Raw genomic sequence first — 115343 nt, forward strand, 5'->3', positions numbered from 1 at the left:
CCGCTGCACGCATGCGGTCGGCCGTCCAGTAATCTGCCGCATTCGAGCCGTCCACCGACTGGCTGGCAACCTGCCCGCCTTCCTGGTGTGAGGCGTCCTGCGGTGACGCAGGGGCGGCACTTGCCCCGCCGGCCGCGCAGACGGCCAGCAGCGCGGCTGCGGACAGGCTCAGGAGGCTGGTGGCCAGAGTCTTCGATTTCGTCATGGGTGTGTCCTCAACAGAAGTGAATGCGGCGCCCTCAGATGGTGGCCGCCGCTGGTGGGGATCAACCTACCCAATGTGACAATTGTTGTAAATAGAAAACGCAAGTTATGTATTGCGCCTGGTGGTATGGCGAGTCCGGTGTCGTGACGGCTCTTTTGGCGACCGGCCGGGTCATGCTACGCGTCTTCGGAGGCCCCGATGGGCGCCGACGCGCCCTGCTCGGGTAAGTTAGGTATGTTGAAATAACGCCAGAGTTCCAGATGTATGTATACCTTCAGGAGACGCCCAAGCAATGGCCAAGATTATCTATACCCACACTGACGAAGCGCCCATGCTGGCCACCTATTCGTTCTTGCCGATTGTCGAGGCCTACGCGTCGACTGCCGGTGTGGAAGTGGAGACCCGAGACATCTCCCTCTCTGGCCGCATCATTTCGGCGTTTGGTGACTACCTCACCGAAGAGCAGCGGATCAGTGATGCCCTGGCCGAACTCGGTGACCTGGCAAAGAAGCCGGAAGCCAACATCATCAAGCTGCCTAACGTCAGCGCCTCCATTCCCCAGCTGAAAGCGGCCATCGCCGAGCTCCAGTCCCAGGGCTACGACCTCCCGGACTACCCGGACAACCCGTCCTCGGACACCGAGACGGACATCCGCTCACGCTACGACAAGATCAAGGGCTCGGCCGTCAACCCGGTCCTGCGTGAAGGCAACTCAGACCGCCGCGCGCCCCTGTCTGTGAAGAACTACGCGCGCCAGAACCCGCACTCCATGGGTGCCTGGACGCCGGAGTCCAAGACCAACGTTGCCACCATGGGTGCCGAGGACTTCCGCGCCAACGAGAAGTCCGTGGTCATCGAGGCTGACGACACCGTCAAGATCCAGCTGGTCAAGGAAGACGGCACCGTCAAGGTCCTCAAGCGCGGGTTCCCCGTCCTCGCCGGTGAAGTGGTGGACGGCACCGTGATGCGCGCCGCCGCCCTGGACGAGTTCCTGGCCGCCCAGGTTGCCCGCGCCAAGGAAGAGGGCGTGCTGTTCTCCGCACACCTGAAGGCCACCATGATGAAGGTTTCGGACCCCATCATCTTCGGCCACGTGGTCAAGGCCTACTTCACCGAACTGTTCGACACCTACGGCGAGCAGCTCGCAGCCGCCGGCCTGAGCCCCAACAACGGCCTGGCCTCCATTCTCGGCGGACTCGAAGAGCTCCCGGAAGACGTCCGCGAGGGCGTCCAGGCGGCCATCAAGAAGGGCCTCGCAGAGGGTCCCGCGCTGGCCATGGTGGACTCGGACAAGGGCATCACCAACCTGCACGTTCCCTCCGACGTCATCGTGGACGCCTCCATGCCCGCCATGATCCGCTCCTCCGGCCACATGTGGGGCCCGGACGGCAAGGAAGCCGACACGCTTGCCGTCCTTCCGGACAGCAGCTACGCAGGCATCTACCAGGTTGTCATTGACGACTGCCGCGCCCACGGCGCCTTCGACCCCACCACGATGGGCACCGTGCCGAACGTGGGCCTCATGGCGCAGGCGGCCGAGGAATACGGCAGCCACGACAAGACCTTTGAGATCCAGTCCGCCGGCACTGTCCAGCTCGTGGACAGCAAGGGCAACGTCCTGATCGAACACCAGGTGGCACCGGGCGACATCTGGCGCGCCTGCCAGGCCAAGGACGTGCCGATCCGTGACTGGGTCAAGCTGGCCGTCACCCGCGCCCGCGCCTCCGAAACGCCCGCCGTGTTCTGGCTGGATGAGACGCGCGCCCACGACGCCAACCTGATCGCCAAGGTCAAGGAATACCTCAAGGAATACGACACCGAGGGCCTCCAGATCGAAATCATGTCCCCGGAAAAGGCCACGGCCTTCACCCTCGAGCGCATCCGCAAGGGCGAGGACACCATCTCGGTCACCGGCAACGTGCTCCGCGACTACCTCACGGACCTTTTCCCGATCCTCGAACTGGGTACCAGCGCAAAGATGCTCTCCGTGGTTCCGCTGATCAACGGAGGCGGACTCTTCGAGACCGGCGCCGGCGGATCCGCCCCGAAGCACGTCCAGCAGCTGCTGAAGGAAAACCACCTGCGCTGGGACAGCCTGGGTGAATTCCTGGCCCTCGCCGTCAGCTTCGAGCACCTTGCGACCACCACGGGAAACAAGCGTGCCCAGGTTCTTGCCGACACCCTGGACCGCGCCACCGGCACGTTCCTGCTCGAAAACAAGTCCCCGCGCCGCAGCGTAGGCGAACTGGACAACCGCGGCAGCCACTTCTACCTCGCCAAGTTCTGGGCGCAGGAGCTGGCCAAGCAGACCGACGACGCCGAGCTGGCCGCCGACTTCGCCGCTGTCTCCGAGGCGCTGACCGCCAACGAGGACACGATCATTGCCGAACTGCTGGCAGTGCAGGGCTCCCCGGTGGACATCGGGGGCTACTACCACCCGGACGTTGCCAAGGTCGCCTCGGTGATGCGCCCGTCCGCGAAGTTCACCGAAGTGCTGTCCGGACTGGCCAAGTAGCCGGACGCGCCTGACGCAAAACGCCCCGTCTCCCACAGTGTGGGAGGCGGGGCGTTCTGCTTGCCGGACGTTCTTGCCGGACAGCCCTGGCGGGCTTTGCAGCCGGTGCGGGGTGCCGGCCGCAGCAGCGTTAGCGCTGGACGTGCTTGCCGTACGGGGGTTCAGTGGCCATGTCCGGATCGGTGTTCACGGACTGTTCCGTGGGCACCGCGTCATAGCCAACTTCCTCTTCCAGGGGGACGGCCGTGGTGGCAGCCTGTGGAATTTCCGCCGTCGGACCGGCTGCTGCAGGGCTGGTTCCGGCGGCGCCGCCGGTGACTGTGCTGTCGCTGACGCGCTCGCGCCAGGCGCCGGTTTCGACTTCACGTTCCTCGATGAATTTCTTGAAGCGCTTGAGGTCCGAGGCCACCTGGCGCGAATCAAGCCCGACTGCTGCTCCCACCTTCTCGACGGCGGTGTCAGGTTCCCAGGCGAGTTCGACGCTGACCTTGGTTTCAGTCGGCTTGAGCGCCTCGAACCATACGGTTCCGGCATTGCGGGGTTCGTCGAGGCTCTCCCACGTGACGCGCTGGTCCGGCTGCTGGACCGTGATGCGGGCGTCGTATTCCCTCTTGACGCCGGCGATGCTGGTCTGGAAGTGCACTGTGGTGTCGTCGAGCTGCCGGACAGAGTCCACACCGCTCATGAAGTGCGGAAAGTCCTCGAACTGGGTCCACTGGTTGTAGGCCTGGCTTAGCGGGACGCTTACGTTGATGGATTCCTGGACAGTTGCCATGCGTACATCACTCCTTCAGCTGGCGGGCAGGCAGCCCGCGGTTCTGATCTCGCTGCGCTTCGTAGGCGCACATAACCAACCTAGCGAGATTCGCGGCAAATAGTAAGTTTGCTGATGAATGTTCCATGGTCCATTGAGATTGCACCCCGCCGTCCCTAGAGTGATAAGCAAGCTTAGTTTTCGGCCGGATGGCCGCCTGTGACTAAGGACTGCACACCAAAGGGGAACAAACCATGTCACCAGACAGCAACGTCAACATTCCCGGCGCGACGTCAAGCGAGCCTCCCAGTGTTGCCGAGCCGACGGAACCGCGCGAGCCACTGCCGCCCAAGCCGGACCAGCAAGGTCCCGAGGCGGTCTCGCCCACCGGAACGCCGAGCGGCGCCCCGGTCCATTCGAGGGCGCAGTCCGGCGCCTACCTCACCACCGCGCAGGGGCTCCGGCTCCAGGACACTGACCATTCGCTGAAGGCAGGCCGGCGCGGCCCGGTGCTGCTCCAGGACCACCATCTCCGCGAGAAGATCACCCACTTCGACCACGAGCGCATCCCGGAACGTGTGGTGCATGCCCGCGGCGCGGGAGCGCACGGCACGTTCCGTTCCTACGGCTCGGCTGCCAACATCAGCCGGGCGGGATTCCTGGCCAAGGACGTCGAAACGCCCGTTTTCGTCCGGTTCTCCACGGTGCTGGGGTCCCGCGGCTCCGCCGACACGGTCCGCGATACCCGCGGCTTTGCAACGAAGTTCTACACGGACGAGGGCACTTTCGACCTCGTCGGCAACAACATCCCGGTCTTCTTCATCCAGGACGGTATTAAGTTCCCGGACATCATCCACGCCGGCAAGCCTCACCCGGACCGTGAAATTCCGCAGGCCCAGAGCGCCCATGACACGTTCTGGGATTTTGTTTCGCTCCACACCGAGGCGCAGGCCCACACCATGTGGAACATGTCCGACCGGGCCCTGCCCCGCTCCTACCGCACCATGGAAGGGTTCGGAGTCCATACGTTCCGCTTCGTGAACGCCGCCGGGGAAACGGTTCTGGTCAAGTTCCACTGGAAGCCCAAGCAGGGCGTGCACTCGCTTGTGTGGGAGGAAGCCCAGCTCATTAACGGCATGGACCCGGACTTCCACCGGCGCGACCTTGCCGACGCGATCGAGTCCGGCGCCTACCCGGAATGGGAGCTGGGAGTACAGGTCTTCCCGGACACCGAGGAGGAATTCTTCGAGGGAATCGACCTGCTGGACCCCACCAAGTTCGTCCCCGAAGAGCTCGCCCCGGTGCAGCCCATCGGCCTGATGACCCTCAACGCGAACCCGGTGAACTACTTCGCCGAAACCGAGCAGGTTGCCTTCCACCCCGGCCACCTGGTGCCGGGGATCGACGTCACCAATGATCCCCTGCTGCAGGTGCGGCTCTTCTCCTATATCGACACCCAGATATCCAGGCTGGGCGGCCCGAACTTCGGGCAGATCCCCATCAACCGGCCGCAGGCACCCGTCAACGACATGCTCCGCGACGGAATGCACCAGCAGGCGGTGCACGGGGGAGCGGCACCGTACCATCCGAATTCGCTGGACGGCGGCTGCCCGTTCCTCGCCGGGGCGGACCTCGGCGCGTTCGTCGACGTTCCCGAGCAGTTGGCGGCGGCGGTCAAGGAACGGAAGTCGCCGGCGTCGTTCGATGACCACTTCAGCCAGGCCAGGCTCTTCTTCCGCAGCCTGAGCCCGGTGGAGCAGGACCACGTCATCCAGGCCTACACCTTTGAGCTCGGCAAGTGCCGGGAGGAGCCCATCAGGGAACGCCAGCTGCAGAGCCTGGCCAACATTGATGCCGAATTGTGCGCCGCCGTTGCCAAGGGGCTGGGCATGCAGGCACCCGCAGCTTCGGTGGAGGTGGCCGACGCTGACCCGAGCCCGGCGCTGTCCCAGGTCGGGGGCACCTGGCCGGTGACGGGCCGCGTGGTGGGCATCGTGGCTGACGCGTCCAGCGATTTGGCGGCGGTGCGTGCCGCGCGCACGGCATTGGACGCGGCCGGGATCGTGCCGCTGGTGATCGCACCGTCCGGAGGCTACTTGGGGGAGGCGGCCGACGGCGGGATCCCCGTCCAGCGCACCTACCTCACCGCGCGCTCCACGGAGTTCGACGCCGTGCTGGTGGCCGGATCGGCTGATCCGGCCCCGGACGCTGAGCAAGGCCTGGACGCCAAAGCGGGCGAGCCGGGCGTGTCCGTTGATCCGAGGGTCGTCCTGCTGCTGTCTGAGACTTTCCGCCACGCGAAGGCGATCGGCGGCTGGGGCGGGGGTGCCGCCGTCGTCGACGCCGCAAGCATCCCGCAGGATGCCTCCGGGGTAATACTGGGCGACGCGGCCGACGGCGTGGTCGCCCAGGTCCAGGAGCTTCTCGCCGCGCACCGGGCATGGGACCGTTTCCCGGCATCAGGGGCTACGTCGTCTTAGCGCCTTGGGTGAGTCGGTCCGGCGAAAGCCGGATTCCGTGACGGGGCGGCTGTCACCGGTTAACGCCGGAGTCAGCCGTCCTTGCCTTTGCCCTTCTCGCCCTTTCCCGGACCCTGGTTCTGTTGGGCGGGCACCGGAGCAACCGGCGCCGGAGCTTCGGCAACGGGAACATTCGCCGCCTTCGCAGCTTCCGCCGCTGCCGCCTCCGCTGCTGCTGCATCAGCCGCTGCCTTGGCTGCGGCTGCCTGCGCCGCAGCGGCAGTTTCTGCTTCGGCCTGGGCTTTCGCCGCCGAGAGGTCCGCCCTTACTGCTTCGATCGCCTTCATGATGCTCTGGTGGCGTTTGAAGGACACAGTTCCCTGGGCTGCCGACGCGTCAAGCTGTGCGACGAGCTCGTCAAGGGACTTGAGGGCGCCGGCCGGGTCGTTGCCGGCGGCGGACTGTGAGACGGTGAGGACCTTGGCCTGCAGCTGCTGTGCGGCTTCCGCCTCAAGGTCCGGGGGCGCGGCGCTGCAGCCGCCAAGGGCGGCCGCAAGCAGTGCTGCCGCGAGGACCGGCCGCCAACGCAGCGGCCGTGCGGTAAGTCGATATAACGTCACGGTTCCACGCTCTTCTGTAGTTGATCGAGGTGCTCTCCCAGGGTGCCGGTAACCGCAGGGTATTGGACAGGCTCAGGCTTTTCGGGAGTGATGTTGGGCAGGAGGATCAGAGCGCCTGCCGCGAGCACGGCAACCGCTGCCGCCGCAGCAACCAGCTTCCCCCGCCCGGCGGAACGGAAGCGCCGGCTGATTCGGGCGCGGGGAGGGCCGCTGGCGTCGGCCCCCAGAGGAGCCGTGGAGCGGCCCTCGGTCTCGGCGTCCGCCGTCACGGCAGTCTGGGGGTCTGTCGTGTCCGGCACAACCATCGGCGGCCGGGACGGCGGTGCCGGAAGAATGCGCGTGGGTTCCTCGGCCACGGCGCCCGGTACCGATTCAGGGGAGACCAGGGCCTGCCGAAGGGCGGTCTCGAGATCGGCGGCCGTCGGGCGGTCCATCGGGTCCAGCGCTGTCATGGAGCTGATCAGGGTAGCCCACTCGGCTGGAACGTCGGCGGGGATTTCCGGGGCACGGTGCAGGCGCGCCACCGCAGACTCAATGGCGCTCCCCGGATACTCCACGGTGCCCTTGATGCACTCGAGCAGCACCAGACCGAGGGAATAGATGTCGCTGGCGGGGCCAAGGTCGGTGCCCCGGGCCTGTTCCGGGCTCAGGTAGGCGGCTGTTCCCACCATGGTCCCGGTGGCGGTCAGCCGGGTGCCGTCGACGATCCTGGCAATGCCGAAATCCGTCAGCTTGGGGCGCAGGGGCTCTCCGGGGCGGACCTGCACCAGGAGAATGTTGGCTGGCTTGATGTCACGGTGGATGATGCCCAGGTTGTGCACGTACGCCAGGGCATCGGCCACGCCGGCCCCGATCACTGCCAGTTCATCCAGCGGAACGGCGCTGTGCCGGATCCTGCTCCGAAGGTCCTGCCCCTCAACCAGTTCCATCGTCAGGAACGGGCGGGGCTCTTCAGGCACGCGGGAGTCGATTCCGGCGTCGAACAAAGTCACGAGGCTGGGGTGATTTAGGGTGGCGAGCAGCTGGATCTCGGCTTCCTGACGCTTTAGCTCGTCCGCGTCAGCCGACTGGGGGGCAAAAAGCTTCAAGGCGACGTCGCGGCCAAGGTTCTCGTCCCTGGCCGTGTACACCGATGCCATGCCGCCGCGCCCGATGACGTCGCCGAGGCGGTATCGGCCGCCCAGGACCTCTGCCGTTTCGCTAGGCGAACTCTCCACGATGTCCCCATCCTTTTTAGCGTTCCCTCGGAACGCACTCTAAAAGATGATACGGGGACGGGTATGCATTTTCATAAGGGTGCTTGGTAGTTACGCCTGCTGGACTCGAATTGGCGGGGTCCGGAGGTCCGGTCCGGGAAGCCCTGAGCGGCTTCCCGGACCGGACCAGCTGGCTTCCTAGGCCTTCTTCCACCGGGCCTGGACAAGGACGATGATCATGCCGCCGGCCAGCAGGAGGAGGGCGGCGGTCACCAGGTCAAGGCTGGCACCGGTGTTGGCCAGCACGGGAGCTGCCAAGGGAGTTACTGCAGCGGCCGGCACCATCTGCGTACCGGCAGGCGCCACCTGTGTACGGAGCACGGCCAACGACGCCGGACCTTCGGTAACTGTCGCCGGACCGGCGGTTGCCGGGCCGAAGCCCAGCGGGGGCGTGACAGCCGGGGGATTGACCACGGGGGAAGGCGCCATAGGAGGAACCACCGTGGAAGACGAGTCAGCGCCAATTCCAACCGACGCACCGCCGATCCCTACTGACGCACGGCCGATCGTGACTGGTGCGGTGACCGGTGCGATGACCTGGGTTCCGGAGGCGAGACCGTCGGAACCGCTGGTGGTGGCGGGGGTGGTGCTGGTTCCCGCCGGCGCGCTGGTCGTGTCGGTGGTGCCGCTTCCGGACGTGGCCGTTGAGTCACCCAGCAGGCCCAACGACGTCGTTCCGATCGTGACTGGTGCGGTGACCGGTGCGACGACCTGGGTTCCGGAGGCGAGACCGTCGGAACCGCTGGTGGTGGCGGGGGTGGTGCTGGTTCCCGCCGGTGTGGTGGTGTTGTCGGTGGTGCCGCTTCCGGACGTGGCCGTTGAGTCACCCAGCAGGCCCAACGACGTCGTTCCGACTGTTACAGGGGCGGTGACCGGTGCGACGACCTGGGTTCCGGACGCGAGACCGTCGGAACCGCTCGTGGTTGTGGCGGGGGTGGTGCTGGTTCCCGCCGGTGTGTCGGTGGTGCCGCTTTCGGACGTGGCCGTTGAGTCACCCAGCAGGCCCAACGACGTCGTTCCGACTGTTACAGGGGCGGTGACCGGAGCGACGACCTGGGTTCCGGAGGCGAGACCGTCGGAACCGCTCGTGGTTGCGGCGGGGGTGGTGCTGGTTCCCGACGGCGCGCTGGTCGTGTCGGTGGTGCCGCTTCCGGACGTGGCCGTTGAGTCACCCAGCAGGCCCAACGACGTCGTTCCGACTGTTACAGGGGCGGTGACCGGAGCGACGACCTGGGTTCCGGAGGCGAGACCGTCGGAACCGCTGGTGGTATCCGCTGCGCTCGCAGCGGTGGTGCCGAGGGCTAGTAGTCCTCCGGCAAAGAGGGTGCTGAGCAGCCCCCTGCGGATAGTTGCATGCATGGTGAAGTCTCCTGAAAGTTGTTGTCGGGCGCCATGGCAGCCCGAATGGCCGTTTTCCGCACAAGGGCGCGGGAGGGCCTAACTAGTCAGGAGACGAGCCGGGGTCGAACGACACCGGCGAGGCAGGACTTTGCAGCGGGCCGCCGGCGGGAAGAACACCGGTCAGCGGAACGTTCATTGTGAAGGTTGATAGCCAGGCTGTACTGCCAGCGCCGCCGCCTTGAGACTGGCTGCTTGCTGAACCGGAGCCCGGAACAGCCGGCAACGCTGCCGGGTGAGGGGTTCCCTCGTTCGGTAGGGGAGCTTCGAGAATTCCGGCTTGTACCGGAGCAGGCAGCAACGGATCAAGACCATAGGCAGGGAAGTGTGCCGCTGACGTCGGCATGACGGTCGCAGCCGGCAGATCGCCGCTATTTTCAGCGTCTGCCTGCACGGGCAGAACAAGCGGCGGCACCGCGCCGCTGGCGGTCATGCCGTCCACCGCGGAGACGTCCGGTAACGGGAGATCCGGTACCGGAACGTCTGTGCCCGGAAGTGAATCAACGCTGGAAAGCAGGTCGCTCACCGGTTCCACAACGGGCTCCGGTAACGGCAGGGCAGAGCTTGCTACCGGCAAGACTTCCTCAGCGATTCCGGAGGCGATTCCGTCGGCCGCCGCAGTGACCGGTGCCGTGACGGTTCCGACAGTGCCGGAGGGGACTATCTGGTTCACGCCAGGAACGGCTTCAACGAGGTGGTCCACGGTGCCGGTTGCAGCGCCGGTAAGAGGCTGGAGGAGTCCGTCCGGTTCAGCGGAGCTTGACTGGACAGAAAACTCGGCACTGACGGCCGGAACAGCAGCGGCCAGGACGTCCCCAACAGGATTGATTGCGGTTTCGCTGACTGAAGATACTGATGAGCTGACGCCCCCGAGTAATGAACCAGGATCAGTGGCTGCATCGGCGCTGGCGGCCGGGGCCGATAGGGTCAGCCAGGCTGCGGCTGCGGCGCCTGCCAGGAGCAGCGGACGGAGCGCGCGCCATGGCGAACGTGCTGAGTCCATACGCAAACACCCCCAACGCTCCTCGAAAATTCGACGATTGGCTAACAGCCTAGGCACGATCTGTCGGGGTAGTCCAGCGTTTTCCGGATAATAGTCCGGCGAATTGATTATCTTCTGCAGCGTCAGATGACCTCAGCGGGCATCGTTCGGGTAGCTCACGCCCAGCTGGCCGCGGACGCCGTCGAACAGCCTCATGACATTCAGCGAGTCCTCAAGCGGCATGACCGGGCTCTCCGTGAGCCCCTGCTGGATGCATCTGGTGACCTCGCGGAGCTCGTAGGAGTAGCCTCGGCCCACAACGTCGAAGTGCTCGGTACGCGGTTCCGCCATGCCGATCCGGACGTGGATTTCCTTGGGGTTGTTCACGGAACCGATGGTCTGGAGGTACCCCAGGCTGCCGGCGACGGTTGCCGCCCGCGGACCGTAAGCCGTCAGCGATGATGTCAGCTGGGCCTGCGCGCCATGGTGGTATCCCAGCGTCAGCGCATTCTGGGCGTCGACGCCGTCGTCGTTCACTGAGCCGGTGGCACTGACGGTTTGCGGGAAACCCAAGGTGCCCAGTGCCCAGAGCAGGGGATAAACCGTCAGGTCGAGGAGGGCACCTCCGCCGTCCTTGAGGGCCCACAGCCGGGCGCTGGGGGAGTAGACAGCCGGGAAACCAAGATCCGCGGTGACCCACTGGACTGTCCCGAGTTCCCCGGATGCGGCGATGTCGAAGGCGCGCTGCATGCTGGGAAGGAATCGGCTCCACATGGCTTCCATCATGAACAGCTTCTTGGAACGGGCCAGGGCCACCAGTTCCGCAGCTTCACGCGCGTTGATGGTCAGGGCCTTCTCGCAGAGCACATGCTTGCCGGCCTCAAGCGCTGCCAGGGCAACTTCATAGTGCTGGGCGTGCGGCGTGGCCACATAGACAACATCCACGGAGTCGTCGGCCAAGAGCCGGTGGTAACCGGCCCCGGTGGAGTCGTCACCGTACGCTATGGAAAAACCGTACTCCGCCGCGAACCTATCAGCCGACGCCTGGCTTCGGGAGCTGACTGCGTACAGCTCGGCATCGGCCAGGAGGGCAAGATCTTTCGCCACAGACTGGGCGATTCCGCCGGTGGCAACCACTCCCCACCGCAGCGTTTGTCCTGTGGCGGAACGGGGGTCCTGGTCGGACTGGCTGAACAGCCACGGCTTCGCGATGGGGGCACTCATTGAGCCATCCTCTCACCCGGCTGAGAGAGCGTTGGGGAATTACCCCGCAGGAAGTGAGAGAGCGTTCGAATATTTCGTGCCAAAGGTGAGAGAGCGTCGGGTTAAAAGCGGCCTGCGCCGGGTCAGCCCGGCCGGCCAGCTATGCCGAGGCGGCCGCCACCCTGGAACGGGCGGGCTCCTCCGTGAGGCGTCCCTGCTGCAGCCGGAAGCGGCGGTCCGTCTTGTTGGCGAGCTGGCGGTCGTGCGTCACCACCAGGATGGTGGTGTTGTGGTCGCGGCTCAGCGAGCTGAGGAGCTCGATGATGTGCTCGCCGGTCTGTTCGTCGAGGTTGCCCGTGGGCTCGTCGGCCAGGATCAGCTTGGGTTCGTTGGCCAGTGCGCGGGCAATTGCCACACGCTGCTGCTCGCCGCCGGACAGGCGGTTGATGCGGCGCACGTGCTTCTCCGGGTCCAGCTGCACCTGCTCCAGCAGGTCCTTGGCCCGGGCCAGCCGGGCGGCCTTGCGGACCCCGGCGAACTCCATCGGCAGCATGACGTTGTCCACCGCGGACAGGTTGGGGATCAGGTTGAACTGCTGGAACACGAAGCCGATATCGCGCCGCCGGTATTCGGTCAGCTTGCCGTCCGGCATGTTGGCCAGGCTGACGCCGTTGACGACGACGTCTCCGCTGGTGGGCTTGTCCAGCGCACCCAGCAGGGACAACAGCGTGCTCTTGCCGCTGCCGCTCTTGCCCACGATGGACGCGAGCGTGCCCTGTTCGAGTTCGAAGCTGACGTCGTTGACGGGTTTGATGGTGCGGTCGCCGGACTTGAAGGTGCGGACGAGGTTCTTGACTTCGATCATGGCTACTCTCCTCGGAGGACTTCGATGGGGCGGATGCGGGCGGTCAGGAGCGCGGGGACCAGCGCGCCGATAATGGCCACGCCGAACACTGCGGCGATGCCGGCGGCGATCACGCCGGGGGAGGCGCTCGCCGTGACGGTGGTGAGGAGCTGGGAGGCTCCGCCGAAGGGTCCCCCTTGGGGAAGACCAGCGCCGCCGGGGAAGCCGGCCGCGCCGCCGGGGACGCCGCGCCCGGTGGGTGCCGTCGTCGTCGTCGTTGAATTGGAGCTGATCAACGCGGAGGCGATGCTGCCGCTGGCGAAGGACGCGACGGCGGCACCCACCACGCTGCCCATGGCCACCACTACCAGCGCCTCCAGGACGAACTGGAGCCCGATGGTGCGGTTGGGCGCGCCGATCGCCTTGAGCACACCGATCTCACGGCGGCGCTCGCGGACCAGCATCACCATGATCAGGAGGATAATCAGGCCGGCCGTGCCCAGCGCCGCGATGAAGGCAATGAGTGAAATGTTCTTGACACTGTCCAGTGAACTGACAGCCGTTTCCAGGTTGCGCTGGCCCTGGGTGACATCGGCCTTGTCCGTGCCAAGGGCGGCCTGGAGGGCTGTCTTGGCGGAGTCAACGTTTTCCATGCTGTCGACCGTGACGATCATGGTGGACAGCTCGCCCGGCAGTGAGGCGAGGGTTTGGGCGGAAGGAAGGGTGACGTAGAGGGCGTTGTTGCCGAATGTGGTGCCGGCGTCGAACAGGCCGGCCACCGTGTACGTTTTGTCGTTGATGGTGAACGTGGAGCCCACCTTGAGGCCGTTCTTTTCGGCAAGGGTGGTGCCCAGGAGCGCGTTGGTCGATTCCGAGGTGTAGTCGCCCAGGCCGGAACCTTCGGTGATGGTCAGGGCCTTGCCCGTGCTGTCCACCCCGGCGCCGATTCCGGTGGCGGTGATCGGCAGGGACATGGTCCGGGCCGGCTGGGTGGTTCCGGTCGATCCTGTGGTGCCCTGGCTGGCCTGGTTGCGGTTGCCGAGGGTGCCGGCGTCGACGGCTGCAGTGAGGCTGGTGGTCAGCGTGGTGGTGGTCTGTCCGCCCGGTCCGCCCTGGCCTCCGCCGGGTCCGCCGGCCTGGGTTCCGGCGGCGGCTTGTGCCGCCGCTTCAGCGGCGTTGCGAAGCCTCAGCGCCTTGGTGCCGACGACGCTGGTCACGTTGGGTACTGCGGCCGCGGTTGCCGCCTGCTCCGCCGTGAGCGGTTCGCCGCCGCCCTCGAAGCCCTGGCCGCCGGCCGGGTTGACGGTCAGGACCGTGCCTACGGATGCGTTCAATTCGGTGACTTTGGCGGCAACTGCCTGGTTGGCCACCAGCATGGACAAGGCCAGGCCGATCGCCACGGCCAGCACCGCCACCACGGCCCCGGTTCGGACCTTGTTTCGGAAGGCATTGCCTACACTTCTGGCGAGGACGCTCACGCTACTCCTAGGATCTCTGGCCGGACGGAATGACCGGCTGCTGATCCAACAGTGGTGCGCCTGGCTGTGCGGGGAACGGGCCGAAGCTATGTTTCCGCTGTGAAGACGGGCGGGGTACCGAGGGCACGTGCCGGGACGCGGAACAGTGGACAAACCAAGAGCCCCGGCCCACCCTGTCGGGTGAGCCGGGGCTCGTGGCTGCAGTTACAGGCGCCTCAGCGCGGACTACTTGGTGATCGGTCCGAGTACCGGATCGTCAACGTAGGCCGTCTTGACGTTCTCCTTGGTCACGATGACCGGATCCAGCAGGTATGCCGGAACGGTCTTGACCGTGTTGTTGTAGGACTTGTCATCGTTGATCTCAGGCGTCTTGCCGGCCTGGATGTCCTTGACCATGGTGATCGCGTGCTCAACGAGCTTGCGGGTGTCCTTGTTGATGGTGGAGTACTGCTCGCCGGCCATGATGGACTTGACGGACTCAACCTCGGAGTCCTGGCCGGTGATGATCGGAAGCGGCTTGCCGGCAGCCTTGACGGACGTCAGGACTGCACGCGCCAGGGTGTCGTTCGGGGACAGGACGCCGTCCAGGGAAGCGGTGCCGTAGCTGCCGGTCAGGAGGGTGTCGGCGCGACGCTGGGCGTTCTCAGCCTTCCAGCCCTGGGTGACAGCCTGCTCGAACGAGGTCTGTCCGGAGACAACCTTGAGGGTGCCGTCGTCGATCTTCGGCTTGAGGACGCTCATGGCGCCGTCGAAGAAGACCTTCGCGTTGGCGTCATCCGGGGACCCGGCGAAGAGCTCGATGTTGTACGGGCCGGAAGGCTTCTTGGCCTTCATGCCGTCCAGCAGCGCCTGGCCCTGGAGCTCGCCCACCTTGAAGTTGTCGTAGGCCACGTAGTAGTCCACGTTCTCGGTGTTCAGGAGAAGGCGGTCGTAGGCGATGATGGTGGCGCCGGAGTCCTTGGCCTGCTTGAGCTGGGTACCCAGCTGGGCGCCGTCAATGGCACCCACGATGATGACCTTTGCACCCTTGGTGACCATGGCGCTGATCTGGTTCTGCTGCTCGGAGACGCCGCCGTTGGCGAACTGCACGTCAGCCTTGAAACCGGCCCCGTTCAGTCCGTCGTTGAACAGCTTCTCGGCCAGCACCCAGTTTTCACTGGTCTTCTGGGGGAGTGCGACGCCGATCGAGGAGTTCTTGGGGAATGCCTCGCCGCCGCTGCTACCACCCGTGGTGCCGGTCTCGGCGCGGCCGCAGGCTGTCAGCGCCAGTGCCGCAATAGCAGCGATCGCTGCTGCCTTTCCTGCTTTACCAATCATTTGCATTGCTTGGTTCACTTTCTTTAGATGGTGTGCGGAGAATCGTGGGGGAGCGCTCAGGCTTCCTTGCGGATGGTGTCCTTGGTGGATGTGGTCTCGTCCGGCTGGAGCTCGCTGCTGCTGCGGCCGAAGTTCTTCATCATCATGCCGATGATGGATTTCTTGCCCTGGGTCTTGTTGTAGACGTCGAAGGCAACGGCGATCAGGAGGACCAGGCCCTTGATGATCTGGGTGAGGTCGGCGCCGACGCCGAGGAGCTGCAGGCCGTTGTTCAGCACGGCCATCACCAGGCCACCAACGATGGAGCCGATTACGGTACCCACGCCGCCGGTCACAGCGGCACCGCCGATGAACACGGCTGCGATGGCGTCAAGTTCCCAGCCGACGCCGTCAAACGGGCCGGATGCGGTGGAGCGTCCCACGAAGATCATGCCTGCCAGGCCGGCCAGGATGGACATGTTCATCATCACCAGGAAGTTGACCTTCTTGGACTGCACGCCCGAGAGTTCGGCGGCGTGCCTGTTGCCGCCGACTGCGTAGATGTGGCGGCCGACGATGGTCTTGGAGGAGATGAAGCCGTAGATGATGACCAGGACGGCCAGGATGAGGCCCGGGATGGGGAAGGAGGTGCCCGGGCGGCCGGTGGCGAACAGGTACGTGGCGTACAGGATGGCACCGCAGATCAGCACGAGCTTGAGGATCATCACCCAGGCTTCCGGGACCTCAGCGCCAAGGGCCACGGCCCGGCGGCGTGAACGGATTTCGCTGAAGATCACGAAGGCCACGGCCAGCAGGCCCAGGAGCAGGGTGAGGTTGTTGTATCCCGTGGATGGCCCCACTTCGGGGAGGTAGCCGGAGCCGAGGTACTGGAAATCGCTGGGAACCGGGATGGTGTTGGACTTGCCGACGAACTGGTTGAAGCCGCGGAACAGTAGCATACCGGCCAGGGTCACGATGAAGGCGGGAATGCCCACGTAGGCGGTCCAGAACCCTTGCCACGCCCCGATCAGCGCCCCGAGGGCCAGGCCCAGGAGAACGCCGGCGTACCAGGGAATCCCCCAGTCACGGATGGCCAGGGCGACGGTGACGCCCACAAAGGCTGCCACGGAACCCACGGAGAGGTCGATGTGGCCGGCAATGATGACCAGCACCATGCCGATGGCCAGGATCAGAATGTAGGAGTTGCCGTTGAAGAGGTTGATGACGTTGCCCGGGGTGAGCGTGCGGCCCTCGGTGAAAATCTGGAAAAAGACGATCAGTGCAACCAGGGCGAAGATCATGCCGAATTGGCGGGTGTTGCCGCCAAATAGCTTCTTGAGCGCGTTCATTGTTTCGGTCCTTGTGTCTGGAAGGTTCTGGAGGTATCCAGAAGGTCAGGCGGCGGTCTTACGGGCGGATGTCATGAGCTTCATCAGGCTTTCCTGGCTGGCTTCATCCTTGTTCAGGACACCGGTGATGGCGCCTTCGAAGATGGTGTAGATGCGGTCCGAGAGTCCCAGCAGCTCCGGCAATTCGGACGAGATCACAATCACGCCTTTGCCCTGGTTGGCCAGCTGCTGGATGATGCCGTAGATCTCGTACTTGGCGCCCACATCGATGCCGCGGGTCGGCTCGTCAAGAATGAGCAGGTCCGGGTCGGTGAACATCCATTTTGCGAGCACCACCTTCTGCTGGTTGCCGCCCGAGAGTTTGGCGACGCCTTCCTCCACTGAGGGCGCCTTGGTGCGAAGCGACTTGCGGTACTGCTCCGCAACGGTGAATTCCTTGTTGGGGTCCACGATGTTGTGCTTGCTGATCTTTTTCAGGTTCGCGGCAACGGTGGTGGTCTTGATGTCATCCAGGAGGTTCAGGCCCAGTGACTTGCGGTCCTCGGTGACGTAGCCCAGCCCGGCATCAATCGCATGGCGGACGGAGCGGAGGCTGATCTCCTTGCCGTCCTTGTAGATGTGGCCGGAAATGAACCGTCCGTAGGAACGGCCGAAGACGGATCGGGCGAGCTCGGTCCGGCCGGCGCCCATGAGCCCGGCAAAGCCGACAATCTCGCCGCGGCGGACGAAGAAGTTGGAATTCTTGCAGACCAGGCGGTCCTGGATCTGCGGGTGCCCCACGTTCCAGTCCTTGACCTCGAAGAACACCTCGCCGATCTTCGGTTCGTGGTCCGGGAAGCGTGACTCCAGCGTGCGGCCCACCATGCCTTTGATGATGCGGTCCTCGTCCACGCCGTCGGCCTTTACGTCGAGGGTCTCGATGGACTTGCCGTCGCGGATGATGGTGATGGAGTCGGCGATCTGCTCGATCTCGTTGAGCTTGTGGGAAATGATGATGGACGTGATGCCGCGGCCCTTGAGCCCGAGCATGAGATCCAGCAGGTGCTGGGAGTCGGACTCGTTCAGGGCCGCCGTGGGCTCGTCCAGGATGAGGAGCTTCACCGATTTGCTGAGCGCCTTGGCGATTTCAACGAGCTGCTGCTTGCCGACGCCGATCTCCTTGATGGCGGTATCGGGGTCTTCGCGCAGGCCCACCCGGGCGAGCAGTTCGGTGGAACGCGTTCGGGCCTCTGCCCAGTCGATGATGCCGCGCTTGGTGGGCTCGTTGCCCAGGAAGATGTTCTCCATGATGGAGAGTTCCGGGATAAGCGCGAGTTCCTGGTGGATGATCACGATGCCGGCCTGCTCGCTGGCACGGATGTCCTTGAACTGCTGGACCTCGTTCTGGTACACGATGTCGCCGTCGTAGCTGCCGTACGGGTACACGCCCGAGAGGACCTTCATGAGGGTGGACTTGCCGGCGCCGTTCTCACCGCAGATGGCGTGGATCTCGCCGGCCTTCACCCGCAGGCTCACCTCGGACAAAGCTTTAACGCCGGGGAATTCCTTGGTTATGGACCGCATCTCGAGAAGGATCGGATCACTTTGCGTGGTCTGGGACGTCATGTGCCCTTACGCCTCCAATGCATGACTTCGTTGTCCGCCCCGCAAACCGCAGGGCCGTCTGATGAAAAAGTAAACTGGATCACAGCCCTTGTCGTCAAGTCTTTAACGCAACGGGCAGATAACGAAAAGGTTCAGGAGCGGCGGATTCCCGCATGCTGGAAGACCAGTGCGGCCGCTCCGAGGGCCTCCGCCCGGTCCCCGAGCGACGACATCGTCAGCGTGGTGGTTTCGCCGATGACGGGCACTGCATGGCGGACCAGGCCCCGCCTGATGGGGTCCAGGAGCAGGTCTCCCAGCCCTGCTAGGGGGCCGCCCACCACAATGACTTCGGGGTTGATCAGGTTGGCCACGTTCCCGAGTGCACGGCCAACGGCCAGCCCTGCGTCGTCTATGACCCGGAGGGTTGCGGAGTCCCGGTCCAGCGCCTTGCGGACGATGTCCTCGGCGCTGAGCGGCTTCTCCTCGCCGCGGCCCAGGAGCTCGATCATGGTTGTGGTGGAGGCAATGGTTTCCAGGCACCCGCGGTTTCCGCAGCGGCAGATGAGGCCGTGTTCATGGATGGTGGCGTGGCCGATTTCGCCGGTAATGCCCACGTTGCCGTAGTACGGGGCGCCGTTAAGGATCAGTCCGGCGCCGATCCCCGAGCCGATCTTGAGGAACATCAGGTTGCTGATGCCGCTGTGAGGCCCCCACGTGACCTCGGACAGGGCGCCGAGGTTGGCGTCGTTGTCAACAAACACTGGGAAATTCAGGGTGTCTTCAAGGTGCTGCAGGATATTGATGCCTACCCACTCGGGGAGGATCGCGCCCTGCGCCACGGTGCCCGTCCGGCGGTCGATCGGTCCGGGGATTCCGACGCCGGCGCCCACCACGGCGCTGCGTTCGACGCCGCTTTCGTCTAGCAGTTTGGCAAGGAGTTCGACGGCGGCACGGATGCCTTCGTCCGCGTGATGGCCCAGCGGCAGCAGCACCGATTCCTCGGCGATAATGTGGTAGCTCAGCGTCGCGAGGACCACCCGGAGGTGCCGGCGGCCGAAGTCGATGCCAACGGCAACGGCGCCGTTGCTGTTGAGCCGGACATTCAGTGCCCGCCGGCCGGAACTGGTGATCGGTTCCGTGGACGCCAGCCCGGCGTCCTGCATGATTTTGACGATGTTGGAGACCGTTGCCGTGGACAGGCCGGTCTGCCGGGCGAGTTCAGCCTGGGTTGACGGACCGTTCAGCAGGCACTCGATGATCCGTTGCTGGTTCAGGTGCCTCAATGCGGACTGTGAACCAGGGTTCTTGGTTCGGCTCCTCGTTGAGCGCGGTGTTGAGGGCATGCAATGAAGCGTGCACTATCTGCACCGTTGTAGTCAAGAAGTTAACGCAAGGATGATCGCGGTAAGGCCCGTGACGGTTGCCGCTTCCGGGGTTACTATCAGGAAAGGCCCATCCGGGCACTCCCACGATCGGGGGCTGGACATGAAGCCTCACAGACTATTGACAGCCGTACTGGCCGCCATCGCACTGATCCTCGGAAGTCTCAGCGCGGCCGGCACCGTGACGGCGGCGCAAATACCTGACGGGTACTACCTGCTGAAGTATTCAGGAGTCATCTACCGGGTGAGTGACGGCGCCGAAATCCGCAGCATCACCTACGCGGAATGGGCCGCGGCCGGATTTCCCGCCCCCAGGCCGGCCCCAACCGATTACGTGAAGTATTCCTGGACCCCCACCATCAGCGCAGTGACCTACTTCGATCCTGCCAACAGCGATTCATGGCTCTGGGAGGCCCTCGACTACGCGTCGTGGCAAAGGGCGGGAGCGCCTGCACCGCGGGTAGTCCCGTACGTCGGGGGAAGCTACTTCTACCAGTGGGGCACTTCCACCCAGATCCTGGTTGAGGAGCCCGGCGGGGTACGTCATGTGCTGAGCTACCCGGAGTGGGAGGCCTCCGGGTTCCGAACGTTCGACCGCCGGCACAATGAGGGCTTCCTTAAACTCTCATGGACCAGCACAATCGCCCGCATGTCAGACCTCGCCACCGGACAAGGTGCCCCCATCACCTACGACCAGTGGCGTGAGCAGGCATTCCCCGCCCCGAGGGTGGTGAACCGGGTGACAGTCGACCAGTTCTACCGCGAATATTCAAGCAGCACCATCTGGTACGCGGGTCCCACGGAATACCGGCCCATCACCTTTGCCGAATGGCAGGCAGCCGGCAGCCCGGCGCCTCTGGTTATCAATGTGCCCGCTACGTGGGGAGTTCCGGCCCAGTGGCGTGGTGTGGATCTTGAGCGGATTCAGACCACCCGCCCGGTTGTTGCCCTGACGTTCGACGCCGGAGCCTCGGACGCCGGCGTGGCGTCAATCCTGGACACCTTGGCGCGGAACGACGTGGACGCCACGTTCTTTGTCACCGGAGCATTTGCCCGGAATTACCCGCGTGCGGTCCAGGCGATGGTTGCGGGTGGCCACCCGGTGGGCAATCACAGTGACACCCATCCCGACTTCACCACCTTGACCAACGCACAAATAATGGCCGAACTCGCTGCTGCTGACGGTGCGGTCAAGGCAGCGGCCGGCCGTGCCACCGTGCCGTTGTTCCGGTTCCCTTTCGGCGCCCGGACGCCGGCCGACATCGCCGTCGTCAACGACGCCGGTTACGTGGCGTTCCGCTGGACAGTCGATTCACTGGGGTGGCAGGGCACCAGTGGCGGCCGCTCCGTGACGTCCGTGCGGGACCGGGTCCTTGCCGCGGCGACTCCCGGTGAGATCGTTCTGATGCACGTCGGTGCCCATCCAACCGACGGGTCAACCCTGGACGCCGACGCGCTCCCGTCGATCATCGAGGGCCTGCGTGCGCGCGGATACGAATTCACCACCCTCGCCTCGCTGGTGCCCTGATAGGCCGGGCGCAATGCCCGCCGCTGACTTTCCGCGGGTCAAAATATCCCGAGAGCCGTCCGCGGCACCTCGGTACTCTGGACGAAGACCGGGAAACACCGGCGACCGGAATGACCCGGACCTGACTGAGGAATACGGAGGCAAAGGTGCTCCTGGCACTCCTGCAGGCGAACGCCGCCGTACTTGATGTGGAAGCCAACTGTGCAGCGGTGGATCACGCCGCCCGGACGGCGGCCGCCGCCGGGGCCCGCGTGCTGCTCACCCCGGAATTGTTCCCGGTGGGCTATGCGCCACTCCGGGTCCGAGCGGGACTGGAGCCCGCCAGGCTTCCGTCCATCCGCCGGCATCTGGCCGACATCGCGCGGCGGAACCGCATCGCGCTGGTCTACAGCCTGCCGGCCGTCACCGCAGACGGCCGGTGGCAGATCACGTCCACCATGGTGGACCGGGAGGGCAGTGAACTGCTGAACTACGCCAAAGTGCACCTGTTCGGTGCGGAGGAGCGCCAGGCGTTCAGCCCCGCAACCGAACCCCCCGCCGTCGTGGATTTTCACGGAATCAAGACGTCCATGGTGATCTGTTACGACGTCGAATTCCCCGAAGCGGTGCGCGCCGCCGCCGTCCGCGGCGCCGAACTGCTCCTGGTCCCCACGGCCCTGGCCCAGGGGTTCGATTCCGTCCCGCAGGTCCTGCTGAGGGCCCGGGCGCTGGAGAGCCAGCTGACCGTGGCCTACGCAAACCATGCAGGGGAGGAGGACGGCTGTGAATTCCTTGGCGGCAGCGTGATAGCCGGGCCGGACGGCTCCCTGTTGGCCGCGGGCGGTCCGGCGCCGGAGCTCCTGTACGCGGAAGTATCCGCAGCTAGCGCGCGCGACGCCCGGGAGGGAGTGCCGTATCTCCGGGAGCGCCGGCCGGACCTCTACCGCGACTGGGAATCGCGCGGCCCGGGGGCGGAAGCAGGATCAGTATCGGCAACAGGAATAGTGGCGACGGTGGGGCCGGCGGCACCCGGGGGAGCAGCTGCCGGAGTTTCGTCCACGTACTGAAGGGCAAACCAGAGCTCCGCCCGCACCTGGGCCAGGTTGAGGTCGGTGTCCAGGAGTTCGGCCAGAGCGTTGATCTGGCGGCGGACGCTGTTGCGGTGCAGGCCCATGGCTTTCGCCGTGGCGTCCCAGCTCCCGTTCTCGCCCAGCCATGTCCGCAGCACCGCCAGCTGGGCGTCCCGCCGCTCGGGATCCTCCTGGCCGAGGACAGGTTCCAGCAGCCGGGCCGCAAGCATGGTGCCGGCCTCGCGGCCGAGAAGCCCGGCCACGGACCAGGTCACCTCATCCACCCGGGCGCTCCGGCCTGTTGCCTGCACCCGCGCGCGCAGGGAGGTGGTCCGCTGGTACGCGGAAGCCAGACCCGGGAACTCCGTGGCATCCCCGACCACCAGGCGCCAGCCGAGCGCCTCCGTCTCGGCGAGCAGTGCCTCGTCCACCTTGAGGCGGGTGATGGCGGCAAAGCCGTAATCGGTGATCTCCACCAGTTTGGTGTCGAACATCCGCCGCCACTGCAGAAGTTCCCGCACAGGGCTTTCGCCCGCAGGGCCGCCAGTGTCCGCCTTCACGCCCTGGACAACCCGTAGGGGTGCCGAGCGCGTGGAGGAGATGCTTTGCGCGAGGAGGTCTTTGAGGCCGTTGACGTGCTTCGTGCCGCCTGAGGCCACGGTGTCCGGGTGCAGCAGCAGCGCCGTCGCCAGCTGGCTTGGTGCCAGCGAACCGCTGGTCCGCTGCCGCACGAGCAGTTCCAGCAGCCCGACGACGGAGGACACCACGCTGTTCTGGGCCGCGGTGAGCGGACCGTCGGAGCCCAGGACCAGCGCGCCGAGGTTGGCGTCCCGGGTGCTGCGGAGCGGATGGCCGAACACCACCGTGGACCCAGGTTCCTCAAGCTGCTCCATCTCCACCCGGGGGCCGCGGCCGGCCAGCAGCCGTTTCAGCAGCGGCTGCAGGGCGGAAAGTTCGACGGCGGTGCCAGCGGCCCGGGCGCGGACCCGGCCGTCGGCACCGACCAGCAGCGCCCAGGCCGGAACCCGCTGCACCAGTGCCGCCAGCAGCTCGTGTTCCGGCCTGGCCGAGAGGACCGCCCGCATCAGCTGCCGGTTGGTGTCCGCCAGCTGCCGGAACACCCGGGCGTTGTCCGACTCCAGCAGCTGCGAGAATTCCAGCCCGATCGCGGCGAACGGAACAGTCCTGGGGAACTCCACGAGGGTCAGGTTGTGGCGCCGGCAGGCCTCGACCACGGCGTCAGGGACGGCATCGAAGTACGGTTCCAGTCCGAACCCCAGCGCCCCCACCCCGGCGCCGACCAGCCGCTGCACATAGGCATCCACCTTCTCCGCGCTGCCGCCGTCGCCGAGGAACGGCAGCCCGGCCGTGAGGATGAACTCACCGTCCAGCAGGTACGGTGTGGGATCCTCCAGCTCGCTTGGTTCCACCCACCGGAGCATCCCGGCGCCGTTGCCGCCGTCGTGGAGTATCTTCAGCCCCGCCGGCAGTTTGTTCAGGAACTGTTCCAGCGTGACGAAGCCGAGCTGCTCGGCGGTTGCCTCAGGCGCCAACGCGGGCACCGGCTTCCTGGTAGTCCGGGCACTCGTAGGCCCGCGGCAGGCGCGGGGCGATCCGGTTGATGATCTCGTCGCCGTGGCTGCCGATCGCCGCACCCCAGTCATCGGCGCTCGCCGCCCCGGTGCGCGGATCGCCAAATAGCACGGCTGTGTCACCAACGGCCACCCCGTTGGCGTCCGGGCCCAGGTCCACCATGAACTGGTCCATGCAGACCTTGCCGATCACCGGTACCCGGCGGCCGCCGAGGAGGATCAGGCTGCGGCCTGAAATGCCCTTGGGGATGCCGTCCGCGTAGCCCAGCGGTATCAGCCCCAGGTACCGCGGCTCGTGCGTGATCGCCTGGTGCTCGTAGCTCACTCCGGTTCCGGCGGGCACTTTCTTGACCAGCACCACGGGCGCCGTCACGGTCAGGGCGGGGCGCAGGCCGAAGTCGGCCGGGGCCAGGTGGTCCGCAGGCGCCAGCCCGTAGAAAGCCAGGCCGGCGCGCACCATGTCGAACGCGAACTCGGGCCGGTCAAGGATATTGGCCGAACTCGAGACGTGCCGGAGTTCCGGGTCCAGGCCAGCCGCCCTGGCCGCGAGGACGGCCTCTTCGAACGCGTCCACTGCCGCCAGATTGGCCGGGTGCGCCGGAACATCGGCCCAGGCAAGGTGCGTCCAGACACCCCGCACCGAGAGGGTGCCGTCGCGCTCCGCCGTCCTGGCTGCGGCCACGAGCTCCGCCCAGTCCTCCGCGCGCGCTCCGCCGCGGCTCAGCCCTGTGTCGAGTTCAAGGTGGACGACGGCGGGACGGCCCAGCCGGCGGGCGATGCCGGCCACGACGTTGAGCTGGGCGACGCTGCCCAGCGAGACATCGACGTCGTACTCCAGCGCTTCCCGGATCGTCCCGCTCGAGGCCGCCGCAAGGTACAGCCAGGACAACACCGGGGCGGTGATCCCCGCCCGGCGCAGGGCGATCGCCTCATGAAGCTGTGCCGTTCCCAGCCAGTCCGCGCCGGCGGAGAGCGCCGCCCGGGCGACGTCAACGAGCCCGTGGCCGTAGGCGTTCCCTTTCACCACGGCCATGAAATGGGGTGCCGCGGACCGCTGGCGGAGGGTGCGGATATTGTCCGAAATGGCCGAGAGGTCAACGCTGACCTGCCCGGTGAGAGCCGCGTTCTGCGCGCCCTCGATGTGTGCATTAAGTCTCATGCCAGAACACTATAGGGCAATTTGCACAACGGTGAGAGGTGGCTCACAAACCTAAGCTGGTCCAGGGGAAAGCCGATAACTACTCACGAACGGACGTCAATGATGACTGCGCCTACACTCACCGGCCGGCCGCCGGCCGCTGCCCGCCGTCCGGGCCTTGCTGCTCAACTGCTGCGCCGCAAGCCGATCGGCCAGATGGTCAGCGAGGCCGACAACGGCCACGGCGGCACCAAACTGGTCCGCAGCTTCGGAGTCCTGCAGCTGACCATGATCAGCGTGGGCGCCACGCTGGGAACCGGCATCCTGGTGATCCTCGGCGAATCCGTGCCTCTGGCCGGTCCCGCGATCTGGATTTCGTTCGCCATCGCCGGCCTGGCCGCCCTGCTCTCGGCCGTCTCCTACGCCGAAATGGCAGGTCTGGTGCCGGTGGCCGGTTCCAGCTACTCCTACACCTACGCCACCATGGGCGAAGGCATGGCGTGGATCTGCGGCTGGTGCCTGGTGCTCGAGTACGCCGTGTCGGTGGCGGCCGTGGCCGTCGGCGCCGGCCAGTACGTGAACGAAACCCTGGCAGTGTTCGGGCAGGTCCTGCCCGACGCCGTTTCGCAGCCGCCCGGTGACGGCGGCATCATGAACATCCCGGCCATGGTCATCGTGGTCCTGGCCACCATCCTGCTGGTCCGTGGTGCCCGGGAAAGCGCCTGGATCAACACCGCGATCGTGGTGGTCAAGGTGGCCATCCTCCTCTTCTTCTGCGCCGTGGCCTTCACCGCCTTCAACGCAGGCAACTTCGAGCCGCTCCTGCCGATGGGCGCCGCCGGCGTTTCCGCCGCCGCCTCCACCGTGTTCTTTTCCTACATCGGCTTCGACGCCGCCTCCACCGCCGGCGAGGAAGCCCGCAATCCCAAGCGGGACCTGCCGCGCGCCATCATGCTCTCCATGGTCATCGTCACCACAATCTACGTCCTCGTGGCTGTCGCCGCCATCGGCGCCCGTCCCTGGGGCTGGTTCGACGGCACCGAAGCCGCGCTCGTGAAAATCCTCGAAGAAACCACCGGTCAGCCGTGGATCGCACTCGTCTTCGCCGTCGGCGCAGTACTGGCTATAGCCAGCATCGTCCTGACCGTCCTCTACGGCCAGACCCGCATCCTGCTCTCCATGTCCCGCGACGGCCTGATCCCCAGGGTCTTTGGACGCGTGTCGACCCGCACAGGCACTCCGGTCGCAGGGACCCTGATCGTCGGCATCCTCGTGGCCCTCACCGCCGGACTGGTACCGCTCGGTGACCTGGCGGACGCCACCAGCATCGGCACTCTGTTCGCCTTCGCGCTGGTCAACGTGGCCGTCATCTACCTGCGCCGCAACCGTCCTGAACTCAAGCGCACCTTCCGCGTGCCGTTGTTCCCGCTGACCCCCATCCTCGGTGCCCTCATGTGCGCCTACCTCATGGCCAACCTCGGCGCCGACACCTGGGCGGTGTTCGGCATCTGGATGCTGGTGGGCCTCGCAGCCTACTTCGGCTACGGCCGGAAGCACTCCAGGGTGGCGGCGCTGGGCCACGAGGAATACCGTGAACTGAGCGGGCGCCAAGCTTCAACACTGTCCACCCCCGAACCAACGAAGGCAGAGCTTTCATGACCATCGCCACCGAACTGCCGGCCAACGATCCCGCTGCGGCGCCTAGCCTGGAATCCGCCACCACTGCGGCGCGGGCAGCCGAGGCCCCCATCACCATGCTGAACCCGGACTTCCCCTTCAGCTACGACCACTACCTGGCCCACCCGGACGGCCTCGGCTCTGTGCCGCCCGAGCTGTACGGGACCGAAGTGGCAGTTGTCGGCGCGGGCCTGTCCGGCCTGGTCACCGCCTACGAACTGATGAAACTGGGGCTCCGCCCGGTCCTGTACGAGGCAGACCAGATCGGCGGCCGGCTGCGGACCGCCAGCTTCCCCTCAGCCCCGGGCGTGGTGGCGGACCTTGGCGGCATGCGGTTCCCGGTGTCCGGCAAGGCGTTCTACCACTACGTGGACCTGCTGGGCCTGCAGACCCAGGAGTTCCCGAACCCGCTGGCCGCCGCAACCTCCAGCACCGTCATCGAACTGGCCGGACAGAAGCACTACGCGAGCACGCCGGCGGACCTGCCGCCGTTCTTCCGCGAAGTGGCAGACGCCTGGAAGGCCGCAGTGAACGACGGCGCCATGTTCACCGAAATGCAGGAGGCCATCCGGGCGCGGGACACCGCCCGCATCAAGGAGATCTGGAACGAGCTCCTGCCGCTCATGGACGAACAGACGTTCTACGGCTTCATTGCCGCCAGTGAGTCCTTCAAGGCAGCGGGCTTCGCGCACCGCGAGGCATTCGGGCAGGTGGGATTCGGCACCGGCGGCTGGGACACCGACTTCCCCAATTCCATCCTCGAAATCCTGCGAGTTGTATATACGGACGCCGACGACCAGCACCGCCTCATTGCCGGGGGAGCGCAGCGGCTCCCCGAGGCACTGTGGCAGCACGCGCCGTCGGGCATGGCCCACTGGCCGGAAGGGACGTCACTCGCGTCCCTGCATTCAGGCTCACCGCGCGGCGCCGTGGACCGGATCAGCCGGGACGCCAACGGCGATCTCCGCCTCCGCGAACGCTGGGGCCGGGAAGCGAGCTACGCCGCCGTCGTCACCACCTGCCAGTCCTGGCTGCTGTCCACCCGGATCCACACTGAAGAGGCACTGTTCCCGGCGGAGCTGTGGACCGCGATCGAACGCTCGCACTACATGCAGTCCTCCAAGACCTTCGTGATGGTGGACCGCCCGTTCTGGAAGGACACCGACCCGGACACCGGCCGCGACGTGCTGTCCATGACCCTCACGGACCGGCTGAACCGTGCCACCTACCTGCTGGATGACGGGCCGGACAAGCCCGCGGTCATCCTGCTCTCCTACACCTGGAACGACGACGCCCTGAAATGGCTCGCGCTTGATGCGGACCAGCGCGTGGAGCTCATGCTGCATTCCCTGGAACAGATCTACCCGGGCGTGGACATCGCCAGCCACATCATCGGCCAGCCCATCACGGTCTCCTGGGAGGCGGACCCCAACTTCATGGGCGCCTTCAAGGCAAACCTGCCCGGGCACTACCGTTACCAGCAGCGGCTGTTCACGCACTTCAAGCAGGACAAGCTCCCGGAGTCGCAGCGCGGCATCTTCCTGGCCGGGGACGACGTCTCCTTCACCGCCGGCTGGGCCGAGGGCGCAGTCACCACCGGCCTCAACGCGGTGTGGGGCGTGGTGAACCACCTCGGCGGCCGCTCGGCGGCCGGGAACCCGGGGCCGGGGGAACTGCTCGACGCTCTCGGTCCGATCAGCCTGGACTGACGGCCGGTGGTTGAGCCTGCCGAAACCTGTTTCCCGGCGGGCTCAATCAGCCGTTAGCCGGCGTGCATCTCCCGGTGCGCCTGCGCCAGTTCGCGGTAGTGCGCGGCGTTGCGCTTCACGCCGTCGAACTCCTCGTCGGTGAGTTCCCGGCGGACTTTGGCCGGGACGCCCGCCACCAGGGAACGGGGCGGGATGACCGTTCCTTCGAGCACCACGGCGCCGGCCGCCACCAGCGAGCCGGCGCCGATCACCGCACCGTTCAGGATGGTGGCACTCATGCCGATCAGGCAGTCATCCTCCACGGTGCAGCCGTGGACGACGGCGCTGTGGCCCACGCTGACCCGGGCGCCGACGGTGCAGGGGAACCCCGGGTCGGCGTGCAGCACTACGTTGTCCTGCAGGTTGCTGCCGATTCCCACCTTGATCGCGGCGGTGTCCGCGCGGACCGAGACGCCGTAGAACGCGCTGGCGTTCTCGGCGAGGGTGGCGTTGCCGATCACTGATGCGCTGGGGGCGACGAAAACGGAAGGGTGGACATCCGGGCTGGTGCCGGCAAAGGGATATAGAGGAGCCATGAGCCCAGCCTAGGACACTTCCCCGTGAGCCCTCCGATGAGGACACCGCACAACGGACTTTTTGCCTAGTGACGCCGCGGGGCTGGCTCACTAGCATGGGGCCATGGAACTTCGGGGCTTGGACCTTCACGGTTTGGAACTGCAAGGACTTCAGCTGCGGAAGACCGGAGCGGGCGGGCTCAGCCGCTTCCGCCGGTTGATGCGGCGGATTGAGCAGCTGGAGGTCCTTGACCCGGCTGTCCGTGCGGCCGAGCCAAAGGCTGGCCGCCTGGTCCGCAACGAGCGAGTCCGCAGTTTCCTCCACGGCGATGCAACCGCAATACCACTGCACGGCATCCTCACCGACGTGCCTTTCGGCGCGTGGTTCATGGCCCTGTACCTGGACCTGTACCCGGATGAAGGGACCCAGCGGGCGGCAACCCGCCTGATGGGCCTCGGCGTCGTTTCAGCCGTGCCCACCGCGCTGTCAGGATGGGCGGAGTGGTCGTTGGCCGGCCGGGGAACGCAGCGGGTTGGCATCATCCATGCGGGCTTGAACGGCGCGGCCGTGCTGATCTTCGCCGGCTCCTGGGTTGCACGGCTCCGGGGCAGGCACAGGCTCGGCGTCGGGCTGGCACGGCTCGGGGCTCTCGTCACGATTGCAGCCGCTTTCCTGGGCGGCTACATGGGTAGCGCGCGCAGGGGAACCTAGGCCCTCCCGGTGTTCCCCCAACTAGGTAGCAGCAGGTGTCGTTTTGAGCGCTCAGAACGACATCTGCTGCTACCTAGTTGGGTTGGGTCGGGGGAGTGCGCAGGACCAGGAACTGGTAGTGCTGCGTCCAGTGTCCGGCGCCGGGGCCCGACTCGGCGCCGGTGCCCTCCGGCCACGTGACGAATTCCTCGACCTCGCCGTGCCGGCCGAAGAGCCGCTGCAGCGCGGCGTCGCTGCGCCGGCTGAAAAAGCGCGGAGGCTGGATCACGTCCTCGGGGTTGAGCACTTCTTCATCGTCCCCGGACCAAAGGCCGACGGCGATCGGCGCCCCCGGCGCGGCCACCCGCACGAGTTCACCGACGACGTCGTCGATGTCCGTGTTCGGGATGTGCAGCAGCGTGCTCATGGTCCACAGTGCCGGGAAGACGCCGTCGGCGAACGGCAGGTTCCTCGCACTGGCAACCGACACGTTCAGGCCCTTGGCGGTTGCTACCCGGACCTGCTCCTCCGACAGGTCCACACCCGTGTAGTGGATGCCGGCCTGCACGAAGCTCAGCCCGTCAAGCCCCGGGCCTGTGCCGATCTCCAACACCCCGTGCCGGCCCTCGGCCTTGAGCCTGGCTACGAACGCCGCCCGCTGCCGTACCCGCTGCGGTGTCAGCGGGTGCTCCGGATGCAGGACGGCGCGCTGGTTGTAGAACGCAGCCAGCCGGTCCTCGCCGCTGTGCCGCTGCGCTGCGGAGTCGTCGCCGGCCGGGGCCACGTCCTGCCGGACCCTAGTTGAAGACGACGGTGTTGTTTCCGTCCAGCAGCACCCGGTGCTCGGCGTGCCACTGGACGGCCTGGGCCAGCGTGCGGCCTTCCACATCCCGGCCCATCTGCACGAACTGCTCTGCCGTGCGGCGGTGGTCCACGCGGATGACTTCCTGCTCGATGATGGGCCCCTCGTCGAGGGCCGCTGTGACGTAGTGTGCCGTGGCGCCGATCAGCTTCACGCCGCGGGCATGGGCCTGGTGGTACGGCTTGGCACCCTTGAAGGAGGGCAGGAACGAGTGGTGGATGTTGATGGCCTTGCCGGTGAGCTCCGTGCACAGCTCGTTGGACAGGATCTGCATGTAGCGGGCCAGGACGGTCAACTCGATGTCTTCCTCGGCGATGATCTTCCGCAGCTGGTCCTCGGCCCGGTCCTTGGTGTCCGCAGTCACCGGAATGTAGTGGAACGGAATGCCGTAGAACTCCGCCAGGCCGGCAAGGTCCTCGTGGTTGGACACGATGGCGGGGATGTCAATGGGCAGCGTACCGGAGCGCTGCAGGAACAGGAGGTCGTTGAGGCAGTGGGCGGACTTGCTTGCCATCAGGAGCGTGCGGACCTTCCGACCCGCGGGATTCAGGCTCCACTGCATGCCGAAGGCCTCGGCCACCGGCTCCAGGGCAGCGTGGACGTCCGACTGCGAAGCTGCAGTGGTGACCTCCACGCGCATGAAGAACGTGCCGGTGGTCTGGCTGCCGTACTGCTGCGAGTCCGTAATGTTGCAGCCGGCCACGAGCAGCGCGCCCGCTACGGCATGCACGATGCCGGGCCGGTCCGGACAGGAGAGAGTCAGTACGTAAGCGGAGGAAAGCTGGTCTTCAATCACGAAGAACAGCCTACCCGCGCCGGAGTCGCCGTCAGGAAAGGTTTTGATAGTCTTAACCGGTCGCAACTGGCGTTGGATGGCTAACCATCAGGGAGCGGCACTTACGAAGACCACGGATCGTACGCCTGGGCCGAGGGTCATGTTTTGCCGGACGGCAGTTTAACCGCCGCCGAACCCAGGCGCTGTCCTGCCCGTAACCTAGGGGCGGAGCCGCGTCACAGCCGGTAGCCTGACCTTAGCAGTGCCCATCCCTAGCCAGGAGTTTTTCGTGACCACTTCACCGACTTCCGTCAGCACTTCCTCCGCCGTCAGTAACCTGCCGCTGGCTGAGCTCGACCCCGAGATCGCCGCCGTACTTGACCAGGAGCTCGGCCGCCAGCGCGGCACCCTGGAAATGATCGCCTCCGAAAACTTCGCCCCGCGCGCTGTGATGGAAGCCCAGGGCTCCGTCCTGACCAACAAGTACGCCGAGGGCTACCCGGGCCGCCGCTACTACGGCGGCTGCGAATACGTGGACATCGCCGAGCAGCTGGCGATCGACCGCGTCAAGGACCTGTTCGGCGCAGAATACGCCAACGTCCAGCCGCACTCCGGTGCGCAGGCCAACGCCGCAGCACTCTCCGCCATGATCACTCCCGGCGACAAGATCCTGGGCCTCTCACTGGCCCACGGCGGCCACCTGACGCACGGCATGAAGCTCAACTTCTCCGGCAAGCTGTACCAGGTTGCCGCGTACCAGGTGGAGCAGGACACCTTCCGCGTCGACATGGACAAGCTCCGCGAGCAGGCCATCGCCGAGAAGCCCCAGGTCATCATCGCCGGCTGGTCCGCCTACCCGCGCCACCTGGACTTCGCAGCCTTCCGCTCCATCGCTGATGAAGTGGGCGCGCTGCTCTGGACCGACATGGCGCACTTCGCCGGTCTGGTGGCCGCGGGCCTCCACCCGAGCCCGGTGCCGCACTCCGACGTCGTCACCTCCACCGTGCACAAGACCCTCGCAGGTCCCCGTTCCGGTGTGATCCTGGCCAAGCAGGAATGGGCCAAGAAGCTCAACTCCAACGTCTTCCCGGGCCAGCAGGGCGGACCGCTCATGCACGTCATCGCCGCGAAGGCCGTTGCCTTCAAGATCGCCGGAACCGCCGAATTCAAGGAGCGCCAGCAGCGCGTCCTCGAAGGTGCCAAGATCATCGCCGACCGCCTGAACCAGGCTGACGTCGCCGAAGCCGGGATCTCCGTGCTCACCGGCGGCACCGACGTGCACCTGGTCCTGGTGGACCTGCGCAATTCCCAGCTGGACGGCCAGCAGGCCGAGGACCTCCTCCACTCGGTCGGCATCACGGTCAACCGCAACGCCGTTCCGTTCGATCCCCGCCCGCCGATGGTCACCTCCGGCCTCCGCATTGGTACTCCGGCCCTGGCCACCCGCGGCTTCGGCGCCGAGGAATTCACCGAGGTTGCCGAGATCATCGCCACCGCGCTGAAGGCCGGCTCCGCCACGGACGTGGAGGCCCTGCAGGCCCGGGTGGACAAGCTTGCCGCCGACTTCCCGCTGTACCCGCAGCACGAGCAGTGGTGACCCCGTCCATGGCGCAGACCGCGAAGATCCTCGACGGCAAGGCCGCCGCTGCCGCCATCAAGTCCGAGCTGGCTGAGCGCGTCGCCACCCTGAAGGCCCACGGAATCACTCCGGGCATTGCCACCGTTCTCGTGGGCGCGGACCCTGCCTCGCAGCTGTACGTGTCCATGAAGCACAAGCAGTCTGTGGGGATCGGGATGAACTCGATCCAGCGTGAGCTTCCGGCGGATGCCACCCAGGCCGAGGTCGAGGCCCTCATTGACGAACTCAATGGGGACCCGGCCTGCCACGGCTACATCGTGCAGCTGCCGCTGCCCAAGCACTTGGACACTGACGCCATCCTTGAGCGGATTGACCCCGCCAAGGATGCCGACGGCCTGCACCCGACCAACCTTGGCCGGCTGGTGCTCAACGTCAGCGGCGAGATCACCTCGCCGCTGCCGTGCACGCCCCGCGGCGTCATCGAGCTCCTGGAGCGCAACGGCTACAGCCTCTCGGGCAAGCACGTCGTTGTGGTCGGCCGCGGTGTCACGATCGGCCGCACGATCGGCCTGCTGCTCACCCGGCGGTCCGTGAACGCCACCGTGACGCTGACGCACACGGGCACCGAGAACCTCTCGGAGCTGCTGCGGCAGGCGGACGTCATTGTGGGCGCGGCGGGTGCCAAGCACATCGTCAAGGCTGCGGACGTCAAGCCGGGCGCGGCCCTGCTCGACGTCGGCGTCACCCGTGAAACCGATCCTGAGACGGGCAAGAGCAAGGTCCACGGCGACATCGATCCCGCTGCTGCCGAGGTGGCGGGCTGGATCTCGCCGAACCCCGGCGGCGTGGGGCCCATGACCGTGGCGCTGCTCATGACCAACGTGGTCGAAGCCGCGGAACGCCGGCTGGCAGCGAAAAGCGCCGGCACCGCCTAGTTTCGGGTGGGCCAGGTAACTGGCACGAAGGGCGCCTACTTCCTTGGGAGTAGGCGCCCTTTCGGTTTAACAGGCAGCCTGGACCGCAGGATATGTATTCCCGCATGCCCAACCACATCGAATGGATTTTTTGAGGTCCAACTCTTTCTTTGTTCGAACGTGCGTACTAACGTTGTGTGGGTGCCTGAACTTGTGTCCCACGAAGAACTGTCAAGCAAACAATCCCGCAGCCAGACCCAGGGCGACCCGATGCAGTACGTCATCACCGCTGAAAACCTCACTAAGAAATATGGCGACGTCACCGCCGTCGACGGTATTTCCTTCAGTGTTCCGGCCGGTGAAGCCTTCGGGCTGCTTGGCCCCAACGGTGCAGGCAAATCCACCACGATGAAGATGATCGGCGGTGTCTCCCAGCGCACCTCCGGGAGCCTGTCCATCATGGGGCTCGACCCGGAAAGCCACGGTCCGGAAGTCCGCGCCCACCTCGGCGTCGTGCCGCAGCAGGACAACCTGGACGAAGAGCTCCGGGTCCGGGACAACCTCCTTGTCTACGGCCGCTACTTCGGACTGCCGATGAGCTACCTGCGGCCCAAGGCTGATGAACTGCTGGAGTTCGCCCAGCTCACGGACAAGGCGAAGTCCAAGGTGGATGCACTGTCCGGAGGCATGAAGCGGCGGCTGACCATTGCGCGCTCGCTGATCAACGAACCCCGGATCCTGCTGCTGGACGAGCCCACCACGGGCCTGGACCCGCAGGCCCGGCACATCCTCTGGGACAGGCTCTTCCGGCTCAAGGAGCAGGGTGTCACGCTGATCCTCACCACGCATTACATGGACGAGGCGGAACAGCTGTGCGACCGCCTCATCGTGGTGGACAAGGGGCGCATCATGGCCGAGGGATCGCCTTCCAGCCTGATCCGTGAGTACTCCACCCGGGAAGTCCTGGAGCTGCGCTTCGGCTCGGAACGCAACCCAACGATCGGCGCCGAACTCGAAGGAATCGGCGAGCGGGTTGAGACGCTCCCGGACCGCGTGCTGATCTATGCGCACGACGGCGAGGCGGCGCTGGAACAGGTGTCCGCCCGTGGACTGCGTCCGCTCACGTCACTGGTGCGCCGGTCATCCCTGGAGGATGTCTTCCTCCGCCTCACCGGGAGGAGCCTCGTTGACTGAGCGGTCCGCGCCGTCCGTGGCGGACGCCGGAGGGCCGGCCAGGCCTGCAGTGCTGCGCGCCCATTCGCCGGCAGTTTCAGCGGCCCGTGCCCGCCGGTGGGGATCCTTCTACTACGCCGAGCAGGTCCTCCGCGTCATGAAGGGCTACGGCTGGACCATTCTCATGTACGGCGTGGGCCAGCCGGTGGCCTACCTCTTCGCCATGGGGGTGGGCCTGGCCACGCTCGTGGACACGAACAGCGACGCCGGGTTCGGCGGGGTCAGCTACCTGGCATTCATTGCCCCGGCGCTGCTGATCTCGGCTGCCGTGATGACGGCAGCCAACGAATTCACGTTCCCGGTCATGGACGGTTTTAAATGGCGGCGCGTTTACTACGGGCCGCACGCTTCGCCGCTCACGCCTGAACAGATCGCTTCCGGCCACATCATGGCGGTGACCCTCCGGTTCCTGCTGCAGTCCGCCATCTACTTCGTGGTGGTGGCGCTTTTCGGCGCCTCACCGAGCGGCTGGGGCTGGGTGTCAATCCTGGTCGCCACCCTCGCGGGGCTCTCCTTCGGCCTGCCGCTGATGGCCTATGCCGCCTCCATCAAGGACGACAAGGGACAATTCGCCATGGTGATGAGGTTTATCGTGACGCCGTTGTTCCTGTTTTCCGGAACCTTCTTCCCGCTCGATTCCCTGCCGCTCGCGGTGCGGTGGATCGGGTGGATTTCTCCGATCTGGCACGGCACCGAACTGGGCCGCGTCTTCAGCTACGGCTACGAGGAGCCACCCCTGCTGACCGTCCTGCACCTTGTGTTCCTGGTTGGCCTCGCAGTGGCGGGGTGGATGCTCACCAAGCGCCAGTTCGCCCGGAGGCTGGGTCAATGAGCGCGCTCACCGAAGGCCACAGTGTCACCGAGGCGGCGCGCAACCGCCGCTTCGGGCCGATGTACTCACGGAACGTCAGGGCGGTCATTGCCCGCGGCCTCATGGCCACCAAGAGCAGCAACTGGATGGTGATGCTCTCCGGCTTCTTCGAGCCGGTGCTGTACCTGATCTCCATGGGGGTGGGCCTTGGCGCCATCGTGGGCGCCGTGCAGGGGCCCGGCGGCCAGGAAATCAGCTACGCCGCATATATCGCGCCGGCGCTCCTGGCGGTGTCCGCGATGAACGGCGCCGTGTACGACTCCACGTGGAACGTCTTCTTCAAGATGAACTTCGCCAAGCTGTACCAGGGCATGCTCTACACCTCGCTGGGTCCGCTGGACGTGGCCATGGGGGAGATCTTCCTGGCTCTGCTGCGGGGCCTGCTGTACGCCACCGGGTTCACCGCCGTCATGGGCGTCATGGGCCTGATCACCACACCGTGGGCCATCCTGATGATTCCCGCGTCCGTGCTGATCGCCTTCGGTTTTGCCAGCTTCGGGATGGGGATCACCAGTTTCATGAAGACCTTCCAGCAGATGGACTGGATCAACTTCGTGATGCTGCCGATGTTCCTTTTCAGCGCCACGTTCTACCCGCTGAGCGTGTATCCGCAGTACATCCAGTGGCTGATCCAGGCCATGCCGCTGTGGCACGGGGTGGAGCTGCTCCGGCAGATCAGCGTGGGAATTTTCACCCCCGCCACCGCCATCCACATCGGCTACTACCTCGTGATGATCGTGCTGGGCGTCATGCTCACGGCCGGACGGCTGCGCAAGCTGTTCCTGAAGTAGCGTTCGCCCCGGGTGGAAGCATCCATTTGCCCGCTCCGGCATTTGAGACAATAGACCCATGCGAACTTTGGGTAACCCTCACTCTGCGTCCAACCCGGCCAAGGGCGGGTTCTCCATGCTGCGAATCAGCGGCCCGGGAATGATGGTGTTTGTCGTCGCCTTCGTGGTGGCGGTCATCTTCGCTGCCAACCAGAACGACGTCGTCGGCTGGGTTGTGGCGGTCATCGCCGGCTTCTGGCTCGCGCTGGCAGCGTTCGTCGTCTTCAGCATCCAGAAAGCGGCCAAGAAGGCGACCGCCAAACTCAACGAGGCACAGAACGCCTTCAACGCCGCGACCGGCCGCGCGCCGTCGTCGGGGAGCGCCGACCACGGCGGTACTCGCCTGGTCCGGTCGCGCAACGAAGCCGACGAGGTCCGTGACATGAAGCTGGACCACTCCTTCAAGATCGTCCAGGTCCAGGTCCGGGTCGTTGAGCAGGAACGGGCCAAGGACGCTGCCGCGGACCAGGACACCATCCGCCGCGCGTTGGAAACCATCGAAATCACGGCCACCAATGCCAGGGACATGATCAAGTCCTCCGGTGGTGCTGACGAACCTGTCAGCGGAACCATCATCGACTAGAGTGGAGCGGGTGAGCTCGGCATTGAAGAAGGACCACCTTCGCATCGCATCAGTCAACGTCAACGGCCTCCGCGCTGCCTACCGTAACGGCATGGCGGAGTGGCTTGAGCCCCGCGAGGTGGACATACTTTGCCTGCAGGAGGTCAGGGCGCCGGACAAGATCGTCCGGGAACTCCTGGGCGACGACTGGTTCATCCTGCATGAAGAAGCCGATGCCAAGGGCCGCGCAGGCGTGGCCATTGCCTCCCGGACCGAGCCGCTTGCAACGCGCCCGCACATCGGAGACGACTACTTCGCCACCGCCGGCCGCTGGGTGGAGGCTGACTTCCGCTTGACGGACGCTGCCGGCGCCCCGGTCCACCTGACCGTGGCGAGCGCCTACGTTCACTCCGGCGAGGCCGGAACCCCTAAGCAGGACGACAAGTACCGCTTCCTCGATGTCATGACCACCCGACTTCCCGAGCTGGCGAAGCACAGCGACCACGCCCTCGTGGTGGGTGACCTGAACGTGGGCCACACGGAGCTGGATATCAGGAACTGGAAGGGCAACGTCAAGCGCGCAGGCTTCCTCCCCGAGGAGCGCGCGTACTTTGACCGCTTCTTCGGCGAAGAAATCGGATGGAGGGATGTCCACAGGGGCTTGGCGGGAAACGTCGACGGCCCCTACACCTGGTGGTCCCAGCGCGGCAAGGCCTTTGATACCGATACAGGCTGGCGCATCGACTACCACATGGCCACTCCCGCCCTTGCCGCAGCCGCCGTCTCGGCGACCGTGGACCGGGCGCCGTCATGGGACACCCGCTTCTCCGACCACGCACCGCTGGTAGTGGACTACCAGCTCTAAGCCCGAAGGTTTTTCTTACAATGACTAGCTCGACTTCCACGGTGACCAAGAAACGCATCCTTTCCGGTGCCAAGCCCACAGCGGACTCGCTGCACCTGGGCAACTACATCGGTGCTGTCCGCAACTGGGTGGACATGCAGGCGGAATACGATGCCGTGTTCTTCATTCCGGACCTCCACGCCATCACCGTTGATTTCGAACCGGCAGAGCTGGCCAAGCGCACCCGCGTGGTTGCTGCCCAGTACATTGCGGCCGGCATCGACCCGGACAAGAGCATCTTCTTCGTCCAGTCCCACGTCCCCGAGCACGCGCAGCTGGCTTGGGCGCTGAACTGCATTACCGGCTTCGGCGAGGCTTCCCGGATGACGCAGTTCAAGGACAAGACACAGAAGTCGGGGGCAGACGCCGCAACGCTCGGCCTGTTCGCCTATCCCACCCTGATGGCAGCGGACATCCTCCTGTACCAGACCGACCTCGTCCCGGTGGGCGAGGACCAGCGGCAGCACCTGGAGCTGACCCGGAACCTGGCCCAGCGCTTCAATACCCGCTTTGGCCACACGTTCACGGTGCCCGAGGCCACCATCCTCAAGGCCACCGCCAAGATCTACGACCTCCAGAGCCCCACGGCGAAGATGTCCAAGACAGGCGGGTCGCCACACGGTTCCATCCAGCTCCTGGAGGACCCCAAGATCGCGGCGAAGCGCATCAAGTCCGCAGTGACGGACACCGGGACTGAGATCCGGTTCGACGCCGAAGCCAAGCCGGGCGTTTCCAACCTGCTCACCATCTATTCGACGCTCACCGGGAAGTCCGTGGCCGAACTGGAGGCGGAGTACCAGGGCAAGATGTACGGCCACCTCAAAAAGGACCTCGCGGACGTCATGGTGGATTTCATCACCCCCCTCCGGGACCGGACCAACGAACTGATGGCGGATCCGGCAGAGCTGGACAGGCTCCTGGCCCAGGGCGCCGAACGTGCCCGGGAAATCGCCTCCGTGACTCTCGGCCAGGTCTATGAGCGCATGGGCTTCCTGCCGTCCCTCACCCTCGCAGGAGTCCGCTAGCCCCATGTCATCAGCCAGCAAAGTCACAGCAAACGAAACCTCCCCTGCATACCGCGGAGAGGGAAAATTCGTTGCCGCCGATGATGACGCTGCCATGATGCGGGGCACAGCGCCACGTAAGCGTCAGGCCACTACCGACGAGATGAGCGTCGGCGTCATCCTGGGCTTCCCGCCGGACATTGCCGAGGAACTCCAGCGCTGGCGGGCATCGTTCGGGGACCCCATGGCCGGCGTCATTCCCGCGCACATCACGCTGGTCACCACCACTCCCACCAAGGATTGGGAGGCCACCCGAAGCCACGTCCGAGACGTCGCGCGCAGGCAGCAGCCGTTTACCGTCACCATCGCCGGTACCGGATCGTTCAGGCCCGTTTCCCCGGTGGTTTTCCTGAACGTCGAAGACGGTTTCGGCCACTGCGTGAACCTGCACGAACAGCTGCAGACCGGTCCGCTGGAACGCGAACTGCCGTTTGCCTACCACCCGCATGTGACCATTGCCCATGACGTGGCGCCGGAGAGCCTGGACGAGGCTGAAACGGTGCTGAAGGATTACCGGGCCACGTTCCCTGTGGTTAGCATGGGGCTGTACGAGCACGACATCAACGGCATTTGGCAGCTACGGGAAGAACTCGACTTTGGCATCGAAACTGACCCCACCCGAGGCACGTCCGGCACTGGCAGCCCCGGCGGCGCACGCCGGAGATAATCCTCCGCTTCCCACGGAACGCGCCCGGCTGAAGCTGGAAGTGAGCCGGAAGAAGGTCGAGTGGAGCAAGGCGCGCAGGTCGGGCAGCGGCGCCGTGGCCGGGCTGCCGGCCATGTTCCAGTGGCTGCTTGCGCGGCTGAATGCCTTCCGTCCCATGCGTGCATTCCAGCACTACAACCTGCAGCACGGTCCGCTCATGGCGGCCGGTATCGGCTTCAGGATGTTCTTCTCCGTCACGGGTCTGCTGGCTACCGGGCTCTCCCTGGCCGGCCTCGTGCTCAGCGGACAGCCGGCCCTGCTGGATCAGGTCATCAGGAGCGTGGCGAAGGCTGCGCCCGGACTGATGAAGGTCGACGGCGGCGAGGGGCTGGTTGATCCTTATGAGCTGCTGAATCCCTCCGGCCTTGGCTGGGCCGCCGTGATTGCGGCCGCCGTAACGGTTTTCACCGCCTTGGGCTGGATCAGCGGTATCCGCGACGGCGTGCGTGGCATGATGCAGCTCGGCCCGCGTGGGATCAACCCGGTCTTGCAGATACTGCGGGACGCGGGTACCTTGCTGCTGCTGGGCGTGGCACTGGTGCTCAGCGCCGCCGCCTCCTTGATTTTCGGCACCGCGGCCGGCTGGGTCACTGAGCAGCTGCACCTGGACCCGGTGATGGCCTGGCCGCTGACCACCGCCATTAAAGTGGGCGTGCCACTCGCCCTTGGCTGGGTCACCGCCCTGATCATGTTCCGGCTGGCGGCGGGCCTGAAACTTACCCGGCGGGCACTGCTTGAAGGAACCATCCTGTCGGCCGTGGGAACCACTGTGCTCCAGATCTTCAGTACGGAGTTGCTTGCCAACGCCGGACGCAACCCGATTCTCGCGCCTTTCGCGATCATCATCGGGCTGCTTATCTGGTTTAACCTGGTCAGCCAGGTCTACCTGCTGTCAGCGGCGTGGTCGGTCGTCAGGGATGAGGACCTGAAGAATGCCCCTGCTCCGAAGGCAACCGGATGGGGTTCCCGCCAGGTCCAGCCCGGAAAGACGCCGGTGGAGCGGGCTCGGCCTGCGGCTACCGGCCGGCGTCGAGGTACTGATCTGCCCACGCGGAAATAATCTTCGCGGCCCGGGCGGCCTGGCCTTTACCGGTCAGCAGGTGGTCGCTGCCTTCCAGCGAGACGAAGCTGCGCGGGTGCCGTGCCGTCTGGAAGATGGTGCTGGCGTTCTCGATCCCCACAGTGTTGTCCGTGGGGGAGTGCAGCACCATCAGGGGCTTGTGCAGCTGCTTGATGCAATCGGTCAGGTCCGCATTTTCCAGGTCCTCCACGAAGTGCCGCCGGATCTCCACGCGCTTTCCGCCCAGGTCCACCTCCGCGCTGCCTTCACTCAGGATCCGGTCCAGGGCCGCGTCAAACACATGGGCCACGTGCTTGGGCGAGAACGGGGCTCCCACGGTGGCCACGGCGTCAAGCCCGGGAATCTCCTTGGCGGCCGCCAGGACAGCCGCACCGCCGAACGAATGCCCCACCAGCAGCGAGACCGGCTTGCCGTCGGCCCGCATGAACTCCGCGGCCTTGACGGTGTCCGCCACCTTGTGGCTGAAGGAGCCCTCGGACCAGTACCCGCCGGAATCGCCCAGCCCCAGGTTGTCGAAGCGGAGCATCCCCACTCCGTTGTCCGCCAGCGCCTTGCACATCCGGGACGCCGACGGGCTGTCCTTGCCCAGCGTGAACCCGTGCGAGAACACACCCCAGCCCTTCACCGGGCCTTCCGGCACGTCGATGATGCCGGAGAGCAATTCGCCGGTGGATCCTTCGAAACTGACTTTTTCGGAGCGGGACATGGGGACCCTTTCGTTGGGTGGCGCTAAAGTGCCGTAAAACGACGACGGCGCCCCCACCTGAAAGGTGAGAGGCGCCGTCGTCGTGGTTTTCGTGGTTAGCGGGTGCTAGATCTTGCGGGAGAGGATTGCCTGCTTGACCTCAGCGATCGCCTGCGTGACCTGGATGCCGCGGGGGCATGCCTCGGTGCAGTTGAAGGTGGTGCGGCAGCGCCACACGCCTTCCTTGTCGTTGAGGATCTCCAGGCGCATGTCGCCGGCGTCATCACGGGAATCGAAGATGAAGCGGTGGGCGTTGACGATCGCTGCCGGGCCGAAGTACTGGCCGTCGGTCCAGAAGACCGGGCAGGAGGACGTGCACGCGGCGCACAGGATGCACTTGGTGGTGTCGTCGAACCGCTCACGGTCCTCGGCGGACTGCAGGCGTTCCTTGGTGGGCTCGTGGCCCTTGTTGATAAGGAACGGCATGACTTCGCGGAAGGACTGGAAGAACGGCTCCATGTCCACGATCAGGTCCTTTTCCACCGGCAGGCCCTTGATGGGTTCCACGGTGATGGGCTTGGTCGTGTCCAGGTCCTTCAGCAGGGTCTTGCACGCGAGGCGGTTGCGGCCGTTGATGCGCATGGCATCGGAACCGCAGACGCCGTGGGCGCAGGAACGGCGGAAGGAGACGCTGCCGTCGATTTCCCACTTGACCTTGTGCAGGGCATCCAGCACGCGGTCGGTGCCGTACATGGTGACCTTGAAGTCGTCCCAGGTGGACTCGTCGGAGACCTCGGGGTTGTAACGGCGCACGCGCAGGGTGACGTCGAACGTCGGGATCTCTCCGCCGCCTCCGATGTGCGCGGGCAGTTCGATCTTTGAGGCTGGCTCAGCAAGTTCGGCGGACATCTTAGTACTTCCTCACCATCGGCTCGTAGCGGGTAAAGACAACCGGTTTGGTGGCCAGGCGGATGCCGGCAATTGCTTCTGCAGAGCCGTCGGCCGGGGCGTGGTCGTCCTTGTACGCCATGGAGTGCTTCATGAATTTTTCGTCGTCACGTTCCGGGAAGTCCTCGCGGAAGTGTCCGCCGCGGGACTCCTCCCGGTGCAGGGCTGCCACCGTCATGACCTTGGCCAGTTCCAGCAGGAAGCCCAGTTCAACGGCCTCGAGCAGGTCAAGGTTGAAGCGCTTGCCCTTGTCCTGGACGCTGATGCGCTTGTACCGCTCTTCGAAGGACTCGATGTCCCTCAGCACCTGGTTGAGCGTGTCAGCCGTGCGGAACACCTGCATGTTGGCGTCCATGGTGTCCTGGAGTTCCTTGCGGATCACGGCCACCTTCTCGTCGCCGTTGCCGTTACGGGCAATGTCCAGCAGCTCGATGGTGTATGCCTCCGGGTCCGCCGGGAGATCCACGAACTCGGCCGTCTTGGCGTACTCCGCGGCGGCGATGCCGGCGCGCTTGCCGAACACGTTGATGTCCAGCAGCGAGTTCGTGCCCAGGCGGTTGGAGCCGTGGACCGAAACGCAGGCAACTTCGCCGGCCGCGTAGAGGCCCGGCACCACGGTGTCGTTGTCCTGCAGGACTTCGGTGGTGATGTTGGTGGGGATGCCGCCCATGGCGTAGTGCGCCGTCGGGAACACCGGAACCGGCTCCGTGTACGGCTCAACACCGAGGTAGGTGCGGGCAAACTCGGTGATGTCCGGCAGCTTGGCGTCGATGTGCGCCGGCTCGAGGTGGGTCAGGTCAAGGAGCACGTAGTCCTTGTTCGGTCCACAGCCGCGGCCCTCGCGGACCTCGTTGGCCATGGAACGGGCCACGATGTCACGGGGTGCCAGGTCCTTGATGGTGGGGGCGTAGCGCTCCATGAAGCGCTCACCCTCGGAGTTGCGGAGGATGGCGCCTTCGCCGCGCGCGGCTTCCGACAGGAGGATCCCCAGGCCGGCAAGACCGGTCGGGTGGAACTGGAAGAATTCCATGTCCTCCAGGGGAATGCCGCGGCGGAACGCGATGCCCATGCCGTCCCCGGTCAGGGTGTGCGCGTTGGACGTGGTCTTGAAGACCTTGCCGGCGCCGCCCGAGGCGAACACCACGGACTTGGCCTGGAACACGTGCAGTTCGCCGGATGCGAGGTCGTAGGACACGACGCCGGCAACCCGCTTCTGCTTGTACGGCGTGCCGTCCTCGCGGACTGCGTCTTCCTCAACCGTCAGGAGGTCCAGGACGTAGTACTCGTTGTAGAACTCCACGTTGTGCTTGACGCAGTTTTGGTACAGCGTCTGCAGGATCATGTGGCCGGTGCGGTCTGCTGCGTAGCAGGCACGGCGGACGGGGGCCTTGCCGTGGTCACGGGTGTGGCCGCCGAAGCGGCGCTGGTCAATCCGTCCTTCCGGCGTGCGGTTGAACGGCAGACCCATCTTTTCCAGGTCCAGCACCGCGTCGATGGCTTCCTTCGCCATGACTTCGGCTGCGTCCTGGTCCACCAGGTAGTCGCCGCCCTTAATGGTGTCGAACGTGTGCCACTCCCAGTTGTCTTCCTCGACATTGGCCAGTGCTGCACACATGCCACCCTGCGCCGCACCGGTGTGCGAGCGGGTGGGGTAGAGCTTGGTCAGTACTGCTGTGCGCGCGCGCTGACCGGATTCGATCGCGGCGCGCATGCCAGCGCCACCGGCACCGACGATGACGACGTCGTACTTATGGACCTGCATACCAGACGCTCTTTCTCTCAAAATTCGCTATAAAACCACGGGCGGGCGGAGCCTGCACCGTAAAACCGTCCGCACGCTCAGTGCGGGCACGGCTGATCCCCCCTGGGAGGAAGTGTGCCGTTAGGCTGCGGGGCAGAAGCCGCCCGGCAGCGGTACGCCGTTGACGTCCAGCGGGCACGGGTTGAAGGTGAAGATCACCAGTGTGCCCAGGATGATGATGACGGCCGTTGCGGCGTAGAGGACGATCTTCAGCCAGAAGCGGGTGGAATCCTTCTCGGCGTAGTCGTTGATGATGGTGCGGACACCGTTGGTGCCGTGCAGCATGGCCAGCCAAAGCATGGCCAGGTCCCAGAACTGCCAGAACGGATCGGCCCACTTGCCGGCGACGAAACCGAAGTCAATGGCGTGGATGCCCTCGCCCACCATGAGGTTAACGAAGAGGTGCCCGAAGATCAGGACCACCAGGACGACGCCCGAAAGCCGCATGAACAGCCAGGCAGCCATTTCGAAGTTGCCCCTGGACGCGCCGCTGCGGCGGTACTTGGGGGCAATCAGCCCTGCGCCCGGCTTTCCGCCGTCTTTTCCGCTGCGGGGACTCTGGATGGTTGCAGTCATGGCTTAGTGACCTCCGAAGGCGAGGGAAAGGTGGCGGATGGAGAAGCCCACCATGACGATGACCCAGAGAACCAGGACCGTCCACAGCATTTGGCGCTGGTACTTCGCGCCCTTCTTCCAGAAGTCGACGGCGATGATCCGCAGGCCGTTGAAGGCGTGGAACACAATCGCTGCGACAAGGCCCGTTTCACCCAGGGCCATCAGGGGGTTCTTGTAGGCGCCGATCACGGCGGTGTACGCCTCGGGGGACACGCGCACCAATGAGGTGTCCAGCACATGGACCAACAAGAAGAAGAAAATCACTACACCGGTAATGCGGTGTCCAACCCAGGACCACATGCCTTCACGGCCGCGGTACAAGGTGCCAGCTGGTTTTGTCGGCACTGAATAAACCTCCCTGCAACACAGCGGCGCTGGCATGGGATCCACGCGGGGGGAACGCCTGCTGCGAGAGCACTCGTAAGCTCAAGCCTAAATCTAGGCTTCGCTCACAGCTTATTCAATTCAGGAACTCCTTGGTGACGCCTCCCCGCGCGGTTTTTGCGCATTTTTGAGACGAACGCCACATTGTGGCCGTCGCGGCGGCGTCGCGGTAGCCGCATCTGCCGGTGTCGGGGCGGCGGTCGGCTAAAGTAGGCCGTGATGACTACAGACATAGTGACAAGCCGGAATTCACCGCTGGACCGTTTTATTGCGGTAATTCCTGCAGGCGGAGTGGGGACCCGCCTCTGGCCCCTGTCACGTGCAGCAGCCCCTAAATTCCTTCACGATCTCACTGGCTCCGGCAGCACGCTGCTGCGGGCTACCTACGACCGACTGGAGCCGCTTGCCGGAAAAGGCGTGCTGGTTGTTACCGGCGTTGCCCACCGGAACGCCGTGTGCAGCCAGCTTCCGGAGATCCAGGAATCCGACCTGGTCCTGGAAAGCGAGCCCAAGGACTCCGGCGCGGCCATCGGCCTCGCTGCCGCCATCCTGTACCAGCGGGATCCGGACATCATCATGGGCTCCTTCGCCGCGGACCAGGTGATCAGCCCCGACGACCTCTTCCAGGATGCCGTGCGCGAGGCCATCCATACGGCCGCGGCCGGCAAGATCGTCACCATCGGCATCAAGCCTACGCACCCGTCCACCGGATTCGGCTACATCCGTGCCGGCCAGAAGCTGTCGATTCCGAACGCCCCGAGCGCGCAGGCCGTGGTGGAATTCGTGGAAAAGCCCAGCGAGGACGTTGCCCAGCAGTACGTGGACAGCGGAGAGTACGTCTGGAACGCAGGCATGTTCGTTGCGCCGGTTTCACTGATGCTGAAGCACCTCGAGGCAAACCAGCCTGAGCTCTTCAAGGGGCTCACGGAAATTGCGCAGGCCTGGGACACGCCGGAACGTGATGAGGTCACTGCCCGCGTCTGGCCCACGCTGCCGAAGATCGCCATCGACTACGCGGTGGCGGAACCTGCCGCCGCTGCCGGGGACGTCGCCGTCGTGCCGGGAACTTTCCGTTGGGACGACGTCGGCGACTTTGCTTCCGTGGGCCGGCTCAACAGCGCCAAGGAAGTGGACGATGTGACAGTCCTCGGTGAAGGCGCCCGCGTCTTCACCGAAAACGCCAGCGGCGTGGTTGTCACGGACACCAAGCGCGTCATCGCGCTGATCGGCATCAAGGACGTGGTCATCGTAGACACGCCGGATGCCTTGCTGGTCACCACCATGGCCCACTCCCAGCGGGTCAAGGCCGCCGTGGATGCCCTCAAGGCCAGCGGCGACACCGACGTCCTCTAAACCGGACCCGGCAAATCCTCCTCAGTCCAGTCATCCCGGCGGCCGCCGGGATGACTGGACTGAGCCGTTCCAGGCGCTGGGAGCCGGCTCCCGGATACGTAACGTCCGACGCTGATGCGGGTATTCGGGGCGGCCTCGCTAGAGTTGTTTCGTGCGCAATTACACTACTGAAGCCGAGCCCACCGCCCTCGTGGGGCCGTGGCTGGAGCCGCTGCTGCCGGAACTGATCGATTTCCGCCGTGACCTCCATGCGCATCCTGAACTGTCCTTCAAGGAGTTCCGGACCACGAACAAGCTGGCGGAACGGCTCGAAGCTGCCGGGCTCAAGCCGCGCCGGCTTGAAGGCACAGGCCTAACTGTCGACGTCGGCGAGGGCCCCATTGCCACCGCCCTCCGCGGCGACATCGACGCCCTCCCCATCATTGAGGAAACCGGGCTGCCGTTCGCGTCCAAGAACCACGGCGTCACCCATGCCTGCGGCCACGATGTCCACACCACCACCATGCTGGGGATCGCCCTCGTGCTGCACCGCATGCACCAGGAATCCCCGCTGGGCGGCACGGTACGGATCATCTTCCAGCCTGCCGAGGAGACCATGCCCGGCGGGGCGCACTCCTGCATCGAGCAGGGCGTGCTTGAAGGCGTGCCGCGCATCCTTGCCCTGCACTGCGACCCGCGCATCGAAGTGGGCAAGATCGGCACCCGGATCGGTGCCATCACCTCGGCGTCGGACACCATCAGGATTGAGCTTTCCGGTCGCGGCGGCCACACCTCGCGGCCGCATCTCACCGAGGACCTTGTTTTCGCGCTGGCGCAGATCGCCGTCAACGTGCCGGCGGTCCTGTCCCGCCGGGTGGACGTTCGAAGCGGCGTCTCCGTGGTGTGGGGGCACATCTCGGCCGGCTCGGCACCCAATGCCATTCCGGGCACGGGCTACATGGCGGGCACCATGCGCTGCCTGGACCGCGACGCCTGGCACAGCGCCGGCGAGCTTTTGGACGAAGTGGTCCACCAGGTTGCTGCGCCCTACAACGTGGACGTCCGGCTGGAGCACACCCGGGGTGTTCCTCCGGTGGTCAACTCCGAACATGAGACGGCCCTTATTGAAGCAGCCGCACGCGCCGAAATCGCCGAAAGTGCGGTGGTCCTCACGCCCCAGTCCATGGGCGGGGAGGATTTCGCCTGGTTCCTGGCCGAACTGCCGGGCGCGATGATGCGGCTTGGCACCAAGACTCCCGGCGGCGAGGAGTATGACCTCCACCGGGGCGACTACATCCTGGACGAGCGTGCCCTGGGCTACGGGATCCAGGTCCTGACCGCGGCAGCGCTCCGCACCATCCGCGACCTCTAGCCCACCGCCAGCCAACCAGCGACACAGCGCGAACGGACACTTAAGCCCCACCCCCCAGCGCGAACGAACAGTTTAGGCCCCCTGACCGGGGCCTCAACTGTCCGTTCGCGCTTCTGCGGGGCCGGATGTGTCCTTTCGCGCTTCTTCGGCCTAGATGGGTTGTGCACAATCTAATTGTGCGATATCGTTTTTCTCATGACCGATGCTCCCAGACTCAACCGCCAGGTGTGCTTTGCGCTGTACTCCGCTTCGAAGGCGGCGACAGCCGTATACCGGCCGATGCTGGACGAACTGGGCCTGACCTACCCCCAGTACCTCGTCATGCTGGTGCTCTGGGAGGACCAGCCGCGCAGTGTCCGCGAGCTGGGGGAGGAGCTGGGCCTGGATTCGGGCACGCTCTCCCCGCTGCTGAAGAGGCTCGAATCGCTGGGGCTTGTTGAGCGTCGGCGTTCTGCCGAGGATGAGCGGCGGGTTGAAGTTTCCCTGACGGACTCCGGCACGGCGCTCAGCGCCAAGGCTGTCGCCATTCCCCAGCAGCTCGCAAATGCCGCCGGCCTGTCCGCGGCAGAGCTCGACCAGCTCCGGGAGACCCTGGGCAGGCTCACGGCCGCCCTCCATTCCTCCCGTTAGCCCACCCGCCAGCCGGATTTGGATCCACCGGATATTCCATCCGCTGAATTTTTTCTCCAACAGAACGGAACCACGTGAAGACTCTCTATACAGCTGAAGCACTCGCCTCGGGCGAAGGGCGGGACGGGAACGCCCGCACCAACGACGGCCGGCTTGACGTCACCCTGGCCAGTCCGGTGGAACTGGGCGGCAACGGACAGGGCACCAACCCGGAACAGCTGTTCGCTGCCGGATACGCAGCGTGCTTCCACTCAGCCCTGCGCCTGGTGGGCCGCAAGGAAAAGGCCGACCTCACCGACTCCGCCGTGGCCGCCAGGATCCACTTCGGCGCGCTCGAGGACGGTGTGGGCTATGGCCTGGCCGCTGAACTCGAAATCGCACTGCCCGCCCTGGACCTGGCAACGGCGGAGGCGCTGGTGGCCAAGGCGCACCAGATCTGCCCTTATTCCAATGCCACCCGCGGCAACATCAACGTAGACATCAAGATCCTGGAGGTGGCCGCATGAGCGCCAACACCACAACCCTTCCCCGTACAACCCGCGAGATCCAGCTGGCATCCCGCCCGCACGGCCGGCCCGTTCCCGACAACTTCCGTTTGGCCGAGTCGGAGCTCCCGGAACTGCAGGACGGCCAGGTGCTGGTCCGCAACCAGTTCATCTCCGTCGATCCCTACATGCGCGGCCGCATGAACGACGTCAAGTCGTACTCAGCGCCCTTTGCGCTGGATGCAGCGCTCGACGGCGGCGCCGTCGGTGAGGTGATCGCGTCCCGGTCGGAGGAACGCAAGGTGGGGGACGTCGTCGTGCATTCCCTCGGCTGGCGCGAATACGCGGTGCTTGATGCCGCCGCCACATCCCTGGCCCGCACCGACCTGGCACCGGCGTCGGCGTTCCTCGGTGCGCTGGGCATGACTGGCCTGACCGCGTACGCAGGCCTCCTGAAGGTTGCTGAGTTCAAGCCCGGAGAGGTGGTTTTCGTTTCCGGAGCCGCGGGTGCCGTCGGTTCGCTCGTGGGGCAGATCGCCAAGGCGATGGGTGCGTCCCGGGTCATTGGCAGTGCGGGGTCGCCGGAAAAGGTGGCGCGACTGCTGGAGCTGGGCTTCGACGCCGCGTTCAACTACAACGACGGCCCGGTGGCCGCGCAGCTCGCAACGGCAGCAGGGGAGCGCGGGATCGACGTGTACTTTGACAACGTGGGCGGCGAACACCTTGAAGCGGCCCTGTCTGCGCTCACGGTGGGCGGCCGCGTGGCCATGTGCGGTGCCATTGCGCAGTACAACTCGACCGAACCGACTCCCGCTCCCCGGAACCTCATGCTGGCCATTGGCAAGCAGCTGACCCTCAAAGGTTTCCTGGTCGGCGGCTACTGGCAGCACATGCAGGAGTTCGTCGGGACTGTGTCCGCCTGGGTCGCTGATGGCACCGTGCGCTACGACGAAACTGTTGTGGACGGCCTGGAGAACGCTCCGCAGGCGTTTATGGACCTCCTCGACGGCGCCAACACCGGGAAGATGCTGGTCCGAATCTAGGGAAATGGACGCGACTTGCGGTGGCGGCTACCGGTAGGTAACAAGTTCTCAACAATCTCCGGGCTTCGGTGGCGGCGTGGTGCCGGGACGTGTTCCAGGCCACTACAGTAGCTGTCATCAGTGCGCCTCGGCGCAGTGCTGCGAAACCATCAGTGAAAACAGAATTTCAGTGTGGAGCATTCGAAACGGACACTCATTGAACTCCCGTCGTAGCGCCTATCTCTTTGTTCCTGGAGGAAAATTGAAGAACTCACTGCGTGCAACCCTCAAGCGCGGTTCAATGACCGGTGTTGCCACCGTCGGGGCGGCAGCACTCCTGCTGACCGGCTGTGGCGCTGCCCCGGAAGCCGGCAGCACGGCCAGCGCCACCGCGAGCGACTACACGGGCTGCATCGTGTCCGACTCGGGTGGATTCGACGACCAGTCGTTCAACCAGTCCTCCTACGAAGGCCTGAAGAAGACGGAGAAGGACCTCGGCATCAAGGTCAACCAGGTCGAGTCCAAGACCAACAACGACTTCGAGCCGAACCTGCGCGCCATGGTCACCGCCGGCTGCAACCTGACCGTCACCGTCGGCTTCCTCCTCGGCGACGCCACCAAGGCCCAGGCCACCGCGAACCCGGACAAGCACTTCGCCATCATCGACTTCGGCTACGACACCCCCATCACCAACGTCAAGCCGATCATCTACGACACCGCCCAGGCTGCCTTCCTGGCCGGCTACCTGGCAGCCGGCTCCACCAAGACCGGAACCGTGGCAACCTTCGGCGGCATCAAGATCCCCACGGTCACCATCTTCATGGACGGCTACGCCGACGGTGTGAAGTACTACAACGAGCAGAAGGGCAAGGACGTCAAGATCCTTGGCTGGGACAAGGCGAAGCAGGACGGCAGCTTCACCGGCGACTTCGAAAAGCAGGACAAGGGCAAGCAGCTGACCCAGAACTTCCTGGACCAGGGCGCAGACATCGTGATGCCCGTTGCCGGCCCCGTCGGCAAGGGTGCAGGCGCGGCGCTCAAGGAAGCCAAGGCCGCAGGCAAGGACGTCAAGCTCATCTGGGTTGACTCCGACGGCTTCCTCACCGCTCCTGACTACAAGGACATCATGCTTTCCTCCGTCATGAAGCAGATGGGCGAAGCAGTGGAGACCGTCGTGAAGGAAGACAAGGACGGCAAGTTCACCAACACGCCGTACGTCGGCACCCTCGCGAACGACGGCGTGCAGCTGGCTCCGTTCCACGATCTAGACTCCCAGGTTCCCGCGGAACTGAAGACGGAACTTGAGCAGATCAAGAAGGACATCATTGACGGAAAGCTGAAGGTCGAGTCTGCGGCGAGCCCGAAGGCCTAGAACCCTCCGCAAAGCGCCACCACCCGGTTGGTCATTGACTTCCGGGCGGTGGCGCTTTTCGTTGGGCGTGGGCTTTTCCCAAGGGGCGCCGCCCGCTCCGCCAAAGGCTGCAGGCACTAGGCTGGTGCTGCAGCCACATATCCCGTCCGGGCACATTTTCCGGACGCTTCGAGATTGGTCAGAGTTTTGAAACTTGAACTCAGAGGGATCACCAAACGCTTCGGCTCCCTTATTGCCAACGATCACATCGATGTGGTTGTTGAACCCGGGCAAATTCATTGTTTGCTTGGTGAAAACGGCGCTGGCAAGTCCACGCTGATGAATGTCCTGTACGGCCTGTACGAGCCAAGTGAGGGCGAAATCCTGGTGGACGGCAAGGCCGTCACCTTCCGCGGCCCGGGCGACGCGATGGCTGCAGGCATCGGCATGGTGCACCAGCACTTCATGCTGGTTCCGGTGTTCACTGTTGCGGAGAACGTGGCCCTGGGCGCTGAAACCACCAAGGCCGGCGGTTTCCTGAACCTGGATGACACCCGGCGCAAGATCAAGGAGATCTCCGACAAGTACGGTTTCGACGTCGACCCCGACGCCCTGATCGAGGACCTCCCCGTGGGCGTCCAGCAGCGCGTGGAAATCATCAAGGCCCTGGTCCGCGATGCGAAGGTGCTCATCCTCGACGAGCCCACCGCCGTGCTGACACCGCAGGACACCGACGAGCTCCTGGACATCATGCGCCAGCTGAAGAGCCACGGTACGTCGATCGTGTTCATCTCGCACAAGCTCCGCGAAGTAAAGGCCGTGTCCGACACGATCACGGTCATCCGGCGCGGCAAGGTGGTGGGCACCGCGGACCCGGGTGCTTCGACCACCGAACTTGCGTCCATGATGGTGGGCCGCGCCGTCAACCTCACCCTGGACAAAGCCCCCGCCAAGCCGCAGGAAACCACGTTCCAGGTCAAGGACCTCACCGTGATCGCACCGACGGGCCAGCATGTGGTGGACGGCATCAGCTTCGACATCGCCCGCGGCGAAATCCTGGCAGTGGCAGGTGTCCAGGGCAACGGCCAGACGGAACTCACGGAAGCCATCCTTGGCCTGCAGGAACGCTGCCATGGATCGATCCTTCTGGACGGCGAGGAGCTCCTGGGCCGCAGCGTCAAGGAAGTACTCCGGGCCGGCGTCGGCTTTGTCCCGGAAGACCGGAGTGTTGACGGCCTCATCGGTACGTTCTCCATCGCGGAGAACCTGGTCCTGGACCGCTACGACCAGCCGCCGTTCGCCAAGGGCATCAGCATGAGCCCTGCCCGGATCCTGGAAAATGCCACGTCCAGGATCGACGAGTTTGATGTCCGGACACCGTCCGGGTCACTGGCCGCAGGAACCCTCTCCGGCGGAAACCAGCAGAAAGTGGTAATGGCCCGCGAGCTGTCCCGGCCGCTGCGCCTTTTCATCGCCTCCCAGCCCACCCGCGGCGTGGATGTGGGTTCCATCGAGTTCCTGCACAAGCGGATTGTGGCGGAGCGCGATAACGGCACACCGGTGATGATTGTGTCCACGGAACTCGACGAAGTCATCGAGCTCGCGGACCGGATCGCAGTGCTCTACAAGGGCAAGCTGGTGGGCATCGTCCCTTCCGGCACCGGACGCGACGTCCTGGGCCTGATGATGGCGGGCCTGTCCCCGGAAAGCGCCCACGCGGATGCCGCCCAGGCGGCCGTAGCCCACGCGGACGCGGCCCACGCGGACGCAGGCGCGACCAGCGGGTACACACCCGTCCAGACGTCCACCTCCGGTGCCGAAGGAGGCGACCATGACTGAACAGGACAAGCCCAAGCACATGGCTGACGAAAACGCGGCGGACAGCCGGGAAACCCGGGCGCCCGAACCCCAAAGCTCCGAACCCCAAAGTCCCGATCCCCGAAATGCCGAACCCCAAAGCTCCGAACCCCGAAGCTCCGAGCCCCAGGCGCCTGCCGAAGCAGCCGCAGCCGCGGCCGCGCTGGACACAGCCGGCGGGGTGATGCAGCCTTCGGCTGTTCCCGTCTCGGCCCAGAGCGGCACCGTTCCGGGTGGGGCGGACACGCTGGTCCGGCGGATCTTCACCGGCAGCGGCATGGTGTCGGTGCTGGCGGTCCTGCTGGCCCTGATCCTCGGTGGATTGCTGATTGCCAGCACGGACAAGCAGGTGGGGGCCACGGCAAGCTATCTCTTTGCCCGCCCCTCGGACTTCCTCTCGGCGGTTTGGACCGCCGCGACGCGATCGTACGTCGCGCTGTTCCAAGGGTCCGTGTTCAACCCCCGCGGTTCCAGCGTTGCAGTGCAGTTTGCTCCGCTCATGGAGACCCTCACCATCGCCACTCCGCTGATCACGGCCGGCCTCGGCGTCGCGCTGGCTTTCCGCGCCGGCCTGTTCAACATCGGTGCCCAGGGCCAGATCATCATGGCCGGCATCCTCGCCGCCTGGGCCGGCTTCGCCCTGCACCTGCCGCTGGGACTGCACCTGCTGCTGGTACTCGTTGCCGGCATCGTGGGCGGCGCGCTCTGGGGCGGGCTGGTGGGCCTGCTGAAGGCCCGCACCGGGGCCCACGAGGTCATCCTGACCATCATGTTCAACTACATCGCCCTGTACTTCCTGCGCTACCTGCTGAACACGCCGGCGTTCCAGCGGCCGGGGGAGTCCAACCCCATCTCGCCGATCCTGGATCCCACCGCTGTGTACCCGCAGATTTTCGGGACCCAGTACCGGCTCCACCTGGGCTTTGTCCTGGCCATCGCCGCCACCGTTCTCGTCTGGTGGCTGCTTAACCGCTCCACCGTGGGCTTTGAATTCCGCGCGGTCGGTGCCAACCCCAAGGCGGCCCTGACCGCGGGCATCAACGTGCCCCGGGCCACGGTCCTGGTCATGGCGATCGCCGGTGCCCTGGCCGGGATGTCCGGCGTGGCGCAGGTGGCGGGAACCGAAAAGGTCCTGACCGACGGCGTCGCCGCCACTTACGGTTTCGACGCCATCACCGTTGCACTCCTGGGACGTTCGACGCCGTGGGGCACCTTCGCGGCCGGACTGCTGTTCGGCGCCTTCCGCGCCGGCGCGGTGCAGATGCAGATCCAGACCGGAACCCCGATCGACATTGTGCTCGTGGTCCAGTCGCTGATCGTGCTGTTCATCGCGGCACCGCCGCTGGTGCGGGCCGTCTTCGGGCTTAACCCGCGCAAGAAGAAGGCCGTACCGGCCGGCAAGTCCCAGAAGGCAGCCACCACCGGAGGTGCAGCATGAGCACAACAGCAACATCGCCCGTTCCGGGAAAGCCGGAGCAGGGAAAGCCGGAGCCCGGAACAACGCGGCCGGCCGCGGACAGCGTTCCTGCGGTCTCGGCAAAGCCCGTGACGTGGAAGGTGCCGATACTGCTCGCCGTCCTCGGCGTCGTGGCGTTCATTTTCTTCGGCGTCATGGGACCCAACCAGACGGCCAAGTTCGGGATTTCGTCGAGCGGCGACTTCTTCCAGCTTCCGGCCATCGAAGTTCCAGCTTTCCTGGGCGGAATCGTCCTGTCGGTCCTGATGCTGGGACTCGCCGCCTACGCGGTGTATCTCAAAACCCGTAACGAAGCCTCTCCCGGCTGGCTGCCCATCGTCTTCATCGTGCTCTTCGTGGCAGCGTTCCTGATCTGGGTGGTGGGCGGCGCCCGCACGCCGAGCATCTCGCTGGCCGGGCTCATTGCCGGTTCCGTGACGCTCGCGGTCCCGCTGGTTTTCGGTTCCCTTTCCGGTGTGCTCTGCGAACGCGCGGGCGTCGTCAATATCGCGATTGAGGGCCAGCTGCTGGGCGGTGCGTTTACGGCCGCGATGGTGGCCACCTTGACCAAGAGCCCCTTCATCGGGCTGCTGGCGGCGGCCGTTGCCGGCGCCGTCGTCTCCATGGTCCTGGCGGTCTTCAGCATCAAATACCTGGTCAACCAGATCATCGTGGGCGTGGTCCTCAACGTCCTGGTTTCGGGCCTGACAGGCTTCCTGTTCAGCACCGTGATGCAGGCCAACAAGGCACAGTTCAACTCGCCGGGACGGCTGCCCATCATCGACATCCCCGTGCTGTCCAGCATCCCGGTGATCGGCCCCATCCTCTTCAAGCAGTCCGTAGTGGGTTACCTGATGTACATCGCGGTCGCCGTGGTGTGGGTCGGCCTCTTCAAGACCAAATGGGGCCTTCGCGTCCGGGCCGTCGGGGAACATCCGCAGGCCGCCGACACCATGGGCATCAAGGTCAACGCCACGCGCTTCTGGAACGTCACCCTCGGCGGAGCGGTTGCAGGCATCGGCGGTTCCTTCTTTACCCTGGTGGCCATCGACAGTTTCACCAAGGAGATCTCGGGCGGACGCGGCTTCATCGCCCTGGCCGCGCTGATCTTCGGCCGGTGGAACCCGATCGGGGCCTTCTTCGCGGCCCTGCTGTTCGGCTTCGCGGACAACCTGCAGAGCATCGTGACTATCATCGGCACGCCGGTTCCCAGCCAGTTCATGGCCATGCTGCCCTACCTGGTGACGGTGCTCGCCGTGGCTGGACTGGTGGGCCGCTCCAGGCCGCCGGCGGCTGACGGCATACCGTACGTCAAGGGTTGACGGCGGTGGACGAGGATTCGACCCGCGCGGGCACCGCCATGGAAGGCAGCGATGTCGACTGGGCAGCACTCGAAGCGGCCGCCGTTGACGCCATGAAGAACGCATATGCACCGTATTCGAAGTTCGCGGTGGGGGCAGCGGCCCTCACCGCGGACGGCCGGATGGTGAGCGGCTGCAACGTCGAAAACGCCAGTTACGGCCTGACGCTGTGCGCCGAATGCACACTGGTGGGCAACCTGCACATGACCGGAGGCGGCCTGCTGCGCGCCTTCTATTGCGTGGATGCCGCAGGCAACATCCTGATGCCGTGCGGGCGCTGCCGGCAGCTGCTGTACGAATTCCGGGCGCCGGACATGGAACTCATGACCGCACAGGGAATTAAGACAATGGACCAGGTGCTACCCGATGCCTTTGGTCCCCAACACCTGGAGGAACCCCGGTGACACAAACCCCAAGCAACACCGAAGCGTTCGACGCCGTCGACATCATCCGCATCAAGCGGGACAAGGGCGTGCTGAGCCCGGCCCAGATCGACTGGACCATCGACGCCTACACCCGCGGTGCGATCGCCGACGAGCAGATGGCCGCCCTGAACATGGCCATCCTCCTCAACGGCATGGACCGCGCGGAAATCTCACGCTGGACCGCCGCGATGATCGCATCCGGCGAACGGATGGACTTCTCCGGACTGAGGCGTGCCGACGGCAGCGCGAAGCCGACGTCGGACAAGCACTCCACCGGCGGAGTGGGAGACAAGATCACGCTGCCGCTGGCACCGCTCGTTGCTGTATTCGGCGTGGCTGTTCCGCAGCTCTCCGGACGCGGCCTGGGCCACACCGGCGGCACCCTGGACAAGCTCGAATCGATCCCGGGGTGGCGCGCAGCGCTGAGCAACGACGAAATGATGGCCCAGCTGCAGGACGTCGGCGCAGTGATCTGCGCTGCTGGTGCCGGACTGGCGCCCGCGGACAAAAAGCTCTATGCCCTGCGTGACGTCACGGGAACAGTGGAAGCAATCCCGCTCATCGCGTCCTCCATCATGAGCAAGAAAATTGCCGAGGGCACCGGCTCGCTGGTCCTCGACGTCAAGGTGGGAAGCGGCGCCTTCATGAAGGACGAAGCCCGTGCCAGGGAGCTCGCCGAGACCATGGTGGCACTGGGCAAGGACGCCGGGGTGAACACTGTTGCCCTCCTGACGAACATGAACACGCCCCTGGGACTGACTGCGGGAAACGCCATCGAGGTGGAGGAATCCGTGGAGGTGCTGGCCGGCGGCGGTCCGGAAGACGTCGTCGAACTGACGGTCCGGCTGGCGGAGGAGATGCTGGCCTGCGCAGGCGTGCACGACGCAGATCCGCGCGCTGCTCTGAAGGACGGCAGGGCCATGGACGTGTGGAACCGCATGATCGAGGCGCAGGGAGGGGATCCCCGGGCCAAGCTGCCCGTTGCCAGGGAATCCGAGGTTGTGTACGCGCCGGCTGACGGTGTCCTCGTGGAGCTGGACGCCCTGGCCGTGGGTGTGGCCGCCTGGCGGCTGGGTGCCGGCCGGGCGCGCAAGGAGGACCAGGTCCAGGCGGGTGCAGGCGTCCGGCTGCACGCCAAGCCGGGCGCCATGATCCGGGCCGGCGAGCCGCTGATGACGCTGCTGACGGACACCCCGGAGAAATTCGGCCGCGCCAAGGAAGCACTCGAAGGGGCCGTGGTGGTTGCGCCGGAAGGCTCCCGGCCCGCGCAGCAGCTTATCATCGACCGCATCGCCTGATCCCGTGATTCTCCCCGGCCCGGTTCCCTCCGCGGCGGCTCCACCGGCCGCCCGCGGACCGGCGGGGGAGAAATCGGGTGGTCCCGGCCGTTAGGAAACTGTGCAGGCTATCAACGACTTCATTCTCGCGGCGGCGGGGCAGCCCTGGGTGCTCGTCCTGGTGCTGGCCTGCTGCGTGATTGACGGGTTCTTTCCGCCGATCCCCAGCGAGTCGGTGGTAGTTGGCCTGGCGGCCGTGGCAGCGACCGCAGATGTTCCCAATCCCTGGCTGCTCATGCTTATGGCCGCCCTGGGGGCATTCGGCGGAGACAACATCGCCTACCTGATCGGACGGAAGGTGGGCACCCGCCGGTGGCGGTGGATGCGCGGACCGCGAATGCAGACCGCCTTCCACTGGGCAGGCAGGGAGCTCCGCAAAAGGCCGGCTTCCCTGGTACTCGTGGCCCGGTTTGTTCCGATTGGCCGGGTGGCCGTCAACCTCACGGCCGGCGCCACCCATTTCCCGCACCTGCGTTTCGTGGGGCTGACCGTATTGTCGGCAGCGCTGTGGTCCTCGTATTCAGTAGCTATCGGCCTGTTTTTCGGGCAGTGGTTCGAAGACAACCACCTGCTGGGTGCCGCCATCGCGATCGCCTGCGCCATCCTTCTGGGCATCATCGTGGACATCCTGATCAGCCGCCTCCGTGGCCGCCTGCCCGAAGAACCGGCGGGGGAGGCCGCCCCGGGACCCTGACCCGCTGTGTGCCCCGCGCCCGGCCGCACTGGAAACAGACGGCTGCGGGGTCAGTTTTTCCCGGCCGTAGCGTAGCGGATCATGCCGCTGACATGGGACACTAAATAGCGATTTCCGTCACTTCATAGGAGCAGGGCCCCGCGTGGAATTTATCAATGAGGCAGTGCTCCATGCCGCAGGTCAATGGTGGATCTATCCGATCCTGCTGGTGTTCTTCTTTGTGGACGGCTTTGCGATGGTTGTCCCCAGCGAAACACTCATCGTGGCGCTTGCAGCGTTTTCCCGCCAAAGCGGTGAACCCAACCTCTGGATCCTTGGCGCCACAGCCCTGGTCGGCGCCATCGCCGGCGACAACATGGCCTACATGCTCGGACGGAAGATCGGGCTTGAACGCTGGCGCTGGATGCGCAAACCCAAGGTGCAGAAGGTCTTCGCCTGGGCCCACTATGAGCTGGAGAAGCGCGGCGCCGTCCTGATCTTCACGGCCCGGTACATCCCCTGGGGCCGTGTGGCGGTCAACTACGTTGCCGGCACCACCGCATTCCCGCACCGCAGGTTCTTCGTCCTGGATGCCCTTGCCTGTTTCACGTGGGTGGGTTACTCGATCGGGATCGGGCTGCTGGCAAGCTCCTTCCCCCTGCTGCATGACAACCCGCTGCTCGGAGCCGGCATTGCGGTCGTGTTCGCCATCATCCTCGGCATCATCATCGACCACCTGCTGCGCTGGTGGCATAAGCGCCTGGGCCGCCACGATGATGCTGGCACCGGCAGGACTGCAGGCAGCGATGCCGCCAGGGAGACCTCGCCGGAGCAGGACGCGCGTGCCGAGCGGGAGGCCGTCGTCGAGCCCGCTCCGCTGGCCCTTCCCGCCGTGGCGGAAGTGGAAACGGGCCGCTAATCCCGGACCGCGGCCAGAGCCGTGGCTTTCCGGGTGGCGCCGGACGCAGTCCGACCCTAAGGTTGGAACGTGACTGAGCCTATTCTTGACGCTGCCCCTGCCATCGACTTCGACCTCAAGAGCCTCCCCAAGGTATCCCTGCACGACCACCTGGACGGCGGCCTGCGCCCGGCCACCATCATCGAACTGGCGGAAGCAGTGGGGCACACGCTGCCCTCCACCGATCCCGTGGCGCTGGGGGAGTGGTTCCGCGAATCCGCAGACTCCGGCTCCCTGGTCCGCTACCTTGAAACCTTCGACCACACCATTGCCGTGATGCAGACCAAAGAAGGTCTCTTCCGGGTGGCCAAGGAATTCGTGGAAGACCTTGCCGACGACGGCGTGGTGTACGGCGAAGTCCGCTGGGCACCGGAGCAGCACCTGCAGAAGGGCCTGACGCTGGACGAAGTGGTCGAGGCCATCCAGGAAGGGCTTGACGCCGGCGTGGACGCCGTGGCCGAAACCGGCAGGGAGATCCAGGTGGGCCAGCTCATCACGGCCATGCGCCACGCTGACCGGGGCCAGGAAATTGCCGAACTGGCAGTCCGCCACCGTAACAACGGCGCCGTGGGCTTTGACATCGCCGGGGCCGAGGACGGGTTCCTGCCGTCCCGATTCCGCGATGCCTTCACCTACCTCGCCCAGCACAACTTTCCGGCCACCGTCCACGCCGGCGAAGCTGCGGGCCTGGAAAGCATCCAGTCCGCCCTCGTCGACGGCCGTGCCTTGCGGCTGGGCCACGGCGTGCGGATCGCCGAGGACATCACCGTCGACTTCGACGACGAGGACTCCGCGGAGGAAGCCGACGAGAACATCGGCATGGTAACCCTCGGCGAGCTCTCCAGCTGGGTCCGCGACCGCGGGATCGCCCTGGAAATCTGCCCGTCCTCCAACCTGCAGACCGGCGCCATCGCCGGCTTCGGCGAAGGCATCGAAAGCCACCCGCTGGACATGCTGTACCAGCTCGGCTTCAACGTCACGATCAACACGGACAACCGGCTGATGAGCGGCGTGACCCTCACCGACGAGTTCGAACTGCTCGTGGAGACCTTCGACTACGACCTCGACGACATCCTGGAGCTGACGCTCAACGCCGCCGAAGCCGCCTTCCTGCCGCTGGAGGAAAAGGAAGCACTCGTTGAGTACATCAACGACACCTACGCCAACCTTGCCTAAGGACGCTTCAGTTCCGGTTGCCTCCCTGGTGGGCGTCATAGCCGCCCTCCGGGAGCACTGCCCCTGGATGGGGGCGCTGACGCACGAGTCGCTGGTGGAGTACCTCCTCGAGGAGGCCTTTGAGGTGGCCGAAACAATCGAAACCGGCGCTGATGAAGCGGAGCTCTGCGGGGAGCTGGGCGATGTCCTGCTCCAGGTGGTGTTGCACGCCCGCCTCGCAGAGGAACGCGGGAGTTTCGGGTTCGACGACGTCGTCCGCGGCCTCACGGCGAAAATGATCCGCCGGAACCCGCACGTGTTCCGCCCGGACGGCTCGCTGCAGGACACCTTCCCGGCCAGCGTGGACGAGATCGTCCGGAAATGGGACTCCATCAAGCGGGCCGAGAAACCGGAACGCGGTGATCCCTTCGACGGAATTCCGCGGGATCTTCCGGCCCTCGCCCGGGCCCAAAAGTCCCTGGACCGGGCGGCAAGGGCGGGGTTTCGACGGGCTCAACCACCGGTGGTTGAGGAAGTCCGCCCGGTGGTTGGGCTTGTCGAAACCATGGACTCCGAACAGCAGTTCGGCGATCTCCTCTTCGAGCTCGTCGCCGCCGCCCGCACCAGCGGTTTCGACGCCGAACGCGCCCTCCGCGGGGCAGTCAGGCGGTACCAGGACAGCCACCGCCCTACTCACCCTGACCTGCCCCGGACGGGATCATGACGTCCGGTGCCGGATAGGTTTCCGTAACGTGCACCACTCTCGACTACGCTAGTCCCTGACGAGGACGTCGAGTCTTTCCGCTAGTTTCCCAGTAAATCGCTTCACCATAAGGAGCATATTCATGGCGCTTATCGATGCCATTCACGCCCGCGAGATCCTCGATTCCCGTGGCAACCCGACCGTAGAAGTTGAAGTTCTGCTTTCCGATGGCCAGATCGGCCGCGCGGCAGTCCCCTCCGGCGCCTCCACCGGCGAACACGAGGCCGTTGAACTCCGTGATGGAGACAAGGGACGCTACCTTGGCAAGGGCGTCCAGAAGGCCGTCGACGCCGTCATCGACCAGATCGCACCGGCCCTGACCGGCTTCGACGCAACGGACCAGCGCAGCATCGACCAGGCCATGATTGACCTGGACGGCACGCCCAACAAGTCGAAGCTCGGCGCCAATGCCATCCTGGGTGTCTCCCTGGCTGTGGCCAACGCCGCAGCGGCATCCGCTGACCTGCCGCTGTACAAGTACCTCGGCGGCCCCAACGCACACGTCCTGCCTGTTCCGCTGATGAACATCCTCAACGGCGGCTCGCACGCCGACTCCGACGTGGACATCCAGGAATTCATGATCGCCCCGATCGGCGCCGAGACCTTCTCCGAGGGCCTCCGCTGGGGCGTTGAGGTCTACCACAACCTCAAGTCCGTCCTGCAGGCCAAGGGCCTCTCCACGGGCCTGGGCGACGAAGGCGGCTTCGCGCCCAACCTGCCGTCCAACCGTGCGGCACTGGACCTGATCCAGGAAGCCATCAAGAACGCCGGCTACACCCCGGGCAAGGACATCGCGCTGGCACTGGACGTTGCCTCCTCCGAGTTCTTCAAGGACGGCGCCTACCAGTTCGAGGGCAAGGCCCTCACCGCCACCGAGATGAGCGCCTACTACGCCGAGCTCGTGGCCGACTACCCGCTGGTTTCCATTGAGGATCCGCTGGACGAAAACGACTGGGAAGGCTGGAAGACCCTCACCGACGCCATCGGTGACAAGGTCCAGCTCGTTGGCGACGACCTCTTCGTCACCAACCCGTCCATCCTGCAGCGCGGCATCGACACCGCCACGGCCAACTCCCTGCTGGTCAAGGTGAACCAGATCGGTTCGCTGACCGAGACCCTGGACGCCGTGTCCCTGGCCCAGCGTGCCGGCTACACCACCATCACCTCGCACCGCTCCGGCGAAACCGAGGACACCACCATTGCTGACATCGCCGTTGCCACCAACGCGGGCCAGATCAAGACCGGTGCCCCCGCCCGTTCCGAGCGCGTCGCAAAGTACAACCAGCTGCTGCGCATCGAAGAGGAACTCGACGACGCCGCACGCTACGCCGGACGCAGCGCCTTCCCGCGTTTCAAGGGCTAGCATCCACAGAAACAGCTGACCGGTGGCTATGGTTGAAGACCATGGCCACCGGTTCTGTTTTTGGTCAGTTTTTGAAGGAGTGACATGGCCACCCGACGTCCCAAGGTTCCCCGGGCTACGCCCGCGGTGCGTCAGTCCAAGGATTCCGACGACGGCGCTGAAGTCATCCGCGCGGATTTCGGAGCAACGCGGCACGTTCCCGCTGACGGTGAAACCAAAACGCCCGCAGCGGCCGGAAGCGTGAAGCGCGGGCCCGCTGTACCCGGAAAAGCCACGACCACTGCCGAACGGCTGGGGGCTTCCGTGAAGGCCGGGGTTGCCGCAGGCAGGCAGGCCGCCGGCCGGCCGGCTGGCGGCCAAGCCGCGGCGAAGCCCGCCGGTGCTGCGGCGAAGGGCGGGGCCGATCGCCAGGATCCGGTACCTGCAAAGGCTTTTTCCGGCCGGATGCTTGCCCTGGCCGTCGTCATGATTGCCATCACCATCATGCTGGCACCCACCGTCAAGATCTTTATCGACAAAAAGGCCGAAATCGCCGCGCTGGAGGCCGATATCGCAGCGCGGAAAGCGGAGCAGGAGGGCCTGAAACTCCAGGTCTCCCGCTGGCAGGACCCGAACTATGTGAAGCAGCAGGCCCGCGACCGCATTAACATGGTTATGCCGGGAGAAACCGGCTACTGGGTGTTTGGCAGCGATCTGCCGGCCGGGACCGCCAGTGGCCAGGCCGGTACAGGAACAGCAGAGGACCCGGCCAACCTGCCATGGGTGGACTCGCTTTGGGAGTCCATCAGGCGCTCGGCAACAGACTAGAGGCGGTGCCCTCCGCCGGCTTTCCCACGGGTCAGCCTTAAAGGGCAGGAAGGCGGCCGCGCCAGTGGACCAGAATGCAGTAGGCGACAACGCCATGGGCGGGCACCCTGTTAAGGAAGCCTCGACTGTGCCCGCGTACAGCCACCCCTCCGCCCGGGACCTGGACGTCCTGAGCCGCCAGTTGGGGCGGCCCGTGCGCGATGTCGTGGAAATCCCTGCCCGCTGCATCTGCGGCAACCCCCTGGTCGCGGCGACGTCACCGCGGCTCAGCAATGGAACGCCGTTCCCCACCACGTTTTACCTGACCCACCCGGTCATCACGTCGGCAGTGTCCCGGCTCGAGGCCGCCGGCCTGATGAACCGGATGAACGAACGCCTCGCCGACGATTCCAGTCTGGCCGCGGACTACCGGGCAGCCCATGATGCCTACCTTGTTTCCCGCGCGGAGATCGGCGAGCGGTCCGGCATTGGCGCCGTGCCCGAGATTGACGGTATTTCCGCCGGAGGGATGCCCACCCGGGTGAAATGCCTCCACGTCCTGGTGGGCCATTCCCTCGCAGCCGGTCCCGGAGTCAATCCGCTCGGCGACGAGGCCGTTGCCGCCATCAGCGAATGGTGGACGGCGGACCGCTGCTACTGCGACGGCGCCTGGGATACCGGCGGGGAGGCGCCCTCCCGGGACCTCAGCCGCCACGGGCCGCAGGGCCTTCCCGCCATCGTGGGCCGTCCTGCGCCCGTCCGCAAGAACGTGCGGCACGCTGAAGAGAACGCCGAAAACTCCCCGGAGGCCGCCCAGTGACCAGAGTTGCCGCCATAGACTGCGGAACCAATTCAATCCGGCTCCTGATCGCCGACGTGGACGGAACCGCGAACAGCCCAAAGCTGACCGACGTCGTGCGCGAAATGCGTGTGGTCCGCCTGGGCCAGGGCGTGGACGCAACCGGTGAACTGGCGCAGGAAGCCCTGGACCGCACCTTCGCCGCCACGTCCGACTACGCGGCGCTGATCCGCGAACACGGGGCCGGGAAGGTCCGCTTCGTTGCCACGTCCGCCACGCGCGACGCCAGCAACCGTAAGGTCTTTGTGGACGGCATCCGCGAGATCCTTGGTGTGGAGCCCGAGGTGATCACCGGCGACGAAGAGGCCGCCCTTTCCTTCGCCGGCGCCAGCAGTGTCCTCCCGTCCCGCGGCACCGACCCCGTGCTGGTGGTGGACCTTGGCGGCGGAAGCACCGAATTCGTGCTCGGCGACGCCGGCGGCGTCATCGCTGCCAAATCCGTGGACGTCGGCTGTGTCCGGATGACGGAACGCCACCTTCGCAACGACCCGCCGTCGCCGGAGCAGATCGCCGCAGCGGAGGCCGACGTCGACGCCGCCATCGCCGAGGCGGGACGGGCCGTTCCGCTGGAGCGCAGCACCGCCGTCGTCGGGGTAGCGGGTTCCGTCACCACCATTACCGCCCATGCGCTGCGGCTGCCGGAATACTCGCCCGCGGCGATCCACGGAGCCGAGCTTCCGCTGGGCACGTTCGGCGAGGCGTGCACGGACCTCCTCGGGATGTCCAAGGCCGAACGGGCGGAACTTCCGTACATGCACCCGGGCCGGGTGGATGTCATCGGCGCCGGCGGACTGGTTTGGCGCCGTGTCCTGGAACGCCTGGCGGAGGTAACGGAGGGAAGGATCACTTCGGCTGTCGCCAGCGAACACGATATTCTCGACGGAATTGCCCTGAGTATCAGTTAGTGCGTTGGCATCAGCTAACGACTTCGCATCAGCCGGGGTCCGCATCAGCGGATCCCCGTCCCGCCAATGCCACGCGACCGGAGCCTGCCTCCATGCTGCGCCATCACCTGTAACGCCGATTGGACCCGAATGACCAGAGCAACAACCCGCTGGGGCCGGATGGCCTCCGCTGTGACTGCAATTGCCCTGGCCGCAGGTAGCTTGGCAACGTCGCTGATTGCGGCGCCGGAAGCCCGCGCGGACGCATGGCGGGACAAGCAGTACTGGCTGGCAGAGTCCGGCATCACCAAAGCGTGGGACGTTTCCAAGGGTGCCAACGTCAAGGTCGCCGTCATCGACAGCGGCGTGGATGCCAAGCACCCCGATTTGAAGGGCGCAGTCGTCGGCGGAAGCGATGCCTCCGGGGCCGGCAGCGCGGACGGCCAGAAGAGCATCGGCTCGAAGCCGGAGCACGGCACCCTGGTGGCAACCATGCTGGCCGGCCGCGGCCACCAGCCGCCGAAGTCCACGGCCACCCCCACCCCTGGCGCCACGCCGGCGCCGGGCCCGGACGGAATAGTGGGCGTCGCCCCCGAAGCGCAGATCCTGTCGGTGTCCACCTGGCTTGGCTCCCCGAACCCCGGCGGCAAGACCGACCAGGAACAGATCCCGGCCGCCGTCCGCTGGGCCGTGGATAACGGCGCGCGGGTGATCAACATTTCGCTGGGCAGTACCTCACCGGAATGGCCGCAGAGCTGGGACGCCGCGTTCCTCTACGCCGAACAAAAAGACGTGGTCATCGTTGCCGCGGCCGGCAACCGCGTGGGCGGCAACGTGCAGGTGGGGGCGCCGGCAACGATTCCCGGCGTCCTGACGGTGGCCGGCCTGGACCGCACGGGCGCCGCCAGCGTCGATTCGTCGTCCCAGGGCATCAGCATTGGCGTGGCCGCACCTGCCGAAGACCTGATCGGCGGCATGCCCGGGGACGGCTATGCAGAATGGGCCGGAACATCCGGCGCCACCCCGATCGTGTCCGGGGTGGCAGCGCTGATCCGCTCGAAGTGGCCCGAAATGACAGCCAGCCAGGTCATCAACAGGATCGTTACGACGGCCAAGGATGCCGGTGCTCCGGGCAAGGACCCCATCTACGGCTTTGGCGTGCTGAACGCGGAGGCGGCGTTGAAGGACGACGTGCCCGAAACGAAGGTAAATCCCTTGGGCACCGTCGCCGAATGGATCCGGATCCACCGCCGTGGCGAGTCCGCTGCAACCACCCCCGCGGCAGAACCCGGCAACAGCCCCACGAGTGCGCCCGCCACGCTGCCCGCCGCCACGATACCGGTGGCTGAAGCTCCGTCCCAGCTGGACAGTGCGGTTCCAGCCATGGTTGTCATCGGTTTCGGAATGCTCTTCCTGGCCATCATGGGCGGCGCCGGATATCAGCTGCGACTAGCGTCCAGGAACTCCGGGAACCTGCGCGACGAGCCCGAGACCGGGGTGCTGGACAAGGTGGACTCGAACGGAACCTGACGGGGGGACGAATTAGTTAGTGAAGATTTTCACAAACTACGGTATTCTTGAACCATGGCAACAACCCCACAGCTCCAGGACCGTCCCAGGGTACTCGTCGTCGGCGGCGGGTACGTCGGCCTGTACGTAGCCCTCAAACTGCAGAACAAGATCGCGAATGCCGGTGGCATCGTCACTGTCGTTGATCCGCTGCCCTACATGACTTACCAGCCCTTCCTGCCGGAAGTTGCCGGCGGAAACATTGAGGCGCGCCACGCTGTCGTCTCGCACCGTCAGCACCTGAAGCAGACGGAACTCATCCAGGGCCGGGTCACCTCGATCGACCACGCCAACCGGACCGCCGTGGTTGCCCCGTCCGACGGCGGCCCCAACTTTGAGGTGCCGTACTTCGACGTCGTACTGGCCGCCGGTGCCATCACCCGCACCTTCCCCATCAAGGGCCTGGCGGACAAGGGCATCGGCCTGAAGACCATCGAGGAAGCCGTTGCGCTGCGCAACAAGGTCCTCGAGCGGATCGAAGCCGGTTCCACCATCGCCGATCCTGCCGAGCGCGCCCGCGCCCTCACCTTCGTGGTGGTTGGCGGCGGCTTCGCCGGCATCGAGTGCATCACCGAGATGGAAGACCTCGCCCGTGCGGCGGTCAGGAACAACCCCCGCGTCAAGCAGGAGGAAGTCCGCTTCGTCCTGGTGGAAGCCATGGGCCGCATCATGCCCGAGGTCACCGCCAAGCAGGCCGACTGGGTCGTGGAGCACCTGCGCAGCCGCGGCATCGAAGTCCTGCTGAACACCTCGCTGGACAACGCCGAGGGCTCCCTGAAGCTCATCAACCTGCCGGACAAGACCCCCGCCCAGGAATTCGAAGCGGACACCCTCGTCTGGACTGCCGGCGTGCAGGCCAACCCGATGGTCCGCTCCACCGACTTCCCGCTGGAGCCGCGCGGCCGCGTCCGCGTTCTTCCGGACCTGCGTATCGCCGGTGACGAAGGCATCATCGAGAACGCCTGGGCTGCCGGCGACATTGCCGCCGTCCCGGACCTCACGGGCAGCGGCCTGCCGGACGGTACCTGCGTACCGAACGCGCAGCACGCCCTTCGCCAGGCCAAGCGCCTCGCGAAGAACCTGTGGGCCTCCCGTTGGGACAAGGAACTCAAGGACTACAAGCACAAGAACCTGGGCGCCGTTGCCGGCTTCGGCGAATGGAAGGGTGTTGCCAACATCAACCTCCTGGGCCGGATCGGACTCAAGGGCCCCTTGGCCTGGCTTGCCCACCGCGGCTACCACGGCATGGCCATGCCCACCTTCGAGCGCAAGTTCCGGGTGATCATCAACTGGATCATCAGCTTCTTCGCAGGCCGCGACACCACCCAGCTTTTGGACCTGGACAACCCGCGCGGAGCTTTCGTCGCTGCGGCCACTCCCGCTCCTAAGCCGGCCGCGGCTCCCGTTGCTCCGGCGGCTGACAAGCCTGCCGAGTCCGGCAGCAACAGCCAGCAGAAGCAGACTGTTTCGGCTGACACCAAGTAGCCACCGGCGCCGTCAACGGCGGCCGTTCCCCCGGGGAACGGCCGCCGTTGTTGTTTAATGGCCCAATGACTGGTGAAAAGGACATCCGGACCCTTCTGGCATCAATCCACCCCGTCCTGCGCCAAGGGGAGTATGTGTACGTCCTGTGGCCCTACGGCAGGCCACTGGTTCCAGGCATCGAGGCAGCCGTCCGGGAAGCGGAGGGGCTCACGGTAGTGCTGCCCCGGGACGAGGCTGACAGGCTGGCGCTCCGCTACGACTTTGTTGCCGCCTGGATCACGCTTCAGGTGCATTCGTCGCTCGAGGCCATCGGGCTGACCGCTGCAGTCAGTGCGGCACTCACCGATGCCCGGATCAGCTGCAACGTCCTCGCGGGATTCCACCACGACCATCTCCTGGTCCCGGTGGCGGACGCGGACCGCGCCCTGGAAATACTGCATGAACTGGCCGCAGCAAGCACCGACAAGCCCGCGCCCCAACTCATCCTGCGCAACGAACAGCCGGCGGACAGGCCGGCCATCCTGGAGCTCACGGCGGCGGCCTTCTCGGTATCGCCGGTAACCGGGCTTCCCGCGGACGGTGAACCAGCGGAAGTGGGGTTGTTGAAACAGCTGTTCGACTGTGAGGAGTACCTGCCGGAGTTCAGCATCGTCGCAGAACAGAACGGCGAAGTGGTGGGCCACGTCATCAGCACGCGGGGCCGGGTGGGAGACCTGGGGCTGCTGGGCCTTGGGCCCATCGCCGTGGTGCCGCGGCTGCAACGCCACGGCATTGGCACGGCACTTATGCAGGAAACCGTCTCCCGTGCCAACGCTGCGGGGGAGAGGGGCATCGCACTGCTGGGCAGCCCGGACTACTACTCCCGTTTCGGCTTTGTGCCGTCAGTTTCCCTGGGTATCGAACCGCCGACGGCACACTGGGGGGATGCGTTCCAGCTTCTCCCGCTCGCGGTCTGGCCGGGCGGCATCCACGGCACGTTCCGGTATGCCGGGCCCTTTGAGCGGCTCTGACGGGATACCATTGACCGGGCGCCCCAGTAGCCCAATTGGCAGAGGCAGCGGACTTAAAATCCGCGTGTTGTGGGTTCGAGTCCCACCTGGGGTACTTCCCTCCATTTGCTGTGCCGTGCTTCACTGTGCCCGCTTCCGGCCTGCTGCTTCACCATTTCCGCACGTCCGCGCCGTGGTGTCCCATATGCAACGACTGTTATAAGGATGTGATCATAGTCACTTATGTTCGCGGAGAAATTGCACTAGCTTGAAGTTAAATCAGGAACACCTGGTAATTCGCATCAAAGGCCGTTCGCACCTTTCGATCGAGGAGACTCTTAATGATTTCACTCCCCCAGGCGGCGCCGCGAGTCGCTAAGCTCACAGCGCTTAGCATCGGCGTCGCCCTTCTGGCTACGGCTTGTGGCGGCTCGTCCACCCCGAGTTCGACAGGCTCCACCACTCCGGCGGCATCCGGGATTGCCTGTCCCGCACCCAGCGCCAGCGGTGGCGCGAGCACCCCGGCAAACGCCGGCGGCTCGGTTCCGGCTTCTACCACTACCACCGACACGCCGCTTAAGATCGGCTCGCTCCTGCCGACAACCGGGTCTCTGGCGTTCCTCGGCCCGCCCGAAATTGCCGGTGTGAACCTGGGCATCAAGGAAGTCAATGACGCAGGCGGCGTTCTGGGCAAGCCCGTTGAAGTGATCCACCGCGACTCCGGTGACACCAAGACGGATATTGCAACGCAGTCAACCACCGCGCTGCTGGGCAGCGGCGTCAGTGCCATCATCGGCGCTGCGTCGTCTGGCGTTTCCAAGACCGTCATCAACCAGATCACCGGTGCCGGCGTCATCCAGTTCTCGCCTGCGAACACGTCTCCCGACTTCACCACCTGGGATGACAAGGGCCTCTACTGGCGCACGGCACCTTCCGATGTGCTGCAGGGCAAGGTCCTCGGCAACTACATGGCTACGTGTGGCGCACAGACCGTCGGCATGATCGTCCTGAACGATGCGTACGGCACCGGCCTGGCCAAGAACGTCAAGTCTGCGTTCGAGGCTGCCGGCGGCAAGGTGGTAGCCGAGGAACTCTTCAACGAAGGCGACTCGCAGTTCAGCAGCCAGGTGGACAAGGTCATCGCGGCCAAGCCTGACGCCATTGCCCTGATCACCTTCGACCAGGCCAAGAGCATCGTTCCCCTGATGACCGGCAAGGGCATCAAACCAACCCAGATGTTCATGGTGGACGGCAACACGTCGGACTACAGCAAGGACTTCTCCGCGGGCACGCTGAAGGGCGCCCAGGGCACCATCCCGGGCACGTTCGCCAAGGACGACTTCAAGAAGAAGCTGCTGGCCATCGACCCGGCACTCAAGGACTACAGCTACGCCGGTGAGTCCTACGACGCCGTCAACCTGATCGCCCTGGCTGCGGAAGCCGCCAAGAGCACCAAGGGCACCGACATCGCCAAGCAGCTCAAGGCAGTCTCCGAAGGCGGCGAGAAGTGCACCGACTTCCCGTCCTGCGTGACCCTGCTCCGCAACGGCAAGGACATCGACTACGACGGCCAGTCCGGTCCGGTGACCTTCTCCGACGCCGGTGACCCGACGGAAGCCTACATCGGCATCTACGAGTACCAGGATGACAACACCTACAAGCCGTCCAAGGAAGAATTCGGCAAGCTGTAAAGCCGCCGCTACCTGGATAGCACGAAAGCCCCCGTCCGTTTGGGCGGGGGCTTTCTGGTGCCCGCAGGCTGAGCCGAGGGGACCGCACCGATGGTGACTCTAGAACTGAGGGCGCCGAGCGAGTCCCAGCGGAGCCCGGAGGGGACACAGGCCCCCTACCATGCAGAAGGGCCGCCACCTGGCGGTGACGGCCCCTCCGCGGCTCGTAGCGGCGGTCTAGACTTCGTCCGCCAGCGTGCCGAGGTACAGCTGGATCACCTTGGGATCCTTCATGAGCTCCCGGCCGGTGCCCGTGTACGCGTCCTTGCCCTGGTCCAGCACATAGGCGCGGTCGCAAATCTGCAGGCAGCGGCGGGCGTTTTGCTCCACCATGATCACCGAAACTCCGGCCCGGTTGATCTCGTGGACCCGCAGGAAGGTCTCATCCTGTTTGACGGGGGAGAGGCCTGCCGACGGCTCATCGAGCAGCAGGACGGCCGGTTCCATCATCAAAGCGCGTCCCATGGCCACCATCTGGCGTTCCCCGCCGGAGAGCGAGCCGGCACGCTGGGCACGGCGTTTACCGAGCTCCGGGAACAGGCTGGTGACGAAGTCGAACCGTTCGGCGAAGTCCTTGGGCCGCTGGAACATGCCCATTTGCATGTTCTCCTCGATCGTCAACGTGGCGAACACGTTGTTGTTCTGCGGGACGAAGCCCACGCCCTTGGCAACGAGTTTGTTGGCCTTGAGCCCGGTGATGTCCTGGCCACGGACAACCACTGACCCCGAGTGCACCTTCACCAGCCCGAACATCGCCTTCAGCAGCGTTGACTTGCCGGCTCCGTTGGGGCCGATGATGCCGATCAGTTCGCCCTTGCGGGCTTCGATGCTGCAGCCGTTGAGGATGTTAACGCCGGGGATGTAGCCCGCCACCAGGTTGGTGACCTTGACTACCGCCTGTTCCGCGGCGGCCGGGGTGGCGGCTGCTGCCGCGCTGGTGGCGCTCATTCGGTGTCCTTCTTCCTGGTTTCGGGCGCCTCCGTGTCAGCGGCCACGACGTCGACGGCGATGATTCCGGCGTTCTCGGTGCCCACGATCGACTCCTCGTCGGCCACAAGCTCGGCGGCCAGTTCCTTGATGCCTTCGGCGTCGCCAAGGTCCACGTCGTGGTGGGCGCCCAGGTAGGCGTCGATCACGGCGGGGTTCTTCATGACTTCTGCCGGCGGGCCTTCGGCGACAATCTTTCCTTCGGCCATCACCACCACCCAGTCGGCAATGTGGCGCACCATGTTCATGTCGTGCTCGACGAAGAGCACGGTCATGCCTTCTGCCTTGAGGTTCTTGATGTGGTCAAGGAGGGACTGGGTCAGGGCAGGGTTGACGCCGGCCATGGGCTCATCCAGCATCACCAGCTTGGGCCTGACCATCAGCGACCGCGCCATCTCGAGCAGCTTGCGCTGGCCGCCGGACAACGATGCCGCGTAGTCGTCCTTCTTCGCGTCCAGTTTGAATTTCTCCAGCAGGACGTTCGCCTGGGCCGTGATTTCTCTTTCGCGGCCGCCCCACATGCCCTTGAACAGGGCCTTGGAAAGCCGCTCACCTGGCTGCTCCGAGCCGCCGAGCCGCATGTTCTCCATGACGGTCAGTTTGCCCATCACCTTGGTCAGCTGGAACGTGCGGACCATGCCCATCCGGGCCACCTTGTAGGGGGAGACGCCGGCGAGGCTGTTGCCTTCGAACTGCCACTTGCCGGAGTTCGGCGTATCGAAGCCCGTCAGCAGGTTGAAGAGGGTGGTCTTGCCGGCCCCGTTGGGACCGATCAGAGCCGTGATTTTGTGGCGGGGGATCTCAAGGTATTCGACGTCGACGGCGTTGATGCCGCCGAAGCTGCGGGTGACGTTTTCGGCGACGACGATCGGATCCCGCTTCTTGCAGCCGGGCGCCGTTTCGCCGGCTGCGATCGGCCGGGTGTCCGTCATGTAGTCGATTCCGTCAGTGGTACCGCTGTACCCGGTGCCCTTTGACGGGGGCACATTGCGTTGCTCACTCATGCGAACGCCAACTCCTTCTTATTACCGAAGACGCCCTGGGGCCGGAAGATCATCAGCAGCATCAGGGCGACACCCACGAGGATGTACCTCAGCTGACCGGCCTGGACCGTATTCAGCCACGTCACCGCCCCGGACTCGATCAGGCCGTACAGAATGCCCTGGGTGAGCGAAAGCACCACCCAGAAGATCATTGCGCCCACCACCGGGCCCAGCACCGTCCCGAGTCCGCCCAACAGCAGGCACGTGTACAGGAAGAACGTCAGCTCGGTGCCGTAGTTGGCCGGCTGGACTGCACCGCGGGGGAGGGTGAAGATCATGCCGGCGAGGGCGCCGAGGATGCCGCCGATCACCAGCGCCTGCATCTTGTAGGCGTAGACGTTCTTGCCCAGCGACCGGACCGCGTTCTCGTCCTCGCGGATACCCTTCAGGACTCGTCCCCACGGGCTCCGCATCAGGAGCCACACGAGGGTGCAGCAGACGATCACGAGGCCCCAGCCCACTACGCGGATGAAGAAGTCCCTGTTGTTCATGCCGAAATAGGAGCCCTCGGGGAACGGGTTCATGGAATAGAACCCGCCTTCGAAGGCGGCCAGGCCGTTGGCGGAGCCCGTCACGGAGGTCAGCTGGTTGGTGGTGACGATGTAGCGGACGATTTCAGCCGCCGCGATCGTCACGATGGCCAGGTAGTCGGCGCGCAGGCGCAGGGTTGGTATACCCAGTAACAGCGCGAAGATCGCCGAGCAGATGACGGCGATCAGCAGGCCGACAAAGAACGGCACGCCGAAGGTGAGGGTGGAGATGGCGAAGCCGTAGGCGCCTACGGCCATAAAGCCTGCCTGGCCGAAGTTCAGCAGGCCGGAGTAGCCGAAGTGAACGGCGAGGCCGAGCGCGGCAAGCGCGTACGCCGCCGTCGTCGGGCTGAACAGTTCACCGGCAGCGCTGGAAAAAATAAATCCAAAGTCCATGGCTGTGTCTCCTAACCCACGCGCTCGCGACGGCCCAGGATGCCCTGCGGCCGGAACAAGAGGACAACAATCATGATGAACAGTGCTCCCACATATTTGAGGTCGGCGGCCAGGCCGAACACGGTGGTCAGCTCCACGAAGATGCCGACGATGATGGATCCGATCAACGCGCCGAATACGGTGCCGAGGCCGCCCAGGGTCACGCCTGCGAAGATGAGCAACAGGATCTGCGAACCCATGTCGAACGTGACGCCGGGCCGGTAGTAGGCCCAGAGGATGCCGCCAAGGGAAGCCAGCATGCCGCCCGCCACCCAGACGATCCGGATGACGTTGTCGACGTCGATGCCGGAGGCCGCCGCGAGGGCAGGGTTGTCGGCGACTGCGCGGGTGGCTTTGCCCAGGCGGGTCTTCAGGAGAATGAAGCCGATCAGCGCGATCACGACGGCACTGATGACCAGCGACCAAAGGTTATTCGGCGAGATCGACACCGGCCCAATCTGGATTTCGGCGCTCTGGGCGTACGGCAGCTGCTGGGTTGATCCGCCGAAGAAGAACTGGATGACATAGCGGACTGCGAGTGCCAGGCCGATGCTGACAATCATCATGGGGACGAGGCCTGTCCCGCGGCGGCGCAGCGGCTTCCAGAGGCCGGCATCCTGGACGTAGCCGAACAGGCCGCCGCCGAGCAGGGCAAGGACCACCGCCAGCCAGAACGGCAGGCTCATCGCATTGAAGGCGAAGACAAGGACCGCACCGAACGTGACCATCTCGCCGTGGGCGAAGTTGGTGAGGCCGGTGGTTCCGAAAATGAGCGAGAGTCCGACCGAGGCCAGTGCCAGCAGGAGGCCGAAGCTCAGGCCGGCCACGAGCCTGTTGAGCAGGTTCTGGCCGAAGTCCTGTTGCTGGACCACGATGCCTTTGCCGAAGGCGAAGATCACGGAGAGGTTGGAAGTCTGGCTGAAAGTGACTTTGCGGGGATTTTCCTGTCCGTCAGCGAGCTTGATGCCTTCGGGAAGAGTGGACGTGTCCAGCTCTACTTCGTAGGTGCCCTGGACCGGGACTCCGATGCTCCATGAACCGTTGGCGCCCGATTTTGCGGTCCCGGTGAAATCGCCGCTCTTGGCGGTGATCGTAACGTCAGCGATGGGTGCCCGGGTGTCGTCCCGGAGGAAGCCGCTGATGCTGTTCTGGAACTGCTGGTTCGACGGGGATGGTGTCGGCGAGGGGGTAGTGGCCTGGGATGCCGGGGCAACGACAAGGAGGATTGCAACGACGGCGGCAAATATGGCCCCCAACGTCTTCAGCAATCCGCCGCGCCGTCTGTGCGGCAGGCCTCTCGGTGTGCTTCTCAAAATGAAAACCTCCACATGGGGGTGGACTGGGTTGCGCCTTTACAACCACTGCGAACGGAGCGGGGGGACGTAGTCGTGGCGCTAAATATGCGGTAGACACACCGGATACCTTGTGATGTCAGTCACCCTGCTTGGGCTTATGTTACAGCCAGCGGGGATCAATGATGCCTCGCGCGGGCGGGCCTAAGATCGCGATCAGATAACAACAGTGAAGCTCAGCCTCAGGTTTGATGCAGTTCTGCTAAAGAAAACTTTTGTTGAGCCCGAGTATTCCTAAACAGTCGTTGCCGGCGCGTGCCGGTGGCCTGCGTCACGCCCGCCTGCCGCCCATGTCACGGTTGCGTTTCGGCTGGCCTCGAGTGGGAACTATCCCTGCCCCCTGCGCGTGGGAATTGGTACCTTGAGTTATCAGGATCACCACCTACCCCCTTTATTTGGAGGACACCCGCAATGGCACTTGGCGGAAACCCGATCTTCAACGGAAAGAATTTCCGTGGAGCCACCCAGGCACCGCCTGTTCCGCAGGCGCAGTACGGCCAGAACCCCTACGGCCAGCCCCAGTACGGGCAGGGCCCGTACGGCCAGGGTCCGGGCCGCGCTCCGGGCCAGGTCATGGACGCCCAGGGCGGCTGGATGGCCCAGCAGCAGAACTTGACCCATGATCAGCTGCAGCAGATGTACAACCAGCCGGCTGCCGGCCCGGCAGAGACCGGGCGGATGACGTTTGACGACGTCATCATCAAGACGGCCGCCTGCCTCGGTGTGCTGATGGCCGGTGCGGCAGTCACGCTCTTCGTGAGCATGCCGCTGGCCTCACTGCTGATGATCGTGGGCGCGCTGGGCGGCTTCGTCCTCGCCCTCGTCAACACGTTCAAGAAGCAGCCGTCACCGGCCCTCATCCTGGCGTACGCGGGCCTGGAAGGGCTCTTCCTGGGCGGCCTGACCCGCGTCCTCGACGGCATGTATCCGGGAGTCGGGCTGCAGGCTGTCATCGGCACGCTGTCCGTCTTCGGCGTGACGCTGCTCCTGTTCAAGAGCGGCAAGGTCCGCGCCACCCCCAAGGCGATGCGCTTCTTCATGATCGCGATTATCGGCTACGCGGTCTTCTCACTGGTCAACATGGTGATGATGTTGACGGGTCTGCAAACTGAAATGTTCGGCCTGCGCAGCATGGAGATCTTCGGCATCCCGCTGGGCGTCTTCATCGGCCTGCTGGCCATCGGCCTCGCTGCCTTCTCGCTGATCATGGACTTCACCAGCATCGAAGAGGGCGTCCGCAACGGCGCGCCGGAACGGTTCTCCTGGACCGCCGCCTTCGGTCTCACGGTGACACTCGTCTGGCTGTACGTGGAGATCATCCGCCTGCTGGCGATCCTCCGCGGCGACGACTAGCACCCCAGCCGGCACGCGGCGTCGTGCATTTAGATCTGAATTAACTGGAACGGGCCCCGCCAAACGGCGGGGCCCGTTCTGCGTAGTCGAGGTGCCTAACTGAGCCGCTCGAAAACCACTGCCATGCCCTGGCCGCCGCCGACGCACAGGGTCGCCAGCCCGAGCGTTCCGCCGCGCTGCTGAAGCCCATTGAGCAGGGTGGTGGTCATACGGGCGCCGGTCATGCCGAACGGGTGCCCGAGGGCGATCGCCCCGCCGTGGACGTTGAGCCGCGAGTGGTCGATGCCCAGTTCGCGCGCGCTGGCCACCACCTGAACGGCGAACGCCTCATTGAGCTCCACGAGGTCGATGTCCCCCATGCCCAGCCCGGCCCGAGCCAAAGCCTGACGGGTTGCCTCCACCGGACCCATGCCCATGAGTTCGGGGGAGAGTGCGCTGACGCCCGTCGAAACAATCCGTGCCAGCGGCTCGAGTCCGAGCTCCCGGGCCCGGTCATCACTCATCACCACCACGGCGGCAGCACCGTCGTTCAGCGGGCACGCGTTGCCGGCGGTGACTGTCCCTTCACTGCGGAACACGGGCTGGAGCGCGGCCACGCCTTCGAGCGTGACTCCGGTGCGCGGCGAGTCGTCCCGGTCCACCACGGTGCCGTCGCGGCGCGTGTACGGGGTGATGTCGCGCGAATAGAACCCGGCCGCCAGGGCCGCTTCGGCACGGTTCTGGCTCAGGACCGCCCATTCATCCTGCTCGGCACGGGAAATGCCGTAGGTAGTGGCCACGTTTTCCGCAGTCTGTCCCATCGCGATGTAGATGTCCGGCATCCGCCCGCCCAGCCGGGGATCGGTCCATGGCGTGTTGGATGCGGCCCGCGCCTCGGTCCGCCGGCGCGCCGCGTCGAAGAGCGGGTTGTGGTTGCCGGCGTCGGTTTCCCCGGCCCCGGTCCAGTTCGGATAACGGGACACGGACTCCACGCCGGCCGTAACGAACGCGTCCCCTTCGCCCGCTTTGATGGCGTGGAATGCCATCCGGATGGTCTGCAGGCTGGAGGCGCAGAACCGGTTGATGGTGGCACCGGGAACGTTGTCCAGTCCGGCCAGGATGGTGACCACCCTGGCCATGTTGGAACCCGCTTCACCGCTCGGTTCGGCGCAGCCCAGGTAAAGGTCGTCCAGGCCCGCGCCGTCCGCTCCGCGGGGGTCGAAGGACGGAATCTTGTCCAAGGCCGCCGTGACCATTGCCGCGGCAAGGTCGTCCGGACGTTCGTCCTTCAAGGAGCCCTTGAAAGCGCGTCCGATCGGGCTTCTGGCAGTGGAAACAATGACTGCTTCTGGCATGCGCCCAGCCTACGCCCGAGCTATGCGAGCCGCATCGCTCCGGCCGCCGGGGTAACGGTGAAGATGTCCGGCTTCCTGAAACCGGCGCGGGAAAAGGCCTGCTCGACGGCGGTACGCACCTGCTGCTCGGCGGCCACCGGCGTGAGGGCGATAGCCGCCCCGCCAAAACCGCCGCCTGTCATGCGGGCGCCGATGGCTCCGCTGGCCCGGGAGGTGTCGACGGCCAGGTCCAGTTCGGGGCACGAGATCTCGAAGTCGTCACGCATGGAACGGTGGCTCGCATCAAGGAGGGGCCCGATGGCGCCGGGTCCGGCTGAGCCGAGGAGTTCCACGGTCTGCAGGACGCGGTCGTTCTCGGTGACGACGTGGCGGACCCGGCGGAACGTGACTTCATCCAGGAGGCCGCTGGCTTCGTCGAGATCCTCCACACCCACGTCGCGGAGCGCTTTGACGCCCAGCACTTCGGCCCCGAGCTCGCATGAGGCGCGGCGCGATGCATAGCCGCCGTCGGCGTGTGAATGGGAAACCTTCGTATCGATCACCAGCAGGACCAGGCCGGCCGGCTCCGTCTCGAACGGCACGAGCCGGGCACTTTGGTCCCGGCAATCGAGGAACACGGCATGGCCCTTGGCGCCGCGCAATGACGCGGACTGGTCCATGATGCCGGTCGGCGCTCCCACGAAGTCGTTCTCGGCGCGCTGGGTGGCCAGCACCATTTCCTCGGCTTTCATCCCTGCGCCGGTCAGGTCGTTCAGCGCCGAGATGACGGCGCACTCAATGGCGTGGGACGAGGAGAGCCCGGCGCCCAAAGGAACGTCGGAGTCCAGCAGCAGGTCAAGGCCGGGCACGTCGATGCCACGTTCCTGCAGCGCCCAGATGACGCCGAGCGGATATTTCGTCCAACCTTTGGCACGCGAGCCGTCCAATGACGACGTGTCCGCCGTGGTCATGCCTTGGTCTCCGTAGGTGGACAGCAGCCGGAGCGTCGAGTCGGACCGCACCCGGACGGCCACCCGGGCCGTCCTGTCGATGGCGAACGGGAGCACGAAGCCGTCGTTGTAGTCGGTGTGCTCGCCGATCAGGTTCACGCGGCCCGGCGCCTGCCAGATGCCGTCCGGGACGGAACCGAAAGCGTCCCGGAACCGTGCTTCGAGGTCCTTGTTTCCCGGCTTGCTGTCGCCGGGGTTGCTGTTGCCGGGGGTGTTGCTGCCTGCTGGGGCGGTCATGCGTGTGCGCCTTCCGGGATTGGCTTGGGGGCTGATGCGGGAACGGTGACGGTGCGCAGCCGCTCCGCCACGAGTTCCGGGGTGGTGTCGTTGATGAAAGCACCCATGGCCGCTTCGGAGCCGGCCAGGTACTTGAGCTTATCTTCCGCCCTCCGCGGGGAGGTCAGCTGGAGGTGGAGGTAGCCGGCCGGCCGGAGCAGGTCATCGAGCGGGGCCTGGTGCCAGGCCGAAATGTAGGGGGTGGGCGTCGGATAGAGGGCGTCGAGCCGCTTGAGCAGGTTCAGGTACACATGGGCAAGTTCGTCCTTCTCCTCGCCGCTGAGCGCCGCGAGGTCCGGCACCTGGCGGTGGGGAACCAGGTGCACTTCCAGCGGCCAGCGGGCCGCAAACGGGACGTAGGCGCTGAAGTTCTCGCCTTCGAGGACCATGCGGCTGCCGTCTTCGCGTTCGGACCGCAACAGCGAGCCGGTCAGCGTCCGGCGGCCGTTGGCGTCGTCGTAAAATTTCCGGGCGGCAGCGCCCATCACCGCTGCGCGCGGCGTGACGTAGGGGTAGGCGTAGATCTGGCCGTGCGGGTGGTGAAGGGTCACGCCGATGTCCGCGCCGCGGTTTTCGAACGGGAAGACCTGCCGGATGCCCGGCAGCGCGTTGAGGGCCCCGGTGCGGTGCGCCCAGGCCTCGACGACGGTGCGTGCCCGGACTTCGCTGAGCCCGCTGAAGGAACCGGTGTGCTCCGGGGTGAAGGACACCACCTCGCACCGGCCGAACGCCGTGCCGGTGGTTCCCCAGCCGGCGTCGGCGGGGACCGGTCCCAGGGCCGGGCCGAGGGAGGGGAAGCGGTTCTCGAACACGACGACGTCGTAGTCCGGTGCCGGAATCTCGGAGGGGTTGGCCGGGGTCGTCGGGCAGATGGGGCACTGGTCCGCAGGGGGCAGGTGTGTGCGGCTCTGCCGGTGCGCGGCCACGGCCACCCACTCGCCGGTGAGGGCGTCGAACCTGACTTCGCCCGGCTCGCTCCGGGCCGGCAGCTCGCGGCGGTCGGGGGTTTCCTCCGGGTTGCGTGCGGTCCTTCCGGCCGAACCGCCGTCTGCCGTGGCGTCGTCGAAGTAGAGCAGCTCCCGGCCATCGGCAAGGTTGGTGCTGGTGATGTGTGTCATGCGTCTAGTCCTTTACGAGCGGCGGCCATCGGAGTCCCGCCGTCAAGGGGCGGGGCAGCAGGCATTTCAATTCTCCCACAAAACGATCAAAAAGAAATAGTTTCGAACAAAAGTTAACAACCGATTTGCCTGGAAGTCCCGACGGGATGAGGCGGCGAGCCTGAGCAGGTACCGTTGTGGCCATGACTCCGAGCGCACCCCACTCCGGCCACAGCGACACCGCCGCCCCCGACACCACCGAGGCCTCCGCCACGGGGAACCCGGGCGCCGCAGGGGACCCGGGCACCGGGGATGCGCCGCGCCGCTACGCCTCCGGCAGGCAGTATGAGCTCCGCCGCGGTGAAGCCTTTGCCGTGATCACGGAGCTGGCCGCGGGCCTTCGGCTTTACTCCCGGGCGGGCGTCCAGCTTACGGAAACGTACGGAGACGGGGACATCCCTCCGGGCGCAACCGGAATCACGCTGGCGCCCTGGGCCAACCGGGTTGAAGACGGCGTGTGGTACCTGAACGGCAAAAAGCAGCAGCTGGACATCACCGAAGTGTCCCGCAACAACGCCAGCCACGGCCTGTTGCGAAACGCCTCCTATGAGCTCGTGGACGAATCGGAGTTCTCCGTGACCCTGGAGGCGCCGGTCTTCCCGCAGCACGGATACCCCTTCCTGGTGCGGCACCGCGTCCAGTACCTTCTGGGCGAAGACCTGGGGCTTGTCGTCCGCCAGACCCTGATCAACGATTCCCAGGCATCCGCCCCCTTCGTCCTCGGATCCCATCCCTACCTCAGGCTGGGCGACGTGCCCGCCTCGGACCTGGTCCTGACGGTGGGTGCCGGCACCCGGCTCGTGGCAGATGAGCGGCTCATACCCCGCAGCTCGGAGCCGGTCAGCGGCGGCGCGGACCTGCGCGGGGGCCGGACGGTGTCCGAGCTGGATATCGACGTCGCCTACACGGACCTGACGTTCGACGGCGGCGTGGCCCGCCAAACGCTGAAGGCGTCCGATGGCCGCAGTGTGAGTCTCTGGCAGGACGAGAGCTGCGGCTACGTTCACGTTTTCGTGACGGACCAGTTCCCCGGCAGGCCGAAAGCCGTTGCCATCGAACCCATGACCGGCCCGGCGAACGCGTTCAACAGCGGCGACGGCCTGCGCTGGCTGCCGGCAGGGGAGTCGTTCACGATGACCTGGGGCATCAGCGCCTCGCTGTAGCCCCGGGCCCTGCAGGCCCATACGGGTGCTGCGGTGCCGATGGCGGCTGGAGGCCGTGGCGGTTTCCCATCGGGGCCCTGCTGGGGAAGTATTAGGCTATGACGCCAGCTGAGGACGCCGCACCAAACCAGAGCCCGGATCCCCGCCACGGCACGGCATCGCCCGCCGCAGCCGGCCCTTTGCGGGTGGTAACCGACCGTGAACTGGACCAGGACATTCCCTACGGTGTGCGGATCGCTGCCTCGTGGGCGTGGCGGCTCGGGCTGATCCTGCTCGTTGTTGCTGCACTGATCTGGCTGCTGAGCAAGATCAGTTTCCTGATCATTCCGGTGATGGTGGCCGCCCTGCTGGCCGGCCTGCTCAGTCCGGTTACGCGCTGGCTCAAGGCCCGGCGCGTCCCCAACGGAGGCGCCGTTGCCATCACCGTGCTGGGCTTCCTCGGCCTCATCGGCGGCTCCCTGGCGCTCGTGGGGCGGCAGCTGGTTTCGGGCTTCAGTGAACTGTGGAGCGAGGCGCTGGCCGGGATCCAACAGATCCAGGGCTGGCTGGCGGACGGTCCGCTCCACCTCACGGCGGCCCAGATCGACCAGTACCTGAAGGAGGCATCGGATGCGCTGCAAAACAACAGCAGCAGCATCCTGAGCGGGGCCTTGTCCTTCGGCAGCACGGCCGGGCATTTCGCCGCGGGACTCATCCTCGCGCTGTTCGTCCTGATCTTCTTCCTCCTGGAAGGCGACCGGATCTGGGGTTTCCTGGTCCGCCTGTTGCCACGCAAAGCCCGCGCCGCCACCTTCGGAGCGGGCCGCAAAGGCTGGGCGTCCATGGTCAGCTACGCCCGCATCCAGATGTTTGTGGCATTCGTGGACGCTGTGGGTATCGGCGTGGGCGCCGCCATCATAGGAGTGCCGCTCGCGCTTCCGCTGGGTGTGCTGGTCTTCATCGGTTCGTTCATTCCGATCGTTGGCGCCCTGGTCACCGGGGCCGTGGCTGTGCTCCTTGCCCTTGTGGCCAACGGCTGGGTCAATGCGCTGATCATGCTGGGGATCGTGCTGCTGGTCCAGCAGCTGGAGAGCCATATCCTGCAGCCGCTCGTGATGGGCAAGGCGGTGGCCCTTCACCCGGTGGCCGTTATCCTGTCCGTGGCGGCCGGCTCCTACCTCGCCGGCATCCCCGGAGCGCTCTTCTCGGTGCCCATCCTCGCCGTAGCAAACTCGGCGATTCGATATATTGCTGCCAGAACGTGGGAACATGAAGATGTGCTGGTGGCGGAGGGCCCGGGTGTAACCGGGGGCTCCGGACCCAGCCAGGACAACACCTTCAAGGATGTCTACCTTCCCGGCGCAAACCCGGGCCGCGGCAAGGACGCCGCACAGTCAACGGGAAATCCCGCCGGACATGCCGGCCAGGACGCCCCAGCCGAATTCCCCAAAGGAGACTAGTTCGTGAAAACCCTCAATAGCCTGCCCGTCACGTTGGACAATGTCCTGGAGGCGCAGAAGCTGCTTGAGGGGATTATTACGCGGACCCCGGTGGAATCCTCGCGGGCATTGGGCAGCATGGTGGGCGGTGAGGTCTTCTTCAAATGCGAAAACCTCCAGCGGGCGGGTTCCTTCAAGGTCCGCGGCGCCTACGTCCGGATGGCGAAACTTTCCGCCGAAGAGAAAAAGCGCGGCGTGGTGGCGGCGTCGGCCGGAAACCATGCCCAGGGTGTCGCAGTTGCAGCCAAGAGCCTGGGCATCAAGGCCCGCATCTACATGCCGCTGGGGGTGGCCCTGCCCAAGCTTGCTGCCACACGCAGCCACGGCGCCGAAGTGGTCCTCCACGGACACAACGTGGATGAAGCGCTCGCCGAAGCCCAGCGCTACGCCGATGAGACCGGTGCCGTTTTCGTCCACCCGTTCGACAACGTGGACGTTGTTGCCGGGCAGGGCACGGTGGGGCTGGAAATCCTGGAACAGATTCCGAATGTGGACACCATCCTGATGGGAGTCGGCGGCGGCGGGCTGCTGGCCGGCGTCGCGGTGGCGGTGAAAGCCAGGGCCAGGGAACTGGGCCGGGAAATCCGGATCATCGGCGTCCAGGCCGAAAACGCCGCGGCCTACCCGCCGTCGCTCGCCGCAGACGCCCTGGTGCCGTTGAAGAAGGTCTCCACGATGGCGGACGGCATCGCCGTGGGCCGCCCGGGGCAGCTGCCGTTCAGCATCATCCGGGAACTCGTGGACGACGTCGTCACTGTCAGCGAGGACTCCCTGGCCCGGGCGCTGATCTTCCTGCTGGAACGCGCCAAGATGGTGGTGGAACCGGCCGGCGCCGTGGGCGTCGCCGCCCTGATGGACGGCAAGATCGAAAATCCCGGCACCACGGCCGTGATCCTCTCCGGCGGCAATATCGACCCGATGCTGATGCTGAAGGTGATCCAGCGCGGCCTCTCTGCGGCCGGCCGCTACATGACGGTCCGCATGATGCTGGACGACCGGCCCGGTTCGCTGGCCACGATCGCCCGCATCATCGCGGAGAACGATGCCAACGTCACCGGCCTGGACCACACCCGCGTGGGCGGTTCCATCAGCATGGGCGATGTTTCCATCACCGTGAACCTGGAGACCAAGGGCCACGAGCACTGCGAGCAGGTCCTGGGTGCGCTCCGTGCCGAGGGCTTCCAGCCGATCGTGGTCCACTAGGGTAATGGTGCCGGAGGCTCAGGGGGGCAGGCCGCACGTGAGGCACACTGCTGCCGCACGTGCCCAGGGCGGCCTGTTGGTCACAGGGCTGTTCGTGGTGATCCTGTTTGCGATTGAGTTCGTCAATGCTGCCACGTTCCACGCATTGAACAGGACGTTCGGCCTCCGTCCGCGCAGCGCCGACGGACTGGTGGACATCCTCACGTTCCCGCTGTTCCACGCCAACCTTGGCCACGTCGTCTCCAATGCACTGCCGCTGATTATCTTCGGCTTCCTCGTGTTTATGTCCGGGCTCAGGGTCTTCGTCACCGCGGTGGCCTTCAGCTGGTTCGGCTCGGGCATAGTGGTCTGGCTGATCGGCGGCTGGGGGATCACAGTGGGCGCGTCCGGCCTGGTATTTGGCCTCTTTGCCTTCCTGCTGGTCCGGGGGTTCTTCAACCGCAACTGGTGGCAGATAGCGCTGTCAGTCGTCCTGTTCCTTAGCTACGGCGGGATCCTGTTCGGAGTCCTTCCCGGCGTGGCAGGATTCGTGTCCTGGCAGGCCCACCTGGGCGGAGCACTGGGCGGCGTCGCCGCCGCCACGCTGCTACGGCCCCGCGGGCTCCCGCAGGAACGCCCGTCGGTGGAAGACCAGGCCACAAGGAAATAAGCCTTAACGCACGACGCCGGCCGTCCCCGCGGAGGGGAGGGCCGGCGTCGTGCCTTAAGGCTTTGCCGTGGTTCCGGAGCTGCGCTCCTAGCCTGCGTACGGCTTGGCGGAGAGGATCTCCACCGTGATGTCCTTGCCGTTCGGGGCGGTGTAGCTGAGCTTGTCGCCCTCCTTGTGGCCAACGATCGCAGAGCCCAGGGGGGACTTCTCGCTGAAGACGTCAAGGTCCGAATCGCCCGCGATTTCGCGGGACCCGAGCAGGAAGGTCTCCTCGTCGCCGGCGATCCTGGCGACAACGATCATTCCGGGCTCCACGATTCCGTCATCGGCCGGGGACTCGCCCACGTGGGCGTCGCGGAGCAAAACGGTGAGCTGGCGGATGCGGGCCTCGATCTTGCCCTGCTCCTCCTTGGCGGCGTGGTAACCGCCGTTTTCCTTGAGGTCGCCTTCCTGGCGGGCAGCTTCGATCTTCTGGACGATTTCCGCCCGGCCGGCGCCGGAGAGGTGGTCCAGCTCTGCCTTCAGGCGGTCAAAAGCTTCCTGGGTAAGCCAAGCTGCAGTTGCGCTGTTGGTGGTAGACACGGACTTCTCCTTTTTCGTGGTCAAACAAGTTTGGGGCCAAACAAGTAAAACCCCGCCACGGTGGCCACTCATGGAACTCAGCAACCAGCTCAGCGGGGTAGAAGGTATTGATCCATTGTAGTCAATGCGCTGGACAAACCAAAGAAGGCCTGCGGCGTGGGTCACAGGCCACGGCAGAAAGCGCCGGCGGGACTGCGGTCTGCTATTTGTTCCCGTCAGGGATCCAGCAGCTGTCCACCACTCCTGAAACTGACAATGACTCCGTGCGCACCACCGCGCGGTGCACCGTGGTGCGTCCGCCGTCAGCGGTGGCGTCCGCCGGGTTCGGCCCGATATCGACCACCTTCCAGCCGACCACCGCGAACTTGGCATCAAGCGCCTTGACTGCGCATTTGACGCTGGTCCCGGGCTCCTTGGTGACCTGGAAATCGATCTCCGCCTGGGTGGCGTCCGTGGTGCTGTACCCGATGTCCTTGAACGATACGGTCTCACTGTTCAGGGAGGTGGAGATCCATGCCATGAAGCCGATCCCTGCAGCCAGCGCTGCGATTCCGATGGTGCGCTTGGCCTTGCCGGAGAGGGCACGCTTTTGGCCCCCGTATCGATTGGCTAGGGTGGTAGTTGCCGGCGCCGAAGTGGCCGGCTGATCCTCGGAAGTCACCGTTCCAGTTTAGTGTGGATCCGAACGGGATAATTCCGCGTCCCGGCTGCCGTGAACCCGCACTCCCAAAATTCGAAGAAAGTGAGCCGTTTCAGATGACAGCGTCTGCAAGCCAGTCAAAACCGCTCCGCCTGCTGGCCGTCCACGCTCACCCTGACGACGAGTCGAGCAAGGGTGCGGCCACCATGGCGATGTACGCGGCGGCCGGTGTTGACGTCATGGTGGCCACCTGCACGGACGGGTCCCGGGGCGATATCCAGAACCCCGCCATGGAACATGAGCCGCACCCCAAACGCGACATGGCCGGTGCCCGCCGCCTCGAAATGGAAAACGCTGCCAAGGTGCTGGGAATCCGCCAGCGCTGGCTTGGCTTCGTCGACTCCGGACTTCCTGAAGGCGACCCTCTGCCGCCGCTCCCGCCGGGATCCTTCGCCCTCCAGCCGCTGGAGGTGGCAGCTGCTCCGCTGGTCAGGCTGGTGCGCGACTTCAAGCCGCACGTGATCGTAAGCTACGACGAAAACGGCGGCTATCCGCACCCGGACCACATCATGGCCCACCGCGTGGCCGTCGAAGCCTTCGAAGCCGCCGGCGATCCGGAACGGTACCAGGGCGTCGGCGAACCCTGGGCGCCCGGCAAGCTGTACTACGACCGCGCCTTCAGCCCTGACCGGTTCCGCGCTCTCCACGTCGCCCTCGAAGAGGCGGGCCTGCAGTCGCCCTACGCCGAGCGGCTGGCAGCCTGGCTCGAGGCTGACGCCGAAGGCCACACCCCGCCGCCGCCGACGCACCCCACCACCACGCAGATTGACTGCGGGGACTACTTTGAAGCCCGGGACGATGCGCTGCGTGCGCACCGCACCCAGGTGGATCCGCTGGGATTCTTCTTCGCAGTGTCTCCGGACATGCAGCGCCGCGCGTGGCCCTGGGAGGACTACAGCCTGATCCAGTCGCGGGTGCCGGTTGAGCTGCCGGAAAAGGATCTCTTCGCAGGGCTAAGATAGGTTCAGGCCCATTTCTATGCCCTGTAGAAGTCAGGGCCCTCACAACGCTCCACAGAAGGTTTAACCGTGCATCACTTGCTCATTGCCCTCGCGACGACCCCGGCGCCCAGCCCCACCCCGTCCCTGCGCCCGGGCCTCTCCGAAGACCAGGTGACTCCGGGCATGTGGGGCTTCATCATGACCGCATTCTTCGTGCTGGCCACCACGCTGCTGATCGTGGACATGGTGCGGCGCATCCGCAGGGTCCGCTACCGGGCCCAGGTGGAGGAAGAACGCCTGGCAGCCCTGGCCGCCGAAAATCAGGGCATGCAGGACGTGCCCGGAACCGGTGCTCCGGGCACACAGGTTTCGGGCACACAGATATCGGGTACGCAGATTCCGGACGCCGAGGATTCCGGCACGCACCAGCCCGGGACCCGCGGCGGCCGCCAGAGCAGCAGCGATCTCCGGACGGAACACAACGGTGATGAAGGCCGCGGACAGCGCTAACGGCGGCCCCGGCAGCGGCGTGACCGGCGGAGCCGGGCCCGACGCAGTCCGGCCCGGAGCAGCCAACGCGCTGGCCGGCGAGCCGTCTGCCTACCTGCGGCAGCACGCGGACAATCCGGTCCACTGGCGTCCCTTCGGCGATGAAGCGTTCGGTTTCGCCGCGCAGCGGGACGTTCCGGTGTTCCTCTCCATTGGCTACGCCGCCTGCCACTGGTGCCACGTGATGGCACACGAATCGTTCGAAGACCAGGAAACTGCGGACTTCCTGAATGCCAACTTTGTGTCCATCAAGGTGGACAGGGAAGAGCGTCCGGATGTGGACGCCGTCTACATGGCCGCAACCCAGGCAATCAGCGGCGAGGGTGGCTGGCCGATGTCGGTCTTCCTGATGCCGGACGGGCGCGCCTTCCACGCCGGCACGTACTTTCCGCCGCGGCCCATGCCCGGCAGGCCCTCCTTCCGCCAGGTTCTCGAAGCGGTCCGCGACGCGTGGGTGGAACGGCGGGAGGGCGTGGAACGCAACGCCGGGATGCTGGCCCGGGGGATGGCCGAAACGCAGCTTGCCGCCGCCGTTCAGCTGACCGGGCCGCCGGACCCGCTGGACGCCGGTCTGCTCTCCGAGGCAGTTCGTGTTTTAGCCCGCTCCGAGGACCCGCACGACGGCGGATTCGGCACCGCACCGAAATTCCCGCCGTCGCCCGTGCTGGAATTCCTGCTCCGGCACGCCGCGGTTGAGTCGGAAACCGCCGACGCCGCCAGGGACATGGCGGCCCGGACGCTGGCAGCGATGGCCCGCTCCGCGCTGTTCGACCAGCTGGACGGCGGATTTGCCCGGTATTCCGTGACGCGCGACTGGTCCGTGCCGCACTTTGAGAAGATGCTTTACGACAACGCCCAGCTGCTTCGAACCTACGTGCATTGGGTCCGGCTCGGCGGCGATGCTGTGTACAGCGCCGGGGAATCCGCGGATGTTGCGTCCCGCACGGCGGACTGGATGATCGCGTCGCTGGGCCTGGCCGGTCACGCGGCCGGCTCTGACGAGGGGACGGACGGGGGCCCGGAGGCAGGGCAGGTTGAGGCGTTCGCCTCGTCGCTGGACGCGGACACTGTGGTGGACGGCAAGCACCTCGAAGGCGCCAGCTACCTGTGGACTCCCGACGAGCTGCTGGACGTCCTGGGGCCGGACGACGGGCCCGCCGTGGCACGGCTGATGAATGTCCGTGCAGAGGGCACCGTGACCTCGGCGGCTTCCCCGTTCCATCCGGGGCGGCGGCCCGACGACGCCGAACAGCTCCTGTGGGACCGGGTGCGGCCGCGCCTGCTGGCTGTGCGTTCAGCGCGTCCCCAGCCCGCCAGGGACGACAAGGTGGTGGCCGGCTGGAACGGGCTGGCTGTCGCCGCGCTGGCTGAAGCAGGTGCGGTCCTGGACCGGCCCGAGCTCGTGGCTGCTGCCGAGCAAACCGCCGCCTACCTGGAACGGGTCCACTGGCAGCCTCCGCGCGCCGGGGACCCGGGGACGGAACCCGGCACCTTGGTCCGTGTGTCGCATGCCGGCCGCGCCAGGGGGATTGGCGGCCTGCTCGAAGATTACGCCTTCTGCGCTGACGGGCTCCTGACCCTTTACGGAGTGACAGGCAGTGAGCGGTGGTACCGCCTCGCCGAAGACATCCTGCAGGCCGCCCGCCTGCGGTTCGCGGTAGACGGAACGCTGGTGGACACAGCCGGTGAGTCGTCCCAGGTGTTCAACGCCCAGGGGCAGCGGGCCGGCCTGGAACCCTTCGACAACGCCACACCCAGCGGTGCGGCCGCGTTCGCCGGGGCGCTCCTGGGCTATGCCGCGCTTTCCGGTTCCGCCGACCACCGGATCATGGCCGGCAACATACTTTCGCTGCTGCCTGCCCTGGCAACCCGCGCGCCCCGGGCAGCCGGCTGGCTCCTGGCCACGGCACAGGCTGCGCTGGCAGGACCGGTGGAGGCGGCCGTCGTCGGACCTGACGGTGCGGCGCGCGCTGCACTCCACCACGCCCTGATGCTGTCCGCCAGTCCCGGGCTGGTGGTTGCTGTGGCGTCCGACGCCGGGATCCCGGCGGACGGTGGTGCGGCACCTGCGGTGCCCCTGCTGGAGGGCAGGGCGGCGGCGCCGGACGGCTCACCGCAGGTGTACCTGTGCCGCGGGATGGTGTGCGAACGGCCGGTAGGTTCCGTGGCTGAACTGCTGGACCGACTGGCTATGATGACCCGATGACTCCTGTGCCGCACCCGGCCTCCCGGGGTTTCCGGGGCCCTGGCTCCTTTGAATTGGTCATTTTTGACTGTGACGGCGTTCTGGTCGATTCCGAGTCCATTGCCATCAGGGTGGACCAGCGTGTGCTCGCGGACCTTGGCTGGGAGCTAGGCCTCGACGAGATCGTGGAACGCTTCGTGGGCAAGTCCGAGGCGCACTTCGTTGCCGAGATTGAACGGCACCTTGGCATCCGGCTGGATGCGGACTGGGAAGAGGAGTATCAGCAGTGGTACCGCACGGCCTTCGAACGGGGCCTGGTGGCGGTGGACGGCATCGCGGACGTATTGGCCCGGCTTCCGCTCCCGCACTGCGTCGCGTCCAGCGGCACGCACGCCAAGATGCAGCGGACGCTGGGGCAGACGGGGCTGCTGCCCCAGTTTGAAGGACGGATCTTCCTATGGCGGGGGAGTCACGCCGGCGGCGAGGCTGGCGGGCCCGGGCACCACGGTGTTCCGGCACATGGGGGAACTCCCGGACCTCATCGCCGCGGGAAGGCCCTACGCACTCCTGCCAAGGACCGCGATGGCAATGGCGATGAAGTGTGCGGCGAAAGCGAACACGGTGAAGGCATGGAACAGCTCATGGAAGCCAAAGTGCTGGTAGCTGAAGTTCGGCTTCTTGAGCGCGTAGAAGACGGCGCCGGCGATGTACAGGGCGCCGCCCACGCAAATCAGGACCGCGGAGGCGATGTTGGCCGCGAAAAAGTCCGGCAGGTAGAACAGTGCTCCGCAGCCCAGCGCAATGTAGATGGGAACGTAAAGCCAGCGGGGCGCATGGGTCCAGAGCAGCCGGAACAGCACGCCCAGGATGGCGCCGGACCAGATGACCCACAGCAGTACTACGGCCTTGGGCCGTTCCAGCAGGGCCCACGCCAGCGGCGTGTAGCTGCCTGCGATCACCAGCATGATGTTCGTGTGGTCGAGCCGCTTCAGCACGATCTTGACGCCCGGCGACCAGTTCCCGCGGTGGTACACGGCGCTGACACCGAACAGCAGCACTCCGGTGACGGCATAGACGGCTGACGCGATTTTCAGGTCCGTGGTGGGGGCCAACAGGACCAGGGCGAGCCCGGCAGCGAACGCCAGGGGGGCGGTGACGGTGTGGATCCAGCCCCGCCATTTTGGCTTGATCATCAGAAGCTCTGCGATGCGGACTGCCGCGTCGTCCATCGGGCCTGATTTCCGGCCGCGGCCTGCTCCCGCGCCGGGGTGGGGAGTGTTGCGTTCCATGGCTCAAGAATAAACTACGTTTCAGTAAGTTACTCATGAGTAACAATGTGGAGGCGGAATTGCGAAGGCCTCGTGCACCGTGCCGCCGCTGCGGGCGGGTAGCCTAGGAATGCACTGCCGTCATACATCAAGGAAGTCAGGTGAGTCTCCGGATGGAGTTGCCCGGGATCCTCTATGGCTTCTATGAACGCAAGCTCCTGCGCTCGCTGGACAAGGACCGCATCCCCAAACACATCGGCGTGATGGTGGACGGCAACCGCCGCTGGGCCAAGCAGTTCAACGCCCCCACCAGCCAGGGGCACCAGGCCGGAGCGGACAAAATCCATGAGTTCCTCGGCTGGTGCCAGGAACTTGGCATCAAAGTGGTCACGCTCTACATGCTCTCCACGGACAACATGAGCCGCTCCGGCGAAGAGCTGGACCTGCTGATGGGGATCATTGCCAACACGCTTGACCGGCTGGACGAGGACGCAGACATCTCGGTGCACGCCATGGGCGCCCCGGAATTGCTGCCCGACTATCTGGCCGAACGGCTCAACAAGCTCACGGCCCGAACGCCGGCCCATGAAAAACTCCACGTCAACGTCGCTGTGGGCTACGGAGGACGCCGCGAAATCGTGGACGCGGTCCGGGAACTCCTTCATGACGCAGTGGCCCGGGGCAAGGACATCGGCAAGCTCGCGGATGAACTCACCGTCGACGACATCTCGCGCTTCCTTTACACCCGGGGCCAGCCGGACCCGGACCTGGTGATCCGCACGTCCGGGGAGCAGCGGCTGTCCGGGTTCCTGATGTGGCAGAGCGCTTACAGCGAGTTCTACTTCTGCGAGGCCCTCTGGCCCGCCTTCCGCAAAGTGGACTTCCTGCGGGCGCTGCGCGACTATGCGGGCCGGCAGCGGCGCTTCGGCTCCTGACGCCTGGCCCCTGACATCCGGTGCCCGGGGCATCCCCCCGCGGGCGGTTCACACGGAGTTCACGTGATCGCAACAAGAATCGCCGGGAAATAGTTTGGGAAACAAACCCGCGGGGAATTACGTTGAGTTCATTAGCAGGCACACTGCCGGCTAATCGGGGAGGCCAGTACATGGAGCGTATTTTCGCACCGGATGTATGGGAGGCCGGAACCGGCCTCGTGGCCGATCCGCCTCACCTATAAAATATCCGGGCGTGCGCCCCGGGGCTGGAGTCGATGTGGCTATTTCTGAACAACTGCCCGACGTCATTTCCGACCAGGGAGAGAAAGCTACCTCTCGCGCCAAGCGAGCAACCTCACAGACCGGTGCAGCGAATTATGACGCTGCGGCCGGTCTTGCTGTATCCGGCGAAAGCGCCGCGACTGACGACACCGTGTGGAGCTTCGTCATCGACACCTCGGTGTTGCTCTCAGACCCCCGCGCCCTGCTGCGGTTCGCGGAGCACGAAGTCATTGTGCCGATCGTGGTCATCACCGAGCTTGAAGGCAAGAGGCACGACCCCGAGCTGGGGTACTTCGCCCGCAAGGCTCTGCGGCTCCTGGACGACCTCCGGGTCCAGCACGGCGGCCTCGACCGGCCGATCCCGCTGGGCGACGACGGCGGCACCCTCATGGTGGAGATGAACCACATTTCCCCCGAGGTGCTCCCCGCGGGATTCCGCGGAGGGGACAACGACAGCCGCATCCTCGCCGTCGCGAAGAGCCTTGCCAACGAGGGCCGCAACGTCACGGTGGTGTCCAAGGACCTGCCAATGCGCGTCAAGGCCTCAGCCATGGGACTGCTCGCCGACGAGTACCGCAACGAACTGGTGAAGGACTCCGGCTGGACCGGGATGGCAGAGGTTGAAGCCAGCGAGGAGGACGTCTCCACGCTCTACGGCCACGAACCCGTTTTCATCCCGGCCGCGGCAGAGATGCCCGTCAACACCGGACTGGTGCTGCTCTCGAACCGTGGTTCGGCCCTGGGCCGGGTGGGCGCGGACAAACAGGTCCGGCTGGTGAAAGGCGACCGTGACGTCTTCGGACTGCACGGCCGTTCCGCGGAACAGCGGCTGGCCATCGACATGCTGATGGATCCCTCCGTGGGCATCGTATCGATCGGCGGCCGGGCCGGCACCGGAAAGTCGGCACTGGCACTGTGTGCCGGCCTCGAAGCCGTGCTGGAACGCCGCGAACACCGCAAGGTGATCGTCTTCCGTCCCCTCTACGCGGTGGGCGGCCAGGAGCTCGGCTACCTGCCCGGATCCGAGTCGGAGAAAATGAACCCCTGGGCGCAGGCCGTCTTTGACACTCTCGGGGCCCTCGTCAGCCAGGAAGTCGTGGAGGAAGTCATGGACCGCGGCATGCTGGAAGTCATGCCGCTGACCCACATCCGCGGCCGCTCGCTCCATGACGCGTTCGTGATCGTCGACGAGGCCCAGTCCCTGGAAAAGAACGTCCTCCTCACAGTGATGAGCCGGATCGGCCAGAACTCGAAGATCGTCCTGACCCACGACGTCGCCCAGCGCGACAACCTGCGGGTCGGCCGGCACGACGGCGTGGCCGCCGTCGTCGAAACCCTCAAGGGACACCCGCTCTTCGGGCACATCACCCTCACCCGCTCCGAGCGCTCGCCGATCGCGGCCCTAGTCACCGAACTGCTCGAGGGGGCTGAAATCTAGGCCTCTGTACTACTGAAGGGCCGTGGCCGGGTTCGCCCGGCCACGGCCCTTCGCCGTCGCATTCGATCATCCGGCTCCCACTACCGTCCCCAGGACGTCTGAGGCGGGGATTGCGCCGATGTGACGGGAGTCGATTGACGTTTCGCGGTTGTCACCCAACACGAAGAGGTGGTCCGCGGGAACTGTCACGGTCCCGAAGAAGACACCATCTATCGTCCGTTGGTCCACGAACCGTTCCGTAGCAGGCGTCCCGTCCACGAACAGGACGCCGTCGCGCATAGAGACCTCCTGCCCTTCGAGCGCCACGACGCGTTTGAGCAGCATGCCGTCGTTGGGCATCTGGTCGTCGTCCGGCCGGCTGAACATGACCAGCTGCCCGGTGTGAAATCCGCCGAAGCGGGGGGCGGCCTTGTTCAGCCAGACCAGGCTACCGGCCTTGACAGTGGGCTCCATGCTGTCTGAGCTCACCATGACCGGTTCGAGGACCCAGAGACGGGCCGCCAGCAGCACCCCGAGGCATGCTCCGGCCCCGGCCAGCGTCCGCCCGTTCATCCTTACCGCGCCTAGCCCTGAACCGGATCCCAGAGCGCCGGCGAGGACGTGATCGGATCATTGGGATCGGCCTCGTCGGGACCCAGCCCCACCCTGAACTGCAGCATCATGGCGTGGTCCTCGTGGGTGAGGTTATGGCAATGGACCATATAGCGGCCCCGGTGCGGTCCGAAGTGAACCAGCAACCTGACAGTTTCCCGTTCCCCGACATACACGACGTCCTTTGGGCCCTTTTCGTAGGGGAACGGAGGCTGTCCGTTGCGGCTGAGGACTTGGAAGTCCACGAGGTGCAAATGCATGGGGTGAAACCAGCCATCGGAGCTGTTCTGGAGTTCCCAGATTTCCACTGTGTCCAGCGCGGGATCGGCCATCACCCGCTTGAAACCGCTCGCGATGACTTCCTCCCAGGTCAGATCGTCAATGGTCCAGATGTTCGTAACGTCATCGTGCTTGATCCTGAACTTGCGTGTTTTGGTTGCAGCTGCGGAGGTGAGGTCCATCGGATGGCTCGATGCAAGCGTGCTCGGAATCCGGTTCCAGGTGGGATCGGCAGTGTTGACGGCATCGGCAACGACGTCGAACGCCATGATCTTGCCGGTGTTGTCGAAATCCCGGTTGTTGTCGTTGGAGAGGTTCCGGAGCTCTACCCGCGTTCCTGCGGCGTACTTGCGGAAATCTATGAGGACCTCGTACCGTTCGGCACCTGCGTGGCGCCAGGACCCGACCGTCTGTGCCGCGGGCATCAGGCCGGCATCGGTGGCCACCACAGTGACCGGGTCGCCGGTACTAAGCGTGAAGCGGTAGGAACGCGAGACCGAGGCATTGAGGATCCGGAAACGGTAGATCCTCCTCTGAACCTTCATTACGGGCCAGGGCTTTCCGTTAACCAGAATGACGTCGCCCCAAAGGCCTGAGTGCTGGCGGTCGTCGAACCCCAGGGTGCCATCAGCCGCGAACATGGCGTCGCTTACCGTCAGCGGAACGTCAAAGGTGCCCTGGGGGAGCAGGCCCTTCTCTACCGGATCGGAGATGAGGTACTGGCCGGCGAGCCCCGAATAGACGTTCTGAGCGGTGAAGTGCACCGAGTGGTCGTGATACCAGAGCGATCTGGCCGGCTGGAAGTTAGGATACTGATAGTCCTTGTAGAAACCCGGCAGCGTGAGGTCATTGGCGTAGCCGTCGAACTGGGGAAGCGAGGCAGAGCCATGCAAGTGGGTTGATGTCGGGAGTGCGTAGCCCAGCTTTGGGTGCTTGGCCGGCAGCTGGTTCCTGAGATGGACGACCGCCCGGGTGTCTTTGTCAATGCGGATAGTGGGCCCGGGGAAGATACCGTTGTAGCCCAGGATTGGCGTGCGCAGTCGGGTGAGGATTTGCGCGGTGGCCAGCCGTTGCGTCAGGGTGTAGTGCTGCGTTTTGACGCCGTTGGCGTCAACGGTCGTTTGGAAAGAGAGCGGAGGGGCAAGCGTCAGCGGCGTCCTGTAAGGCCGCGGCATATCGCTGTCACTGAGCTTGCTGGCAGATTTGGCGCTGACGCCCGAAATGGGGACCGTCACAATGCCTGCCCCAACGATTCCAATTCCGCCAAGAATGAGTGCCTGCCGCCGTGAAATGGCCATGATAGTCAGCTTTCTCTATGCCGCCTTCGTGTTTCCGTTAGAGTGACCCACCGAGCTTGGGAAAACCTTCGGTGCTACCTAGCCCGTGTGATGAGCCAGGCCCAAGGACAGCCGTGCGTCTCCCGGTCCTTCCAGGACCAGCGCTACAGCTTTGTCCGGCACTTCGAATACGAGGGTCTCGGCCACGGATTCGCCTTGGCCCAGCCGGGCTGTCCCAATTGAACTCCACACCGGATCCACGCCGGCGGAACCGAGGCCGGTCACCGTGAAATCGCTGGCCTGGAATTGGACACCGTCCACTTCCAGGGCCGTGATCCGCACTATGATCTTCACGCGGTGGCTCCCTGCCGGCGGACTGGCGTCGAGGAAGTCATCGTCCCCCGGTGGTTCCCAGTCGTCGACCTCCAACGGAACTATGCCGCTGATGCTTGCCATGCCGCCGGGGATGGACGCCGCGGCACCGAGAGGAACACTCGGGAGCGGTGTCGCCGTCAGGAATAGGTACGCCAAGGCAATACCAATGGAGCATAGGAGGGCAGCGGGAATGAGCATCCGCCGTGCCCTGGTCTCTGGAGCCTGGGCACGGGCCTCGATTACCGTCTTGGTCATGTCGCCATTCAAGCCCGGCAGGCTTGGGAAAGCCTTGGCCCGTCGGGGAGGCGGAATCGCTGTAGCTGGTTCCGCCTCAGAGCCCCAGGAACTTGGCCGTCGATTCGTGGCCTTCCACTTTCAGAGTCCAGTCGGGGCGTTTGAACGTTGGCGGGGTGACGCGGACCTTTTGGACTTCCTGCATTGTGCCGCCCCAGGAGGCCCGGGTGATGCCGTTCAGCTCGTAGCCGAGGGAACGGGAGACGCCCAGGGACTTCTCGTTCCAGGCGGCGGCCTCTGACTCGGCGACGTCCGCTTTCAGGTGGTCGAAGGCATAGCAGACGACGGCGGCCCGCATCTCCTTGCCCAAGCCGCGGCCCTGTGCCGATTTCGTGAGCCAGGAGCCCGTGGAGACCGTCCTGAGGGTCGCGAAATCCTTGGCCCCGATGTCCTGGCAACCGATGAACTCGCCGTCGTGCCAGATGCTGAGCAGGAGAATCCACTCCTGCGGCGACATGTTCCCGCGGCAGCGCCAGTACCACTGCGCCATGTTCGGTCCGAGGTCCTCGGCGGAGAACTCATTCCACGGGGTGCTGAAGGGGCTGCGGCCCGGTTCGCTGACGCCCGAGGCTGCAGCCTGCACCGCAGCCGGAATCTCCTCGTCGCGGATGGGCCGGAGGGTGAGGCGGGGCGTGGTCAGCGTGAGGGCGAACGGGGGCCAGTAGGAGGCGGGCTCAGTCATCCGGGAAGCTTAGCGGTGGTACCGGCGCGCAGCCAGTCACGCGCCTCGGGTGATGTCCCAGGTGATGTGGCGGCGGACGTCGGTCAGGTTCATGGATTCGGCCAGGAACAGGTCATCGAGCATGTACTCGTCCACGGCCAGGATCCGGATGCAGTGGCCAAAACCCGGCGAATCGTTCTCCAGCGACCGGCTAGAGACGCAGACTCCGGTGCCTACGTCGATCCTCATCAGGTTCCGTCCCGGCCGGCACAGCGGCGCTCCGGGATCCGAAGGCCGGTAGGCCGCATTGGGAATCACCACCGCCTCCAGGGCAGTCCGGCCCTGATGGTCCACGGAGGAGACGGGGCCGAGTTCCACGGCATTGAGGTTGGGGAACTCGATCGGCACGGGGGAGTTGCCGGCAAGCTCCACAGGATCCAGCGCGGCGGCAAAGCGGCCGTTACCGAAGCAGGGTTCGCCGTACGCGGCCTCCGGGCGGCGCCGGACCAGTCCGCCGTCGTCGTACACCGGGGTGACCAGCTGCGGAGGCAGGAGCCACGACTTCCTGGTGGAGCTGACATAGAAGCCGTCTTTGGAGTCATTGATGCCCGTGGTGCTGTGCAGCACCACGCCGTCCGCAGACTCCAGGCGGAGGGCGCCGGGCCGGCGCAGCCACGCACGCACCGTGTTGTCGGGGTCCGGGTTTTGGGCGTCCGGGCTTCCGGGGTCCAGATTCGGGAGGTCCGCCGCGGAGCGGTCCACATACTCGAAACGGAGGCTCTGCCACTTCCAGGGCGAGGACCGGCACAGGTTGCGGAACGTCATGGCCATGTCCGCCGGCTTGCTCTGCTGACCGGCTTCCCCCTGGCGCCTGGCGTCCCATGTCGACATATCCACAGTTTACGCGCGGGCTCAGCGGCGGGGCGGGAAAATCCAGTAGCATCCGAGGGTGATCCAACGACTGGGCGAACTTTGGGAATCCACCCCCCTGGCTTTCTGGCTGGTCCTTGCGGCCTGCGCCTACTTTGGCGTGATGGCTGTGCGGCTCACCGTCATCGATGTCAGGCACCACCTGCTGCCCAACAGGATTGTGTTTCCGTCCTATGCGGTGGGCGGATTGCTCCTGCTGGCGGCGGTTGCCACCGTCGTGGTGGCCGGCACGGACGCAGGGGCAGTGCCCGACGGCGCCGCGCGGCTCTTCGGACTCCCGGGGGTCCGCATCATGGCCGGGGGAGCGGTGCTGTGGCTCTTTTACTTCATCCTGCGCATGGTTTACCCCCCGGGGATGGGATTCGGCGACGTGAAACTTGCCGGCGTGCTGGGACTGTACCTTGGCTACCTCGGCTGGGGCCACGTGTTCGCCGGGACCTTCGCCGCCTTCCTCCTGGGCGGCCTCTGGAGCCTGGGCCTGCTGGCTGCCCGCCGCGGCACCCTTAAATCGGACATCCCGTTCGGCCCCTTTATGCTGGCAGGCACGGCCGCGGCCATGCTGCTCCTGCCCGCGGGCTGAGGCGTGCGCTTGACAGTGTGCACGGCCTTCGGCCAGCGTTGCTGCGATTAGGCTGAAGGCATGGCAGCACCCGACTTCATCCTCAAGCTCCGCGAAAAAATCGGCCATGATCCGTTGTGGATTCCCGCGGTACGCGGGGTGGTATTCAACGACGACGGCCACGTCCTGCTGGGCCAGCGCTCCGACAACGGCAGGTGGGCGCTGATCTCCGGGATGCTGGAGCCCGGAGAGCATCCGGCCCCGGGACTCGTGCGGGAGATCTTCGAGGAGACAGCGGTCGTGGCGGAAACGGAACGCATGGTTTCAGTCGGCGTCGTGGGGCCGGTGACCTTCCCCAACGGTGATGTGTGCGACTTCCTCGACATTGTGTTCCGCTGCCGCCACGTCTCCGGCGAAGCGCGCGTGAACGACGACGAATCGCTGGCCGTGGACTGGTTTCCGCTGGACGGGCTTCCGGACCTCCGGCCCGGGGACCGCGAGTGCATCCGACGGGCGCTACTGCCCGAGGACGCTGTCCACTACGAACCCTAGCGGCCTGCTAGGCGGATGCGGACTGGCGCTCGGCCTCCAGCCGTTCCGCCTCTTCGCCGCCCACAGCCTCGCCCCGGGCCACCATTCCGGCGGTGTCGGAGAGCGGGATCTGCTTCAGCGTCAGCGCGAGGATCAGCGCGATGCCCAAGAACGGCAGCAGGTACCAGAACACCGGCGCCAGAGAGTCGGCATAGGCGTTCACAATGGCGTCCCGGAGTTGTTCCGGGAGCCGGCTCAGGGCCTGCGGGTCGAGGGTCTGGGTGGACTGGGCTGCCTGGTCGGCTGAGGCACCGGCGCCGGTGAAGGCATTGGTCAGGGCCTCTGCCAGCCGTGAGGTGAAGATGGAGCCGAACACGGCAACACCCAGGGAAGCGCCAACTTCGCGGAAGTAGTTGTTGGTGCTGGTGGCCGTGCCGATCTGCTCGGCGGGTACGGAGTTCTGCACCACCAGGACGATCACCTGCATGATGGAGCCCAGGCCGGCGCCGAACACGAACAGCTGGACGCAGATGACCCAGATGGGGGTGTCTGCGGTCAATGTGGTCAGCCAGAGCATGGCGCCCATGGTGAGCGCGGCGCCCATGATGGGGAACATCTTGTACTTCCCGGTCTTGGAGATCCGGATGCCGGAATAGATGGCCATGCCCATGAGGCCCGCCATCATCGGAAGCATCAGCAGCCCGGATTCGGCGGCGGAGGTGCCGGAGGACATCTGCAGGAACGTGGGGACGAAAGCGATGGCGGCGAACATGCCCAGCCCCAGGGTGAAGCCGATGGCCGTGGAATTCACGAAGATCCGGTTCCTGAACAGGCCCAGCGGGATGATGGGGTCCTCGGCCCGGCGTTCCACCATGACGAACGCGGCAGCGGCGACAACCAGGCCGGCGCCGAACGCCCAGGTCACTGGCGAATCCCAGCCTTCGTCCTTCTTGCCGCCGAAGTCGGTGAAGAAGATCAGGCAGGTGGTGGCCGCGGAGAGAAGCAGGACACCGAGGATGTCGATCCGCTTCTCGGCCTTTTTGTTCGGCAGGGTCAGCGTGAACCAGGCGATGGTGAAGGCCGCAATGCCGATGGGAATGTTGATGTAGAAGGCCCATTCCCAGGTGAGGTGGTCCACGAAGTAGCCGCCCAGCAGCGGGCCCGCGACGGCGGAGAGGCCGAAGATGGCACCCAGCGGGCCCATGTACTTGCCGCGGTCCTTGGCGGGCACGATGTCGGCGATGATGGCCTGGGAGAGGATCATCAGCCCGCCGCCGCCCAGGCCCTGGATGGCGCGGAACACCACGAAGCCCCAGAAATCGGTGGCGAACGCGCAGCCCACCGAGGCGAGCGTGAACAGTGCGATGGCCACGAGGAACAGGTTGCGGCGTCCGAGGACGTCGCCGAACTTGCCGTAGATGGGCATCACGATGGTGGTGGCCAGCAGGTAGGCGGTGGTGATCCAGGCCTGGTGCTCCACGCCGCCGAGCTTCCCCACGATGGTGGGCATGGCGGTGGAGACGATGGTCTGGTCCAGGCTGGAGAGCAGCATGCCGGCGATGAGGGCGGAGAAAATGATCCAGATGCGCTTCTGGGTGAGCAGCAGCGGCTCGGCTGCCGGCTTGGGGGTGACGGCGGTGCTCATGGGCGTCCTTCGGCGGAAGAGGGTACAGGGAGTTGAAGCGGCTGTGAGAAGAGCAGGCGCGCAGATGTGATGTTTTCCATCAGGAGGTCCTGGTAGGACCGGGAGTTGCCTTCGGAGAAGTAGGCCATGCTGGAGTGCCGGGCAATGCTGCCCATGGCAACAACGGCCATCCGAACCACGGGGTGGTCCGGGTCCACGCGTTCACGGGCTGCGAGGACCCGGGCAAAGTGGGCTTCGCGTTCCTCGGTGGCGCCGATGATCTTGAGCATCAGCTGGGGCTCTTTCTTGATGACGCCGATCAGCTGGCGGGTCTCCTCTTCCGAGGAACTCATGCGTTCGGACATCTTCAGGGACAGGTCCACGAGGTCCTGGAGGAGAGTGGCGGAGATGTCGCCGGGCGGTGAGCCTGCGCCGCCGCGGATGAAGTCGGCAAAGAGTTCTTCGGGCAGCTCATCGTCCACGTGGCCGAGGATTGCGTCTTCTTTGGATGGAAAGTAGTTGAAGAACGTCCGGCGCGAGATGCCCGCCCGGTCACACACTTCCTCCACGGTGTAGCCGTTGAGGCCCCGCTCCGCCGTCAGCGACCGCGCGATGGCGCTGATGGAACTCCGCGTCGCGGCCCGCTTGCGTTCACGCAGGCCGCCGTCGCTAATTGCACTATTATCCACAAAGTGAAGTTTTGCACCAATTTCAATTTAGTGCAATTTTGGCGCGAGCGGACACTTGCGGCCCCGCACCACAGCGCGAACGGACACTTGCGGCCCCGCCGCCTCAGCCACAACTGCCTTAACGACGACGACGGCGGCCGCCCGCCTTCGCTGGGAAGGTGGGCGGCCGCCGTCGCGCGTAAGTGGGGCCTCCGCCGTCGCGGGTTCCCTGGCTGAGCGGAGCGAAGCAAGGGAGGCGGTGGCGACTTATGCCTTGTGCGGCGGGCGCGTCATGGACATGACGTCCAGCGCGGTGTCCAGCTGCTCTTCGGTCAGTTCGCCGCGCTCCAGGAAGCCCATGGCGACGACGGTCTCGCGGATGGTGAGGCCCTCGGCGACGGCCTTCTTGGCGATCTTGGCGGCGTTCTCGTAGCCGATGTACTTGTTCAGCGGCGTGACGATGGAGGGCGAGGCCTCGGCGAGGAAGCGTGCACGCTCAACGTTGGCGGTGATGCCGTCGATCATCTTGTCGGCCATGACGCGGCTGGTGTTGGCCAGCAGGCGGACGGACTCGAGCAGGTTGGCGGCCATGACAGGGATGCCGACGTTCAGTTCGAACGCACCGTTGGTGCCGGACCAGGCAATGGCGGTGTCGTTGCCGATGACCTGCGCGCAGACCATGATGGACGCCTCGCAGATGACCGGGTTGACCTTGCCCGGCATGATCGAGGAGCCGGGCTGCAGGTCCGGGATGGCGATTTCGCCGAGGCCGGTGTTGGGGCCGGAGCCCATCCAGCGGAGGTCGTTGTTGATCTTCATGAAGGAGATCGCGATGTTGCGCAGCTGGCTGGAGGCTTCGATCAGGCCGTCTCGGTTGGCCTGGGCCTCGAAGTGGTCGCGTGCTTCGGTCAGCGGCAGGCCCGTGTCCGTGGCGAGCAGTTCGATGACGCGCTCCGGGAAGCCTGCCGGCGTGTTGATGCCGGTGCCCACAGCGGTGCCGCCGAGGGGAACTTCGGCCACGCGGGGGAGCGAAGCGTTGATGCGCTCGATGCCGTAGCGGACCTGTGCGGCGTAGCCGCCGAACTCCTGGCCCAGGGTCACCGGGGTGGCATCCATGAGGTGCGTGCGGCCGGACTTGACGACGTCCTTGAACTCGACGGACTTACGGTCAAGCGAGTCGGCCAGATAGCCGAGGGCCGGGATGAGGTCGTTGATGAGCGCAGACGTTGCGGCCACGTGGACGGACGTGGGGAAGACGTCGTTGGAGGACTGCGAGGCGTTGACGTGGTCGTTCGGGTGGACAACCTTGTCGCTACCGGCGGCCTTGAGGGCGCGGGAGGCGAGCTCCGCGATGACCTCGTTGGTGTTCATGTTGGAGGAGGTGCCGGAGCCGGTCTGGAAAACGTCGATCGGGAAGTCGCCGTCGTACTTTCCGGTGGCTACCTCATCGGCGGCGTCCGCGATCGCCTTGGCCAGCTCGCCGTCGAGCACTCCAAGTTCTGCGTTGGCCTGGGCGGCAGCCTTCTTGACCCGGGCGAGGGCCTCGATGTGTGCACGTTCCAGGGTTTTGCCGGAGATGGGGAAGTTCTCAACTGCACGCTGCGTCTGGGCACGGTACAGGGCGTTCACGGGGACGCGGACTTCGCCCATCGTGTCATGTTCAATGCGGAATTCTTCAGTGGAAGTCATGGGGCTAGCTTAGGGCGGTTGGCGGCTCCATCGAAAACCGTGAACCGCATGCGTCGGACCGCGCGGGCCGCCCGGATGCCGGGGATCTAGAGCTCGCCGATTCCCGAAACGAGGTCGGCGCGGCCCTCCTTGAGGCTGTAGGAGAGGCCGATCACGGCTGCGCGTCCGGTTTCGATTGCGTCCGAAATCACACGGGAGCTGTCCACGAGCCGGTGTGAGGTCTGCTTCACGTGCTCCACCACCATGTCGTTGACCTCAGTTTCGTTGTTGCGCAGCGAGGTCAGTACTGACGGCGTGATCCGCTCCACGAGGTCGCGGATGAATCCCATGGGCATCTGGCCCGTTTCCACGGCGTCCTTCGTGGCGCTGACTGCGCCGCAACTGTCATGGCCGAGGATCACGATCAGCGGCACGCCCAGAACGCCGATGCTGTACTCCAGCGACCCCAGGACGGCGTCGTCGATGACCTGGCCGGCTGTGCGGACAACAAACGCGTCGCCCAGGCCAAGGTCGAAGATGATTTCAGCGGCGAGGCGTGAATCCGAGCAGCCGAAGATCACCGCGAACGGGTGCTGGTTCTCCACCAGCGAGGAACGACGTGATGCGTCCTGGTTGGGGTGGGAGGATTCTCCGGCGACAAAGCGTTCGTTTCCTTCGCGCAGTCGCCGCCAAGCCAGTGCAGGAGTCAGGTAAGTAGCCACGAAGCCACTTTACGGCGAAGATGTGGCCGAGGGTGAAACCGTAGCGGCCGGGTTACTCTCCAAGGACTTCACGACGGCGTCTGCCAGGACGGCGAACTCGTCAAGTTGGGCTGTGCCGGTGAGGACGACGGTGGTGCCCTTGTGGCTGAGGACCATGCTCTTCTCGCCCTTACCCGTGTCGCGGAGTTCCCAGTCGAGGCCGCCGGCATTGCGGCTTCCGGTGACCGGGGCATTCTTGGTCTGCTGCAGCAGCCACGTGGGGTTCGCCCGGGCGGTCTGGACCAAACCGATGAATGACTCCTTCGGCGTAAGGTATCCGACCTCCCACATTGGCACGCCCGTGCCGGTCCCGGACTCCCAGCGGGCGTAATTCGGACTGAATGTGTCGCCGGTCCGGGGAGCCACAGGTGTGAATCCCGCCACACCGGCTGCGTTTTGGGCTATGGCGCCGACGTCCACGTTCGGGCGGTAACCTTCAGACTTCGGGGAGGGGTTCATCAAGACGATGGGAAGAAACGCGGCAACACTGACGAGCAGCGCGATGATCATCCCGATGACCGAGGCGTTGGCCCTTTTTGCCGCAGCGGCGCGGATAACGGGCTTAACCACCGGTGCGTCAGGGGCCGACTCGGAGCCCTTGGGGGAGCCCGTGCCGGCCGTCAGGTTGTTGGGGGTGGACTTGTCCTGCGTTTCGCTCACGCTTCTATAGTCGCGCATGTGAATGCCGTTCTCACATTCCTGCTGTTCAGCCGGTGAGGGAACGCCATGTTTCACGGGCTGGTCATCCCATGACCTGCGGATGCTGCCGCGACTATGATCAATAGCAGAGGAATCACCGTGACGGACTCATACCGGCCGTACGGGTTCAATGATCGCCACTCGAAGAAGAGGTTCACGTGTCACCAGCGCCTATGACCCAGCAGTACTCCACGATTTCGCCGTCGCTTGCCGTAGGCATTGACGAACCGGACCGCAACCTTGCCCTTGAACTTGTCCGCGTCACCGAAGCCGCGGCCATTGCCGGCGGCCACTGGGTTGGCTTCGGCGACAAGAACAAGGCTGACGGCGCAGCAGTCGACGCCATGCGCTCCTTCCTGCAGACCGTCCACTTCAACGGCGTTGTGGTCATCGGTGAGGGCGAGAAGGACGAAGCTCCGATGCTTTTCAACGGCGAGCACGTCGGTGACGGCACCGGCCCCGAGTGCGATGTCGCCGTCGACCCCATCGACGGAACCCGCCTGACCGCACTGGGAATCAACAACGCCCTCGCCGTCCTCGCCGTCGCCGAACGCGGCTCCATGTTCGATCCCTCCGCCGTGTTCTACATGGAGAAGCTCGTGACGGGCCCGGAAGCTGCGGACATGGTCGACTTGCGACTTCCCGTCAAGCAGAACCTGCACTTAATCGCCAAGGCGAAGGGTGTCAAGGTCAACCAGCTCAACGTCATGATCCTGGACCGGGACCGCCACCGTCCCCTCGTGGAGGAAATCCGCGAGGCCGGTGCCCGGACGAAGTTCATCATGGACGGCGACGTCGCCGGAGCCATCGCTGCGGCGCGCTCCGGTACCGGAGTTGACGCGCTCATGGGCATCGGCGGTACGCCGGAAGGCATCGTCGCCGCGTGCGCCATCAAGTCCCTCGGCGGCGTTATCCAGGGCCGCCTCTGGCCCACCAGCGATGACGAGAAGCAGAAGGCCATCGACGCCGGGCACGACCTCGAGCGTGTGCTTTCCACGAACGACCTCGTCTCCAGCGACAACTGCTACTTCGCAGCCACCGGCATCACCGACGGCGACCTGCTCAAGGGTGTGCGCTACTCCAAGGACAAGGTCCTGACCCAGTCGATCGTCATGCGGTCCAAGTCCGGCACCATCCGCTTCGTGGACGGCGAGCACCAGGCCAGCAAGTGGGAAGGCTACGCCCGCAAGAGCTAGCCCCTCCGCTTCACCCCGCTTCATTCAGCGCGAACGGACACTTGCGGCCCCTTAGTCATGGCGATAAAGGGCCCCAAGTGCCCGTTCGCGCTGTTCGTTGGGGCTGGTCACGGAACCTCATCACGGCCTTGACCTTTTCGATCACGAACGGGCTGTCTCCTTCGAGATCCTCTTTGAAGACGCGGACTTCCCGCCATCCGAGCCGTTCGGTCACGGCACGACGACGGCTGTCACTGCGAATTTGTAGCTGGTCGGCATGGTGGGCTCCGTCATACTGCAAGGCGATCCGTTCCTTGGGATACGCAGCGTCAGGCCACACGGCGGCCTGAGCCCATTCATCGACGATGACGTAATTGATGTCGGGTTCGCCCAGGCGCGAACGCGACAGAATGAGCCGCATAGCAGTCTCCTGAGGCGAATCCGCGCCCACCCGGATTTCCGGCAGTGCCAGGCGTGCGGTCTTCATGCCCCGCATGCCCGGATGGGTGCCAACCATTCGACGCAGCTCCTCGAGCGTGCACAGGGCCTCCTTGGGCCGCGGGAACTCAGCGCCGTGCGCCACAACGATGGAATCGCCCGCAGCGATCAGTTCGTCGACCGACAGTAAAGCGGCAAGGTCAAGCCACGTCCTTGCCGGCGAGGTGACCCGAACGCCGTCGTGCACCACAACTTCGCCGTCCTTGAACGTCAGGCGATGGGCCACCACGTTCTGGCGGCGGGGCTTGCTGCCCTCACGGTCCCTGGCCACATGGATCCGCCAGTCCTCCTGCATCCAGGGCGGAAGGCCAAACCCCCAGATCCGCGCGCCCGATTGATGCGTCAGGACCGATTTGTCGTCCAGGTCCGTATACGCTCGGAGGCTTGCTGCCGTGCCGCTGGGCCCGTGCAGGGGAAGGCGGATACCGCGGGAGGGGATGACGACGTCGGATTGCCGCTGCCGCTTCCGCGTCACCCCTAGTGCGCTGGCCGTCGTTGAGGTGAAGGATCCTGTGAGGAGTTCTTTGGGCAGGGACGTTCTGGACATGCTCCAGTCTGCAACGCCGGGGGCCGGGCAAAGCCGTTATCCACAGGACGGTGTCCCCTGGATGCGCGAACGGACACTTGAGGCCCCAAAGCAGCAAGTCTAGAGGGCCGCAAGTGCCCGTTCGCGCTGGGTGGGAGGGCCGCAAGTGCCCGTTCGCGCTGGGTGGAAGGCGCGGGGCGGGAGAGAACCGAGTCAGTTGCGGAGCGCGCGGAGCTTTTCGCGGGCCTTCCTGGCGATCTGGTAGGTGCCGTAGCGGAGTTTCTTCACGGGAAGGTCCCAAGTGCCAGGGTAGGCGATTTCGCGCCCGCCGAACGACTTCTTGAAGGCCGTGAAGCCGGCCCACTTGTGGTTCGGCTGGTCCTCGGGTGCCACGCCCCAGAGGTCAACGTGCTTCAGGCCCTTTTCCTTGGCATCCGCCATGAGGGTCACCAGCAGCGGGATGCCGGCGCTGAGCTTCCGGTGCGAGTCGTCCAGGGCGGCGTGGGCGTAGGTGCGGGTGTCGGCGGAGTCGTACGCCAGGGCCGCGGCAATGGGGCCGCCGTGGCGTTCGGCGATGAACAGCGTGGCCGCGCCCGCAGGCATGAGGGACCGGGCCACCTGGCTGAGGTACTCATCGCTCTGCGGCTTGAACCCGCTCCTTTTGGCCGTCATGTGGAGGAAATTCAAGAGCACGCGGATTTCTTCGGGATCCTGCGACGACCGGAACGTGACGTCCTTCTTATGGATGTTCCGGTAGAGGTTCCTGTTGACGGGTTTCATGGCGGCCAGCACGTCCTTGAAGTCCCGGCCCAGGTCCACGATCCAGCTCAGTTCCGGCTGCTGGTTGACGGGTGCCGGCCGCAGGCCGCGGCTCCGCAGCACCCTGTCGGACTCGGACGTGTCGAATCCGGCCGTGACCGGCTCGATCCGGACAAACGCGGCGTGGCACGTCCGGGCCAGCGCCACGAGCGCCGCCAGGGCGGCGTCGAACGCTTCCAGGGACTCCGCCACGGGGCCGTACGGGGCATAGAGGACCTTGCCCGCCGGGTTCTTCTCCTCGACGGCGAGGAAGCTCCAGCCCGGTCCCGACTGTTCGTGCACCGTGCGGCCAAGGGAACGCTGGAAGTCTGCCCACTGGGGGGTCTGCAGGAAATACTCCATCAGCTCAGGCCCCCAGCGCAGTGGTCACGGCGAAGGCGACGGCGGTCCCGGCTGAGCCGGCTGCCGGGTGCACGTTGACGGGGGCCTCCGCGGCCGGGAGGAACGCGCTCGCGCCACGGTCCAGGTGGAGGTCGCCCTTGGGGGAGTCCAGCAGCACGGAGCCGGACACCACGATGATTACTGCGGCGCCGGACTGAGCCACGGGGACGGGGGCACCGCCGGGCTCCAGTTCGATCCGCTGCAGCTGGAATTCGCGGAACGGGGGCCGGTACAGTTCCTGGCCCAGCCCGGACGTCTCGGCCGCCAGCATCGGCACGCCCACCGACGCGAACTCGACGGTGGCCAACAGTTCCGGGACGTCAACGAACTTCGGCGTCAGCCCGCCCCGGAGTACGTTGTCGGAGGACGCCATGACCTCGATGCCGAGACCGTGCAGGTATGCGTGGACGTTCCCTGCCGGCAGGTAGACCGCCTCTCCCGGAGCCAGCGAAATCCTGTTCAGCAGCAGCGAGATGAGGACCCCGGGATCCCCGGGATAGTGTCCGTGCAGGCTGGCCGCCGTGGAGAGTTCGGTCTGGTAGGGGGTCATCGGAAGCCCGGCCTTGAGCGCCGCCACCAGCTCGCGCACAGCATGCGAAACAGCGTGGCCTCCGCCGATGAGCCTGGTGAACGCCGCTTTCAGCGCGTCGTGCTCCGCCGGCTCGGAGAGATCCTGCACGACGTCCAGGAACACCTGGGGAACCTCGAGGGACATCCCGCGCATGGACGCCACCAAGTGGTCAAAGAGGGCGCGCGAGGACGCGGCGGGGCGGAAACCGCAGAGCGCCTCGAACGGCGTCAGGGCGAAGATCATCTCCGGCTTGTGGTTGTCATCCTTGTAGTTCCGTTCCGCGGCGGAACGGTCGACGCCGGCAGCCTCTTCGCGGGCAAAGCCCGCCCGGGCCTGTTCCAGCGTCGGGTGTACCTGAAGGGACAGCGGGCTCTCCGCGGCCAGGACCTTGAGGAGGAACGGCAGCCGGGGCCCAAACTCCGCCACGCTGGCACTGCCCAGATGATGGCCGGGGTCGGAACTGATGAGCGCATCCAAAGCCAGCGGACCGCCGTCGGCCGCTGATGCCACCGACGGTGAGTCGGGGTGGGCGCCGACCCACAGCTCCGCTTCCGGGCCGCCCGAGGCCTGCCGGCCCAGCAGGCCCGCAATGGCCGTGGTGGAGCCCCAGGCATAGGGCCGGAGGACGTTCTCAATTTCGTACACAGCCAGGTGTCCTTTTCTCATTGCAGCAGCGCGGCTGCCGCAGATTCGTCGATGCGTGCTGACGGTCGAATGCATGCCGACGCCGTCGCCGGCGTCGGGCGGTGGGCCGGGGGAGCCTAGAGCGGGCGGCACTGGCCGTTCGTGGCCACGAGGTCCCGGATCGCCTGCTCGTTGCCCTCACGCTTGAACTGGTTCAGCATCTCTTCCGTGATGGGCTCGCCGTCGGGGGTGGTGGTCACCGGTGTGAAGTCCGACGGCGACGGCGCAGGCTGGGTCAGGGGCGCCGCCGGTGCGGCTGCCATGAGCGGGCCGGCGGCCGCACCGGCCTGCACGATGCTGTCCTCCCCGGCAGGATCCGGCGCTGCCCCGGCCGACTGTGCAGCAAGGAGCTGGTCGACCCTGTCGTGGATCTGGTCGAAGTCCGGCACGGTGGAGAAGGAGGCGTCGAAGTCCGGCGGCCCGATAGTCAGCCGGCTGACTTCCTTGCCCTTGGCCTTCATTGCCAGGTCCACGAAGCTGCCGAGCTGGCTCGCGGAGATGTTGGAGTCAACCACCTTGGTGCCCGCGTTGGCGATGTCCTCGAACTTCGAGAGCAGCGTTGCAGGGTCCAACTGCTTGAGCATGGCCTGCTGGACGCACTGCTGGCGCTGGATGCGGGCGTAGTCATCAACGAATTCGCGGGAGCGTCCATACCAGAGGGCGTGATAGCCATCCAGGTGCTGGTCGCCCGCCGCGATCCAGCCGGTGGGCATCCCGTGGATTCCGTTGGCTTCGTCCACCATGTCGCCGCTCAGGGGCACCCAGCCGCCGGCCTTGATCTTGATGCCGCCCATGGCGTCGATGAGCTTGGCAAAGCCATCCATATCTACAAGGACATACGCCTGCACGGTGATGCCGAGCGTGCCCGAGACGGCCTCCAGGGTTGCCTGGGCGCCGGGATCGGCCACCCCGGGATAGAGGTCCGTGTGCTCGTTCGTCACCTCGGTGTTGATCGCGTTGATGAGGCACTCGTTGCCGCAGTCGTAACCGTCCGGGTAGATCTGCCGCATGGGGGAGCCCTCGCTGAACTGCGCGTTCTGCAGGTTGCGGGGCACCGAGATGATGGCGGTCTGGCCGGTCTTGGCGTCGACGCTGAGGACGGAGAGGCTGTCCGGTCGCCGGCCCGTTCGGTCGTCTCCCGCGTCACCGCCCATCATCAGGAAGTTGTAGCGGCCCTCCACGGGGTCGATGGCGGGACCCGCGGAGAAGATGCTGCCGATCGCGTTCCGGCTCACATTCAGCACGTACGCGGCGTAGCCAAGCGTTCCGGTGCTGAGCACCATTGCCAGGACCAGGGCAACCCCGACGACGGGCCTCATTCCGGGTGCCAGCAGGACAGGCCGGATGAGCCTGAGGGTGTTGACGAAGAGCGCGGCCCAGCCCACTGCGAGGGCGATGAGGATGACGATGATCAGGAGCGACGCCACGGAATTCGTGAGGATCCCGATCAGGAGCGTTCGGTTTGCCAGCAGCAGCACCAGTGCCACGAGCGCCAGTCCCCAGACGGCGAGCGTCACCCTCAGGGCGATCCTGCCCAGTTTGCGGTCGCCAGCAACGATCTGGGCGCTGCCCGGGACGAACAGGGTCAGCAGGAGGAGGACGAATGCGCGTTTCGTCCTGACCGGTGCCGGGGCGTTCACGGGGTTGCGGACCGGGTCCGTCAGGGCCTGTTGCGGCGCCTGGGGGCTGGAGTGGCTGGTGGTCATCTGCTGATTCCTAACGGCTGCCCCGGAGAACGACGTTGCCGTCGGAGAACACTTCGCTGACCTTGTGCCGCAGGGCCGCGCCCTTGCGGGTGGCGACGTCGTTGAGCTCCTGTGCGAACTCAATCAGCTCGTCGCGCAGGCGGACGGCGAGGTCGTCTGTCCCGGATGCCAGCATGCGGACGGCGAGCAGGCCGGCGTTGCGTGCGCCGGCGATCGACACTGTGGCCACCGGGACACCGGCGGGCATCTGGACGATGGACAGCAATGAGTCCATGCCGTCGAGCGTCTTTAGCGGGACGGGGACGCCGATGACCGGCAGGGGCGTCACGGACGCCAGCATGCCGGGCAGGTGCGCGGCGCCGCCGGCTCCGGCGATGATGACGCGCAGACCGCGCTCGTGCGCCGTCTGGCCGTAGCGGATCATTTCAGTAGGCATCCGGTGGGCTGAGACCACATCGGCTTCAAACGGGATGCCGAACTCGGCGAGGGCCTCTGCTGCGGCTTCCATAACGGGCCAGTCCGAGTCGGAGCCCATGACGAGGCCCACGATCGGTCCGGCGTTGTCCGTTCCCGCCGGACGGATCGGCGATGCAGGCGTACTCATACGGTCTCCTCGGAGTTCCCCGGTGCTGTTCGCGCCGGAGCACGGCCGTCCCGGATGATGTTGGCGACGGTGGTGGCGCGCTGCCGGACGGAGTCGACGTCGGAAGCGGATGCCCCCACCAGGTTGACGTGGCCGATCTTCCTGCCGGGCCTGACGGCTTTGCCGTAGCAGTGGATCTTGGCGGCCGGCTCGCTGGCCATGGCCAGCGGATACGCAGAGAACAGCTCCTGGTTCTCGCCGCCGAGGAAGTTCTTCATCACGACGACCGGCCCCAGCGCGTCGGTGGCGCCGAGCGGGAGGTTCAGCACGGCGCGCAGGTGCTGCTCGAACTGGCTCGTCACCGATCCGTCCTGGGTCCAGTGGCCGGTGTTGTGCGGACGCATTGCGAGCTCGTTGATCAGGAAGCCGGAACCGACGCCGGGGGTTTCGAAGAGCTCCACGGCCATGACGCCGGAGACTCCGAGTTCGTTGGCGATGCGGATTGCGGCGTCCTCGGCGGCCGCGGCCACCTCAAGCGGAATGTCCTGGGCCGGGGCGATCACTTCGTCGCAGACGCCGTCCACCTGGATGGTGTGGACCACGGGCCAGGCCCGGGATTCGCCGTCAGGAGTCCTCGCTACGAGGGCGGACAGTTCGCGGCTGAATTCCACCTTGGCCTCTGCCAGCAGCGGCGTCATGGCCGCAAACCAGTCGGCCGTGTCGGCGGCTTCCTCAGCCGACCCGACCATGCGGACGCCTTTGCCGTCGTAGCCCCCGCGGGGCGTCTTCAGCACCACCGGCCAGCCGGTTTCCTCGCCAAAAGCAACCAGGGCGTCGACGTCGGCAACAGCTGCCCAGGCGGGGTTTGGCAGCTCGAGCCGGTCGATGGCTGCGCGCATCACGAGCTTGTCCTGCGCGTGGACCAAGGCATCCGGCCCGGGCTGGACGTTGACGCCGGCCTCCTGCAGAGCCCGCAGGTGGTCGTTGGGGACGTGCTCATGATCGAACGTCATGACGTCGAGCCCCTGCGAAAACTCGAGGAGGGCGTCAAGGTCCTTGTAGTCGCCCACCGGCGACGTCGGCACGGCGGAAACCGCCGAAACGTCCTCGCCTTCGGCCAGGACACGGAGTTCAAAGCCCAAGGCCGTTGCGGCGGGGGCCATCATGCGGGCTAGCTGGCCGCCGCCAACTACGCCTATTACTGGAAAAGTCACAAGAGCCAGCCTACAGAAGACCGGGGGTGTTCCGGGCTTCACCACCGTTTCGGCCGGGAATTTTGCGTCATGGCAGCGTCGCAGGAGACCACGCTCCAGGCGCGGCGGGGCGGCTCCCAGCTTTGCGGGCTAAAATGGGTTCTCGGCCCTGTGGCCTGAAATTTCAGTCGGCCATGGAGGGTCATGTTTTACACACTTGCAGAACGTTTGCGCGGACTCGCCTCGCTTTTCTGGCGCGAGGTGGCCAAGTTCGGCGCCGTCGGCGGTGTCGCCTTCGTGATCGACAACGGCCTGACCTACTACCTGATGCACGGCCCCATGACCGACAGTGAGGCCAAGGCACGGTTCGTGGGCGCGACGGTTGCCACGATCTTCTCGTGGATCGCCAACCGGTTCTGGACCTTCCGGCACCGCCGCCAGGACAACGTGATCCGGGAATTCCTGATGTTCATCCTGATCAACGGCATTGGCATCGGCATCTCCACCGGCTTCACGGCACTGGCCAAGTATTCGATGGGCATCACGGACAAGAACATGCTGTTCCTGGCTGGCGTGGCCGGCATCCTCGTGGCCACCGTGGTGCGCTTCTTCGCCTACCGGTTCCTCGTATTCAACAAGGAACTCGACGAAGAGCCCGCTTTCTCGCACGACCACGAGATCATCGAACTGCACCACCACCAGAACCAGCACCCGGTCCGCGTTCCCGCCAACGAGGCGCAGGCCGACGTGCAGGATCCGGAGCGTCCGGGACCGCCCCGCAGCAGCTAGGGGCCGCTACCCGCCCTGCACCCGTTCGTCGCTGAGGAGCTTGTCTGTCACTGCGACGTCAGGGTGGACCAGTACGACCGACCCATCGTTGTGCCATGCTCCCAGACACTGGACGAGGGCCGCTTCAAGCCCGTCGCCGGCCCGCACCAGCAAGCGGACGCCGGTTTCGTGGGCGGCGGCGAACCCTTCGAGCAGGTCTGAGTGCGCGTGCAAGGTGCCGGCTGAGGATACGACGGCAGGGCGCGACCCCTCGGGATCCTCATGTGCCATAAAGACGTCGCCGTGCGAACGGACTTCGGCGCCGAAATCGACGACGCCGGGCGGCAGCTCACCGGGCCACCGCATGGCCAGCGCCGGAAGCGGCACAGCTATGACGGCGTCGAACGCCTCACCCTCAAGACCGGCCTCCGGTGACGCGGTGGCGAGGAGTTCGGCATCGGCGGAGCCGAGGACGACCTCCATTCCCAGCTGCCAGGCGGCGAGAGCCAGGATCATGGACTTCCAGTGCGCCGGAAGGTCCAGCCGCAACCGCGTCCCGGGTTCGGCATCGAGTTCGTCCTGCAGCAGGTTGCTGGTCTTGGCGACCCAGTTGTCTAGGACACGGCCGGACAGTTCCACCCGCTCTGCGTCCGGTCCGTACCAGGTCAGTCGCGGTGAGGTGGAGTGGCCGGACCGCAGTGCAGTCATCAGATCGATCGCCGGGATGCTCATGGCAACATCTTGCCACGGTGCCCGCCGCGCCGGGAGGTGGTGGGCGGGCCACGGTGAGAGGCCAGCGGCCCCGCACCGCCCTGTGATCTGTGCCACGTTCCTTTTGCTCATTTTGATTGCCTAAATCGCAGAGCAGGGCCGGTTTCCCCGGGATTCCCGGGAAATTCCCAGAAAAGTAGTCAGTATGCTGTCAAAATTCCCGGGATGACGGCGAGTCGTCCAAAAATCCCGGGCGTGGCGTGGCAGCGGATTGCGGTCGAAGTTGATTATTATCCCGGCTGCCGCTTGACTCCCAGCGACTTACACACGTGTAATTAGGTATCGATCGCCATTGCGCAAATACGGGGCACACAACCGAGTGTTCAGTTATTCAGTCAGGGGCAGCAACATCAGGAGGGACGCCACAAATGGGGCAAGTTGAGCGTATCCATGAAGATGCAGTCGTCGCCGGTCAGGCGTCGGCAAAGTACCGTTCTCGCGGCGTGCCAAGCGATTGGTACGTTGATCCGGCAGATCCGGATGCCGCCGAGCGGTACAACCAGAGCACCAGTGATTTACTGCAGGACCAGGCCACGGCCTTCCTTGCAGCTCATGAAGCCCTTCTGGCGGGAAACCCTGACCAGGACGGCGATCTTCACGATCCGCCGATGGAACTGCAGACCCTCCATTCGGAAACCACTGCGCAGCCGGTCTGGATCGGGCTTCCTTTCGAGCAGAACTTCGACGACGAAGGCGAACTCGGATGGCAGACGGACGCACTGTGCGCCCAGACTGACCCGGAAGCGTTCTTTCCCGAAAAGGGAGGATCCACCCGTGACGCCAAGAAAGTTTGCGGCGCGTGCAACGTGCGCTCACAGTGCCTGGAATACGCACTGTCGAACGACGAACGCTTTGGCATTTGGGGAGGCCTCTCCGAGCGCGAGCGCCGTCGGCTGAGGAAGCGAGCAGTCTAATTCTTCAAGTAGTACATGTCACCGCCGTTGTGGTCGCCCACAACGGCGGTGACTATCTTCCCAGGACCTTGGCGGCACTGTCGGAGCAG

Annotated in this window: 105 protein-coding genes, 1 tRNA gene and 2 pseudogenes (2 of these 108 running past the window's edge); 58 read left to right on the forward strand and 50 right to left on the reverse strand. The window is 65.6% G+C overall.

Translation table 11 applies throughout. The features are described from left to right. A protein-coding gene (locus tag AC1MDG_RS05575) for a trypsin-like serine peptidase (RefSeq protein WP_479808023.1) crosses the window boundary here: on the reverse strand, positions 1-205 show its beginning. It extends 788 nt beyond the left edge of the window; only the first 205 of its 993 coding nucleotides appear in the window; the start codon lies at positions 203-205; its stop codon lies beyond the left edge, outside the window. A gap of 292 nt (positions 206-497) precedes the next feature. On the opposite strand from AC1MDG_RS05575, the gene AC1MDG_RS05580 reads away from it, so the two are divergent. Beyond that, a complete protein-coding gene (locus AC1MDG_RS05580) occupies positions 498-2720 on the forward strand; it encodes an NADP-dependent isocitrate dehydrogenase (protein ID WP_479808024.1) in 2223 nt (740 codons plus the stop codon). Positions 2721-2850: 130 nt separating this feature from the next. Here AC1MDG_RS05580 and AC1MDG_RS05585 read toward each other — a convergent pair whose 3' ends face one another. Then, the gene (locus AC1MDG_RS05585) at positions 2851-3495 is read right to left on the reverse strand and encodes an SRPBCC family protein (RefSeq protein ID WP_479808025.1); all 645 of its coding nucleotides are present in this window, start codon (positions 3493-3495) and stop codon (positions 2851-2853) included. A 233-nt stretch (positions 3496-3728) separates the two neighbouring features. On the opposite strand from AC1MDG_RS05585, the gene AC1MDG_RS05590 reads away from it, so the two are divergent. Next, on the forward strand, positions 3729-5954 hold the full coding sequence (locus AC1MDG_RS05590; RefSeq protein WP_479808026.1) for a catalase: 2226 nt from the start codon (positions 3729-3731) through the stop codon (positions 5952-5954). A 71-nt stretch (positions 5955-6025) separates the two neighbouring features. On the opposite strand, the gene AC1MDG_RS05595 is transcribed toward AC1MDG_RS05590, so the two are convergent. The 11 genes from AC1MDG_RS05595 to AC1MDG_RS05645 form a co-directional block, all read right to left on the reverse strand. After that, a complete protein-coding gene (locus AC1MDG_RS05595; protein ID WP_479808027.1) occupies positions 6026-6553 on the reverse strand; it encodes a mucin-associated surface protein in 528 nt (175 codons plus the stop codon). Next, positions 6550-7773: a serine/threonine-protein kinase gene (locus tag AC1MDG_RS05600; protein ID WP_479809024.1), complete on the reverse strand. Its 1224-nt coding sequence runs from the start codon at positions 7771-7773 to the stop codon at positions 6550-6552. The genes AC1MDG_RS05595 and AC1MDG_RS05600 overlap by 4 nt, the downstream gene beginning before the upstream one ends. A 174-nt stretch (positions 7774-7947) precedes the next feature. Then, on the reverse strand, positions 7948-9168 hold the full coding sequence (locus tag AC1MDG_RS05605) for a DUF320 domain-containing protein (protein WP_479808028.1): 1221 nt from the start codon (positions 9166-9168) through the stop codon (positions 7948-7950). An 82-nt stretch (positions 9169-9250) separates the two neighbouring features. Next, a complete protein-coding gene (locus AC1MDG_RS05610) occupies positions 9251-10210 on the reverse strand; it encodes a hypothetical protein (RefSeq protein ID WP_479808029.1) in 960 nt (319 codons plus the stop codon). Between the two features lie 132 nt (positions 10211-10342). Further along, on the reverse strand, positions 10343-11413 hold the full coding sequence (locus AC1MDG_RS05615) for a Gfo/Idh/MocA family protein (RefSeq protein ID WP_479808030.1): 1071 nt from the start codon (positions 11411-11413) through the stop codon (positions 10343-10345). A gap of 139 nt (positions 11414-11552) precedes the next feature. After that, positions 11553-12257: an ABC transporter ATP-binding protein gene (locus AC1MDG_RS05620; protein ID WP_479808031.1), complete on the reverse strand. Its 705-nt coding sequence runs from the start codon at positions 12255-12257 to the stop codon at positions 11553-11555. A 2-nt stretch (positions 12258-12259) separates the two neighbouring features. Beyond that, positions 12260-13714 carry an ABC transporter permease gene (locus tag AC1MDG_RS05625; RefSeq protein WP_479808032.1) on the reverse strand — a complete coding sequence of 485 codons (1455 nt, stop codon included), beginning with the start codon at positions 13712-13714 and terminating at the stop codon, positions 12260-12262. Positions 13715-13939: 225 nt separating this feature from the next. Beyond that, entirely contained in the window at positions 13940-15037 is a 1098-nt protein-coding gene (locus tag AC1MDG_RS05630; RefSeq protein WP_043479298.1) for a substrate-binding domain-containing protein, read from the reverse strand. 50 nt (positions 15038-15087) lie between these two features. Further along, positions 15088-16359 (reverse strand): multiple monosaccharide ABC transporter permease, encoded by a 1272-nt coding sequence (gene mmsB, locus AC1MDG_RS05635; RefSeq protein ID WP_479808033.1) that lies wholly within the window; start codon positions 16357-16359, stop codon positions 15088-15090. 45 nt (positions 16360-16404) lie between these two features. After that, positions 16405-17964 (reverse strand): multiple monosaccharide ABC transporter ATP-binding protein, encoded by a 1560-nt coding sequence (mmsA, locus tag AC1MDG_RS05640; protein ID WP_479808034.1) that lies wholly within the window; start codon positions 17962-17964, stop codon positions 16405-16407. Between the two features lie 131 nt (positions 17965-18095). Beyond that, entirely contained in the window at positions 18096-19286 is a 1191-nt protein-coding gene (locus AC1MDG_RS05645) for an ROK family transcriptional regulator (RefSeq protein WP_043479304.1), read from the reverse strand. Positions 19287-19428: 142 nt separating this feature from the next. Between AC1MDG_RS05645 and AC1MDG_RS05650 the strand changes: the two genes are divergently transcribed. Together AC1MDG_RS05650 and AC1MDG_RS05655 are read left to right on the forward strand one after the other, a co-directional pair. After that, positions 19429-20853 carry a polysaccharide deacetylase family protein gene (locus tag AC1MDG_RS05650; protein WP_479808035.1) on the forward strand — a complete coding sequence of 475 codons (1425 nt, stop codon included), beginning with the start codon at positions 19429-19431 and terminating at the stop codon, positions 20851-20853. A 146-nt stretch (positions 20854-20999) separates the two neighbouring features. Then, positions 21000-21791, forward strand: a pseudogene (locus tag AC1MDG_RS05655) (nitrilase-related carbon-nitrogen hydrolase); the annotation flags it as partial. Here AC1MDG_RS05655 and AC1MDG_RS05660 read toward each other — a convergent pair. Both AC1MDG_RS05660 and alr read right to left on the reverse strand, forming a co-directional pair. Then, positions 21773-23464 (reverse strand): PucR family transcriptional regulator, encoded by a 1692-nt coding sequence (locus AC1MDG_RS05660; RefSeq protein ID WP_479808036.1) that lies wholly within the window; start codon positions 23462-23464, stop codon positions 21773-21775. The pseudogene AC1MDG_RS05655 and the gene AC1MDG_RS05660 overlap by 19 nt on opposite strands. After that, complete coding sequence (gene alr / locus AC1MDG_RS05665; RefSeq protein WP_479808037.1) at positions 23445-24653, reverse strand: alanine racemase; 1209 nt, start codon at positions 24651-24653, stop codon at positions 23445-23447. Before alr ends, AC1MDG_RS05660 begins: the two co-directional genes overlap by 20 nt. 102 nt (positions 24654-24755) lie before the next feature. On the opposite strand from alr, the gene AC1MDG_RS05670 reads away from it, so the two are divergent. After that, positions 24756-26291 (forward strand): amino acid permease, encoded by a 1536-nt coding sequence (locus tag AC1MDG_RS05670; protein ID WP_479808039.1) that lies wholly within the window; start codon positions 24756-24758, stop codon positions 26289-26291. Then, positions 26288-28018, forward strand: a complete 1731-nt coding sequence (locus AC1MDG_RS05675) for a flavin monoamine oxidase family protein (protein ID WP_479808041.1) — start codon at positions 26288-26290, stop codon at positions 28016-28018. Before AC1MDG_RS05670 ends, AC1MDG_RS05675 begins: the two co-directional genes overlap by 4 nt. A gap of 53 nt (positions 28019-28071) precedes the next feature. Here the strand turns inward: AC1MDG_RS05675 and AC1MDG_RS05680 are convergent, their stop codons facing one another. Next, positions 28072-28593, reverse strand: a complete 522-nt coding sequence (locus AC1MDG_RS05680) for a gamma carbonic anhydrase family protein (protein ID WP_479808042.1) — start codon at positions 28591-28593, stop codon at positions 28072-28074. A gap of 103 nt (positions 28594-28696) precedes the next feature. Here AC1MDG_RS05680 and AC1MDG_RS05685 point away from each other — a divergent pair, with 103 nt between their 5' ends. Further along, positions 28697-29284, forward strand: coding sequence for a DUF2231 domain-containing protein (locus AC1MDG_RS05685; protein WP_479808043.1), 588 nt, complete (start codon positions 28697-28699; stop codon positions 29282-29284). A gap of 73 nt (positions 29285-29357) precedes the next feature. On the opposite strand, the gene AC1MDG_RS05690 is transcribed toward AC1MDG_RS05685, so the two are convergent. Both AC1MDG_RS05690 and purU read right to left on the reverse strand, forming a co-directional pair. Beyond that, complete coding sequence (locus tag AC1MDG_RS05690) at positions 29358-30047, reverse strand: class I SAM-dependent methyltransferase (RefSeq protein WP_479808045.1); 690 nt, start codon at positions 30045-30047, stop codon at positions 29358-29360. 13 nt (positions 30048-30060) lie between these two features. Then, positions 30061-30921: a formyltetrahydrofolate deformylase gene (gene purU, locus AC1MDG_RS05695; protein ID WP_043479397.1), complete on the reverse strand. Its 861-nt coding sequence runs from the start codon at positions 30919-30921 to the stop codon at positions 30061-30063. A gap of 268 nt (positions 30922-31189) precedes the next feature. Here purU and glyA point away from each other — a divergent pair, with 268 nt between their 5' ends. From glyA to AC1MDG_RS05745, 10 genes are all read left to right on the forward strand, one after another. Beyond that, a complete protein-coding gene (gene glyA / locus AC1MDG_RS05700) occupies positions 31190-32497 on the forward strand; it encodes a serine hydroxymethyltransferase (protein WP_479808047.1) in 1308 nt (435 codons plus the stop codon). A gap of 8 nt (positions 32498-32505) precedes the next feature. Continuing rightward, positions 32506-33414, forward strand: coding sequence for a bifunctional methylenetetrahydrofolate dehydrogenase/methenyltetrahydrofolate cyclohydrolase (locus tag AC1MDG_RS05705; protein ID WP_479808048.1), 909 nt, complete (start codon positions 32506-32508; stop codon positions 33412-33414). A gap of 249 nt (positions 33415-33663) precedes the next feature. Further along, positions 33664-34587 (forward strand): ABC transporter ATP-binding protein, encoded by a 924-nt coding sequence (locus tag AC1MDG_RS05710; RefSeq protein ID WP_479809025.1) that lies wholly within the window; start codon positions 33664-33666, stop codon positions 34585-34587. Then, complete coding sequence (locus tag AC1MDG_RS05715) at positions 34580-35458, forward strand: ABC transporter permease (RefSeq protein ID WP_479808049.1); 879 nt, start codon at positions 34580-34582, stop codon at positions 35456-35458. The genes AC1MDG_RS05710 and AC1MDG_RS05715 overlap by 8 nt, the downstream gene beginning before the upstream one ends. Then, complete coding sequence (locus tag AC1MDG_RS05720; RefSeq protein ID WP_043479317.1) at positions 35455-36288, forward strand: ABC transporter permease; 834 nt, start codon at positions 35455-35457, stop codon at positions 36286-36288. The genes AC1MDG_RS05715 and AC1MDG_RS05720 overlap by 4 nt, the downstream gene beginning before the upstream one ends. 58 nt (positions 36289-36346) lie before the next feature. Beyond that, positions 36347-36910: a hypothetical protein gene (locus tag AC1MDG_RS05725; protein ID WP_043479318.1), complete on the forward strand. Its 564-nt coding sequence runs from the start codon at positions 36347-36349 to the stop codon at positions 36908-36910. 10 nt (positions 36911-36920) lie between these two features. Then, complete coding sequence (locus AC1MDG_RS05730; RefSeq protein WP_043479403.1) at positions 36921-37754, forward strand: exodeoxyribonuclease III; 834 nt, start codon at positions 36921-36923, stop codon at positions 37752-37754. Positions 37755-37774: 20 nt separating this feature from the next. Next, complete coding sequence (gene trpS / locus AC1MDG_RS05735; protein ID WP_479808051.1) at positions 37775-38818, forward strand: tryptophan--tRNA ligase; 1044 nt, start codon at positions 37775-37777, stop codon at positions 38816-38818. A 94-nt stretch (positions 38819-38912) separates the two neighbouring features. Next, the gene (locus AC1MDG_RS05740) at positions 38913-39524 is read left to right on the forward strand and encodes a 2'-5' RNA ligase family protein (RefSeq protein WP_479809026.1); all 612 of its coding nucleotides are present in this window, start codon (positions 38913-38915) and stop codon (positions 39522-39524) included. Beyond that, positions 39454-40623 carry a YihY/virulence factor BrkB family protein gene (locus AC1MDG_RS05745; protein ID WP_479808053.1) on the forward strand — a complete coding sequence of 390 codons (1170 nt, stop codon included), beginning with the start codon at positions 39454-39456 and terminating at the stop codon, positions 40621-40623. Before AC1MDG_RS05740 ends, AC1MDG_RS05745 begins: the two co-directional genes overlap by 71 nt. Here the strand turns inward: AC1MDG_RS05745 and AC1MDG_RS05750 are convergent. The 5 genes from AC1MDG_RS05750 to sdhC form a co-directional block, all read right to left on the reverse strand. Then, a complete protein-coding gene (locus AC1MDG_RS05750; RefSeq protein ID WP_043479320.1) occupies positions 40580-41350 on the reverse strand; it encodes an alpha/beta hydrolase family protein in 771 nt (256 codons plus the stop codon). The genes AC1MDG_RS05745 and AC1MDG_RS05750 overlap by 44 nt on opposite strands. Positions 41351-41455: 105 nt before the next feature. Then, positions 41456-42238 carry a succinate dehydrogenase iron-sulfur subunit gene (locus AC1MDG_RS05755; RefSeq protein ID WP_043479321.1) on the reverse strand — a complete coding sequence of 261 codons (783 nt, stop codon included), beginning with the start codon at positions 42236-42238 and terminating at the stop codon, positions 41456-41458. A gap of 1 nt (position 42239) precedes the next feature. Then, entirely contained in the window at positions 42240-44039 is a 1800-nt protein-coding gene (gene sdhA, locus AC1MDG_RS05760) for a succinate dehydrogenase flavoprotein subunit (RefSeq protein ID WP_479808056.1), read from the reverse strand. A gap of 120 nt (positions 44040-44159) precedes the next feature. Further along, positions 44160-44654 (reverse strand): succinate dehydrogenase hydrophobic membrane anchor subunit, encoded by a 495-nt coding sequence (locus AC1MDG_RS05765; protein WP_479808058.1) that lies wholly within the window; start codon positions 44652-44654, stop codon positions 44160-44162. 3 nt (positions 44655-44657) lie between these two features. Beyond that, positions 44658-44993, reverse strand: a complete 336-nt coding sequence (gene sdhC / locus AC1MDG_RS05770) for a succinate dehydrogenase, cytochrome b556 subunit (protein ID WP_043430438.1) — start codon at positions 44991-44993, stop codon at positions 44658-44660. Between the two features lie 303 nt (positions 44994-45296). Between sdhC and AC1MDG_RS05775 the strand changes: the two genes are divergently transcribed. From AC1MDG_RS05775 to AC1MDG_RS05890, 24 genes are all read left to right on the forward strand, one after another. Continuing rightward, positions 45297-46430 carry a mannose-1-phosphate guanylyltransferase gene (locus tag AC1MDG_RS05775; RefSeq protein WP_043479324.1) on the forward strand — a complete coding sequence of 378 codons (1134 nt, stop codon included), beginning with the start codon at positions 45297-45299 and terminating at the stop codon, positions 46428-46430. Positions 46431-46581: 151 nt separating this feature from the next. After that, positions 46582-47781 (forward strand): amidohydrolase, encoded by a 1200-nt coding sequence (locus tag AC1MDG_RS05780; RefSeq protein ID WP_043479326.1) that lies wholly within the window; start codon positions 46582-46584, stop codon positions 47779-47781. Positions 47782-47976: 195 nt separating this feature from the next. Then, positions 47977-48411 (forward strand): MarR family winged helix-turn-helix transcriptional regulator, encoded by a 435-nt coding sequence (locus tag AC1MDG_RS05785; protein ID WP_043479409.1) that lies wholly within the window; start codon positions 47977-47979, stop codon positions 48409-48411. Positions 48412-48485: 74 nt separating this feature from the next. After that, complete coding sequence (locus AC1MDG_RS05790; protein WP_479808061.1) at positions 48486-48917, forward strand: organic hydroperoxide resistance protein; 432 nt, start codon at positions 48486-48488, stop codon at positions 48915-48917. Beyond that, complete coding sequence (locus AC1MDG_RS05795) at positions 48914-49939, forward strand: NADP-dependent oxidoreductase (RefSeq protein WP_479808063.1); 1026 nt, start codon at positions 48914-48916, stop codon at positions 49937-49939. The genes AC1MDG_RS05790 and AC1MDG_RS05795 overlap by 4 nt, the downstream gene beginning before the upstream one ends. Positions 49940-50180: 241 nt before the next feature. Continuing rightward, on the forward strand, positions 50181-51290 hold the full coding sequence (locus AC1MDG_RS05800) for a BMP family lipoprotein (protein ID WP_479808065.1): 1110 nt from the start codon (positions 50181-50183) through the stop codon (positions 51288-51290). 186 nt (positions 51291-51476) lie between these two features. Then, the gene (locus tag AC1MDG_RS05805) at positions 51477-53108 is read left to right on the forward strand and encodes an ABC transporter ATP-binding protein (protein WP_479808067.1); all 1632 of its coding nucleotides are present in this window, start codon (positions 51477-51479) and stop codon (positions 53106-53108) included. Beyond that, entirely contained in the window at positions 53101-54564 is a 1464-nt protein-coding gene (locus AC1MDG_RS05810; protein ID WP_479808069.1) for an ABC transporter permease, read from the forward strand. The genes AC1MDG_RS05805 and AC1MDG_RS05810 overlap by 8 nt, the downstream gene beginning before the upstream one ends. Then, positions 54561-55904, forward strand: coding sequence for an ABC transporter permease (locus tag AC1MDG_RS05815; RefSeq protein ID WP_479808071.1), 1344 nt, complete (start codon positions 54561-54563; stop codon positions 55902-55904). Before AC1MDG_RS05810 ends, AC1MDG_RS05815 begins: the two co-directional genes overlap by 4 nt. Before the next feature lie 38 nt (positions 55905-55942). After that, positions 55943-56347, forward strand: coding sequence for a cytidine deaminase (locus AC1MDG_RS05820; protein ID WP_043430441.1), 405 nt, complete (start codon positions 55943-55945; stop codon positions 56345-56347). Then, positions 56344-57666: a thymidine phosphorylase gene (locus tag AC1MDG_RS05825; protein WP_479808073.1), complete on the forward strand. Its 1323-nt coding sequence runs from the start codon at positions 56344-56346 to the stop codon at positions 57664-57666. Before AC1MDG_RS05820 ends, AC1MDG_RS05825 begins: the two co-directional genes overlap by 4 nt. A 100-nt stretch (positions 57667-57766) precedes the next feature. Beyond that, positions 57767-58399, forward strand: coding sequence for a DedA family protein (locus tag AC1MDG_RS05830; protein WP_479808075.1), 633 nt, complete (start codon positions 57767-57769; stop codon positions 58397-58399). A gap of 142 nt (positions 58400-58541) precedes the next feature. Then, positions 58542-59297 (forward strand): DedA family protein, encoded by a 756-nt coding sequence (locus AC1MDG_RS05835; RefSeq protein WP_479808077.1) that lies wholly within the window; start codon positions 58542-58544, stop codon positions 59295-59297. A gap of 69 nt (positions 59298-59366) precedes the next feature. Beyond that, a complete protein-coding gene (locus tag AC1MDG_RS05840; RefSeq protein WP_479808079.1) occupies positions 59367-60512 on the forward strand; it encodes an adenosine deaminase in 1146 nt (381 codons plus the stop codon). A gap of 67 nt (positions 60513-60579) precedes the next feature. Beyond that, positions 60580-61215, forward strand: a complete 636-nt coding sequence (locus AC1MDG_RS05845) for a MazG nucleotide pyrophosphohydrolase domain-containing protein (protein ID WP_479809027.1) — start codon at positions 60580-60582, stop codon at positions 61213-61215. Positions 61216-61336: 121 nt separating this feature from the next. After that, positions 61337-62617 (forward strand): phosphopyruvate hydratase, encoded by a 1281-nt coding sequence (eno, locus tag AC1MDG_RS05850; RefSeq protein WP_479808081.1) that lies wholly within the window; start codon positions 61337-61339, stop codon positions 62615-62617. Positions 62618-62701: 84 nt separating this feature from the next. Further along, positions 62702-63424 (forward strand): FtsB family cell division protein, encoded by a 723-nt coding sequence (locus tag AC1MDG_RS05855; protein ID WP_479808083.1) that lies wholly within the window; start codon positions 62702-62704, stop codon positions 63422-63424. A 94-nt stretch (positions 63425-63518) separates the two neighbouring features. Continuing rightward, positions 63519-64223 (forward strand): DUF501 domain-containing protein, encoded by a 705-nt coding sequence (locus AC1MDG_RS05860; protein ID WP_479809028.1) that lies wholly within the window; start codon positions 63519-63521, stop codon positions 64221-64223. Beyond that, the gene (locus AC1MDG_RS05865; protein ID WP_479808085.1) at positions 64220-65167 is read left to right on the forward strand and encodes a Ppx/GppA phosphatase family protein; all 948 of its coding nucleotides are present in this window, start codon (positions 64220-64222) and stop codon (positions 65165-65167) included. The genes AC1MDG_RS05860 and AC1MDG_RS05865 overlap by 4 nt, the downstream gene beginning before the upstream one ends. A gap of 129 nt (positions 65168-65296) precedes the next feature. Continuing rightward, entirely contained in the window at positions 65297-66676 is a 1380-nt protein-coding gene (locus AC1MDG_RS05870; protein WP_479808087.1) for a S8 family serine peptidase, read from the forward strand. A gap of 54 nt (positions 66677-66730) precedes the next feature. Next, positions 66731-68200 (forward strand): NAD(P)/FAD-dependent oxidoreductase, encoded by a 1470-nt coding sequence (locus AC1MDG_RS05875; RefSeq protein WP_479808088.1) that lies wholly within the window; start codon positions 66731-66733, stop codon positions 68198-68200. Positions 68201-68265: 65 nt separating this feature from the next. Continuing rightward, positions 68266-69210, forward strand: a complete 945-nt coding sequence (locus tag AC1MDG_RS05880; protein WP_479808090.1) for an N-acetyltransferase — start codon at positions 68266-68268, stop codon at positions 69208-69210. A gap of 20 nt (positions 69211-69230) precedes the next feature. Next, positions 69231-69304 (forward strand) — tRNA-Leu (locus AC1MDG_RS05885). A 226-nt stretch (positions 69305-69530) separates the two neighbouring features. Continuing rightward, positions 69531-70880: an ABC transporter substrate-binding protein gene (locus AC1MDG_RS05890; protein WP_479808092.1), complete on the forward strand. Its 1350-nt coding sequence runs from the start codon at positions 69531-69533 to the stop codon at positions 70878-70880. A gap of 216 nt (positions 70881-71096) precedes the next feature. On the opposite strand, the gene AC1MDG_RS05895 is transcribed toward AC1MDG_RS05890, so the two are convergent. From AC1MDG_RS05895 to AC1MDG_RS05910, 4 genes are read right to left on the reverse strand one after another with little or no spacing between them, the layout of a single operon-like run. Further along, positions 71097-71867, reverse strand: coding sequence for an ABC transporter ATP-binding protein (locus tag AC1MDG_RS05895; protein ID WP_043479364.1), 771 nt, complete (start codon positions 71865-71867; stop codon positions 71097-71099). Further along, on the reverse strand, positions 71864-72910 hold the full coding sequence (locus tag AC1MDG_RS05900; RefSeq protein ID WP_479808094.1) for an ABC transporter ATP-binding protein: 1047 nt from the start codon (positions 72908-72910) through the stop codon (positions 71864-71866). Before AC1MDG_RS05900 ends, AC1MDG_RS05895 begins: the two co-directional genes overlap by 4 nt. After that, positions 72907-73875 carry a branched-chain amino acid ABC transporter permease gene (locus tag AC1MDG_RS05905; RefSeq protein ID WP_479808095.1) on the reverse strand — a complete coding sequence of 323 codons (969 nt, stop codon included), beginning with the start codon at positions 73873-73875 and terminating at the stop codon, positions 72907-72909. Before AC1MDG_RS05905 ends, AC1MDG_RS05900 begins: the two co-directional genes overlap by 4 nt. Positions 73876-73886: 11 nt before the next feature. Then, positions 73887-75182, reverse strand: a complete 1296-nt coding sequence (locus AC1MDG_RS05910; RefSeq protein ID WP_235347282.1) for a branched-chain amino acid ABC transporter permease — start codon at positions 75180-75182, stop codon at positions 73887-73889. 495 nt (positions 75183-75677) lie between these two features. Here AC1MDG_RS05910 and AC1MDG_RS05915 point away from each other — a divergent pair, with 495 nt between their 5' ends. Then, a complete protein-coding gene (locus tag AC1MDG_RS05915; protein ID WP_479808098.1) occupies positions 75678-76619 on the forward strand; it encodes a Bax inhibitor-1/YccA family protein in 942 nt (313 codons plus the stop codon). A gap of 95 nt (positions 76620-76714) precedes the next feature. Here AC1MDG_RS05915 and AC1MDG_RS05920 read toward each other — a convergent pair whose 3' ends face one another. The 3 genes from AC1MDG_RS05920 to galT are packed head-to-tail and all read right to left on the reverse strand — an operon-like array spanning position 76715 to position 80336. Further along, positions 76715-77953 carry an acetyl-CoA C-acetyltransferase gene (locus tag AC1MDG_RS05920; protein ID WP_479808100.1) on the reverse strand — a complete coding sequence of 413 codons (1239 nt, stop codon included), beginning with the start codon at positions 77951-77953 and terminating at the stop codon, positions 76715-76717. Positions 77954-77973: 20 nt separating this feature from the next. After that, positions 77974-79179 (reverse strand): galactokinase, encoded by a 1206-nt coding sequence (gene galK / locus AC1MDG_RS05925; protein WP_479808102.1) that lies wholly within the window; start codon positions 79177-79179, stop codon positions 77974-77976. Further along, a complete protein-coding gene (galT, locus tag AC1MDG_RS05930) occupies positions 79176-80336 on the reverse strand; it encodes a galactose-1-phosphate uridylyltransferase (protein ID WP_479808103.1) in 1161 nt (386 codons plus the stop codon). The genes galK and galT overlap by 4 nt, the downstream gene beginning before the upstream one ends. Before the next feature lie 182 nt (positions 80337-80518). Here galT and AC1MDG_RS05935 point away from each other — a divergent pair, with 182 nt between their 5' ends. The 4 genes from AC1MDG_RS05935 to AC1MDG_RS05950 all read left to right on the forward strand — a co-directional run bounded on the left by AC1MDG_RS05935 (position 80519) and on the right by AC1MDG_RS05950 (position 84868). Then, a complete protein-coding gene (locus AC1MDG_RS05935; protein ID WP_479808105.1) occupies positions 80519-81538 on the forward strand; it encodes an aldose 1-epimerase family protein in 1020 nt (339 codons plus the stop codon). Positions 81539-81636: 98 nt separating this feature from the next. Beyond that, positions 81637-82977, forward strand: coding sequence for an AI-2E family transporter (locus AC1MDG_RS05940; protein ID WP_479808107.1), 1341 nt, complete (start codon positions 81637-81639; stop codon positions 82975-82977). A 3-nt stretch (positions 82978-82980) separates the two neighbouring features. Further along, a complete protein-coding gene (gene ilvA, locus AC1MDG_RS05945; RefSeq protein WP_043479377.1) occupies positions 82981-84219 on the forward strand; it encodes a threonine ammonia-lyase in 1239 nt (412 codons plus the stop codon). 4 nt (positions 84220-84223) lie between these two features. Next, positions 84224-84868 carry a rhomboid family intramembrane serine protease gene (locus AC1MDG_RS05950; protein WP_479808109.1) on the forward strand — a complete coding sequence of 215 codons (645 nt, stop codon included), beginning with the start codon at positions 84224-84226 and terminating at the stop codon, positions 84866-84868. Between the two features lie 87 nt (positions 84869-84955). On the opposite strand, the gene greA is transcribed toward AC1MDG_RS05950, so the two are convergent. Then, a complete protein-coding gene (gene greA / locus AC1MDG_RS05955; RefSeq protein ID WP_011691028.1) occupies positions 84956-85450 on the reverse strand; it encodes a transcription elongation factor GreA in 495 nt (164 codons plus the stop codon). Between the two features lie 202 nt (positions 85451-85652). Then, entirely contained in the window at positions 85653-86111 is a 459-nt protein-coding gene (locus AC1MDG_RS05960) for a DUF4307 domain-containing protein (RefSeq protein WP_043479423.1), read from the reverse strand. Positions 86112-86206: 95 nt separating this feature from the next. Here AC1MDG_RS05960 and mca point away from each other — a divergent pair, with 95 nt between their 5' ends. The 4 genes and pseudogenes from mca to AC1MDG_RS05980 all read left to right on the forward strand — a co-directional run. Next, positions 86207-87112 (forward strand): mycothiol conjugate amidase Mca, encoded by a 906-nt coding sequence (mca, locus tag AC1MDG_RS05965; protein WP_479808112.1) that lies wholly within the window; start codon positions 86207-86209, stop codon positions 87110-87112. Between the two features lie 66 nt (positions 87113-87178). Then, complete coding sequence (locus AC1MDG_RS05970) at positions 87179-87601, forward strand: hypothetical protein (protein ID WP_479808113.1); 423 nt, start codon at positions 87179-87181, stop codon at positions 87599-87601. Next, positions 87579-89846, forward strand: a complete 2268-nt coding sequence (locus AC1MDG_RS05975) for a thioredoxin domain-containing protein (RefSeq protein WP_479808114.1) — start codon at positions 87579-87581, stop codon at positions 89844-89846. The genes AC1MDG_RS05970 and AC1MDG_RS05975 overlap by 23 nt, the downstream gene beginning before the upstream one ends. Next, positions 89843-90208 (forward strand): annotated as a pseudogene (locus AC1MDG_RS05980) (HAD family hydrolase); the annotation flags it as partial. The gene AC1MDG_RS05975 and the pseudogene AC1MDG_RS05980, both read left to right, overlap by 4 nt. 174 nt (positions 90209-90382) lie before the next feature. Here AC1MDG_RS05980 and trhA read toward each other — a convergent pair. Continuing rightward, entirely contained in the window at positions 90383-91054 is a 672-nt protein-coding gene (gene trhA, locus AC1MDG_RS05985) for a PAQR family membrane homeostasis protein TrhA (protein ID WP_200890963.1), read from the reverse strand. Between the two features lie 212 nt (positions 91055-91266). Here trhA and AC1MDG_RS05990 point away from each other — a divergent pair, with 212 nt between their 5' ends. Continuing rightward, positions 91267-92028: an isoprenyl transferase gene (locus tag AC1MDG_RS05990; RefSeq protein WP_043479431.1), complete on the forward strand. Its 762-nt coding sequence runs from the start codon at positions 91267-91269 to the stop codon at positions 92026-92028. A 277-nt stretch (positions 92029-92305) separates the two neighbouring features. After that, entirely contained in the window at positions 92306-93748 is a 1443-nt protein-coding gene (locus AC1MDG_RS05995) for a PhoH family protein (RefSeq protein ID WP_043479433.1), read from the forward strand. A 66-nt stretch (positions 93749-93814) separates the two neighbouring features. On the opposite strand, the gene lepB is transcribed toward AC1MDG_RS05995, so the two are convergent. The 5 genes from lepB to AC1MDG_RS06020 form a co-directional block, all read right to left on the reverse strand. Continuing rightward, complete coding sequence (gene lepB / locus AC1MDG_RS06000) at positions 93815-94300, reverse strand: signal peptidase I (RefSeq protein ID WP_479808116.1); 486 nt, start codon at positions 94298-94300, stop codon at positions 93815-93817. An 11-nt stretch (positions 94301-94311) separates the two neighbouring features. Then, complete coding sequence (locus AC1MDG_RS06005; RefSeq protein WP_479808118.1) at positions 94312-95916, reverse strand: multicopper oxidase family protein; 1605 nt, start codon at positions 95914-95916, stop codon at positions 94312-94314. 78 nt (positions 95917-95994) lie between these two features. Further along, positions 95995-96525, reverse strand: a complete 531-nt coding sequence (locus AC1MDG_RS06010; protein ID WP_479808119.1) for a hypothetical protein — start codon at positions 96523-96525, stop codon at positions 95995-95997. Positions 96526-96601: 76 nt separating this feature from the next. Further along, positions 96602-97246 carry a GNAT family N-acetyltransferase gene (locus AC1MDG_RS06015; protein WP_479808120.1) on the reverse strand — a complete coding sequence of 215 codons (645 nt, stop codon included), beginning with the start codon at positions 97244-97246 and terminating at the stop codon, positions 96602-96604. 36 nt (positions 97247-97282) lie between these two features. Next, entirely contained in the window at positions 97283-98116 is an 834-nt protein-coding gene (locus AC1MDG_RS06020) for a hypothetical protein (protein WP_479808122.1), read from the reverse strand. Positions 98117-98174: 58 nt separating this feature from the next. On the opposite strand from AC1MDG_RS06020, the gene AC1MDG_RS06025 reads away from it, so the two are divergent. Then, positions 98175-98735 (forward strand): prepilin peptidase, encoded by a 561-nt coding sequence (locus AC1MDG_RS06025; protein WP_479808124.1) that lies wholly within the window; start codon positions 98175-98177, stop codon positions 98733-98735. Positions 98736-98795: 60 nt separating this feature from the next. After that, entirely contained in the window at positions 98796-99266 is a 471-nt protein-coding gene (locus AC1MDG_RS06030) for an NUDIX hydrolase (protein WP_043479440.1), read from the forward strand. Positions 99267-99273: 7 nt separating this feature from the next. Here AC1MDG_RS06030 and AC1MDG_RS06035 read toward each other — a convergent pair whose 3' ends face one another. The 5 genes from AC1MDG_RS06035 to AC1MDG_RS06055 form a co-directional block, all read right to left on the reverse strand. Next, the gene (locus tag AC1MDG_RS06035) at positions 99274-100890 is read right to left on the reverse strand and encodes an MDR family MFS transporter (protein ID WP_479808125.1); all 1617 of its coding nucleotides are present in this window, start codon (positions 100888-100890) and stop codon (positions 99274-99276) included. After that, positions 100887-101558, reverse strand: coding sequence for a TetR/AcrR family transcriptional regulator (locus AC1MDG_RS06040; protein WP_479808127.1), 672 nt, complete (start codon positions 101556-101558; stop codon positions 100887-100889). The genes AC1MDG_RS06035 and AC1MDG_RS06040 overlap by 4 nt, the downstream gene beginning before the upstream one ends. Positions 101559-101804: 246 nt before the next feature. After that, a complete protein-coding gene (locus AC1MDG_RS06045) occupies positions 101805-103226 on the reverse strand; it encodes a class II fumarate hydratase (protein ID WP_043479445.1) in 1422 nt (473 codons plus the stop codon). Between the two features lie 86 nt (positions 103227-103312). After that, positions 103313-103927: a carbonic anhydrase gene (locus tag AC1MDG_RS06050; RefSeq protein ID WP_043479447.1), complete on the reverse strand. Its 615-nt coding sequence runs from the start codon at positions 103925-103927 to the stop codon at positions 103313-103315. 9 nt (positions 103928-103936) lie between these two features. Then, positions 103937-104644, reverse strand: coding sequence for a DUF4245 domain-containing protein (locus AC1MDG_RS06055; RefSeq protein ID WP_479808128.1), 708 nt, complete (start codon positions 104642-104644; stop codon positions 103937-103939). Positions 104645-104838: 194 nt separating this feature from the next. On the opposite strand from AC1MDG_RS06055, the gene glpX reads away from it, so the two are divergent. Then, on the forward strand, positions 104839-105861 hold the full coding sequence (gene glpX, locus AC1MDG_RS06060) for a class II fructose-bisphosphatase (RefSeq protein ID WP_175417425.1): 1023 nt from the start codon (positions 104839-104841) through the stop codon (positions 105859-105861). A 55-nt stretch (positions 105862-105916) separates the two neighbouring features. Here the strand turns inward: glpX and AC1MDG_RS06065 are convergent, their stop codons facing one another. From AC1MDG_RS06065 to AC1MDG_RS06090, 6 genes are all read right to left on the reverse strand, one after another. Further along, positions 105917-106885: a hypothetical protein gene (locus AC1MDG_RS06065; protein WP_479808130.1), complete on the reverse strand. Its 969-nt coding sequence runs from the start codon at positions 106883-106885 to the stop codon at positions 105917-105919. A 192-nt stretch (positions 106886-107077) separates the two neighbouring features. Then, positions 107078-108025, reverse strand: a complete 948-nt coding sequence (locus AC1MDG_RS06070) for a lipid II:glycine glycyltransferase FemX (RefSeq protein ID WP_479808131.1) — start codon at positions 108023-108025, stop codon at positions 107078-107080. Positions 108026-108029: 4 nt separating this feature from the next. Beyond that, positions 108030-109280, reverse strand: coding sequence for a mannose-6-phosphate isomerase, class I (gene manA / locus AC1MDG_RS06075; protein WP_479808133.1), 1251 nt, complete (start codon positions 109278-109280; stop codon positions 108030-108032). Between the two features lie 116 nt (positions 109281-109396). Beyond that, positions 109397-111025 (reverse strand): LCP family protein, encoded by a 1629-nt coding sequence (locus AC1MDG_RS06080; RefSeq protein ID WP_479808135.1) that lies wholly within the window; start codon positions 111023-111025, stop codon positions 109397-109399. 10 nt (positions 111026-111035) lie between these two features. Beyond that, positions 111036-111629: a 5-(carboxyamino)imidazole ribonucleotide mutase gene (purE, locus tag AC1MDG_RS06085; RefSeq protein ID WP_043479458.1), complete on the reverse strand. Its 594-nt coding sequence runs from the start codon at positions 111627-111629 to the stop codon at positions 111036-111038. Further along, positions 111626-112774 carry a 5-(carboxyamino)imidazole ribonucleotide synthase gene (locus tag AC1MDG_RS06090; protein WP_479809029.1) on the reverse strand — a complete coding sequence of 383 codons (1149 nt, stop codon included), beginning with the start codon at positions 112772-112774 and terminating at the stop codon, positions 111626-111628. Before AC1MDG_RS06090 ends, purE begins: the two co-directional genes overlap by 4 nt. A gap of 231 nt (positions 112775-113005) precedes the next feature. Here AC1MDG_RS06090 and AC1MDG_RS06095 point away from each other — a divergent pair, with 231 nt between their 5' ends. Further along, a complete protein-coding gene (locus AC1MDG_RS06095; RefSeq protein WP_043479462.1) occupies positions 113006-113590 on the forward strand; it encodes a GtrA family protein in 585 nt (194 codons plus the stop codon). 6 nt (positions 113591-113596) lie between these two features. On the opposite strand, the gene AC1MDG_RS06100 is transcribed toward AC1MDG_RS06095, so the two are convergent. Beyond that, the gene (locus AC1MDG_RS06100; protein WP_479808137.1) at positions 113597-114301 is read right to left on the reverse strand and encodes a TIGR03089 family protein; all 705 of its coding nucleotides are present in this window, start codon (positions 114299-114301) and stop codon (positions 113597-113599) included. A 407-nt stretch (positions 114302-114708) separates the two neighbouring features. Here AC1MDG_RS06100 and AC1MDG_RS06105 point away from each other — a divergent pair, with 407 nt between their 5' ends. Beyond that, on the forward strand, positions 114709-115254 hold the full coding sequence (locus tag AC1MDG_RS06105) for a WhiB family transcriptional regulator (RefSeq protein ID WP_082049531.1): 546 nt from the start codon (positions 114709-114711) through the stop codon (positions 115252-115254). Positions 115255-115283: 29 nt separating this feature from the next. Then, positions 115284-115343, forward strand: partial view of a glycosyltransferase family 2 protein gene (locus AC1MDG_RS06110; RefSeq protein WP_479808138.1) — the 5' portion only. 3276 nt of this gene lie beyond the right edge of the window; only the first 60 of its 3336 coding nucleotides appear in the window; its start codon is at positions 115284-115286; its stop codon lies beyond the right edge, outside the window.

The sequence above is a fragment of the Arthrobacter sp. AIWTK1 genome, from assembly GCF_056680535.1.

What these genes read in the sequence shown, in the direction of transcription:
- AC1MDG_RS05755 (WP_043479321.1), bottom strand. Translation starts at nt 42,238, where the DNA reads ATGTCCGCCGAACTTGCTGAGCCAGCCTCAAAGATCGAACTGCCCGCG.
- AC1MDG_RS06105 (WP_082049531.1), top strand. Translation starts at nt 114,709, where the DNA reads ATGGGGCAAGTTGAGCGTATCCATGAAGATGCAGTCGTCGCCGGTCAG.
- sdhA (WP_479808056.1), bottom strand. Translation starts at nt 44,039, where the DNA reads ATGCAGGTCCATAAGTACGACGTCGTCATCGTCGGTGCCGGTGGCGCT.
- AC1MDG_RS05895 (WP_043479364.1), bottom strand. Translation starts at nt 71,867, where the DNA reads ATGAGCGCCACCAGCGCGGCAGCAGCCGCCACCCCGGCCGCCGCGGAA.
- AC1MDG_RS05920 (WP_479808100.1), bottom strand. Translation starts at nt 77,953, where the DNA reads ATGCCAGAAGCAGTCATTGTTTCCACTGCCAGAAGCCCGATCGGACGC.
- AC1MDG_RS05940 (WP_479808107.1), top strand. Translation starts at nt 81,637, where the DNA reads ATGACGCCAGCTGAGGACGCCGCACCAAACCAGAGCCCGGATCCCCGC.
- AC1MDG_RS05935 (WP_479808105.1), top strand. Translation starts at nt 80,519, where the DNA reads ATGACTCCGAGCGCACCCCACTCCGGCCACAGCGACACCGCCGCCCCC.
- AC1MDG_RS05975 (WP_479808114.1), top strand. Translation starts at nt 87,579, where the DNA reads ATGAAGGCCGCGGACAGCGCTAACGGCGGCCCCGGCAGCGGCGTGACC.
- AC1MDG_RS05810 (WP_479808069.1), top strand. Translation starts at nt 53,101, where the DNA reads ATGACTGAACAGGACAAGCCCAAGCACATGGCTGACGAAAACGCGGCG.
- AC1MDG_RS05680 (WP_479808042.1), bottom strand. Translation starts at nt 28,593, where the DNA reads ATGGCTCCTCTATATCCCTTTGCCGGCACCAGCCCGGATGTCCACCCT.
- AC1MDG_RS05670 (WP_479808039.1), top strand. Translation starts at nt 24,756, where the DNA reads ATGACTGCGCCTACACTCACCGGCCGGCCGCCGGCCGCTGCCCGCCGT.
- AC1MDG_RS06065 (WP_479808130.1), bottom strand. Translation starts at nt 106,885, where the DNA reads ATGTCCAGAACGTCCCTGCCCAAAGAACTCCTCACAGGATCCTTCACC.
- AC1MDG_RS05705 (WP_479808048.1), top strand. Translation starts at nt 32,506, where the DNA reads ATGGCGCAGACCGCGAAGATCCTCGACGGCAAGGCCGCCGCTGCCGCC.
- AC1MDG_RS06010 (WP_479808119.1), bottom strand. Translation starts at nt 96,525, where the DNA reads ATGACCAAGACGGTAATCGAGGCCCGTGCCCAGGCTCCAGAGACCAGG.
- AC1MDG_RS05585 (WP_479808025.1), bottom strand. Translation starts at nt 3,495, where the DNA reads ATGGCAACTGTCCAGGAATCCATCAACGTAAGCGTCCCGCTAAGCCAG.
- mmsB (WP_479808033.1), bottom strand. Translation starts at nt 16,359, where the DNA reads ATGAACGCGCTCAAGAAGCTATTTGGCGGCAACACCCGCCAATTCGGC.
- AC1MDG_RS05675 (WP_479808041.1), top strand. Translation starts at nt 26,288, where the DNA reads ATGACCATCGCCACCGAACTGCCGGCCAACGATCCCGCTGCGGCGCCT.
- AC1MDG_RS06095 (WP_043479462.1), top strand. Translation starts at nt 113,006, where the DNA reads ATGTTTTACACACTTGCAGAACGTTTGCGCGGACTCGCCTCGCTTTTC.
- galT (WP_479808103.1), bottom strand. Translation starts at nt 80,336, where the DNA reads ATGACACACATCACCAGCACCAACCTTGCCGATGGCCGGGAGCTGCTC.
- purE (WP_043479458.1), bottom strand. Translation starts at nt 111,629, where the DNA reads ATGAGTACGCCTGCATCGCCGATCCGTCCGGCGGGAACGGACAACGCC.
- AC1MDG_RS05990 (WP_043479431.1), top strand. Translation starts at nt 91,267, where the DNA reads ATGGAGTTGCCCGGGATCCTCTATGGCTTCTATGAACGCAAGCTCCTG.
- AC1MDG_RS06035 (WP_479808125.1), bottom strand. Translation starts at nt 100,890, where the DNA reads ATGAGCACCGCCGTCACCCCCAAGCCGGCAGCCGAGCCGCTGCTGCTC.
- AC1MDG_RS05645 (WP_043479304.1), bottom strand. Translation starts at nt 19,286, where the DNA reads ATGCCCTCAACACCGCGCTCAACGAGGAGCCGAACCAAGAACCCTGGT.
- AC1MDG_RS06015 (WP_479808120.1), bottom strand. Translation starts at nt 97,246, where the DNA reads ATGACTGAGCCCGCCTCCTACTGGCCCCCGTTCGCCCTCACGCTGACC.
- AC1MDG_RS05725 (WP_043479318.1), top strand. Translation starts at nt 36,347, where the DNA reads ATGCGAACTTTGGGTAACCCTCACTCTGCGTCCAACCCGGCCAAGGGC.
- sdhC (WP_043430438.1), bottom strand. Translation starts at nt 44,993, where the DNA reads ATGTGGTCCTGGGTTGGACACCGCATTACCGGTGTAGTGATTTTCTTC.
- AC1MDG_RS06080 (WP_479808135.1), bottom strand. Translation starts at nt 111,025, where the DNA reads ATGACCACCAGCCACTCCAGCCCCCAGGCGCCGCAACAGGCCCTGACG.
- AC1MDG_RS05875 (WP_479808088.1), top strand. Translation starts at nt 66,731, where the DNA reads ATGGCAACAACCCCACAGCTCCAGGACCGTCCCAGGGTACTCGTCGTC.
- AC1MDG_RS06030 (WP_043479440.1), top strand. Translation starts at nt 98,796, where the DNA reads ATGGCAGCACCCGACTTCATCCTCAAGCTCCGCGAAAAAATCGGCCAT.
- AC1MDG_RS05615 (WP_479808030.1), bottom strand. Translation starts at nt 11,413, where the DNA reads ATGAGTGCCCCCATCGCGAAGCCGTGGCTGTTCAGCCAGTCCGACCAG.
- AC1MDG_RS05610 (WP_479808029.1), bottom strand. Translation starts at nt 10,210, where the DNA reads ATGGACTCAGCACGTTCGCCATGGCGCGCGCTCCGTCCGCTGCTCCTG.
- AC1MDG_RS05905 (WP_479808095.1), bottom strand. Translation starts at nt 73,875, where the DNA reads ATGGACTTTGGATTTATTTTTTCCAGCGCTGCCGGTGAACTGTTCAGC.
- AC1MDG_RS05855 (WP_479808083.1), top strand. Translation starts at nt 62,702, where the DNA reads ATGGCCACCCGACGTCCCAAGGTTCCCCGGGCTACGCCCGCGGTGCGT.
- AC1MDG_RS05720 (WP_043479317.1), top strand. Translation starts at nt 35,455, where the DNA reads ATGAGCGCGCTCACCGAAGGCCACAGTGTCACCGAGGCGGCGCGCAAC.
- alr (WP_479808037.1), bottom strand. Translation starts at nt 24,653, where the DNA reads ATGAGACTTAATGCACACATCGAGGGCGCGCAGAACGCGGCTCTCACC.
- AC1MDG_RS05710 (WP_479809025.1), top strand. Translation starts at nt 33,664, where the DNA reads ATGCAGTACGTCATCACCGCTGAAAACCTCACTAAGAAATATGGCGAC.
- AC1MDG_RS05590 (WP_479808026.1), top strand. Translation starts at nt 3,729, where the DNA reads ATGTCACCAGACAGCAACGTCAACATTCCCGGCGCGACGTCAAGCGAG.
- AC1MDG_RS05750 (WP_043479320.1), bottom strand. Translation starts at nt 41,350, where the DNA reads ATGTCCCGCTCCGAAAAAGTCAGTTTCGAAGGATCCACCGGCGAATTG.
- AC1MDG_RS05650 (WP_479808035.1), top strand. Translation starts at nt 19,429, where the DNA reads ATGAAGCCTCACAGACTATTGACAGCCGTACTGGCCGCCATCGCACTG.
- AC1MDG_RS05605 (WP_479808028.1), bottom strand. Translation starts at nt 9,168, where the DNA reads ATGCATGCAACTATCCGCAGGGGGCTGCTCAGCACCCTCTTTGCCGGA.
- AC1MDG_RS06100 (WP_479808137.1), bottom strand. Translation starts at nt 114,301, where the DNA reads ATGAGCATCCCGGCGATCGATCTGATGACTGCACTGCGGTCCGGCCAC.
- AC1MDG_RS05765 (WP_479808058.1), bottom strand. Translation starts at nt 44,654, where the DNA reads ATGACTGCAACCATCCAGAGTCCCCGCAGCGGAAAAGACGGCGGAAAG.
- AC1MDG_RS05890 (WP_479808092.1), top strand. Translation starts at nt 69,531, where the DNA reads ATGATTTCACTCCCCCAGGCGGCGCCGCGAGTCGCTAAGCTCACAGCG.
- AC1MDG_RS05815 (WP_479808071.1), top strand. Translation starts at nt 54,561, where the DNA reads ATGAGCACAACAGCAACATCGCCCGTTCCGGGAAAGCCGGAGCAGGGA.
- AC1MDG_RS05870 (WP_479808087.1), top strand. Translation starts at nt 65,297, where the DNA reads ATGACCAGAGCAACAACCCGCTGGGGCCGGATGGCCTCCGCTGTGACT.
- AC1MDG_RS06055 (WP_479808128.1), bottom strand. Translation starts at nt 104,644, where the DNA reads ATGCGCGACTATAGAAGCGTGAGCGAAACGCAGGACAAGTCCACCCCC.
- AC1MDG_RS06070 (WP_479808131.1), bottom strand. Translation starts at nt 108,025, where the DNA reads ATGGAGTATTTCCTGCAGACCCCCCAGTGGGCAGACTTCCAGCGTTCC.
- AC1MDG_RS06045 (WP_043479445.1), bottom strand. Translation starts at nt 103,226, where the DNA reads ATGACTTCCACTGAAGAATTCCGCATTGAACATGACACGATGGGCGAA.
- AC1MDG_RS05795 (WP_479808063.1), top strand. Translation starts at nt 48,914, where the DNA reads ATGAGCGCCAACACCACAACCCTTCCCCGTACAACCCGCGAGATCCAG.
- AC1MDG_RS06020 (WP_479808122.1), bottom strand. Translation starts at nt 98,116, where the DNA reads ATGTCGACATGGGACGCCAGGCGCCAGGGGGAAGCCGGTCAGCAGAGC.
- trhA (WP_200890963.1), bottom strand. Translation starts at nt 91,054, where the DNA reads ATGGACGACGCGGCAGTCCGCATCGCAGAGCTTCTGATGATCAAGCCA.
- AC1MDG_RS05950 (WP_479808109.1), top strand. Translation starts at nt 84,224, where the DNA reads ATGGTGCCGGAGGCTCAGGGGGGCAGGCCGCACGTGAGGCACACTGCT.
- AC1MDG_RS05630 (WP_043479298.1), bottom strand. Translation starts at nt 15,037, where the DNA reads ATGCAAATGATTGGTAAAGCAGGAAAGGCAGCAGCGATCGCTGCTATT.
- AC1MDG_RS05845 (WP_479809027.1), top strand. Translation starts at nt 60,580, where the DNA reads ATGGGGGCGCTGACGCACGAGTCGCTGGTGGAGTACCTCCTCGAGGAG.
- AC1MDG_RS05900 (WP_479808094.1), bottom strand. Translation starts at nt 72,910, where the DNA reads ATGAGTGAGCAACGCAATGTGCCCCCGTCAAAGGGCACCGGGTACAGC.
- trpS (WP_479808051.1), top strand. Translation starts at nt 37,775, where the DNA reads ATGACTAGCTCGACTTCCACGGTGACCAAGAAACGCATCCTTTCCGGT.
- AC1MDG_RS05880 (WP_479808090.1), top strand. Translation starts at nt 68,266, where the DNA reads ATGACTGGTGAAAAGGACATCCGGACCCTTCTGGCATCAATCCACCCC.
- eno (WP_479808081.1), top strand. Translation starts at nt 61,337, where the DNA reads ATGGCGCTTATCGATGCCATTCACGCCCGCGAGATCCTCGATTCCCGT.
- AC1MDG_RS05740 (WP_479809026.1), top strand. Translation starts at nt 38,913, where the DNA reads ATGATGCGGGGCACAGCGCCACGTAAGCGTCAGGCCACTACCGACGAG.
- mmsA (WP_479808034.1), bottom strand. Translation starts at nt 17,964, where the DNA reads ATGACGTCCCAGACCACGCAAAGTGATCCGATCCTTCTCGAGATGCGG.
- lepB (WP_479808116.1), bottom strand. Translation starts at nt 94,300, where the DNA reads ATGAACGGGCGGACGCTGGCCGGGGCCGGAGCATGCCTCGGGGTGCTG.
- AC1MDG_RS05775 (WP_043479324.1), top strand. Translation starts at nt 45,297, where the DNA reads ATGACTACAGACATAGTGACAAGCCGGAATTCACCGCTGGACCGTTTT.
- AC1MDG_RS05915 (WP_479808098.1), top strand. Translation starts at nt 75,678, where the DNA reads ATGGCACTTGGCGGAAACCCGATCTTCAACGGAAAGAATTTCCGTGGA.
- mca (WP_479808112.1), top strand. Translation starts at nt 86,207, where the DNA reads ATGACAGCGTCTGCAAGCCAGTCAAAACCGCTCCGCCTGCTGGCCGTC.
- galK (WP_479808102.1), bottom strand. Translation starts at nt 79,179, where the DNA reads ATGACCGCCCCAGCAGGCAGCAACACCCCCGGCAACAGCAACCCCGGC.
- AC1MDG_RS05820 (WP_043430441.1), top strand. Translation starts at nt 55,943, where the DNA reads ATGGAAGGCAGCGATGTCGACTGGGCAGCACTCGAAGCGGCCGCCGTT.
- AC1MDG_RS05685 (WP_479808043.1), top strand. Translation starts at nt 28,697, where the DNA reads ATGGAACTTCGGGGCTTGGACCTTCACGGTTTGGAACTGCAAGGACTT.
- AC1MDG_RS05785 (WP_043479409.1), top strand. Translation starts at nt 47,977, where the DNA reads ATGACCGATGCTCCCAGACTCAACCGCCAGGTGTGCTTTGCGCTGTAC.
- AC1MDG_RS05620 (WP_479808031.1), bottom strand. Translation starts at nt 12,257, where the DNA reads ATGATCGAAGTCAAGAACCTCGTCCGCACCTTCAAGTCCGGCGACCGC.
- AC1MDG_RS06090 (WP_479809029.1), bottom strand. Translation starts at nt 112,774, where the DNA reads ATGATGGCCCCCGCCGCAACGGCCTTGGGCTTTGAACTCCGTGTCCTG.
- glpX (WP_175417425.1), top strand. Translation starts at nt 104,839, where the DNA reads ATGACCCAGCAGTACTCCACGATTTCGCCGTCGCTTGCCGTAGGCATT.
- AC1MDG_RS06005 (WP_479808118.1), bottom strand. Translation starts at nt 95,916, where the DNA reads ATGGCCATTTCACGGCGGCAGGCACTCATTCTTGGCGGAATTGGAATC.
- AC1MDG_RS05580 (WP_479808024.1), top strand. Translation starts at nt 498, where the DNA reads ATGGCCAAGATTATCTATACCCACACTGACGAAGCGCCCATGCTGGCC.
- AC1MDG_RS05860 (WP_479809028.1), top strand. Translation starts at nt 63,519, where the DNA reads ATGGGCGGGCACCCTGTTAAGGAAGCCTCGACTGTGCCCGCGTACAGC.